Here is a 111727-nt window from a genome sequence, read left to right as displayed (position 1 = left end):
CGCAGGTTCAGGAACGCGAGAATTTTTTCACCCGCAAACAGGAAGATAAACATCACCAGCAGGGCGATGAGCAGCTCGCGGATCATGATCGCCCGGCGGCGCTTCGGCTCGGTGTGCTTCAGCACCGACATGAAGATCGGCAGGTTACCCAGTGGATCCATTATCAGAATCAATAAAACCGCTGCGGAAATGATTTCACTCATATAACTTATCCCTGAGGTTCTCTAAGGTTATTATGATAATTAGCTGTATTTCTGATTGCCGGGCAATCATCGATTAATTTCGCTTGCGACTTTGGCAGCATTTTGTAATGTGAAGCATATCCCAGTTCAATACTGGCTTGCACAATCAGCACACACCCTCAGCAGGAAAAAAATGCTATGAAAAACGTTGGTTTTATCGGCTGGCGCGGTATGGTCGGCTCTGTACTCATGCAACGCATGGTTGAAGAGCGCGATTTCGACGCTATCCGCCCGGTCTTCTTCTCCACTTCCCAGCTCGGCCAGGCTGCTCCGTCCTTTGGTGGTACCACAGGCACGTTGCAGGATGCTTACGATCTGGAAGCGCTGAAGGCACTCGACATTATTGTGACGTGCCAGGGCGGCGATTATACCAACGAAATCTATCCAAAGCTGCGTGAAAGCGGCTGGCAGGGCTACTGGATTGACGCGGCTTCTTCGCTGCGCATGAAAGACGATGCCATCATTATTCTTGACCCGGTGAACCAGGGCGTCATCACCGACGGCCTGAACAACGGCGTGAAAACCTTTGTTGGCGGTAACTGCACCGTCAGCCTGATGCTGATGTCCCTCGGCGGCCTGTTCGCGCAGGATCTGGTGGAGTGGGTCTCCGTGGCGACCTACCAGGCGGCGTCCGGCGGCGGCGCGCGTCATATGCGCGAGCTGCTGACCCAGATGGGCCAGCTGCACCACAGCGTTGCGACCGAGCTGGCAAACCCGGCGTCCGCTATTCTGGATATCGAGCGTAAAGTGACTCAGCTGACCCGCAGCGGCGAGCTGCCGGTGGACAACTTCGGCGTACCGCTGGCCGGTGGTCTGATCCCGTGGATCGACAAACAGCTGGATAACGGCCAGACCCGCGAAGAGTGGAAGGGCCAGGCCGAGACCAACAAAATCCTCAATACCGCGAACACCATTCCGGTTGACGGTCTGTGCGTGCGTATCGGCGCGCTGCGCTGCCACAGCCAGGCCTTCACCATCAAACTGAAAAAAGATGTGTCTATTCCGACCGTGGAAGAGCTGCTGGCCGCGCACAACCCGTGGGCGAAAGTGGTGCCAAACGATCGCGATATCACCATGCGCGAGCTGACCCCGGCTGCCGTTACCGGCACGCTGACCACGCCGGTTGGCCGTCTGCGCAAGCTGAACATGGGGCCGGAGTATCTCTCAGCGTTCACCGTCGGCGACCAGCTCCTGTGGGGCGCCGCCGAGCCGCTGCGCCGCATGCTGCGCCAGCTGGCGTAATAATTTGTTAACTACCGGGGGTGATTTTCACCCCCTTTTTTTGCGTACTACATGGAGTAACACGCGTATGTCTTATTTTTTATCAGGAGTCATCTAGAGCGTTGGCTATGCTTTAAGGAAGAGTCATTTCTTACCTGAGGTTCGAACGGAGCAGAATGGATGCACATTTTTGTGCTGTCCCGTTCAGGTCACATTAAAAGTCGTCCCGGAGCGCTTAAAAAGGACGACATAAAAAACAGGATGAATACCATGTCCGATCGTGTGGATAGAGACGTGATTAATGCGCTTATTGCGGGTCATTTTGCTGACCCCTTTTCTGTGCTTGGGATGCATCAAACTGAGGATGGCCTTGAAGTTAGGGCACTGTTACCGGATGCCACAGAAGTCTGGGTGATTGAACCCAAAACCGGCCGCAAGGTCGGTAATCTTGAATGCCTCGATTCCCGTGGCTTCTTCTCGGGCGTGATGCCCCGCCGTAAAAACCCTTTTCGCTATCAGCTCGCCGTTCTCTGGCACGGTCAGCAAAACCTGATTGACGATCCTTACAGCTTTGGCCCTCTGCTTAAAGAGATGGATGCCTGGCTGCTCTCCGAAGGAACGCATCTTCGCCCTTATGAAACCCTGGGTGCCCATGCCGATACCATGGACGGCATTACCGGCACGCGGTTCTCGGTGTGGGCGCCTAACGCCCAGCGCGTCTCCGTTGTCGGCCAGTTCAACTACTGGGACGGTCGCCGCCATCCGATGCGTCTGCGCCGGGAAAGCGGCATCTGGGAGCTGTTTATCCCCGGAGCGCACCCCGGGCAGCTTTATAAATTCGAGATGATCGACGCCAACGGCAAGCTGCGCATTAAAGCCGACCCGTATGCCTTCGAAGCGCAGATGCGCCCGGATACCGCGTCGCTGATTTGCGGCCTGCCGGAGAAGGTCGTCCAGACGGAGGAGCGTAAACAGGCCAACCGCTTTGATGCGCCCATCTCCGTCTATGAGGTACACCTTGGCTCCTGGCGTCGCCACACCGATAACAACTTCTGGCTGAGCTACCGTGAGCTTGCCGACCAGCTGGTGCCGTACGCCAAATGGATGGGCTTTACCCACCTTGAGCTGCTGCCGGTCAACGAGCACCCGTTCGACGGCAGCTGGGGCTATCAGCCTACCGGGCTGTATGCGCCAACGCGCCGCTTCGGCACGCGCGATGACTTCCGCTATTTCATTGATGCCGCGCACGCCGCCGGGCTGAACGTCATCCTCGACTGGGTGCCGGGCCATTTCCCGTCGGATGACTTTGCGCTGGCAGAGTTTGACGGCACGAAGCTGTACGAGCACAGCGACCCGCGCGAAGGCTATCACCAGGACTGGAATACGCTGATCTACAACTACGGTCGCCGTGAGGTCGCAAACTATCTGGTCGGGAATGCCCTGTACTGGATCGAGCGGTTTGGCATTGACGCCCTGCGCGTCGATGCGGTGGCGTCGATGATCTACCGCGACTACAGCCGCAAAGAGGGCGAGTGGATCCCGAACGAGTTTGGCGGCCGTGAAAACCTGGAAGCGATTGAATTCCTGCGCAATACCAACCGCATTATCGGCGAACAGGTGGACGGTGCCGTGACCATGGCGGAAGAGTCGACCGACTTTGCAGGCGTCTCCCGTCCGCCGTCATCAGGCGGCCTGGGGTTCTGGTATAAGTGGAACCTGGGCTGGATGCACGACACGCTCGACTACATGAAGCTGGATCCGGTTCACCGCAAGTATCATCACGATAAGCTGACGTTCGGGATGCTCTACAACTACACCGAAAACTTCATGCTGCCGCTGTCGCACGATGAAGTGGTGCACGGCAAAAAATCGATTCTTGACCGCATGCCGGGCGACGCGTGGCAGAAATTTGCCAACCTGCGCGCCTACTACGGCTGGATGTTTGCCTTCCCGGGCAAAAAACTGCTGTTTATGGGCAATGAGTTCGCCCAGGGCCGCGAGTGGAACCACGACGCCAGCCTCGACTGGCACCTGCTGGAAGGCGGCGACAACTGGCACCACGGGGTGCAGCGTCTGGTGCGCGACCTGAACCTGACCTACCGCCACCACAAAGCGCTGCACGAGCTCGACTTCGATCCGTACGGCTTTGAGTGGCTGGTTGTGGACGACCACGAGCGCTCGGTGTTTGTCTTTGTGCGTCGTGACAAGGCGGGTAACGAAATCATCGTCGCCAGCAACTTCACGCCGGTGCCGCGCGAACACTACCGCTTCGGCATTAACCAGCCGGGCAAATGGCGCGAGATCCTGAATACCGACTCCATGCACTACCACGGCAGCAACGCCGGTAACGGCGGGCTGGTACAGAGCGACGCCATCGAAAGCCACGGGCGACCCAATTCCCTGAGCCTGACGCTGCCGCCGCTTGGCACCATCTGGCTGATGCGGGAGGGCGAATGACGCAGCTTACGGCAGGTAAACCCGAACCGCTCGGCGCGCGTTTTGACGGAAAGGGTGTCAATTTCACCCTCTTTTCCGCTCACGCTGAGCGGGTAGAACTGTGCGTGTTTGATGGGGAAGGTAACGAGCACCGTTACGATTTACCCGCGCGCACGGGGGATACCTGGCACGGCTACCTGGCCGGGGGACGGCCAGGCATGCACTACGGCTTTCGCGTTCACGGCCCGTGGGAGCCAGCGCAGGGGCACTGGTTTAACCCGGCGAAGCTGTTAATTGACCCGTGCGCGCACCGCGTGGACGGCGAATTTATAGACGACCCGCTGTTCCACGTGGGCTACGGCGAGCCCGACCACCGCGACAGCGCGCCCGTCGCGCCAAAAAGCGTGGTGGTAAACGATCTTTATGACTGGGAAGACGATGCCCCGCCGCAGACGCCGTGGGGCAATACCGTCATTTATGAAGCCCACGTCAAAGGGCTGACGTACCTGCACCCGTCGATCCCCAAAGAGATGCGCGGCACCTATAAGGCGCTCGGGCATCCCACCATGATCGCCTACCTGAAACACCTCGGCATCACCGCTCTGGAACTGCTTCCCGTTGCGCATTTTGCCAGCGAGCCGCGTCTGCAGCGGCTGGGGCTCAGCAACTACTGGGGCTACAACCCGCTGGCGATGTTCGCGCTCGAACCGCGCTATGCCGTCCATCCGGAAAAGGCGCGGGACGAGTTCCGCGATGCGGTGAAGGCGCTCCACGCGGCGGGGATCGAGGTCATTCTGGACGTGGTGCTGAACCACAGCACCGAAAGCGATCTCGACGGTCCGACGCTCTCCATGCGCGGAATTGATAACCGTAGCTATTATTGGATCAGGCAGGATGGCGATTATGAGAACTGGACCGGCTGCGGTAACACGCTCAACCTCAGCCATCCGGCGGTCACGCATTTTGCGTATGAATGCCTGAAATACTGGGTGGAGACGTTCCACGTCGACGGTTTTCGTTTCGACCTGGCGCCCGTGATGGGGCGTACGCCAGCGTTCAGCCAGCAGGCTCCGCTGTTTGAGGCGATAAAAAATTGTCCGGTGCTCTCGCAGGTGAAGCTCATTGCCGAGCCGTGGGACATCGGCGAAGGCGGTTATCAGGTCGGGAATTTCCCGCCGCTGTTTGCCGAGTGGAACGATCACTACCGCGACGCCGTACGACGCTTCTGGCTGGAACGCAATCTGTCGCTGGGGGAATTTGCCGGACGCTTTGCCGCGTCGAGCGATCTCTTTAAGCGCGACGGCAAACGCCCGTCGGCCACCGTCAATCTGTTGACGGCGCACGACGGTTTTACGCTCAGGGACTGCGTTTGTTTCAATCAGAAACACAATGAGGCAAACGGCGAAGAGAATCGCGATGGTACTAACAATAACCATAGCTTTAATCATGGTATAGAAGGGTTAGGCGGAAGCCTGGACGTCATCGAGCGGCGACGCGCCAGCGTTCACGCGCTGCTGACAACGCTTTTATTGTCGCAGGGCACGCCGATGCTGCTGGCAGGCGATGAACACGGCCATAGCCAGCACGGTAACAACAATGCGTATTGCCAGGACAACACCTTAACCTGGCTCGACTGGGGTGAAGCCAACAGCGGGCTGATTCATTTTACCGCTGCGCTGATCCATCTTCGCCAGCAGATCCCCGCGCTGACCGCTGACCGCTGGTGGGAAGAGGGTGACGGCAACGTTCGCTGGTTGAATAAAGACGCGCAACCGTTAAGCGCGCAAGAGTGGCAACACGGCGTACCACGCCTGCAAATCCTGCTCTCGGATAAGTGGCTGGTCACGCTGAACGCGACGAATGACGTCGCAGAGATTGTTTTACCTGAAGGGGAATGGCGAGCTGTTCCCCCCTTTGCCGGAGCGGATAATCCGGTAGTAATGGCTGTCTGGCACGGGCCTGCGCACGGAGTGTGCGTATTCCAAAGATGATAAAAAAGGAGTTAGTCATGGTTAGATTAGAGAAGAACGATCCCTTAATGTTGGCACGCCAGCTACCATTAAAAACGGTTGCCCTGATTCTTGCGGGTGGGCGTGGTACACGTCTGAAAGATTTGACCATCAAGCGCGCCAAACCGGCTGTTCACTTTGGTGGTAAGTTCCGCATCATCGACTTTGCGCTCTCCAACTGCCTGAACTCGGGCATTCGCCGTATTGGCGTCATCACGCAGTATCAGTCGCACACGCTGGTTCAGCATATCCAGCGCGGCTGGTCATTCTTCAGCGAAGAGATGAACGAGTTTGTCGATCTCCTTCCTGCTCAGCAGCGCGTCCACGGCGAGAACTGGTACCGCGGCACGGCGGATGCGGTGACGCAGAACCTCGACATCATTCGTCGCTACAGCGCGGAATACATCGTGATCCTCGCCGGGGACCACATCTACAAGCAAGATTACTCCCACATGCTCATCGACCACGTCGAAAAAGGGGCGCGCTGCACCGTGGCGTGTCTGCCTGTGCCCGTTGCTGAAGCGACGGCGTTTGGCGTGATGCACGTGGACGCCGACGACAAAATTATCGACTTTGTTGAAAAGCCAGCGAACCCGCCAACTATGCCCGGCGATGACACCAAATCGCTCGCCAGCATGGGGATTTATGTCTTTGATGCAGATTATCTTTATGAGCTGCTGGAAGAAGACGACAAAGACGAAAACTCCAGCCACGACTTCGGTAAAGACATCATTCCGAAAATCACGAAAGCTGGCATGGCGTATGCACATCCTTTCCCGCTGTCCTGCGTGCAGTCCGACCCGAATGCGGAACCCTACTGGCGCGATGTGGGAACCCTGGAAGCGTACTGGAAAGCGAACCTCGACCTGGCATCGGTCACGCCTGAGCTGGATATGTACGACCAGAACTGGCCGATTCGTACCCATATGGAATCGCTGCCGCCGGCCAAATTTGTTCAGGACCGCTCCGGCAGCCACGGCATGACGCTGAACTCGCTGGTGTCCGGCGGGTGCATTATTTCAGGCTCGGTGGTGGTGCAGTCTGTGCTGTTCCCCCGCGTGCGGATAAATTCATTCTGTAATATCGATTCGGCAGTCTTGTTGCCGGATGTCTGGGTAGGGCGCTCGTGCCGTCTGCGCCGCTGCGTTATCGATCGTGCCTGCGTCATTCCAGAAGGGATGGTGATTGGTGAAAACGCGGAAGAAGACGCGCGTCGTTTCTATCGTTCGGAAGAGGGGATCGTGTTAGTCACACGGGAAATGTTGCGGAAGCTGCAGATCAAACAGGAGCGATGATGCAGGTTTTACATGTATGTTCTGAGATGTTCCCGTTGTTAAAAACGGGCGGTCTGGCAGATGTTCTGGGTGCATTACCGGCAGCGCAAATCGCCGGAGGCGTGGATACCCGAGTCCTGCTGCCCGCCTTTCCGGATATCCGGCGCGGTATACCTGATGCAAAAGTGGTGACCCGCCGTGAAACGTTTGCCGGACGCATTACCCTGCTGTTTGGACATTACAATGGCGTAGGGATTTACCTGATCGACGCGCCGCACTTATACGATCGACCGGGCAGCCCGTATCACGATACGAACCTGTTCGCCTATACCGACAACGTGCTGCGCTTTGCGCTCCTCGGCTGGGTTGGAGCAGAAATGGCGACGGGGTTGGATCCGTTCTGGCGTCCGGATGTGGTGCACGCGCACGACTGGCACGCCGGGCTTGCCCCGGCGTATCTCGCCGCGCGCGGCCACCCGGCGAAATCGGTCTTTACCGTGCACAACCTGGCGTATCAGGGGATGTACTATGCCCATCACATGAGTGAAATCGATCTGCCATTATCGTTCTATAACATGCACGGGCTGGAATTTAACGGGCAGATCTCGTTCCTGAAAGCCGGGCTCTATTACGCCGATCATATTACCGCCGTGAGCCCAACCTACGCGCGTGAGATCACCCAGCCGGAGTTTGGCTACGGCATGGAAGGGTTGCTGCAACAGCGCCACCGCGAAGGCCGCCTGTCGGGCATTCTGAACGGCGTGGATGAACAGATCTGGAGCCCGGAAACCGATCTCCTGCTGGCGGCGCGCTACGGCCGTGATTCCGTGGAAGATAAAGCGGAAAACAAACGCCAGCTGCAGATTGCGATGGGCCTGAAGGTTAACGACAAAGTGCCGCTCTTCGCGGTGGTCAGCCGCCTGACCAGCCAGAAAGGGCTGGATCTGGTGCTGGAGGCGCTGCCCGGTTTACTGGAGCAGGGCGGACAGCTGGCGCTGCTCGGCGCGGGCGACCCGGTGCTGCAGGAAGGTTTCCTTGCCGCCGCCGCGGAACACCCGGGACAGGTGGGCGTGCAGATTGGCTACCACGAAGCGTTCTCGCACCGCATCATGGGCGGCGCGGACGTCATCCTGGTGCCGAGCCGTTTCGAACCCTGCGGCCTGACGCAGCTTTACGGCCTGAAATACGGCACGCTGCCGCTGGTGCGCCGCACGGGCGGACTGGCGGATACCGTATCCGATAGCTCTCTGGAAAACCTGGCGGACGGTATCGCCAGCGGGTTTGTCTTTGAGGACAGTAATGCCTGGTCGCTGCTTCGGGCGATTCGGCGTGCTTTCGTCTTGTGGTCCCGTCCATCGCTCTGGCGTTACGTTCAGCGTCAGGCGATGTCCATGGACTTTAGCTGGCACGTCGCGGCGCAGTCATACCGCGATCTCTATCAACGCTTGATGTAACGAGGCGAAGTTACTGATATGAACGCTCCATTTAGCTACTCTTCACCCACGCTCAGCGTTGAGGCGTTAAAGCACTCCATCGCCTACAAGCTGATGTTCACCATCGGGAAAGATCCGGTTATCGCCAACAAGCACGAGTGGCTGAACGCCACCCTGTTTGCGGTGCGTGACCGTTTAGTGGAACGCTGGCTGCGCTCAAACCGCGCCCAGCTCTCGCAGGAAACGCGTCAGGTTTACTACCTGTCGATGGAATTTTTGATTGGCCGCACGCTGTCCAACGCGCTGTTGTCGCTCGGTATTTATGACGACGTCAAAACCGCCCTGGAAGAGATGGGGTTAGATTTAGAAGAGCTGATAGACGAAGAGAACGACCCGGGCCTCGGCAACGGCGGTCTGGGGCGTCTCGCCGCCTGCTTCCTCGACTCGCTGGCGACGCTGGCGCTGCCGGGCCGCGGCTACGGTATTCGCTACGACTACGGCATGTTCAAGCAGAACATCGTCGACGGGCGTCAGAAAGAGTCCCCGGACTACTGGCTGGAGTACGGCAACCCGTGGGAGTTTAAGCGCCACAATACGCGCTACAAGGTGCGATTTGGCGGACGTATCCAGCAGGAAGGGAAAAAATCCCGCTGGGTAGAAACGGAAGAGATCCTGGCCGTGGCCTACGACCAGATTATCCCCGGCTATGACACCGATGCCACCAACACGCTGCGCCTGTGGAGCGCCCAGGCCAGTAGCGAAATTAACCTCGGTAAATTTAACCAGGGTGACTACTTTGCGGCGGTGGAAGACAAAAACCACTCCGAGAACGTGTCCCGCGTGCTGTACCCGGATGACTCGACCTACTCCGGCCGCGAGCTGCGCCTGCGCCAGGAGTATTTCCTCGTCTCCTCGACGATTCAGGATATCCTCAGCCGCCATCATCAGCTGCACAAAACCTACGCCAACCTGGCGGAGAAAACCGCGATCCACCTTAACGACACCCACCCGGTGCTCTCTATTCCGGAGCTGATGCGCCTGCTGATCGACGAGCATAAGTTCAGCTGGGATGACGCGTTTGAAGTGACCTGTCAGGTGTTCTCCTACACCAACCACACGCTGATGAGCGAAGCGCTGGAAACGTGGCCGGTGGACATGCTCGGCAAAATTCTGCCGCGCCATCTACAGATTATCTTTGAGATTAACGACTACTTCCTTAAGACCCTGCAGGAGCAGTACCCGAACGATACCGGGCTGCTGAGCCGCGCTTCCATCATTGATGAGTCGAACGGGCGCCGCGTGCGTATGGCCTGGCTGGCGGTCGTCATCAGCCACAAGGTCAACGGCGTGTCCGAGCTCCACTCGAACCTGATGGTGCAGTCGCTTTTTGCGGACTTCGCGAAAATCTTCCCGACGCGGTTCTGCAACGTGACCAACGGCGTCACGCCGCGCCGCTGGCTGGCGCTGGCCAACCAGCCGCTCTCTGAGGTGCTGGACGAGAATATCGGCCGTACCTGGCGTACCGACTTGAGCCAGCTGAGCGAGCTGGAACAGCATATTGATTTCCCGACGGTGAACAAAGCCGTGCGTGAAGCCAAGCTGCTAAACAAAAAGCGTCTGGCGGTCTGGCTGGCGATGCACCTCAACGTGGTGGCAAACCCGAAAGCGCTGTTCGACGTTCAGATCAAACGCATCCACGAATACAAGCGTCAGCTGATGAACGTGCTGCACGTGATCACCCATTACAACCGCATTAAGGCCGATCCAACGGCCGAATGGGTGCCGCGCGTGAAGATCTTCGCCGGTAAGGCGGCTTCTGCCTACTACATGGCGAAGCACATCATTCATCTCATCAACGACGTGGCGAAGGTAGTCAACCAGGATCCGGACATTGGCGACAAGCTGAAGGTGGTGTTCATTCCGAACTACAGCGTGAGCCTGGCGCAGATGATCATCCCGGCGGCGGATCTCTCTGAGCAGATTTCCACGGCGGGTACGGAAGCCTCCGGCACCAGTAACATGAAGTTTGCCCTTAACGGCGCGCTGACCATCGGCACGCTGGACGGGGCGAACGTCGAGATGCTGGAGCACGTGGGCGAAGAGAATATCTTCATCTTCGGTAACACGACGGAAGAAGTGGAGGCGCTGCGCAGGAAAGGCTACTCGCCGCGTCAATATTACGAAGAGGATGAAGAGTTACGTCAGGTGTTGACGCAGATCGCGACCGGCGTGTTTAGCCCGGATGAACCGAGCCGCTATCGCGATCTGGTGGATTCGCTGATTAACTTTGGCGATCACTACCAGGTGCTGGCGGATTATCGCAGCTACGTGGACTGTCAGGACAGGGTGGACGAACTGTATCGTCAGCAGGAGAAGTGGACCAGTGTCGCGATGCATAACATCGCCAATATGGGGTATTTCTCGTCTGACAGGACCATCAAGGAGTATGCCGAGACGATCTGGCATATTGATCCGGTGAGGTTGTAAAAGCAAAACGGCAACCCCGGTTGCCGTTTTTAGCGTTTGTTCCCTCTCCCTGTGGGAGAGGGTGAGGGCATCAGCCCGCACCGCTCGTATTACGACGCCAGCGACAGCTCACGCTTCCCCGCATTTTGCAGTAACCACTGCGCCACGCGAGACTGTTGCTCGGCGTTGAGCCACATCCCTTCTTTGGTACGACGCCAGATAGCATCATCCAGACGACGAACCCACTCGTGCTCAACCAGGTAGCGCAGCTCGGCTTCGTACAGCTCGTGGCCGAAATGCTCGCCCAGATCCGCAATGTCCTTCGCGTCGGCCAGGAACAGTTCGGTATTGCTGCCGTAGATGCGGGCATAGTGGCGCGCCATCCCTTCGGTGATGAACGGGAAGCGACGGCGCAGCTTCGCGGCGTAATCATCGCGGTTATCGCCGATATCACCGCCGGGCAGTACCGCGCCTTTGGTCCATGCCGGGCCAATTCCTTTATAGTACGGCGCCAGTTTTTCCAGCGCGTGCTCGGCCAGCTTGCGGTAGGTGGTCAGCTTGCCGCCAAACACGGAAAGCAGCGGCGCCTGGCCGTCAACGTCGTGAATATCGAGCGTATAGTCGCGGGTGATGGCCTGCGGTGAGTCAGATTCGTCATCGCACAGCGGACGCACGCCGGAGTAGGTCCAGACAACGTCGTCGCGCGACAGCTGTTTCTTAAAGTGCGCGTTATACACGTTGAGCAGGTAGCTCACTTCGCTCTCGTCAATCTCGACGTTCTTCGGATCGCCTTTGTACTCCACGTCGGTGGTGCCGATGATCGAGAATTCGTCCATCCACGGGATCACAAACACGATGCGCTTGTCTTCGTTCTGCAGAATGTAGGCCTGCTTCTGGGTATGCACGCGCGGCACCACAATGTGGCTGCCCTTGATCAGGCGAATGCCGTACGGTGAAGGCAGATGCATGCCGTCGTCGAAGAACTGCTTCACCCACGGACCGGTGGCGTTCACCAGTCCGCGCGCTTTCCAGCTGAATTTCTCGCCGGTATCGATGTCTTCCGCTTCCACAATCCACAGGCCGTTTTCACGACGGGCAGAGGTCGCGCGGGTGCGGGTTTTCACCTCGCCGCCTTTCTTCTCAACCATCTGGGCATTCGCCAGCACCAGACGCGCATCGTCCACCCAGCAGTCGGAATATTCGAAACCGCGCACGATTTCAGGCTTAAGGACCGATTCTGAGCCAAAACGCAAACCTTTCGAACCCGGGAGGCTGGTGCGTTTACCCAGATGATCGTACATAAACAGACCGATTCGAATCATCCACGCCGGACGCAGATGCGGGCGATGGGGCAGGCGGAAGCGCATCGGAATCGCCAGATGTGGTGCCATTTTCAGCAGCACTTCACGTTCGGCCAGCGCTTCACTGACCAGGCGGAATTCGTAGTGTTCCAGGTAGCGCAGGCCACCGTGAATCAGTTTGGAGCTGGCGGACGATGTCGCGCAGGCGAGATCGTTAGCTTCCAGCATCAGTACGGATAAACCGCGTCCTGCGGCGTCGACCGCAATACCGGCACCGTTGATGCCACCGCCTATCACAATCAGATCTTTGGTTTCCATAACACCCTCATGCACTTTCGTTAAAGCTCAGAAATGTTCGATATCGCTCATAATAGCAAAGGAACGCGCTTTTGGTAACATCAAAAAAACAATTTAGAGTGATATGGATAACATAATGGCGTTTACCCGCCGCCAGGACGTACACTACGGGGTAAAATCTTGTCGTTGACCACTGTAAAGAGAACACCATGGATCAGTTTGAATGTATTAACGTAGAAGAAGCCCATCAGAAGATGCACCAGGGAAAAGCGGTGCTGGTGGACATCCGCGATCCGCAGAGTTTTGCGATGGGCCACACGCCGGGCGCGTTCCATCTCACCAACGACACGCTGGGCGCGTTTATGCGCGATAACGACTTCGAGACGCCGGTGATGGTCATGTGCTACCACGGCAACAGCAGCAAAGGCGCGGCGCAGTATCTGCTTCAGCAGGGCTACGACGCGGTGTACAGCGTCGACGGCGGCTTCGATGCCTGGCATCGTCACTTCCCGGCAGAAGTGGAATACGCTTTTGAGCGCTGATCCCGCTATACTGTCCCCTTTTGTGTGGAAATAAGCGACCGCTGCCCATGTTGATGATCACCTCTTTTACCAACCCGCGCGTCGCCCAGGCGTTTGTCGACTATATGGCGACGCAGGGCGTTATTCTGACCATTCAGCAACATAACCAGACCGACGTCTGGCTGGCCGATGAGAGCCAGGCCGCGCGCGTAAATGAAGAGCTGGCGCGTTTTCTTGAGAACCCTGGCGACCCGCGCTATCTGGCTGCAAGCTGGCAGTCCGGGCAGACCGACAGCGGATTGCACTACAGCCGTTTTCCCTTCCTCGCCACCATCCGCGAACGCGCCGGCCCGTTTACGCTGCTGCTGATGGCGGCCTGCATTATCGTCTTCATTATTATGAACGTGGTGGGCGACCAGAGCGTGATGATTGCCCTGGCCTGGCCCTATGACCCGTCTCTTGAGTTTGACGTCTGGCGCTACTTTAGCCACGCGCTGATGCACTTCTCGGTGATGCATATTCTCTTTAACCTGCTCTGGTGGTGGTATCTCGGCGGTGCCGTTGAAAAGCGCCTGGGCAGCGGCAAGCTGATCGTTATCACTCTTATCAGCGCCCTGCTGAGCGGCTATGTGCAGCACAAGTTTAGCGGGCCGTGGTTCGGCGGGCTGTCGGGCGTCGTGTATGCCCTGATGGGCTACGTCTGGCTTCGCGGGGAGCGCGATCCGGAAAGCGGCATCTATCTGCAGCGCGGATTAATAACCTTTGCGTTAATATGGCTAATTGCCGGATGGTTTGATCTGTTTGGTATGTCTATCGCCAACGGTGCGCACGTCGCCGGGCTGGCCGTGGGGCTGGCAATGGCCTTTGCCGACACGCTCCATGCGCGAAAACGAACATAATTCTCAGGGATAATTGATGAAACAAACACAACGTCATGACGCTATTATCGAACTGGTAAAAAAACAGGGATACGTCAGCACCGAAGAGCTGGTGGAGCAGTTTGCCGTCAGCCCACAGACCATCCGTCGTGACCTGAACGATCTGGCCGATCAGAACCGTATTCTTCGCCACCACGGCGGGGCGGCGCTGCCGTCCAGTTCGGTCAATACCTCCTGGCATGACCGTAAGGCGACGCAGACGGCAGAGAAAGAGCGCATTGCCCGCAAGGTCGCCAGCCAGATCCCGAACGGGGCGACGCTGTTTATTGATATCGGCACCACGCCGGAAGCGGTCGCTCATGCGCTGCTGGATCACGAGAACCTGCGCGTGGTCACCAACAACCTGAACGTGGCCAATACCCTGATGCAGAAAGATGACTTCCGCATCATCCTCGCGGGCGGCGAACTGCGCAGCCGCGACGGCGGGATTATCGGCGAAGCGACCCTCGATTTTATCTCTCAGTTCCGCCTCGACTTTGGCATTCTGGGGATCAGCGGCATCGACAGCGACGGCTCGCTGCTGGAGTTTGATTATCACGAGGTGCGCACCAAGCGCGCGATTATTGAAAACTCACGTCACGTGATGCTGGTGGTAGACCATTCGAAGTTTGGTCGTAACGCGATGGTGAACATGGGCAGCATCAGCATGGTGGACGCGGTCTACACCGACGTGATGCCGCCGGCGGGCGTGATGCAGGTGATTAAAGATAATAATTTGCAGTTAGAGCTGTGCTAAGAAGCCTTTCTCCCTCTCCCTGTGGGAGAGGGCATCAGGCCTCATAAAACCTAAACCCCGTACCCCATCATCTTCAACAGCTGCTGCGCATGCTGCACCGCATCCTGACGATGCGCCACGCCCAGCTTCTGATACAGGTTGCGGATATGCGTTTTGATGGTGGTCGCCGCCACCGCCAGCTCGCCGGCAATCTGCTCGTTGCTGTAGCCTGAATAAATCAGCCCCAGAACCTGCCACTCGCGCTGAGTGAGCGGGCTGGTGCGGATAAGCTCCGGCACTTCAGGGTGGTTCAGCAGACGCTCAACGAAGTTCTCATCAAAATGCGCGAACTTGTGCCGATGATGCTGGTTTATCTCGCGCAGAATGCGCTGGGCGCGATGCTGGTCCAGCTCCGGCAGCGTGTTGAGCTGAATAAGCTGGCGCAGCTGCTGCGCCATCACTTCACCTTCAATCACAAAGTGGCTGATAAACCCGGTGCGGTTAGCCAGCTGCAGCGCTTCCAGCAGCACGCGCTGGGCATCGTTTTTACGACCCGCCTGCCAGTAGAGCTGGTTTTGCAGCAGCAGGTTGCGGTTCAGGTCGCTCATCAGACGCAGGCTGCGCGCGTTCTCGTTCAGCTCTTCCAGCACAATCTCTGCGGGCTCTACTTCACCGAGCAGGATCTGCGCGCGGGCAATGTTGCGCCACTGGCTCTGCAGGAAGTGGTTGTTAGCAAATTCCGGTTTTGGCGTCTGACGCAGCCAGTTGGCGGCGGATTTTTTATCGCCGGTCATCTGCCAGTAAATCACCCGGACCTTATCGGCGTTTGAAACCCAGTCGCTGTGATACTGACCGTTGCCGAGCAGGTTCTCCAGGCGGTTCAGATGGTTGCGGGCGTTATCGAGATCGCCGCGCGCCAGCGAGCACTGCACCAGCAGCGCCAGGCACTGCAGCTGCTGCTGAGGCTGGAAGCTGGAAAGGACATCCACACCCTGGCGGGCGCAGCTTTCTGCTTCATCCAGACGCGACCATGCCCACAGCAGCTGAGCGCGAATACGCAGCAGGAACTCGTGCATCGGCAGCTGTTCCAGGTGCTGTTCACGAATCAGCTGGAACGCTTTTTCCTGGTTCTCCCAGGCGGCCTGCAGGAACCCCTGTGCGAATAAAATCTCGCTCTGTTGGATAAGGCTCCACAGCGCGTAATGCCAGACATCATGACGACGCGCCATCTGTTCGGTTTGCTGCATCAGTGAGAGCGAACGCGTGAGGTCGCCTTTGCAGTGCAGCACTTCGCCGTGCACCGAGGTCGCAACGATGCGGCTGTAGAAATTAGCCAGCGGCAGTTCATCCAGCGCGACCATCGCCAGACGTTCGGCTTCCTCCGGGTCACCGTCGTTAATCGCCACCTGAGCGCGCAGCGCGTTAAATTCGCCGTGCAGGGTGGTATCCATCTCGCTTTCCATCTCCTGCTCGGCGCGCGCCAGCAGGGTGTTCACTTCGCTGTAGCGGTGCTGGCTCTGCATCAGCCAGGCCTGCAGCAGCACCAGACGCGGGTTCTCCAGCAGGCTTTCCCACGGCAGGGCTTTGAGAGACTCTTCCAGCAGCGTCAGTTCGCTGTGGTTAAACAGGCCCCACGCATGGTTGAGGAGGATATCGCGCAGCATGCTGGCATCGCCGGCGGCCAGCGCGTGGTGAATGGCCTCGCTCGGGAAGCCTTGTGCCATCCAGCTTTCGGCAGCGGCGCGGTGGATTTCCGGCAGTTCAACCGCCAGCTCCCACTGACAGCGCTGGCGCAGGAAGCTGCCAAACAGCGGGTGATAGCTAAACCACTCGCCGGGATCGTCCATGCGCGTCAGGAAAAGGCCCTGACGTTCAATCTCTTCGAGCTGCAGCTGACCGTTTTCACAGCCCGTTACGCGCACGATGAGCGCATCGTTCATGGAACGCAGCAGAGAGCTTTTCAGCAGGAAATTTCGGGTTGAGGGATCGACGCTGTCCAGCACCTCATCCACCAGATAGTCAGAAAGGTGACTGGCGTTGATGCCCGCCAGACGCCGGGCAGACTGATGCGCCGGACTGTTGTTTTGTCGGGCAGAGAGCGCGATAAGCTGCAGCGCCGTGGCCCAGCCCGCGACGTCGTCGCACAGACGGCTGCTCTCGGCGGCCTCAATTGGTGAGTTCAGGCGGCAGTCAAAGAACTGTTTCGCTTCCTGGTGGGTAAAGGCCAGCTGCTGGCTGCCCACTTCCAGGAGCTGATCGCGCACGCGCAGGTTGGCGATACCCAGCTGCGGCAGGTTGCGTGACAGCACCACTAAAGTCAGGTTTTCCGGCTGATGGCGCAGGAAGAAACGCATCGATTCATGAATCACCGGGTTAGTGATGAGATGGTAATCATCAATCACCACGTAAAGCGGGCGATGCCATTCGGCCAGTTCGATAAACAGCTGAGAGAAAAGGGAGGACAGGCTGGCGTACTGGCGCTTTTGCACCATCACCTCACTGGCGACGCAGTGTCCATGGGTGGCTTGCTGTATGGCGGCAATCAGATAGCTGGCAAAACGCTCTTGCTGGTTATCGCCCTCGTCGAGGGAGTACCAGCCAAGATCGCTCTTACCTGCGGCCCATTGCGAAATGAGCGTTGTCTTTCCATAACCTGCAGGGCTCGTAACCAGCGCCAGTCGGAAATTATGCGCGCCGGAAAGTTTAGCCAACAGACGCTCGCGGACCACTGTATGGTCAAGACGAACCGGGCGACTTAATTTAGACGGAATCAACATAGGTTTCACTTCACTGTGGGGAACGAGAGATTTTATTTTTTTTGGGCTTCGTAATTAATACGATATAAGGTCGAACAGAAAGAGAACTATTGCAAGTTATGTCTGGGTTTTGTGGTTCTGAATTTGCACTCTGTCACAAAACATTCAGGCAAATGTTGGAACTTTCTCGAAAGGGCCGTAACGCCGCGTCACTGCTGGCTTGTCTGTATACATTGCCGCTGCGCTGAAACTGGTTTCATAAAGGTATAGTGACGTCAAATTTAATAAAGTGCGGGTAAAGTTGAGTGAGAGTAATAGTCTCCTGAGAGGTAACCCGATGGCTAAATTATTATTCTACGTAAGTAATCATTTCAGAACGGATCAATTTCACCCGAAACTGCATTTCATTTCTTTGACATTCTCCCCGGTTAGTTTTTTATCTTCCGGGCACACTCGAACTATGCTCTGAGAGTGGCCTTGATCACACTTTTCTGCTCATCCCCGCTACTCCTCCCTGTCTAATCCCCCACGGGAGGAGGAAGAGGTGAAATGAGCCAGGCACACTAGCGCCAACTTGTGTTTTCTTTCTAAAGGATGCCGATCCCCTATGTCACAGCCTACCTTCAACAAAGCTCAATTCCAGGCTGCCCTGACGCGTCAGTGGCAGCGTTTTGGCCTTCATGCTGCAAACGAAATGACGCCTCACCAGTGGTGGCAGGCCGTGAGCGGTGCGCTCGCAGAGCAGCTGGATGCTCAACCGGTGGCAAAGCCTGTTAATGGCCAGCGTCACGTGAACTATATCTCGATGGAATTCCTGATTGGCCGCCTGACGGGCAACAACCTGTTGAACCTCGGCTGGTATCAGGACGTTCGTGACGTCCTTAAAGAACACGACATTAACCTGACCGACCTGCTGGAAGAAGAGATTGACCCGGCGCTGGGCAACGGCGGCCTGGGACGTCTGGCGGCCTGTTTCCTCGACTCCATGGCGACTGTCGGCCAGTCGGCGATCGGCTACGGTCTGAACTATCAGTACGGCCTGTTCCGTCAGTCGTTTGCCGATGGCCATCAGATGGAAGCGCCGGACGACTGGCATCGCAATACCTATCCGTGGTTCCGCCACAACGCGCAGCTGGATGTCCAGGTTGGCATTGGCGGAAAAGTGACGAAACAAGGTCTCTGGGAACCGGCGTTCACCATTACCGGTGAAGCCTGGGATCTGCCGGTGCTCGGCTACCGTAACGGCGTGGCGCAGCCGCTGCGTCTGTGGCAGGCGAAGCACGCCCATCCGTTTAACCTGACCAAATTCAACGACGGCGATTTCCTGCGCGCCGAGCAGCAGGGCATCGACGCCGAGAAGCTAACCAAAGTCCTCTACCCGAACGACAACCACCTGGCCGGTAAAAAGCTGCGCCTGATGCAGCAGTACTTCCAGTGCGCCTGCTCCGTGGCGGACATTCTGCGTCGCCATCACCTGGCGGGCCGCAAGCTGGCGCAGCTGCCGGACTTCGAAGTGATTCAGCTCAACGACACGCACCCGACGATTGCGATCCCGGAACTGCTGCGCGTGCTGATCGACGTGCATCAGCTGAGCTGGGATGACGCCTGGGCCATCACCAGCCGTACCTTCGCCTACACCAACCACACCCTGATGCCAGAGGCGCTCGAGTGCTGGGATGAGAAGCTGGTGAAAACGCTGCTGCCGCGCCACATGCAGATCATCAATAAGATTAACGACCAGTTTAAAACCCTGGTGGATAAAACCTGGCCGGGCAACAAAGCGGTCTGGGCGAAGCTGGCGGTGGTTCACGATAAGCAGGTGCGCATGGCGAACATGTGCGTGGTCAGCGGCTTTGCGGTGAACGGCGTGGCGGCGCTGCACTCGGATCTGGTGGTGAAAGATCTGTTCCCGGAATACCACCAGCTGTGGCCGACCAAATTCCACAACGTGACCAACGGCATCACGCCGCGTCGCTGGATCAAGCAGTGCAACCCGCTGCTGGCCGGTCTGCTTGACAAGACCCTGAAGAAAGAGTGGGCCAACGATCTGGACCAGCTCATCAACCTGGAAAAACAGGCTGACGACGCGAAATTCCGCGAGCAGTACCGCGCGATCAAGCTGGAGAACAAGGTTCGTCTGGCGGAGTTCGTGAAAGTGCGTACCGGGATTGAGATCAACCCGAATGCCATTTTCGATATCCAGATCAAACGCCTGCACGAGTACAAACGTCAGCACCTGAACCTGCTGCACATTCTGGCGCTGTACAAAGAGATCCGCGAGAACCCGCAGGCCGACCGCGTGCCGCGCGTGTTCCTGTTCGGTGCGAAAGCGGCTCCGGGCTACTACCTGGCGAAAAACATTATCCTCGCCATCAATAAAGTGGCGGCGGCGATCAACAGCGATCCGAAAGTGGGCGACAAGCTGAAGGTGGTGTTCCTGCCGGATTACTGCGTCTCGGCGGCCGAAATGCTGATCCCGGCGGCGGATATCTCCGAGCAGATCTCGACTGCAGGTAAAGAAGCGTCCGGTACCGGCAACATGAAGCTGGCGCTGAACGGCGCGCTGACCGTCGGTACGCTCGACGGGGCCAACGTCGAAATCGCAGAGAAGGTGGGCGAAGAGAACATCTTTATCTTCGGCCACACCGTGGAAGAGGTGAAAGCCATCAAGGCTAAAGGCTATGACCCGGTGAAATGGCGTAAGAAAGACAAGGTGCTCGACGCGGTGCTGAAGGAGCTGGAAAGCGGTAAATACAGCGACGGTGACAAGCACGCGTTTGACCAGATGCTGCACAGCATGGACAAACACGGCGGTGACCCGTATCTGGTGATGGCGGACTTCACGGCCTACGTTGAAGCGCAAAAGCAGGTTGACGTGCTGTATCGCGACCAGGAAGCGTGGACCCGCGCGTGCATTCTGAATACCGCCCGCTGCGGTATGTTCAGCTCTGACCGTTCAATCCGTGATTATCAGGCCCGTATCTGGCAGGCAAAACGCTAAGGAAGCGCGATGGAGAGTAAACGTCTGGACAGCGCCGCGCAGGCGGCGGGGATCAGCCTCAGTTACATTAATGCTCACGGCAAACCGCAGTCTATTGGCGCCGACACCAAAAGACGTTTGCTGGATGCCATGCACAAAACCGACGCGAAAGCGTCGGTTGCGCCGGTGCCTAACGTAAAGGTATTCACCGCAGGCAAAAAGATGCCGCTGGCGGTGGAGGGGCGCGGCGAGTTTAGCTGGCTGCTTACCACCGAAGAGGGGCATCAGCACAAAGGCCACGCCACCGGCGGCAAAACGTTAAACCTTCCGGCGAAGCTGCCGGAGGGGTATCACACCCTAACGCTCACCCAGGACGATCGGCGTTTCCACTGTCGGGTGATCGTCGCGCCAAAACGCTGCTACGAGCCGCAGGCGTTGCTCGAAGGCAAAAAGCTGTGGGGCGCCTGCGTGCAGCTCTACACGCTGCGTTCCGACAGCAACTGGGGCATCGGTGATTTTGGCGATCTGAAAAAGATGCTGGTGGATGTGGGCGAGCGCGGCGGCGCGTTTATCGGGCTCAACCCGATCCACGCGCTCTATCCGGCCAACCCGGAGAGCGCCAGCCCGTACAGTCCGTCGTCCCGTCGCTGGCTGAACGTGATTTATATCGACGTTAACGCGTTAGATGATTTCAAAAACAGCAAAGAGGCGCAGACGTGGTGGAAACTCAGCACCACGCAGCAGGCCCTGAAGCAGGCGCGCGACGCGGATTGGGTGGATTATTCCACCGTCACGGCGCTGAAAATGGCCGCGCTGCGCCTGGCGTGGAAAGACTTTTCGCTGCGTGACGACGAGCAGATGGCCGCCTTCCGCCAGTTTGTGACGCAGGAGGGCGAGAGCCTTTACTGGCAGGCGGCGTTTGATGCACTGCACGCGTATCAGGTGAAAGAGGACGAAATGCGCTGGGGCTGGCCGGTCTGGCCGGAAGCGTATCAGTCCGTCGACACGCCTGAAGTAAAAGCGTTCTGTAAAAAATATGCCGATGAAGTGGACTTCTACCTGTGGCTGCAGTGGCTGGCGTACAGCCAGTTTGCCGCCTGCTGGCAGGTGAGCCAGGGCTATAAGATGCCGATCGGCCTGTATCGCGATCTGGCCGTCGGCGTGGCGGAAGGCGGCGCGGAAACCTGGTGCGACCGCGAGCTTTACTGCCTGAAGGCCTCCGTGGGTGCGCCGCCGGATATTCTTGGGCCGCTCGGTCAGAACTGGGGACTGCCGCCGATGGATCCGCACGTCATGGCGGCGCGCGCGTACGAGCCGTTTATCGACCTGCTGCGCGCTAACATGCAGAACTGCGGTGCGCTGCGTATCGACCACGTGATGTCCGTGCTGCGTCTGTGGTGGATCCCGTACGGTGAAACGGCCGATCGCGGGGCGTACGTGCAGTACCCGGTTGACGATCTGCTGTCGATCCTGGCCCTGGAAAGCAAGCGTCATCAGTGCATGGTGATCGGTGAAGATCTCGGTACCGTGCCGGTGGAAATTGTCAGCAAGCTCCGCGACAGCGGCGTCTACTCCTACAAAGTGCTCTATTTTGAAAACGACCATGAGAAAACCTTCCGCGCGCCGAAAGCGTACCCTGAACAGTCAATGGCAGTCGCGACGACGCATGACCTTCCTACGCTTCGTGGCTATTGGGAAAGCGGCGATCTGACGCTCGGCAAAACGCTGGGTCTGTATCCTGATGAAGAGGTGTTACGCGGCCTGTATCAGGATCGCGAGCTCTCCAAACAGGGGCTGCTGGATGCGCTGCACAAGCAGGGCTGTCTGCCGAAACGTGCCGGACATAAGGCGTCATTGATGTCGATGACCGCGACCCTCAATCGTGGTTTGCAGCGCTATATTGCCGACAGCAACAGCGCTCTGCTGGGCCTGCAGCCGGAAGACTGGATTGATATGGCGGAGCCGGTGAACATCCCGGGCACCAGCTATCAGTACAAGAACTGGCGTCGCAAGCTATCCACATCGCTTGAGAAGATGTTTGCCGATGATGGGGTGAACAAGCTGATTAAGGATCTGGACAAGCGGCGAAAAGCTGCCGGGAAGTAGTAATAAAAAAACCCGCCAGGAGGCGGGTTTTTTATTGCCTTGTGGCGTCAAACCACCATATTCAACAGCAGCACCCCGACCAGACCACACACCGAAATAATAGTTTCCAGCGCGGACCAGGACTTGATGGTTTCACCGATAGTCAGGTTGAAGTACTCCTTGAACAGCCAGAAGCCAGGGTCGTTAACGTGAGAGAAGATCACGCTACCGGAACCGACGGCGATAACCATCAGTTCAGGGCTTACGCCCGTGGTCGCAATCAGCGGGGCAACGATACCGCCCGCGGTGATCGCCGCAACGGTCGCAGAACCCAGCGCAATACGCAGAACCGCGGCAATAGACCAGGCCATCAGGAGCGGCGATACGTTGGTTTCATGCATCATGGCAGCGATGTATTTGTCCACGCCGCTGTCGACCAGAACCTGCTTGAATGCACCGCCACCGCCGATGATCAGGAGCATCATGGCAATGATTTTGATGGAAGAGGTCAGCGTGTCGTTGATCTGATCCATGGAGCGGCCACGGTTCAAACCGAAGGTGAACATCGCGATCAGCACGGCAATCAGCGTTGCCATCACCGGGTCACCCAGGAATTCCGCCACGGACAGGAACGCATGACCTTTCGGCAGGATCATCTCCGCCACGGCGCGCATCGCCATCAGGATCACCGGTACCAGAGAGGTCCAGACGCTGACGCCAAAGCCCGGCATCTCTTCTTCGGTGAAGGTTTTGGCGCTGTACAGACCTTCCGGAATCGGCTTATCAATGCCTTTCAGGAAGCGGGCATAAACCGGGCCGGCCAGAATCACCGTCGGGATCGCCAGAATCGTACCGAACAGCAGAGTTTTACCCATATCCGCGTGGAAGATGGTCGCGATAGCGGTTGGACCCGGGTGTGGCGGCAGGAAGCCGTGAGTCACGGACAGCGCCGCAGCCATCGGCACACCGACATACAGCAGCGGGATGCTTGCCGCAGCTGCGATGGTGAACACCAGCGGCAGCATCAGCACGAAGCCCACTTCATAGAACAGCGCGAAGCCGACGGTAAAGCCGGTTAACACCACCGCCCACTGGATGTTCTTCTTACCGAATTTGTCGATAAGCGTGGTGGCAATACGCTGGGCGCCACCGCAGTCCGCCAGCATTTTGCCGAGCATGGCGCCGAAGCCCATGATCAATGCCAGGCTGCCGAGCGTGCCGCCGACGCCGGCTTTGATGGAACTGATAACTTTAACCAGCGGCATACCCTGCATCAGACCGACTGCAAGTGCCACCAGAACCAGAGCGATAAATCCGTTCATTTTGAAACGGATCATCAAGAGCAGTAATAACACAACACCGATAGCAACGATGACTAATGGCATGATTGACCTGGCCTTTGAATTGTTATGGGTAACGTCATTGTTTCAACGACAAATTCCGATTGTCCCAACTGGGAACAGAGACGTAACGGCACTCATACTGATGCCTGCGAAACCATTAAGTTTAGTCGGCTGTTATAAGGGTGCTGAGTGCCCACGAGAATGATACGGGTAACATGGCGCGATTGAGAATCACCCTGGGAGGGTAAATTTGAATTATGAGACGCAGGTCAACATATGGCAGGTAAACGCAAAACGGTAACCATGAGGTTACCGTTTTTGATGTTTTCACCCTCTCCCGTGGGAGAGGGCATAGCGACGGATGCTGAATTAGTAGTAAGAATGCTCGCCGCGCTGGTGCTCGGTCAGGTCACGCACGCCTTTCAGTTCCGGGAATTCGTTCAGCAACTGCTTCTCGATCCCTTCTTTCAGCGTCACATCGACCATTGAACAGCCGTTACAGCCGCCGCCAAACTGGAGAATGGCAAAACCTTCGTCGGTGATTTCCATCAGGGAAACACGACCGCCGTGGCCCGCCAGCTGTGGGTTGATCTGGGATTGCAGCAGATACTCAACGCGCTCCATCAGCGGGGCATCGTCAGACACTTTACGCATTTTCGCGTTCGGCGCTTTCAGGGTCAGCTGAGAACCCAGCTGGTCGGTGACGAAGTCGATCTCCGCATCTTCAAGATACGGTGCGCTCAGCTCATCAACGTAGGCAGTGAGCTGTTCAAATTTAAGGGCAGTGTCAGTTGCTTCCACAGCGTCCGGAGGACAATAAGAAACACCACATTCTGCATTCGGAGTGCCTGGATTAATCACAAACACGCGGATCTGCGTCCCTTCTTCCTGATTTGCCAGCAGTTTGGCAAAGTGCGCTTGTGCAGAATCGGAAATACGGATCATAGCTTTGGCCTAATAGTTGACTAAATTACCTGGGTATAATCATACGCCCATTGAAGAAGGGCTACAAGGTACGGCACAGACACCATACCTGAACCGACGCGGCGCCGCTTCGCAAAAGCAGTCGGGAAAGTTCAGCAACGGTACTGCCCGTGGTGACGACATCATCCACAATCGCGATATGGAGACCGTCGACCGGCAATTCAAGGCGAAAGGCGTTTTTGAGGTTTCTTTTGCGAAGCCGGGCGCTGAGCTGATGCTGGATGGCGGTGGCATGAACACGTGTAAGCGCGCCGGCCTCATACCGGCAGCCGAGCCACCGCGCGAGGGGGCGGCAGATCAGGTCACTCTGGTTATAGCCGCGCCGCCAGTGACGACGTCGGTATAGGGGGACACTCACCACCATGTCAATTCTCGGCAGTGCCCGCTGACGTCGCGCCTGCAAAACCGCCAGCAACAGCAGGCGGGCAAGGGGCTGTGCCAGCGAACTCTGCCCGGAAAACTTCAGCGCGTGAATCAGCCTGCTCAGCGGGGGGACATAATCATCCACCGCCACCAGCGCGCTCCACGGCGGGGATTTTTTCAGGCAGCGGCCACAGGGCAGCGAGGGGTTTGTGGCCGGTAAACCACATTGTGGACAGATCCCGATATGCCATTGCAGCGCTCGCGTACAGACGGAGCAGACGCCCCACCCGCTGAGCGCCAGCGGCATTTGGCATAGCCAGCACAAGCCGGGTACTGTTAGCATGTGCAACCTCCATGTGAAAAAAGAGAACAGTAACTGATGAAGACGCTGTGGTGGCAGACCGTAGGGACAGGAAATTGCCATCTTGTGCTGCTGCACGGATGGGGCCTGAATGCGGAGATATGGCATTGCATACGTGAGGAACTTGCCTCGCATTTCACCCTGCATCTGGTGGATTTACCCGGCTTTGGCCGCAGCCGCGGGTATGGCGCGTTGTCGCTTGATGAGATGGCGCAGCAGGTTCTGGACGCTGCGCCGCAAAACGCGGTCTGGCTGGGCTGGAGCCTGGGCGGGCTGGTGGCGAGCCAGATTGCGCTGTCGCAGCCTGACCGCGTAAAAGCGCTGGTGACGGTGGCGTCGTCGCCCTGTTTTAGCGCGCAGGAAGAGTGGCCGGGGATCAAGCCTGACGTGCTGGCGGGCTTCCAGCAGCAGCTGAGCGAAGATTTCCAGCGGACCGTAGAGCGTTTCCTGGCATTGCAGACAATGGGTACTGACACCGCGCGTAAGGATGCCCGAACGCTGAAGCAGACCGTGCTTTCTCTGCCGATGCCGGAGGTTGAGGTGCTAAACGGCGGACTGGAACTCCTGAAAACGGTTGACCTGCGCGAGCCGCTGGCCGCCCTGACGATGCCGCACCTGCGTATCTATGGCTACCTCGACGGGATTGTGCCGCGCAAAGTGGTTCCGCTGCTGGATTCACTCTGGCCGGAGAGTGAATCGCAGATCATTGCCAAAGCCGCACATGCCCCGTTTATCTCTCATCCGACGGAATTTTGTTCAGCGCTGATTGCGTTAAGTCAACGTTTCGACTGATTATTTTCTATCCTGCCTGGAAAAAATAACACACCGCAACCATACTCCTGATGTCGTTGCGGTTGTTCTGCCTACGATAATCAAAACAACAATCCTATGGAGAGTCAGGCTATGAAACTTGTTACAGGTATTGTCACTTCTCTGGTTATTGGGTCACTTTCATTTGGCGTCTTTGCGGCAAAAGAGCTGGAAAAAGATAAAGTTGCCGGCATGAATCTGACGAAAATTGGTGAGATTTCTACGTCTGACACCACCGCGCCGATGGACGCTCGCAAAGAGCTGTCGAAGAAAGCGGATGAGCTGGGCGGAACGTACTACGTCGTCACCAGTGCAGAAAAACAGACCAAAAACGTACGCGCTACGGCGGACGTCTACAAGTAATACGATAAAGCCGGGCAGCGATGCCCGGCTTTGTTAACGCAGCGCCCACCACTCCCTGAGGCAGGCCTTTCCTTCCGGACAGCTTTTACAACTGCCGGAGAGACAACCCTCCGCTTCTTCCTGAATTCGCACGGCTTTCCCCATGGCTTCCAGTCTTTCCAGCATGGCATCGATCATCGGCTGCGGCGTATGCAGGCTGAGGCTCAGCTGTTTCGCCTCCATTCGCCCTTGCAGTGCCAGCAGGTCACGAACCTGAATCAACGATGCCATGGTTTGCTCCTTAGTGACAGTCGCCCGCCGGGCTGTTGCAGCAGGTCGCGGCGGTTTTACGGTTTGCCAGCAGGTCGATGTCGACGCGGCTGCGCGCACGCCGCAGCAGACCGAGCACGATCGCGTTAAACAGCACAACCGCGAGAATACAGACCAGGCTGTAGCGCGGGTGCTGGCTGAAATTGACGGTTTGATAAAACAGCGTCGCCAGCGAGTAAGCGATATTCAGCCCCCACAGGACAGAGAAGCCCATCCAGCCGCGGCTGGACTCGCGGGCAATCGCCCCCATCACGGAGATGCACGGAATGTAGAGCAGAACAAAGATGAGGTAGCTGTAGGCCGCGGACGCGCTGCCAAATTTCTCGCCCATCACGCCCATGGCACCCGTTGCCATTTCGCCGTCGCCTTTGCTCGCTTCAATCGGGTTCGCCAGCACGCTCAGGCTGAAGGTATCTTTCAGGCTCTGCCAGGTCTCCTCTACGGCACCCAGCAGCTCATGGCCGAGATGAAACGCTGCCGGATTAAATTCCTGCTCCTGAATGTTCTCGGCGGTGTAAAGCGTGTTCAGGGTGCCGACAACCACCTCTTTCGCCATCGCTCCGGTGAACAGCCCGACGGTCGCCTGCCAGTTATCCTCATGCACGCCAATCGGCTTGAAGACCGGCGTGATGATGCGGCTGACGGAAGCGAGGGCAGAGTCGTTAATGTTATCTGCCGCCTGTCCGCTGAGGGTGAAGCTGTTCAGCGCGCTCAGGAAAATGCTGACGATGACAATCACCTTACCGGCGCGCAGCACAAAGCCCTTCAGGCGCTGCCAGGTCTGGATTGCCAGGCTTTTCAGATGCGGCACGTGATACACCGGCAGCTCCATCACAAACGGCGACGCTTCACCGCGCATGATGGTGTGCTTCAGCATCAAACCGGTAAGAATAGCCATCACGATGCCCAGCACATACAGCGAAAAGACCGCCAGCGCGCCCTGCTGACCAAAGAAGGCTGCGGCAAAGACCGCAAAGATGGCCAGACGGGCACCGCAGGACATAAACGGCGCCATCATGATGGTCATCAGACGTTCACGCGGCGCATCCAGGGTGCGTGCGCCCATTACCGACGGTACGTTACAGCCGAAGCCGACAATCAGCGGGACGAAGGATTTACCCGGCAGACCCAGCGCCTGCATCAGACGATCCATCACGAACGCCGCGCGCGCCATGTAGCCGGAATCTTCCAGGAACGAGAGGAACAGGTACATCATACCGATCTGCGGCACCAGAGGCAGAACGGTGTTGATACCGCCGCCGATCCCCTGTGCGAGGAAGATGGTTAACCATTCCGGGAAGTGCAGGGTGTAACCCACCCACTGAATCCCGTGGACGAAGACCGCGACGGAACCGGCGTCGAAAATGGGCTGGAGTGCGCCGCCGATGTTAATGGCGAGCAGGAACATCACGTACATGACCAGCAGGAAGATGGGCAAACCGAGGAAGCGGTTAAGCACAACTTTATCCACCGCCGCCGTAAAGCGGCTGGGTTCCGCCGTGAGGGCGTTGCTGACAACGTCGCAAATCGAGGCGATGGCCTGGTAACGCGCATCGGCAATGTGCAGCGCCGGGTCGTCCAGCTCGTCGCTAAGGCGGGCCACCGTCGCGTCCAGCTTATCAGCCGCATGCCCTGCGTAAGCGCGGCTGTAGATATCCCCTTCCAGCATCTGCAGGCCGAGCCACAGGCGCTGTTTCGCTGGCATGCTGTTGTCCATCTCCTGCGCCAGCACGTTGGCTTCGCGCAGGAGAGGCTGTGCGTAATGCACCAGCTCAATGTCATGATTTCCCTGGTGACGGTCAATGGCCAGCTTCAGCGCATCAATACCGCGAGCGCGCGTCGAAACCAGCGGAACGACCGGGCAACCCAGGCGCGCGGAGAGGGCATCGACGTCGATGCGCAGCTTTTGTTTCTCCGCAATGTCGAGCATGTTGAGCGCCACGATGCAGGGGATCCCCAGCTCCAGCAGCTGCAGCGTCAGATAAAGATTACGCTCGAGGTTTGAGGCATCAACAACGTTGATCAGCAGGTCCGCGTCGCCGCCGAGAATATAGTGACAGGCAATCTGCTCATCGAGCGAGGTTTGCGACGAAATGGTGGTTAAGGAGTAGGTACCGGGAAGGTCAACCAGCGCCACCTGGTTGTCCGTTGTGGTGAACTGACCCTCTTTACGCTCAACCGTCACGCCCGCCCAGTTGCCCACGCGCTGGCGTGCTCCGGTGAGCTGGTTAAAAAGCGTAGTCTTGCCGGAATTAGGATTGCCAATTAAGCCAATAGTTAACTTTTTCATTTTTTTAGACTCACTGAAACCGCTGGCTTGTTATCGGGATAAGGCTTCGACTTCTATTAACGCGAGGTCTTTCTTACGCAGGACCAGATTCACGCGGCGGGTTTCAATATGAACCGGATCGCCCAGCGGCGCCACGCGCACGACCTGAAATGACGAGCCGGGCAGCATGCCCAGCGACAGCAGCTTTTGCCGATAGGCTGGGCTAATTTCGCGGGTAAAACCGGTAATTTTCCATGCACTGTCTGGAGTGAATTGCATAACGCCTGATTCCACGAAAGGTTAAATTATCTACTATGGGATGATAATGAGAATAGTTTTTATCAGCAATATTAAAACTGTGACGGAATGTTGTTTGCGGTATTAATTTACGGCCTGTTTGACCTGGCTCAATATTTGCTGAATGGCCTGGAAACGAAAAGAAGAGTATTTGTTAACGGGGTGATAATTCGTGGTTTAAATATGGATGTGCAATCGGTTTCATATATTACGGCACGATATTATTCCCTCTCCCCTGTGGGGAGAGGGTTAGGGTGAGGGTTTAGCGTTTTTTACCCATCGCGGCCGCCAGCGCATCCATCATCGCGCTGTTGCCAGCAGGCTGAGCATCACGTCCGCGCGGCTTCGCGGCTTTCGCGGCCGGACGCTGCTGTTCGCGGCCTCCGCCATTGCCGCCACGGCGCGCGTTGGTGTCGCCCGGCTGCTCGTCCAGACGCATGGTCAGCGCGATACGCTTGCGCTGCAGATCCACTTCCAGCACTTTGACCTTCACGATGTCACCCGCTTTAACCACGGTGTGCGGGTCTTCAACGAACTTGTCGGCGAGGGATGAGATATGCACCAGACCGTCCTGATGCACGCCGATATCGACAAACGCACCGAAGTTGGTGACGTTGGTCACCGCGCCTTCCAGCACCATGCCGGGCAGCAGGTCGTTCATGGTTTCCACGCCGTCAGCAAAGGTCGCCGTTTTGAACTCAGGACGCGGATCGCGGCCCGGCTTTTCCAGCTCTTTGATAATGTCGGTGACGGTTGGCACACCAAATTTGTCGTCGGTGAAATCAACGGCTTTCAGGTTGCGCAGGGCGCTGCTGTCACCCATCAGGTCTTTCAGCGCCTGCTGGGTGGCAGCCAGAATACGCTCGACAACCGGGTACGCTTCCGGGTGAACGGTGGAGGCATCCAGCGGGTTATCGCCGTGGTTGATGCGCAGGAAGCCCGCACACTGCTCAAAGGCTTTTGGCCCCAGGCGGCTCACCTTCAGCAGCTGCTGACGGTTCTGGAACTGGCCGTTCTCATCACGCCAGGCGACGATGTTCTGCGCCATCATGCGGGTTAAGCCCGCCACGCGGGTCAGCAGGGGAACGGAGGCGGTGTTCAGGTCAACGCCGACGGCGTTTACGCAGTCTTCCACCACCGCATCCAGCTTGCGCGCCAGCTGCGTCTGACTCACGTCGTGCTGATACTGGCCCACGCCGATGGATTTCGGGTCGATCTTCACCAGCTCCGCCAGCGGATCCTGCAGGCGGCGCGCGATAGAGACCGCGCCGCGCAGGGAAACGTCCAGGTCCGGGAACTCCTGGGCCGCCAGCTCGGAAGCGGAATAGACGGATGCCCCCGCTTCGCTGACGATCACTTTCTGCGCCGTTACTTTCGGGAACTGCTTCTGCACGTCGAGATAGAAACGCTCGGTTTCACGGGACGCCGTACCGTTGCCGATGGCAACCAGCTCCACGTTGTATTTTTCGCACAGCGCCGCCACCACGATGGCCGCTTTCGCTGCCTGGCCGGTGTGCGGATAGATAGTGTCGGTGGCCACCAGCTTGCCGGTGCCGTCAACCACAGCGACCTTCACGCCGGTACGCAGACCCGGATCGAGACCCATAGTCGCGCGCAGGCCGGCAGGGGCGGCCATCAGCAGGTCGTGCAGGTTACGGGCGAAGACGTTAATCGCTTCATCTTCGGCGCGCTCGCGCACGGTGCCCATCAGCTCGGTTTCGAGGTGCATCAGCACCTTGATGCGCCAGGTCCAGCTCACCACGCCTTTGCGCCAGCTGTCCGCCGGGGCGTTGTTCAGGCGCAGGCCGAGATGGTCGATGATGATCTGCTCGCAGTGACTCTCTTTCGGCGGCTCGTCGAACTGCGGGTCGGCGTTCAGGGAGAGCTGGAGCACGCCTTCGTTGCGGCCGCGGAACATTGCCAGCGCGCGGTGAGACGGCGCGGTAGAGATCGGTTCGTGGTGATCGAAGTAGTCACGGAATTTCGCGCCTTCTTCCTCTTTACCCGCGACGACGGTAGAGACGATGTGGGCATTCTTCCACAGGTAATCGCGCACTTTAGCCAGCAGGGCGGCGTCTTCGGCGAAGCGCTCCATCAGAATGTAGCGTGCGCCGTCGAGGGCGGCCTTGGTGTCCGCCACGCCTTTGTCAGCGTCGATAAATTTCGCCGCTTCGGTTTCCGGATCGTGGGACGGTTCGTTCCACAGCAGGTCGGCAAGCGGCTCAAGACCCGCTTCAATCGCAATCTGCCCGCGCGTGCGGCGCTTCGGCTTGTACGGCAGATAGAGATCTTCGAGTTCGGTTTTGCTCAGGGTGCCGTTGATGGCGCTTTCAAGCTCGCTGGTCAGCTTGCCCTGTTCGCCGATGGATTTGAGGATCGCCTGACGACGTTCTTCCAGCTCGCGCAGATAGCCCAGACGGGTCTCCAGGTTACGCAGCTGCGTGTCATCCAGACCGCCGGTGACTTCCTTACGATAGCGTGCAATAAACGGCACGGTGTTCCCTTCATCAAGCAGGCGAACGGCAGCTTCTACCTGTTCGGCTCTGGCCTGAATATCACCCGCAATAATGCGGCAGAGCGAATCTTTCATCATGGCTTTATCATCTGTTGAGTCGAAAAAATCAGGGGATAGTTATACGGGCTGACACGGCAAAATGCCAGCCGGGGAGGGCGCTCTCGGACTATTTTACGTAGACGATCTCATTGACGTACCAGCTGGCTTCACCGGCTGGAGTCTGAACGACGGCCAGATCGCCCACTTCCTTTTTCAGCAGCGCGCGGGCCATCGGAGAGTCGATGGAGATGTAATCCTTACGACCAAAAATTTCATCGTAGCCGACAATGCGAAAGCGCAGGGTGTCGCCATCATCGTTTTCAATCTCCACCCACGCGCCGAAGAACACTTTGCCTTCCTGCTGCGGGGAGTAATCGACAATTTTGAGATTCTCAAGGCACTTCGTCAGATAGCGAACCCGGCGGTCAATTTCGCGCAGCCGCTTTTTGTTGTACTGGTAGTCAGCGTTTTCGCTGCGATCGCCCAGGCTTGCCGCCCAGGTTACCTTTTTGGTGACTTCAGGACGCTCTTCGCGCCAGAGGTAATCCATCTCTTTTTTGAGCTTTTCGTACCCTTCGCGGGTGATCAGGGGCGTTTTCATGGTAAAGCCTTTGCTGCCTGCCGGTTAACTGTCTTGCGCACAATACGTACTGCACAGTGTAACAGACAGGATTAATAATGATTTATGTGATGAAATGAGCAGATAAGCTGCTGTTAAATATGCTTTGTAACAATTTCGACTAGAATTTATACCAGAATTAACTGGTCGAATACGTGCACTTTTTTAGAATACGCTGTTACAAAGACTATCCGAACCTTTGGGAGTACACACAATGCAAGAGAACTACAAAATTCTGGTCGTGGATGACGACATGCGCCTGCGCGCGCTGCTGGAACGTTATCTGACCGAGCAGGGCTTCCAGGTTCGTAGCGTCGCGAACGCTGAGCAGATGGACCGTCTGCTGACCCGTGAATCTTTCCACCTTATGGTTCTCGACCTGATGCTGCCTGGCGAAGACGGGCTTTCTATTTGCCGCCGTCTGCGCAGCCAGAGCAACCCGATGCCGATCATCATGGTGACGGCGAAGGGTGAGGAAGTTGACCGTATCGTGGGTCTCGAAATCGGCGCGGACGACTACATTCCAAAACCGTTTAACCCGCGTGAACTGCTGGCGCGTATTCGCGCTGTGCTGCGCCGTCAGGCGAACGAACTGCCCGGCGCACCGTCTCAGGAAGAAGCGGTCATCGCCTTCGGCAAGTTCAAGCTGAACCTCGGCACGCGCGAGATGTTCCGTGAAGACGAGCCAATGCCGCTCACCAGCGGCGAGTTTGCGGTCCTGAAAGCGCTGGTCAGCCACCCGCGTGAACCGCTTTCCCGTGACAAGCTGATGAACCTGGCGCGCGGTCGCGAATACTCCGCAATGGAACGCTCTATTGACGTACAGATCTCCCGCCTGCGCCGCATGGTGGAAGAAGATCCTGCGCATCCTCGTTATATTCAGACCGTATGGGGTCTGGGCTACGTATTCGTCCCGGACGGCTCTAAAGCATGAGGCGAATGCGCTTCTCGCCGCGTAGCTCGTTTGCCCGCACCCTGTTACTGATCGTCACCCTGCTGTTCGTCAGCCTGGTGACGACCTATCTGGTGGTGCTGAACTTTGCGATCCTGCCGAGCCTCCAGCNTTGACGTACAGATCTCCCGCCTGCGCCGCATGGTGGAAGAAGATCCTGCGCATCCTCGTTATATTCAGACCGTATGGGGTCTGGGCTACGTATTCGTCCCGGACGGCTCTAAAGCATGAGGCGAATGCGCTTCTCGCCGCGTAGCTCGTTTGCCCGCACCCTGTTACTGATCGTCACCCTGCTGTTCGTCAGCCTGGTGACGACCTATCTGGTGGTGCTGAACTTTGCGATCCTGCCGAGCCTCCAGCAGTTTAATAAGGTCCTGGCCTACGAAGTCCGTATGCTGATGACCGATAAACTGCAGCTGGAGGACGGCACGCAGCTCGTCGTTCCCCCGGCATTTCGCCGTGAAATCTACCGTGAACTGGGCATTTCGCTCTACTCCAACGAGGCGGCGGAAGACGCTGGCCTGCGCTGGGCGCAGCACTACGAATTCCTCAGCCAGCAGATGGCGCAGCAGCTGGGCGGCCCAACGGAAGTGCGCGTTGAGGTCAACAAAAGCTCGCCCGTCGTCTGGCTGAAAACCTGGCTTTCACCCAACATCTGGGTGCNGCTGGAGGACGGCACGCAGCTCGTCGTTCCCCCGGCATTTCGCCGTGAAATCTACCGTGAACTGGGCATTTCGCTCTACTCCAACGAGGCGGCGGAAGACGCTGGCCTGCGCTGGGCGCAGCACTACGAATTCCTCAGCCAGCAGATGGCGCAGCAGCTGGGCGGCCCAACGGAAGTGCGCGTTGAGGTCAACAAAAGCTCGCCCGTCGTCTGGCTGAAAACCTGGCTTTCACCCAACATCTGGGTGCGCGTTCCGCTGACCGAAATCCATCAGGGCGACTTCTCGCCGCTGTTCCGCTACACCCTGGCGATTATGCTGCTGGCGATAGGTGGCGCGTGGCTGTTTATCCGTATACAGAACCGACCGCTGGTCGACCTGGAGCACGCTGCGCTGCAGGTCGGTAAAGGGATTATTCCTCCTCCGCTACGTGAGTATGGCGCCTCGGAAGTCCGTTCGGTGACGCGCGCGTTTAACCATATGGCGGCTGGCGTGAAGCAGCTGGCGGATGACCGTACGCTGCTGATGGCGGGCGTCAGCCATGACCTGCGCACGCCGCTAACGCGTATTCGCCTGGCGACGGAGATGATGGGGGAAGAGGACGGTTACCTTGCCGAGTCCATCAATAAGGACATCGAAGAGTGTAACGCCATCATCGAGCAGTTTATTGACTACCTGCGCACCGGGCAGGAAATGCCAATGGAGATGGCGGATCTGAACGCGGTCCTGGGCGAGGTGGTGGCGGCGGAAAGCGGCTACGAGCGTGAAATTGATACCGACCTTCAGGCCGGTGAAATTCAGGTTCGTATGCACCCGCTCTCCATCAAACGTGCAGTGGCGAACATGGTGGTCAACGCGGCGCGTTACGGAAACGGCTGGATTAAAGTCAGCAGCGGGTCTGAACTCAACCGCGCCTGGTTCCAGGTGGAAGACGACGGTCCGGGCATCAAGCCCGAGCAGCGTAAGCATCTGTTCCAGCCGTTTGTGCGCGGCGACAGCGCGCGCAGCACCAGCGGCACAGGCTTAGGCCTGGCGATTGTTCAGCGTATTATCGATAACCACAACGGACTGCTGGAGATTGGCACCAGCGAGCGGGGTGGGCTGAGCATTCGCGCCTGGCTGCCGGTACCGGTGACGCGAGGGCAGGTGAAAGAGGGATAGTGCGGTCTGATGCCCTCACCCCGACCCTCTCCCACGGGGAGAGGGAGAAAACATTAAAAAAGGCAACTTTCGTTGCCTTTTTGTTTTTACCTACAGCTTCGGTCCCGCGCTCACCAGCGCAGCACCCGCCGGGGTATCGGTATACTTCTCGAAGTTCTCAATAAACAGCTTCGCCAGCGATTCCGCCTTCTCGCGCCACTGCTCCGGAGAACCGTACGTGTTGCGCGGGTCGAGGATATGCGTATCCACACCCGGCAGCGACGTTGGGATCGCCAGGTCAAACATCGGCAGCGTGAAGGTTTCGGCGTCGTCCAGAGAACCATCCAGAATGGCGTCGATAATGGCACGGGTATCTTTGATGGAGATACGTTTGCCGGTACCGTTCCAGCCGGTGTTCACCAGGTAGGCCTGCGCGCCGGATGCCTGCATGCGTTTCACCAGCACTTCAGCGTACTGCGTCGGGTGCAGCGACAGGAAAGCCGCGCCGAAGCAGGCGGAGAAGGTTGGGGTTGGCTCCGTCACGCCGCGCTCGGTACCCGCCAGCTTGGCGGTGAAGCCGGAGAGGAAGTGGTACTGCGTCTGGCTGGCCGTCAGGCGAGACACCGGAGGCAGCACGCCGAACGCATCCGCCGTCAGGAAAATGACCTTCGTGGCATGACCCGCTTTTGACACCGGCTTCACGATATTGTCGATGTGGTAGATCGGGTAAGAGACGCGGGTGTTTTCCGTTTTCGACGCATCGTCGAAGTCGATGGAGCCGTCGGCACGCACGGTGACGTTTTCCAGCAGCGCATCGCGACGGATCGCGTGGAAGATATCCGGCTCGGCCTCTTCAGACAGGCGAATGGTCTTCGCGTAGCAGCCGCCTTCAAAGTTGAATACGCCGTCGTCATCCCAGCCGTGTTCGTCATCACCAATCAGGCGACGTTTTGGATCGGTGGACAGGGTGGTTTTCCCGGTGCCGGACAGGCCGAAGAATACCGCCACGTCGCCTTTTTCACCGACGTTAGCCGAGCAGTGCATGGAGGCGATGCCCCGCAGCGGCAGCAGGTAGTTCATGACCGAGAACATCCCTTTCTTCATTTCGCCGCCGTACCAGGTACCGCCGATCAGCTGGATACGCTCGGTCAGGTTGAAGGCCACAAAGTTTTCGGAGTTCAGACCCTGCTCTTTCCACTGTGGGTTGGTGCATTTCGCACCGTTCATCACGATGAAATCAGGGGTGAAGTCCTGCAGCTCTTCGTCGGTTGGACGAATAAACATGTTTTTCACGAAGTGCGCCTGCCAGGCCACTTCTGTGATAAAACGTACGGAGAGACGGGTGTCGGCGTTTGCGCCGCAGAAAGCGTCGACAATGAACAGACGCTTGCCGGAAAGTTGTTGGGTGACGAGCCCTTTCAGGTGCTGCCAGGTTTCCGGAGAGAGCGGTTTGTTGTCGTTCTTCCCTTTGCCCTTGTCAGCCCACCACAGCGTATCGCGGGTGGTTTCGTCTCGGACGATATACTTATCTTTCGGCGAACGACCGGTAAAGATACCGGTATCGACGGCGATAGCACCAAGATTCGTCAACACACCACGCTCGTATCCTTCCAGTGCTGGATTGAGCTCTTCCTGATACAGCGTATCGTAGTCGGGGTTGTAGACGATTTCCTGGACGTCGTGAATACCATAAGCCTTGAGATCTTGCGGGGTTAAACCAGTAACACGCATATCACTGCTCCTTAGCCAATATGTACTGCCTGAAATTGTAGGGTTTTTCTGAGGTTGTTAACCGCGACGGGGCTCATAGATTTACGCATCTGGACAAAACCCTTACTAACGGAAAACGCTGCGACTCCAGTCACAGCGCAGGCGGATTATCGCAGGAATCGCTTTTTGGTTGGGGAAAATGTTCCGAAAAGGTTAAGGGCTGGTGATTTTATCGGAAAGAATGTGAATGTAATCGCATACACGTAAGAAAATTACGTAAGAGTTACATTGGGAAAACGATTCAGCTTAAGCGGGGTTTTTTGTTCCTCACCCCAGCCTCTCCCAAAGGGGAGAGGGTTAGGGTGAGGGAAAGAAGTTTAGTGAACCTGCGGATCCGCCGGGGAGGCGTTGTTGCGGATCTCAGCGATATCCATCGAATTGAACACGTAGTGCGTACCGCAGTAGTCACAGTGCATATCAATTTCGCCGTCTTCCGCCATGATGCTGTCGATCTCTTCGTCCGGCAGGGTTTTCAGCGCGCCAGCACAGCGCTCGCGTGAGCAGGTGCACTTAAATTCCACGGACTGCGGGTCGTAAACCGTCACTTCTTCTTCGTGGTACAGACGCCACAGCACGTCGGTCGCCGACAGGTTGAACAGCTCTTCCGCTTTAATGGTTTCGGTCAGCGTCGCCAGGTGCTCAAAGTCATTGGTCTGTGCGTCCTGCGCAGGCAGAACCTGCAGCAGCATACCGCCCGCAGCAGGCTGACCGTCCACTTCACCAGTGCGGATGAAAAGGCGCGTCGGCAGCTGTTCAGAACGCATGAAGTAATCTTCCAGGCAGGCTGCAAGGGTATCGCCTTCCAGACCCACCACGCCCTGATAGCGCTCACCTTCCTCAGGGGAGATGGTGATCACCAGGTAGCCATTACCCACCAGCGTTTTGAGGTCCGCATTTTCAGGCACGTCGCCCTGAACGCGCGCCACGCCGCGCATCTGCTGCTGGTTATTGCCGTTGATCACCGCCAGCGTCATCGGGCCGTCACCCTGCAGCTGCACGGTGATATCACCGGCAAACTTCAGCGTCGCCGTCAGCAGGCTGGTGGCAACCAGCAGTTCGCCCAACAGGGTCTTCACCGGCAGCGGGTAATTGTGGTTTTCCAGAATCTGTTTCCAGGTTTCGGATACGGTGACCAGCTCGCCGCGCACGGCGAATTGTTCAAACAGATAGCGGTGTAATTGGTCGTGTTGGGCCATTTTCATCTCTCGTGCGGGTGAGGTTAATCAGTCTCACCGTGTTTAAATTTCATCAGATCGCGGCGCTCTTTTTTATCCGGTCGCCGGTCCGGGTGGGGCATCGTCAGCGCGTTCATTTTGCGCGCCAGCGCGGTCTTCTCGCGCTTTTCAATGCTCTCCGCTGTCTCTTCATAAAGCAGTACGGCTTCCGCTGCGGGTCGACGCTGTTCGGTAATGGCTTTGATCACTACCGTACGTTCATCGTTGCCCTGACGCAGCGTTAAGGTGGCATTAAGCTCAACCAGCTTGCTCGGTTTGCTGCGCTGGCCGTTGTAATGCACTTTTCCGCCGTCAACCATCTCGCGGGCAAGGGCACGTGTTTTATAAAAACGCGCTGCCCACAGCCATTTATCCAGTCTTACCCCGTCAGAGGGTTTTTCTTTCATGGCGTCTCCTTCACGGTCAGTGAGGGGATCATCTGGCGGTAGTCGTTCAGTCCCGGGTGGCGCGGATAGCTTTTTTCAGCCAGACCAGAGTCAGGGTTGGTCACCCCCAGACAGTAGCGAATGCCAAACCTTGCGGCAGAATCCAGAATGGGCTCGCTGTCATCTATGAACAGCGTACGTTCTGGCTGTAAACCCGTCTCTTTCTTCACCGCATGCCACAACCGCTGATCCTCTTTCGGATAACCAAATGTGTGGGTGGAAAGTAATAAATCAAGGTGCGACGCCAGACCGGTATGCTCCAGCTTCACCGCCAGATTATGTGGATGCGCGTTGGTCAGCAAAATACGGCGCTTGCCGCTGGCTTTCAGCGCATCCAGAAAGGGCACGGTATCCTCGCGCAGAACGGCGCGCGGGCCCTGGGCGGTGGTCATGGCACAAATATCCAAACCGAGGCGCTCGCTCCAGTAGTCAAGACAGTACCAGTTTAGCGTATGTTGCACCGCGCTATATTGCGAACGAATGAATGCCTGCGCTTCTGCCGGGGAGATCCCCTGCTGCTCGCCATAGGTTTCAGGAACCAGCGTTTGCCAGAAATAGTTATCAAAGGCGAGATCGAGCAGCGTGCCGTCCATATCCAGCAGAACGGTATCTACCTCCTGCCAGGCGATATCAAGATGCATAAGGGGGAACTCCAGCCAGAAGAAACGTGCGCGACAGGGTAGCACATCTTGCCGCGCAACGACGTTATCAGATCAGGCTCTCAGACGAGGGGATCAGCTTTGGATTAAGGCAGTTTTCATAATACTGCTGAATGTCGGCAAGCCGGGTGCGCGAGCGCTGGTAGCGGCGCAGGGCCATAAAGCCGTTCCAGAAAATGGCGGCAAGCATCGCGGTCATCAGCAGAGAGGTGCCAATGTAACGCCACAAGCCTGCGCTATCCGGCATCCGGTGCAGGCCGATATGTCGAGTGCCGTTGGCGTCGGTATAAATACTCGTGACAATCCCTTCGGCGCTGAACGGCGTTTGCATCAGCATCTGTGCCAGGCGCTGGAACTGGCTCCACTGTTCCTGCGCCGGGTAATCATAAAGCGCGACCTGCGGGTAGGGCTGATCGACCAGGTCGCTGCCTTCATCGCTTGCTATCACAAAGCCGCCCGGAGCCGGGCTGTTCAGCGCCTGAGCCGCACGGGTAGTCTCGCGCATCATGAACGGCGACGTCGAGGTGGCGACCAGGTTATCCAGAGATTCAGCGCTCACCGGACGCAGCAGCACGTTAACGCCGTCCAGTCGTCCCGCTTCGGCGCGTTTCACCAGCGAGTCCCAGTCTTTACTGTTCCCCAGGTTTACCAGGGCGTTTTTAAGGCGTATGCACTCATCCTGAGAGGAGCATAAATCCTGCGTTTTCAGGACGATGTCACCAAAATCATCCAGCAGAACCATGCCTGATTTCTGAATGGCCGAGCGCAGCGCGGGGCTGACGCGCGAATCATCATCCGGTTTCGGGTGCAGCTGGCGGTTAACCGTCTGGGTGAGAGCTGTGGCTTTGTTCACCACTTCGGATTCCGGCAGCGGCAGCGGCGGCGCGTCGTTCCAGATAATTTGCGAACAATCGAACGGCATGAACGGCGAGCTCTGACGCGTGTTCCACGCCCCCGCGGTGTGAATATTACACATACCGGTCCCCTTCAGGCGCAGCGTGTCCCCCACGCGTACACCGGCTTCATCCAGTTTGTTGACGCTGGTCGCTTCAATGGTTTGCGCCCCTTTGATCCACGACAGGGTGAATTTAATGGGCATATCCAGCGGCACGAAAAGCAGCAGCATGACTAAGACCAGCGCGGCGCCGCCGGCAATGACCGTACTGCGCAGCCAGTGCTGAAGCGGAAAATTTTTCACTTCATCATGCAGAGACAGGAAGCGTCCCTGACGCACAACGTGGCGGTCAAGGTAGATATCAATGTCGGTTTTCTGCCCTAGGTCCTGTGCGATCCACGGCTGCCAGTGGCGCGGGTAGATCAGGTCGATAATACCGAGCGAAATATTGTTGAGATGTTCCTGATCGTTTTCACCGAACAGACCCCAGCGCTTTGGCGTCCCGCGCAGGCAGTGGATCTCGCGTAACGAGGTTTTAGCCGGTGGAGCAAAGAGACCCCAAAGCCCACCGGCCAGCAGCAGCACCGCGCCGCCAGCCAGCCAGGGGACAAACACATCCGGCGTGAGCAGGCAGATAAAAAAGAGCAGGAAGGCAGCAACGATCAGAATGGCTTCACGAATGCCGTCCGGGCGGCTCAGGGCATACTCTTCATGCGTTTCCTGGCGAATGTTCAGCAGTTCGATCTGCTCTGTCTCTTCGCCACGAATGGACGCCTGCGTTGAACTTGCGCGTTCCAGCGCAAAACGCGGGGCTTCCTGAAGGTATTCATTTAGCGTATGGCCGTTAAGCGAGATAACCAGGGGCAACGAATCGGTGTGAATCAGCTCAACGCTGTTTTCGTCATTAATATATTGCTCCCAGGACGGGGGCAGATGCACTTCGACGGAATCAAGGTAATAGCGCCATTTGTTGGGGTCATCAGTCGTGATGCCGTAGCGCGTGATGGAGCGCGTCACGCAGAGCACGGTATCACTTTGCGCATTAAGCTTGAGCGCGACGGGCGCAGCGGTGGCTCCCGTTGGCCCAGGCGTTAACTGAGTACGGTTCAGGATTTCGAGATAGTTTTCAACCGCATCGCGCTCGTCCTGCGTGAGTTTACGCGTGCTCGCACCCGCAAATGCATTTAAAAAAGGCAGACGATAACGGCGCTGTACGCGGCGCCTGTACAACCACCCTGCAACAAACGCGCCGGCCAGCATAGCAGCGAGAACAATCAAAATGGTGCTCATGCTTTCCCCATCTTACTTATCTTCTTACAGGTGTATACCCGTCATACTTCGAGTTGTCTGTGCGTTGGCTTTCCTCGCTCACCTCAGTCACGTACTAATGTACGCTCCTGAGGATTCGCTGCGTCGCCGCCTTCATACAACTCGATTTATTTAGGGTAAAGTCAGTAGCACCTTTACATTGAATGAGAGTCTGTGGCTGGCTATCGGCAAGTATGGAGTCGAACTTGAGCATTCTGAAGCGCATCCCAGTGACCGGTGATGATAGCAAAGCCTGTTATGGCGCGATATCAGCAAATTCCTGGAAACATTTCAACCTCTTGACATTTGTTTTGAATTGAGGATTGATCCCAAATACGTTGCATAAATGTAAATAAAGAACAATTGACATTGCCGAAACCGTGCAGCGTATCGCACAATAACGCCAGTTCTCACTGCTAAGACCCATCAAGATGAGCAAACCACTACAAAAACCCACTATTCTGAATGTTGAAACTGTCGCCAAATCGCGCCTGTTTAATGTCGAAAGTGTGGACCTGGAGTTCAGCAACGGTGTGCGTCGCGTTTATGAACGTATGCGCCCCTCTTCGCGCGAAGCGGTGATGATTGTTCCCATTGTCGACGATCATCTGATTTTGATCCGCGAATACGCTGTGGGAACGGAATCTTACGAGCTTGGGTTCTCGAAAGGACTTATCGATCCGGGTGAAACCGTCTTTGAAGCGGCAAACCGCGAGCTAAAAGAAGAGGTGGGCTTTGGTGCGAATGAGCTTTCATTCCTGAAAAAGCTGAGCATGGCGCCGTCCTATTTTTCCAGCAAAATGAATATCGTGGTGGCTGAAGACCTCTATCCTGAATCGCTGGAAGGGGATGAGCCGGAGCCGTTGCCGCAGGTTCGCTGGCCGCTAGCGCACCTGATGGATCTGCTGGAAGACCCTGACTTTAATGAGGCCCGCAACGTGAGCGCGCTGTTCCTGGTACGGGAATGGCTGAAGGGGCAGGGGCGGCTGTAGTGGCCTGATGCCCTCACCCCAACCCTCTCCCACGGGAAGAGGGAGCAAACACAAAAACGGCAACCAGAGGTTGCCGTTTTGCTTTGTTGTCAGAACAGCTCGTGCGTCTCGCCGTTATCAATAATCTCTGTCCCCACCTCGTGCACCGCCTGCGTGGTTGGCTGCGTGCCCTCGATGAAATACTCTTCGCGGCTATTACCGCCGTTGGCGAGCTGACCGGTGCTGCGGTCGATATTAACCGTCACCACGCCCGGCGGTGGCGTTAACGGCTGCTCCGGCACGCCTTCAAGAACGGACTTCATGTAGGCGTCCCAGGCCGGCTGCGCGCTCTTCGCACCGCCTTCGTAGCCGGAAATCTGATCCTTAATCGCGCCGGAGGCCGTTGTACGACCTAAGTCACGGCGGTGATCGTCGAAACCGATCCAGACCGACGTTACCACGCCAGGACCGTAGCCGGAGAACCACGCATCTTTCGAGCTGTTGGTTGTCCCCGTTTTACCGCCGATATCATGGCGCTGCAAATCACGCCCTGCGCGCCAGCCTGTGCCCTGCCAGCCCGGTTCACCGAAGATATTGGTGTTCAGCGCGCTTTTGATCAGGAACGACAGCGGCGTGTTGATCACGTGCGGGGCATACTCCGGTGCACCGGTCTGTGCCACCAGCGACTGGTTAGCCTGCTCAAGCTGCGGCTGCGGCACGACGCCGTTCTGCTGCTCCTGAGACACGGCAGGGTCTTCCATGTCCTTATTCTCAAGCACCTCGGATTTTGGCGTATTGCCATAAATGACCGGAATATCGCAGTCAGGACAGGCAATCTTCGGCTTCGCTTCGAACAGCACGCCGCCCTGATCGTTTTCAATCTTGCTGATGAAGTACGGGTCAATCAGGAAGCCGCCGTTGGCCATCACCGAGTACCCGCGTGCGACCTGAAGCGGCGTAAACGAGGCGGAGCCTAACGCCAGCGACTCGGTGCGAACGATGTTCTGCGCCGGGAAACCGAAGCGCTGCAGATACTCTGCGGCATAGTCGACGCCCATCGCGCGCATGGCGCGCACCATTACCACGTTTTTCGACTGTCCCAGACCCTGACGGAGACGAATAGGGCCGGCATACTCCGCAGGGGAGTTCTTCGGCTGCCAGTCGGAACCGGCACCGGCATCCCAGCGGGAGATTGGCACGTCGTTAAGGATGCTGGCGAGGGTCAAGCCTTTATCCATCGCTGCGGTGTAGAGGAACGGTTTGATATTGGAACCGACCTGACGCAGCGCCTGGGTGGCGCGGTTAAATTTGCTCTGGTTGAAATCAAACCCGCCGACCAGGGCCAGGATGGCACCGTTCTGTGGGTTAATAGAGACCAGGGCCGAGTTGACGTCTGGCACCTGTGCCAGCCACCAGGCTTCGCCTACCTTGCGCACCCAAATTTGCTGCCCGGTCTGGACGGCATCGGTCACTTTACGCGGCGTTGCGCCCTGCAGCGTATCCGAGCGGTAAGGACGCGCCCAGCGGATACCGTCCATACGCAGCGAGACGGAAGTACCGTCCGCGAGTGTCGCAACGGCTTCCTGAGGATCGGCCTGCGTGACCACGGCAGGAAGGAGCGGACCATAGGTTGGCAGCGCCTTCAGCGTACTGGTGATTTTTTTGCTGTCCCACGCGCTTTCGCCCACTTTCCAGAGCACGTTTGACGGGCCGCGATAGCCGTGACGCATATCGTAGTCCATCACGTTGTTCCGCACCGCTTCCTGAGCCGCCTGCTGGACTTTACGGGTGACGGTGGTGTACACGCGGTAGCCATCTTCATAGGCCTTGTCACCATAGCGATTCACCATCTCCTGACGAACCATTTCGGTCAGGTAAGGGGACGCGAAGGCGATTTCAGGGGCGTGGTAGTTAGCGTCAATAACATCGTTACGCGCCTGGTCGTACTCGCTCTGGCTGATGTAGCCTTCGCTCAGCATACGTGACAGGACGACGTTACGGCGCGCGGTGGCGCGATCAAGCGAGTAGAGCGGGTTAAACGTGGACGGCGCTTTCGGCAGACCGGCGATGGTTGCCATTTCGCTTAAGGTGAGCTGCTCAACAGGCTTACCGAAATACACCTGTGCGGCAGCCCCCACGCCATAGGCGCGGTAGCCCAGGTAAATTTTGTTGAGGTACAGCTCAAGGATCTCGTCTTTGCTCAGCAGCTGCTCAATACGGATCGCAAGGAATACCTCTTTGATCTTACGCGTCAGCGTCTTTTCAGGGCTGAGGAAGAAGTTACGCGCCAGCTGCTGCGTAATGGTACTCGCCCCCTGAGAGGCGTGACCAGAGAACAACGCAATGCTCGCGGCACGGAAAATCCCCACCGGATCGACACCGTGGTGCTCGTAAAAACGGCTGTCCTCCGTGGCGATAAAGGCTTTCACCATCACGGGGGGGATTTGGTTTAAGGTCAGCGGAATACGACGCTTCTCGCCATACTGCGCCATCAGCTCGCCATCGGCGCTATAAACTTGCATCGGGATCTGGAGGCGCACATCGCGAAGCGTGGCGACATCAGGTAGCTGTGGCTCAATATATTTGTATAAACCGTAAATCGAGCCTGCTCCCAGCAGAATGCAACAGACTGCAAGGATGAATAAATACTTTACGAACTTCACCGGAGATTTCCCATTTGGTTTCACTTGGGCAGTTTCTAAACAATCGCGCGGTAGTATAAAGGCAAGCCTGATTCATTGATATAGCCGTCAAGGCGACGGGCGATAAGGAGATCGTGAAGCATGGCTTTCAAAAGATGGCAAACGGGCGTTCATATTCAACAGGATAGGGTGCTGATCGTCGCCCTGGCCCGGGGGAAGTCGGGCTGGTGCTTGCGCCGCTGGTGGGCGATTCCTCTGGACGAGGGCATCATTCGTGACGGCAAAATTTGTCAGCCAGAACAGCTGGTTGATGCGTTACGCGACTGGCGCAAAACGCTGCCGCACTACCATCGGGTGTTCCTCTCTTTCCCGGCAGCACGCACTCTGCAACGGTCGCTCCCCCGTCCGACCGTTGCGCTGCGCGACAGCGAGCAGCTCTCATGGCTTGGCGCGGCGCTCGCGCGCGAACTGGAGATGTCTGCCGATACGCTCTGTTTCGATTACGCGCAGGATACCTTCAGCAATACCTTGCAGGTGACCGCCGCGCAAAACAACGAGGTTGATACCCTACTGGCGCTGGCGAAAACGCTGCGTTTGCGGCTGGTGGCCATTACGCCGGATGCCAGCGCGCTGGCGAATCTTCTTCCCGCGGTGGCGCCAGCGACGTGCGTCGCCTGGCGCGACGATCGGCAGTGGCTGTGGGCGATGCGTCACCAGTGGGGACGCCGCTTTACCACAGAAGCCGAAAGCGTGGCCGAGCTGGCGGCGCTGCTGGCGCTTGGTCCGGATGACATCGCGCTGTTTGATAGCCGACGTGACCCGTGGGAAATCCTGGAACGCTGCCATGCCCCGTTACCGGACTGCGGCGCTGATTATACCGTTGCGCTGGCGTTGGCCATGAGCGAGGTGCCCGGATGAGCATCATGAACTTTCTGCCCTGGCGACAGCAGCGGCGCGCGCGATGCCTGCGCTTCTGGGGCGCAATGTGTGTCGGCACCGTGCTGTTGATGTTCGCGGTCATTTTCTGCCTGCGGATAAACCCTGTTATGAGGCTGCACGCGCTGCAAACGGAGCTGACGGGAATGCAGACCGTGCAGCACGCGCTTGCCTCCCGGCAGACGCTCACCTCACAAGCGCAGAGGCCAGCGCAGACACGTCAACGACGCGCATGGCAACCGGTGCTGGAATCCCTTTCCCGCGCCACACCTTCACAGGTCTGGCTGACAGAGCTTCGCTATCAGCCTCCTGCTCTGATGTTGACCGGGTATGCCCTAACCCTGCCGGCCCTGTCTGCTCTGCGCGATGCGCTGGGCCAAATAGCGGGTTTTACGCCCGGAACGGCGGGTGAGCTTCGCCAGGATAGCCAGGGGCGCTGGATGTTCACCCTCCATCTTAAAAGCGAGGGGTAACGCATGGATACCCTGTTAGAACGCTGGTGCGAGAGCCGTCCCTGGTATCGGGTGCTTTTCTGGTGTCTGGGGAGTCTGCTGGCAGGACTGGCCGCGTGGGGCACCTTGCTCAGACCGCTGGACAGGCAGTGTGCTGAACGACAGCGCCAGCTGATTCAGGACGCGAGGACGAACGCGGCGTTATGGCCTGCCGTCAGAAAGGTGCCGTTTCTTACGGAAACAGCGGAAGCACGGGCGCTGACGCCGTTTTCCCCGCTCGATTTTCAGGGCGATAACGCGACGCTGGTTCACTGGAAGCCGCTGCAGAACGGAGGGGAACTGATGCTGGAGGTGGAGTGGCAGGCGCTTCCGGCGCTTTTTTCCCGGCTGGCGCAGCGGGATGTGCAGATCGCCGCTTTCGCGATTGCACCACAGGGTACAGCGTTGCGCCTGCGGCTGGAGCTGGAACATGCGAAATAGCGCGCGATATTTGCTGGTTTGCTCAGCGCTGCTATTGACCGGCATGCGCGATCCGTTTCGCCCGTCGGTCGATCCCTGCGCCATTGGCGAGCTGGCGCAGTGGCGCTATCGCGGCATGGTGGGAGGACAGCAGGCTATCGGCATTTTACAGGATGGGCAAAAGCGCTGGTACCGGCTGAAAACGCATGAGCGCTTCCCGGCAGGCTGGACGGTAACAGCCATCAATGAAACGGAACTGGTTGTTGATGTGGGTGACACATGTGAACCAAGAACATGGACGTGGCAACGAGAAGGAACGAATAAGAATGAATTTACGGATAATGCTGTGGCTGCTGGCGTTCAGCCATCCGCTGTGGGCCGCCGCGCCAAAACCGGTCACGCTGGTGGTGGATGACGTGCCTGTAGTCCAGGTGCTGCAGAGCCTGGCCGCACAGGAGAATCGTAATCTGGTGATATCGCCTGATGTCGGCGGCTCGCTTTCGCTCAACCTGACGCGCGTCCCCTGGCGGCAGGCGCTACAGACGGTTGTCACCAGTGCTGGCCTCGTTTTGCGAGAGGAGGGCGGCATTTTTTATGTGCACACCGCGGCCTGGCAGCGTGAACAGCAGGAGCGCTCAGAACAGGAGCGGACGCGCCGACAGCTTGATGCGCCGCTGGTGTCTCACAGCATCGCTTTTTCCTATGCCGATGCCGGTGAGCTGCTAAAAGACGCGGAAAAGCTCCTGAGCCCCAAGGGAAGTTTGTCTCTCGACAAACGCACCAACCGGCTGCTGATTCGGGATAACCAGACGGTGGTGGAGACGCTGCAGCGCTGGGCCGCTCAGATGGATATTCCCGTCGAACAGGTCGAGCTGGCGGCACATATTGTGACCATTAATGAAAAAAGCCTGCGTGAGCTGGGGGTGAAGTGGAGTCTCGCCGACGCCGCCGACCCGGGAAAGGTTGGCCAGCTCACCACGCTGGGCAGCGATCTTTCCGTCGCCAGCGCCACCAGCCACGTGGGTTTTAACATCGGACGGATCGATGGTCGGCTGCTGGATCTGGAACTTTCTGCGCTGGAGCAAAAACAGCAGGTCGATATCATCGCCAGCCCGCGGCTGCTGGCCTCGCATATGCAACCGGCCAGCATCAAGCAGGGGAGTGAAATACCGTATCAGGTCTCAAGCGGTGAAAGCGGCGCAACCTCCGTTGAGTTTAAGGAGGCGGTATTAGGAATGGAGGTCACGCCGGTGGTCTTACCGGGAGGGCGCGTGCGCCTGAAATTGCACATCAGCGAAAATATGCCGGGACAGGTTCTGCAGCAGGCTGACGGCGAAACGCTGGCGATCGACAAACAGGAGATAGAAACCCAGGTGGAGGTAAAAAGTGAAGGAGTACCGATTTGAGTTGGACTTACGTCTTATTACCTTATGCGCCCGACGCGGTGATTTAATCAGTTGCCAAACAAGCCGGAGTATTGAGATAATTTTTAGTCTGACTCTCGCTCTATTGCATATGAGGTTTCAGTTCATGTCCTGCTACGCCGGGTGTCTGCGAAGCGGGGATTACCATTAACGAATAGTCTTAGTAGTACCGATAAAATGGCAGAGAAACGCAATATCTTTCTGGTTGGGCCTATGGGTGCCGGCAAAAGCACTATTGGGCGTCAGTTAGCTCAACAACTCAATATGGAATTTTACGATTCTGATCAAGAGATTGAGAAACGAACCGGAGCTGATGTGGGCTGGGTTTTCGATGTAGAAGGCGAAGAAGGTTTCCGTGACCGAGAAGAAAAAGTGATCAACGAACTCACGGAAAAACAGGGCATCGTCCTGGCAACAGGCGGCGGTTCTGTGAAATCTCGCGAAACCCGTAACCGTCTCTCCGCCCGTGGCGTAGTGGTCTATCTTGAGACGACCATTGAGAAACAGCTCGCACGTACGCAGCGCGATAAAAAGCGACCGCTGCTGCAGGTTGAAACGCCACCACGCGAAGTTCTGGAAGCGTTGGCCGATGAACGCAATCCGCTGTATGAAGAGATTGCCGACGTGACCATTCGTACTGACGACCAGAGCGCTAAAGTGGTTGCAAACCAGATTATTCATATGCTGGAAAGCAACTGATTCTGGCTTTATATACACTCGCCTGCGGGTAAAAGCATTAAAGGTGGATGTCGCGTCATGGAGAGGATTACAGTTACTCTCGGGGAACGTAGTTACCCTATCACCATCGCGGCTGGTTTGTTTAACGACCCAGCTTCCTTTTTACCACTGAAAGCGGGTGATCAGGCGATGCTGGTCACCAATGAGACGCTGGCTCCGCTTTATCTCGACCGCGTACGCCACCTGCTTGAGCAGGCGGGCGTAAAAGTCGACAGTGTGATTCTCCCCGATGGCGAGCAGTATAAAAGCCTGACGGTACTGGATACCGTCTTTACCGCATTGCTGCAAAAACCGCATGGTCGCGATACAACACTGCTTGCCCTGGGCGGCGGTGTTGTGGGCGATCTGACCGGCTTTGCGGCCGCAAGCTATCAGCGTGGCGTGCGTTTTATTCAAATCCCAACCACGCTGCTGTCCCAGGTCGACTCCTCTGTGGGTGGCAAAACGGCAGTCAACCATCCGCTCGGCAAAAACATGATTGGCGCGTTCTACCAGCCCGCATCGGTGGTGGTGGATCTCGACTGTCTGAAAACGCTGCCGAAGCGCGAACTGGCTTCGGGTCTGGCGGAAGTGATCAAATACGGCATTATTCTTGATGGCGAGTTCTTTAGCTGGCTTGAAGAGAATATGGATGCGCTGCTGTGCCTGGATGAGGCTACACTGGCATACTGCATTCGTCGTTGCTGTGAGCTGAAAGCAGAAGTTGTCGCAGCAGACGAGCGTGAAACGGGCTTACGTGCTTTACTGAATCTTGGGCATACGTTTGGCCACGCCATTGAAGCCGAGATGGGTTACGGCAACTGGCTGCACGGTGAAGCCGTCGCGGCCGGTATGGTCATGGCAGCCCGCACCTCTGAACGTCTGGGGCAGTTTAAACCTGAAGAGACGGCGCGCATCATTGCGCTGCTTGAACGTGCAGATTTGCCGGTAACCGGGCCGCAGGAGATGTCGGCGCAAGCGTATTTACCCCACATGATGCGCGATAAAAAAGTATTGGCAGGTGAGATGCGTCTTGTACTCCCGCTTGCAATAGGGAAGAGTGAAGTGCGCGGCGGAGTGCCGCACGATGTCGTTCTTGGCGCTATCGCTGATTGTCAGCAGGCGTAACAACTAGAAAGGTCAGGCCACTGTAGCCGGTGGTCGTTTAGCTTCAGGTGAAATGCAAAGTCGTTGGCATAAGCCTTTGAGTGGGGTGTTAAATGGATGAATTCAAACCAGAAGACGAGCTGAAACCCGATCCCAGCGATCGTCGTACTGGTCGTTCTCGTCAATCTTCAGAACGTGATAACGAGCCGCAGATCAACTTTGACGATGTTGATCTGGATGCAGACGATCGTCGCCCTTCGCGCAGCCGCAACGCGCACGAAGAGCGAGCAGAAGAGGATTATGAGTCCGAAGAAGATTCAATGGACGAACAGCCTGTAGAGCGTCGCCCGCGTAAACGTAAAAAAGCCGCTGCACCGAAACCGGCTTCCCGCCAGTACATCATGATGGGTCTGGGCGTTCTGGTACTTGTGCTGCTGATTGTCGGCATTGGCTCCGCGCTCAAAGCACCGTCAACGAACTCAACCGAGCAAACAGCTTCCGCTGAGAAGAGCATCAACCTGTCCGGTAACGATGCGACCAATCAGGCCAATGGCGCACAGCCTGCACCGGGTGCGACTTCCGCAGAGCAGACCGCAGGTAACACCACAGCGCCGCAGGATGTTTCTCTGCCGCCCGTTTCTTCAACCCCTGCTCAGGGTCAGGCACCTACTACGCCTGAAGGCCAGCAGCGCGTAGAAGTTCAGGGAGATCTGAACAATGCGCTGACGCAGCCGCAGAACCAGCAGCAGGTTGATAACGTCGTGGTTAACTCCACGCTGCCAACTGAGCCGGCAACCGTTGCCCCGATTCGCGGTGGTAACAACGCTCAGCCACAAACGGCTGCGACAGAAACAAAACCGCGCCAGACGCAAACTGCGACGCGTCCTGAACGTAAGCAGGCGGTGATTGAGCCTAAGCGTGAAACCAAACCTCAGGCAGTCGTAAAAGCGCCTGAAGTGAAAGCGGTACCGGCACAGCCGAAACGCACCGAAACGGCAGCCGTGAGCGAGCCTGCTAAAGCGCCAGTCACGCAGACTGCGCCGAAAGCAACGGCGACCACTGCGGCACCTGCAGCAACGGCTCCAGCAGCCACGGCAACAGCCTCCAGCGGCGCCGCAGGTAAAACTGCAGGTAACGTTGGCTCGATGAAGTCTGCGCCATCCAGCAACTACACGCTGCAGCTGAGCAGTTCGTCTAACTATGACAACCTCAACAGCTGGGCGAAGAAATCAAATCTGAAAGACTATGTTGTTTATCAGACGACCCGTAATGGTCAACCGTGGTATGTGCTGGTCAGCGGCGTTTATTCGTCCAAAGATGAAGCGAAACGTGCCGTAGCGGCACTGCCAGCGGATGTTCAGGCAAAAAATCCCTGGGCGAAGCCGATTCATCAGGTTCAGGCCGATCTGAAGTAATGTTTAAAGCGCAGGATGCTGTCGGAGCTTTCTCCACAGCCGGAGAAGGTGTAATCAGTTAGTCAGCATGAAAAAAAATCGCGCTTTTCTGAAATGGGCAGGGGGGAAATACCCCCTGCTCGATGATATTAAAAAGCACCTGCCAAAAGGCGAGTGTCTAATCGAGCCTTTCGTGGGCGCAGGATCGGTGTTCCTGAACACCGATTTTTCTCGTTATATCCTGGCGGATATCAACAACGACCTTATCAGCCTCTATAACATCGTTAAGCTGCGTACCGAAGAGTATGTTGCAGAGGCGCGCAAACTGTTTACGCCGGAGAATAATCAGCCGGACGTTTACTACCAGTTTCGCACTGAGTTTAATCAGAGTCAGGATCCGTTCCGTCGGGCGCTGCTGTTCCTCTATCTCAACCGACATGGTTACAACGGCCTGTGCCGCTATAATCTGCGCGGGGAATTTAACGTACCGTTTGGTCGCTATAAGCGTCCGTATTTCCCGCAGGACGAGCTGTATCACTTTGCCGAAAAAGCGCAGAACGCAGAGTTTCATTGCCTCTCCTATGAAGAGTGTATGGAGCTGGCAGGCGTAAACTCGGTGGTTTACTGTGACCCGCCTTACGCCCCACTGTCTGCAACGGCGAATTTCACCGCTTATCACACCAACAGCTTCAGCCCGGCCGAACAGGCCCGTCTGGCGGAGATGGCGGAAAAGCTGGTCAGCAAAAGAATTCCGGTGTTAATTTCGAATCACGACACGCCTGATACGCGCGAATGGTACAAAGCCGCGAAGCATTTTCAGGTCAAAGTGCGGCGTAGCATTAGCAGCAACGGCGGCACACGTAAAAAGGTGGACGAACTTCTGGCTCTTTATCGCCCCTGAGCCGTTTTGCCCGCCGGTAAACACATTTCAAGGAGAAGCGGATGAAACAGTTTTTGATTGCTCCCTCAATTCTGTCGGCCGATTTTGCCCGCCTGGGTGAAGACACCGCCAAAGCTCTCGCGGCTGGCGCAGATGTCGTCCATTTCGACGTTATGGACAACCACTACGTCCCTAACCTGACCATTGGCCCAATGGTGCTCAAGGCATTACGTAACTATGGCATTACCGCGCCTATCGACGTTCACCTGATGGTGAAGCCTGTTGATCGCATCGTGCCTGACTTCGCCGCAGCGGGTGCCAGCATCATCACTTTCCATCCGGAAGCTTCTGAGCACGTGGACCGCACGCTGCAGCTGATCAAAGAGAACGGCTGTAAGGCGGGTCTGGTGTTTAACCCGGCCACGCCGCTGAGCTATCTCGATTACGTAATGGACAAGCTGGACGTGATTCTGCTGATGTCCGTTAACCCGGGCTTTGGCGGTCAGTCGTTCATTCCCCACACGCTGGATAAGCTGCGTGAAGTGCGCCGTCGCATTGATGAGTCAGGTTACGATATTCGCCTGGAAGTGGACGGCGGTGTGAAAGTGAATAACATTGGTGAAATTGCGGCAGCCGGCGCGGATATGTTCGTTGCAGGTTCGGCAATTTTCGACCAACCGGATTACAAAAAAGTCATTGATGAAATGCGCCGTGAGCTGGCGAAGGTAAGTCATGGATAAATTGCAGGTAATTCGGGGTGTGGCATTCGACCTCGACGGTACGCTGGTTGACAGCGCGCCGGGCTTAACGAGCGCTGTAGACCAGGCGCTGTATGCACTTGAACTCCCCGTTGCGGGGGAAGAGCGCGTGGTAACGTGGATTGGCAACGGCGCCGATGTTCTGATGGAGCGCGCGTTGACGTGGGCGCGTCAGGAGCGCGCGTCGCAGCGTTCCGCGCAGGGTAAACCGAGCGTTGACCACGCTGACATCCCTAAGGATGAGCAGCTGCGGATTCTGCGCAAACTGTTCGATCGTTTCTATGAAGAGACCGTCGAGGAGGGCAGTTTCCTGTTCCCGGACGTTCAGGAAACGCTGAGCGCGCTGCACGCGAAGGGCATCCCGCTGGGGCTGGTGACCAACAAACCCACGCCGTTCGTTGCACCGCTGCTTGAAGCGCTTGATATCGCGAAGTATTTCTCCGTGATTGTGGGCGGCGACGATGTGCAGAACAAAAAACCGCATCCGGAACCGCTGTTGCTGGTGGCAGGAAAATTATCCTTAACGCCTGCAGAGCTGCTCTTTGTCGGGGATTCACGCAATGATATTCTGGCTGCCCGAGCGGCTGGGTGTCCTTCCGTCGGATTAACCTATGGCTACAACTACGGTGAAGCCATCACGCTAAGTGAGCCGGATGTGGTCTTCGACCACTTCAAAGATTTGTTGCCCGCACTCGGGCTTTCGCACAGTGAACATCAGGAATTGAATAATGACTAAGCCCATCGTTTTTAGTGGCGCACAGCCTTCAGGTGAATTGACCATTGGTAACTACATGGGTGCGTTACGTCAGTGGGTCAGTATGCAGGATGAGTACCATTGCATTTACTGCATCGTCGATCTCCATGCGATTACCGCGCGTCAGGATCCTGAGAAGCTGCGTAAAGCCACCCTGGACACCCTGGCGCTGTACCTGGCCTGCGGCATCGATCCTGAGAAGAGCACCATTTTCGTTCAGTCTCACGTGCCGGAGCACGCGCAGCTGGGCTGGGCGCTGAACTGCTACACCTATTTCGGCGAGCTGAGCCGCATGACCCAGTTCAAGGATAAATCCGCGCGCTACTCTGAAAACATCAACGCCGGCCTGTTCGACTATCCGGTGCTGATGGCTGCAGACATCCTGCTGTATCAAACCAACCAGGTGCCGGTAGGTGAAGACCAGAAGCAGCATCTGGAGTTGAGCCGCGATATCGCCCAGCGCTTTAACGCGATTTACGGCGATGTGTTCAAAGTGCCGGAGCCGTTCATTCCGAAGTCCGGCGCGCGCGTGATGTCGCTGCTGGAGCCGACCAAGAAGATGTCCAAGTCTGACGATAACCGCAACAACGTTATCGGCCTGCTGGAAGATCCGAAATCCGTCGTCAAAAAGCTCAAGCGCGCGGTCACCGACTCCGACGAGCCGCCTGTGGTGCGCTATGACGTGCAGAACAAAGCGGGCGTCTCCAACCTGCTGGATATCCTCTCCGGCGTGACCGGCCAGAGCATCCCTGAGCTGGAAAAACACTTCGAAGGCAAGATGTACGGCCACCTGAAAGGTGAAGTGGCAGATGCCGTTTCCGGCATGCTGACCGAGCTGCAGGAGCGTTATCACCGCTACCGTAACGACGAAGCTTTCCTGCAGAAGGTGATGAAAGACGGCGCGGAAAAAGCCAGCGCGCGCGCGTCCGAAACCCTGAAAGCGGTGTACGAAGCGATTGGGTTTGTTGCGAAGCCTTGAGTCTGCTTGCCGGGTAAGCGTTAGCGCCACCCGACTAAAAACCACACTCTCCAAATTAAAAAACCGGGATATCCCGGTTTTTTTACGCCTGAAAAACGCTTACTGCTCCGCCGCCGGGCCGCAGCCACCGATGATCTTCGAAATGGAGATCGCCGGGTGCAGCAGGTAATCGTAGCTGCAGTTATTTTTGGTGTTCTGTACATGACCGGTACAGGCAGTCAGAGTCGATAACAGGCCAACCAGAACGGCGGCTTTTGCCAGTTTGAACATACGCATTCCTTGTCTTAAAAACGAAAGTTGGATGTAACTCAAGGGAATAAAGGGAGAAATTCCACTTCGGGGCGGTATGTTATCGACAGCGGTAAGAGGGGAGTAGTCCGCATAAGGACTACTCCGCAAAGGAAGAATATGCGTTAGTGATTCGAGAACCAGTTCAGCTTATCGCGCAGCTCAACCACGCGACCTACCACAATCAGCGCCGGGCTTTCGACCTGCTGCGCCAGCTCGCCGAGCTGCGTCAGTACACCATTCACCACGCGTTGCTTGATGGACGTACCGTTTTCCACCAGCGCAACCGGCATATCAGCCTCCATGCCGTGCTCCAGCAGCTTCGCCTGAATCGTCGCGGCCTGGTTCAGCCCCATGTAGAAGACCAGCGTCTGCTTTTCCGCGGCCAGGTTATGCCAGTCCAGCTCGCAGCCGGTTTTCAGATGGCCCGTCACCAGACGCACGCTTTGGGCATAGTCGCGGTGGGTCAGCGGAATGCCAGAGTAAGCCGAGCAGCCGGATGCCGCCGTAATGCCCGGCACCACGGAGAACGGGATCCCCGCGTCACACAGGGTTTCCAGCTCCTCGCCGCCGCGACCAAAGATAAACGGATCGCCACCCTTAAGGCGCACCACGCGCTTACCTTTCTGCGCCTCGCGCAGCAGGATCTGGTTAATCTCCTCCTGCGGCACGCAGTGGTAGCCCGCCCGTTTTCCCACGAAGACGCGGTCGGCATCGCGGCGTACCAGGTTCATGATGTCATCGGAGACCAGGCGATCGTAAACCACGGTATCGGCCTGCTGGATCTGCTGTAGCCCTTTCAGCGTCAGCAAGCCCGCATCGCCGGGGCCTGCGCCCACCAGCACCACTTCGCCGCGATGGTCCAGCGGCTCGCTCAGCAGCTGTTCGGTCGTCTCTTCAACGGCCTTGGTGTCCTGATTCGCCAGCGACTGCGCCAGCCTGTCGTTCACAAAGAATTTTTCCCAGAAGCGACGGCGCTCGCCAACGGTCGAGAAGGTTTGCTTCACGCGGGAGCGGAGCTGCCCGGCGTAATGCGCAATCTGACCAAGGTGCTGCGGCAGCACGGCCTCCAGTTTTTCCCGCAGCAGGCGTGCGAGAACCGGCGAGCGTCCGCCGGACGATACCGCGATAATCAGCGGCGAGCGGTCGATAATCGACGGCATGATAAAGCTGGCCTCTTTCGGCGCATCGACCACGTTGCAAAAGATACGGCGCGCTTCGCAGGCATCGCTCACGCGCTGGTTCACTTCATCGTCATCCGTCGCGGCAATGGTCAGCCAGCAGGTATCCAGCAGGGACTCATCAAATTCTCCCTGTTCCAGCGTGAGCATCCCTTCCTGAGCCCAGACCTCAAACTGTGGGGCGAAGGCAATGGCGTTAACGGTCAGTCGGGCGCCAGCCTCTAACAGCAGGCGCGCTTTGCGTTCAGCCACATCGCCGCCGCCCACGAGCAGGCAGTCGCGGTTGCGTAATTGACAAAAAATCGGCAGGTGATCCACGACGTTACCTCGCAGCATTCATGGAGGGGGTAAGAATTGACGTCAGGATAACAGCAGGAATCGTACAAAACATACGGTTTTTCCTGCCGTTACCCATAAGGGGTCATAAGCTTTTCGTATTGAAAAGGCGGGGGATTAGCCTTTCAGCTGCACCTTGCCGTCCTTCACGCGAACGTCATAGTGCTTCACTGAATGACTCTCATCTTCCATGCAGTAGCCGTCGCTTAAGCGGAAACGCTGTTTTTTCAGCGGGCTGGCGACCCACAGTTCGCCCTGGTGCTCGGCAATCAGTCCGCGGGAGAGCACGCTGGCCTCGAAGAACGGGTCGATATTGCTGATGGCAAAGACCTCTTCATCGTGGCGAGGGCGGAAAATCGCAACCTGCTCGCTGCCCAGCAGCGCGCATACGCCGGCGGCCGGGATGATGTCGTTAATATCGCAAATGTTTATCCACTGGCTCATGCGTTTTCCTCCACCAGCGTGACCGGAATACGTTCATACGGTGTCGCCGGACGATGCTGTTCACGCTCCGGCACAACCTGTACGTTCGGGTCGCGCTGGGTGCTGTTGATAAAGTGTTTGAAGCGCGTCTGCGCCGCCGGGGTGTTGACGGTTTCCGTCCATTCGCAGATCACCGCCTCGCGCAGGCGCGCCATCTCCGCTTCCAGGTGCTCGTTCAGGCCCAGCTTGTCGTCGATGATCACCGATTTCAGGTAGTCGATGCCGCCTTCCAGGTTATCGAGCCAGGAGGCGGTACGGGTCAGCTTATCGGCGGTGCGGATGTAGAACATCATGAAGCGGTCGAGATACTGAATCAGCGTGTCGCGATCGAGATCCGCCGCCAGCAGGTCCGCGTGGCGTGGCTTCATCCCGCCGTTGCCGCAGACGTACAGGTTCCAGCCTTTCTCGGTGGCGATAATACCCACGTCTTTACCCTGCGCTTCCGCACATTCGCGGGTACAGCCGGAGACGCCAAACTTCATTTTGTGCGGGGTGCGGATGCCTTTGTAGCGGTTTTCCAGCTCCACGCCGAAGCCCACGCTGTCGCCGACGCCGTAACGGCACCAGGTGCTGCCCACGCAGGTTTTCGCCATACGCAGCGCTTTGGCGTATGCGTGGCCGGTTTCGAAGCCGGCTTCAATCAGCTGACGCCAGATTTCCGGCAGGTCATCCTTTTGCGCGCCGAACAGGCCGATACGCTGGGAGCCGGTGATTTTGGTGTACAGGTTAAATTCACGCGCAATACGACCCACGGCGACCAGCCCTTCCGGCGTGATTTCGCCCCCGGCGGAACGTGGAATAACGGAGTAGGTACCGTCTTTCTGGATGTTGGCCAGGAAGTTGTCGTTGGTGTCCTGCAGCGGCGTATGCTCGGGCTTGAGCACGTACTCGTTCCAGCAGGAGGCCAGCAGGGAGCCGACGGTCGGTTTACACACTTCGCAGCCGTAGCCCCGGCCGTGCTTCGCCAGCAGCTCGTCAAAGGACTTAATGCCCTCCACGCGGATCAGGTGATACAGCTCCTGGCGAGAATACGCGAAGTGCTCGCACAGGTTGTTGTTCACTTCGATGCCCTGTTTCGCCAGTTCGGCGTTCAGCACCTGAGTGACCAGCGGAATACAGCCGCCGCAGCCGGTACCGGCTTTGGTTTCGGCTTTCAGGGCTGTAACTGTGTGGCAGCCTTTGTTGATGGCGGAGATCAGCATGCCTTTGGTGACGTCGAAGCAGGAGCAAATCTGCGCGCTGTCCGGCAGTTTATCCACGCCGATAGAGGGCTTGCCGCTGGAGGCATGAGCCGGGAGGATCAGCGCGTCCGGGTTTTCCGGCAGTTCGATGGCGTTCAGCACCAGCTGGAGCAGGTTGCCGAAATCGCTGGTATCGCCCACCAGCACCGCGCCGAGCAGGGTTTTGTTATCCTGGCTGACGATAAGACGTTTGTAGACTTCTTTGCTTTCGTCGAGATAGACATAGCTGCGGGAATTCGGGGTGCGGCCATGCGCATCGCCAATACCGCCCACGTCCACGCCCAGCAGCTTCAGCTTGGCGCTCATGTCTGCACCGGTAAACGCGTTTTCGCTGCCGAGGATATGGTCCACGGCGACCTGCGCCATTTTGTAGCCCGGTGCCACCAGGCCGTATACGCGGTTGTTCCAGCTGGCGCATTCGCCAATCGCGTAGATATCCGGATCGGAGGTCTGGCATGTGTCGTTGATCATGATCCCGCCGCGCTGCGCCACGGCCAGACCGCACTGGGTCGCCAGCTTGTCGCGCGGGCGAATACCGGTTGAGAAGACGATGAAGTCCACTTCCAGCTCGCTGCCGTCGGCAAAGCGCATGGTTTTGCGCGCTTCAGTACCTTCCTGAACGATCTCTTTGGTGTTTTTGCTGGTGTGAACCTTCACGCCCATACTTTCGATTTTACGGCGCAGCTGGTCACCGCCCATGTGGTCCAGCTGTTCGGCCATCAGCATCGGGGCAAATTCGATGACGTGGGTTTCAACGCCGAGGTTTTTCAGCGCGCCTGCCGCTTCCAGACCCAGCAGACCGCCGCCGACAACCGCACCGCGTTTGCTTCTGCGTGCGCAGGACTCAATGGCGTTGAGGTCTTCAATGGTACGGTAGACGAAGCAATCCTGAGTTTCCGAGCCTTTGATCGGCGGGATCCACGGATAGGAGCCCGTCGCCATGATCAGCTTGTCGTAAAAAACCGTACGCCCGGCGCTGGAGTGGATCACTTTTTCCTGACGGTTGATGGTGATAGCGCGTTCGCCCACCAGCACTTTTACGCCATGCTTCTCGTAGAAACCTTCGCGCACCAGAGAGAGCTCTTCGGCGGTATGATGGGAGAAGTAGGAAGACAGGTGCACACGGTCGTACGCCTTGCGGGGTTCTTCACAGAACACGGTAATATCGAACTGCTCAGCATCGGCCTTATCGAGAAGATCCTCGATAAAGCGGTGGCCGACCATGCCGTTACCGATGATAGCGAGTCTGACTTTGCTCATTATTGCCTCGATTTCTTTTCTATTATTGCCTACCTTAACGATTCAGCAGGGGCGCTTATTGATGCAAATCAAATACGTCTTCGCCTACTCCTTAGGTGGTATGCGACTGATTTGTCAGGATTTTTATAAGTGGCGGAAATCGCAGGCTTTTCGCGCTCGTTGAATTTGTGTACAAATCAGGGGCGGTTTTGCCAAAATCGATACGCCTGAATATCAGCGGCGTTTTTTAGGGGAAGGGTATGTCTACGACACCGTTATGGCTTGTTCAGAATGTTCGTTTACCGGGTCAGGAAGGGCTGTGGCAGCTCGCCATTGAGAACGGGCGATTTGGTGACATCACCCCGATGGACGACACCCACGCCGAAAGTTATGAAGTATTGAACGCGCGCGGCGGGCTGGCTATCCCGCCGTTCATTGAGCCGCATATCCATCTTGATACGACCCAGACCGCGGGTGAGCCGAACTGGAACCAATCCGGCACGCTGTTTGAGGGCATTGAGCGCTGGGCGGAGCGCAAGGCGTTGCTCAGCCATGAGGATGTCAAAGCGCGCGCCTGGAAAACGCTGAAGTGGCAAATTGCCAACGGCATCCAGTTTGTCCGCACCCATGTGGATGTCTCCGACCCGACGCTTACCGCCCTGAAGGCGATGCTGGAGGTGAAGCAGGAGGTTGCCCCGTGGGTGACGCTGCAAATCGTCGCGTTCCCGCAGGAAGGTATTCTCTCTTACCCGAACGGCGCGGCGCTGCTGGAAGAGGCGTTAAGGCTGGGGGCCGACGTGGTGGGGGCGATCCCACACTTCGAGTTCACCCGCGAGTATGGCGTGCAGTCGCTGCATATCGCTTTTGAACTGGCGAAGAAGTATGACCGTCCGCTGGATATCCACTGCGATGAAATCGACGACGAACAGTCGCGGTTTGTCGAGACGGTGGCAGCGCTGGCGTATGAGGCCGGCATCGGCCCGCGCGTGACGGCCAGCCACACCACCGCCATGCACTCCTACAACGGCGCTTACACCTCGCGGCTCTTCCGCCTGTTGAAGATGTCGGGGATTAACTTCGTCGCTAACCCGCTGGTCAATATTCATCTGCAGGGACGCTTTGATGACTATCCGAAGCGCCGCGGCATCACCCGGGTGAAAGAGCTCCAGGAAGCGGGCATTAACGTCTGCTTCGGCCATGACGACGTCTTCGACCCGTGGTACCCGCTCGGCACCGGCAACATGCTGCAGGTGCTGCATATGGGTCTGCACGTCTGCCAGATGATGGGCTATCCGCAAATCGACAGCGGCCTGAATCTCATCACCCATAACAGCGCCCGGACCTTCGGCCTGAGCGATTACGGTATTGCCACGGGGAACCCGGCGAACCTGATTATTCTGCCTGCCGAGAGCGGGTTTGAAGCGGTGCGCTGTCAGGTGCCGGTGCGCTGGTCGATTCGTCAGGGGCGGATTATCGCCACCACGCAGCTGGCGCAGACCTGGATCCAGATGGATATCGGAGGAGAAGAGGTAAGTTTTGCCAGAAACAGCCCCTCTGCCGAGCGCAAAGGGGCGTAGGGGTTAGTGAGACGCTGCTGCCGCGTTGTGCTGGCGGTGGCGGGTCACGAAGCCCAGAACGAAGCACATGATGAATACCACGGCATACAGACCGTTCGCGGTGTGCAGCGCCGCCAGCGGACCGCTGTGGGCGACGATCGGGCCGGTGACCACGAAGGTCAGCATGGTGCCGATGGTGCCGCAGGTCAGGACGAAGTTAACCAGCTTCGGCGAAGCCACTTTGGTCTGCAGAGAGCCCAGGGTGATGATCGAGGTATAAATGGCGCTGGAGAAGAAGCCCAGGGTCAGAATGAACCACGGCATATGCTCCGGCGAACCGTTGATGAACAGGTACATCAGCACGGTCGCCAGCCCCGCCAGCACGGTCAGAATGCGCTGCAGGTCGAAGAAGCGCAGGATGAAGCTAAACGCCCACATGCCGAACATGTAAGACATCCAGAAATCGCTCACCAGTTTACCCGCGTCGTTCAGGCTCATGCCCAGACCTTTGGCGTACTCCGGTACCCAGGAGATAAAGCCCAGCTGGCCCAGGATGTAGCACAGCGCGGCGATGGAGAGGAACAGCACGCCGATGCCCCACTTTTCTTTCGCAACGGGCTCTGCGGTGGTTTGCGCTTTCTTGCCCAGCACCGGGAACTCGCAGCCGAAGGTCAGAATAAAGATCGCCACGTAGACCAGGCCGATGCAGGCATAGACCCAGTACCACTCGATGCTGCGCGCCAGCAGAACCGCCGCGACCATCGGGAAAATCATTCCGGCCATGCTGAAGAAGGAGTCGGTAAACAGCAGACGCGCGCCGCGCTGGCGGCCTTCATACATATGGGTAATCAGGAACGTACCGATCGACATGGTGATCCCGCTGACCAGACCGAGCACGAACATGGCTGCGGAGAACAGGGCGATGCTGTGGCTCAGCATCAGTCCCGCCACGGCGGCAACCATCAGCACAAAGCCAAAGCGCAGCTGGGTTTTCAGTGGGACGATTTCCATCAGCCAGGCGTTCAGGAAGATAGAGATCAGGATCCCCGCGTTGAGGAAGGTGAAGGTGTTACTCATGCTGGAAACGGGCAGCTGGAAGTAGTCTGCGATATTTCCCATCACCATCCCGGTGACGATCACCAACGCACCGGTCAGGGCGTAGGAGAAGAAGCTGATCCATGTGAGCTTGATGCGATTGCTGTTAGTCATGTCTGGCCTGTTCAGAAAAAGAAAAGCGCCCAGGGGGCGCTGAGAGCGGGCAGATTTTAGTCGGTAAAGTGATCTATTCCTATCTTTTAAGGGCAATGATTGTGTCATTGCAGTTTTTAGTGTGATCTAAATCACATTAATTGGCGGCATAACCAATCGTTTGCGTAGTAATAATTGTTTCAACTTCGTAAAATTAGGTAAAAGGCTGGTCTCCGTTCATACTGCTCTTTAGAATCAAGCCATTCGCTTTTTATACTGCGCTTTGTTAAGGAATTCTCATGCTCAAATCAACACTGGCGGCTGTCGCAGCTGTGTTTGCTCTTTCTGCCGTTTCCCCTGCTGCGCTGGCAGCCAAAGGGGACCCTCACGTACTGCTGACCACCTCTGCCGGGAATATTGAGCTGGAACTGAATAGCCAGAAAGCCCCTGTTTCCGTGAAAAACTTCCTCGACTACGTGAACAGTGGTTTCTATAACAACACCACTTTCCACCGCGTGATCCCAGGCTTCATGATTCAGGGTGGTGGCTTCAACGAGCAGATGCAGCAGAAACAGCCGAACCCGCCTATTAAAAACGAAGCGGACAACGGCCTGCTGAACAAGCGCGGCACCATCTCCATGGCGCGTACCGCGGACAAAGACAGTGCGACCAGCCAGTTCTTCCTGAACGTGGCGGATAACGCCTTCCTCGACCACGGCCAGCGTGACTTTGGCTATGCGGTTTTCGGTAAAATCGTGAAAGGCATGGACGTGGCCGACAAGATTTCTCAGGTGCCTACTCACGACGTCGGTCCGTATCAGAATGTGCCGTCAAAACCTGTCGTGATCCTCTCCGCAAAAGTTCTGCCGTAATTCTTCTCAACGCGGGCTTCTCCTGCCCGCGTCATATGACCCTCCCTGCGAAAGCGCGTTTTGCTGCTTATACTTGTGGCAAACGGACTATTCAGGGAGGCGTTAAGTGAAAAAACTCACCGACAAGCAAAAATCCCGTCTCTGGGAGCAGCAGCGTAACGTCAATTTACAGGCCAGTTGTCTCCTTGAAAAAGGTAATGGTCCCTCAGAGCCCCATATTGAGACGCTGGAGCTTGGGCCTTCCGCGCCTGGGTTGCCCCATCTGTGCCTTATTCATCGCCATTTGTACCGCAGCGAGATGAAGCGGGCAGGCGAGTTACGTACCGACGATATTTTTAAGGGCGACATTCCTTTCTGTCATTTCGAATACATCGAGAAGATGGGTAACGAGCTGATGGCGGCGCTGGAAAGCGAAAAGTATCTCGTGGGCCTTGAGAAAGCGGCGTTTGTTGACCGGGTTAGCCACTATTACTGCGAAATCAACATGCTTCATCCGTTTATGCGCGGCAACGGTATTGCCCAACGCGTTTTCTTCGAGCAGCTGGCGCTCCACGCGGGCTACTCGCTGGACTGGCGCGATATCGATCCCGACCAGTGGGTGGCGGCTAACCGAAGCGGCGCAACGGGAGATTTAACCGCGCTAAACGCTATCTTTGCCAAAGTAGTGAGCGAAGCGCGGGAATCTGAGTAGAATAGGGCGGCATTTTTTTCGGGAGCCGCCATGATTCTGCTGATTGATAACTACGATTCCTTCACCTGGAACCTTTACCAGTATTTTTGTGAACTGGGTGCAGAGGTGGTTGTCCGCCGTAACGACGAGATCGGACTGGACGATATCGGGACGCTGGCTCCGCAGAAAATCGTGATTTCTCCGGGGCCGTGTACGCCGTCGGAATCGGGTATTTCTCTGGATGTTATCCAGCACTATGCCGGCAAGCTGCCAATCCTCGGCGTCTGTCTGGGCCATCAGGCGATTGCCCAGGCGTTTGGTGCCACCATCGTGCGCGCCGCGAAAGTGATGCACGGTAAAACTTCTCTGGTAACACACACCAGTACCGGGGTATTTACGGGGCTCAATAATCCGTTAACCGTGACGCGATACCATTCCCTGGTGATTGACCCGTCTACGCTGCCCGACTGCTTTGAGGTGACCGCCTGGAGCGATACGCAGGAGATCATGGGGATTCGCCATCGCGAATGGGATCTCGAAGGCGTGCAGTTCCACCCGGAAAGCATCCTCAGCGAGCAGGGGCACGCGCTGCTGGCAAATTTTCTCAATCGCTGAATATCTGTTGCCTTGTTGTGATTTTTTATGCATATTTTGTGATTATATTTTCACAATCACTGTGACATAAAAATGGATGGTCATGACATGGCAACTGAACAACCAGCAATTACCCGCGCGACATTTGATGAAGTGATCCTGCCGATTTATGCACCGGCTGAGTTTATCCCGGTGAAGGGGAAAGGCAGCCGCGTCTGGGATCAGCAGGGTAAAGAGTATGTGGATTTCGCGGGCGGTATTGCGGTCACGGCGCTGGGTCATTGCCATCCCGCGCTGGTTGAGGCGCTGAAAACCCAGGGCGAAACCCTGTGGCATACCAGCAACGTGTTCACCAACGAACCGGCGCTGCGCCTGGGCCGCAAGATCATTGATGCGACCTTTGCCGAGCGCGTGCTGTTTATGAACTCCGGCACCGAAGCCAACGAAACCGCCTTTAAGCTGGCGCGCTACTACGCCACAACGCGCCACAGCCCGTACAAGACCAAAATTATCGCCTTCCACAATGCCTTCCACGGACGCTCCTTCTTTACCGTCTCCGTTGGCGGCCAGCCGAAGTATTCCGACGGGTTTGGCCCGAAACCGGCCGACATCGTCCACGTGCCGTTTAACGATCTGCACGCGGTGAAAGCGGTCATGGACGATCACACCTGCGCCGTTGTTGTGGAGCCGATTCAGGGGGAAGGCGGCGTGACCGCGGCAACCCCGGAATTCCTGAAAGGGCTGCGCGCGCTGTGCGACGAACATCAGGCGCTGCTGGTCTTTGATGAAGTGCAGTGCGGGATGGGGCGTACCGGCGATCTGTTCGCGTATATGCACTACGGCGTAACGCCGGATATTCTGACCAGCGCCAAAGCGCTTGGCGGTGGTTTCCCGGTGAGCGCGGTCCTGACGACGCAGGAGATCGCCTCCGCGTTCCACGTCGGTTCTCACGGCTCAACCTACGGCGGTAACCCGCTGGCGAGCGCCGTGGCGGGTGCCGCATTCGACATCATCAACACGCCAGAGGTGTTGAACAGCGTTAGCGCGAAGCGCGAGCTGTTCGTAAAACACCTGCAGAAGATTGATGAGCAGTACGACGTGTTCAGCGAGATCCGTGGGATGGGGCTGCTGATTGGCGCCGAGCTGAAGCCGCAGTACAAAGGCCGCGCGCGTGATTTCCTGCACGCCGCCGCGCACGAAGGTGTGATGGTGCTCAACGCCGGACCGGACGTGATGCGCTTTGCGCCGTCGCTGGTGGTAGAAGACAAAGACATCGAAGACGGGTTAACCCGCTTTGCCGCCGCGGTCGCGAAGATCGTTAAAGGCTAATACTCGGTTCGCTTTAACCTGCGGGTTAGCCAAATCCCGTGATGCGGACGCTGACGCCATGCCACCGACGAAATGGTGTGCATGGTGTTCAGATGCCCCAGAATGCGCTGCAAATGCTGCTCCAGGGTGCTCATTGGCCCGTGGGTCAACGTCTCCGGCGCTTCCAGAATGTTTGAGTCACCCGACTCGCCCGGCGCGTCATACTCCAGACGCTGCTGACACCTCTGCAACGCAATTTCACACGACTGCAAATAGCGCTGCGCCAGATCCGGCGTCAGCATCGTGTGCTCGCGCGCCAGCGTGGTCATGGCGTTAATATGCTCGACGATAAACTGGCTGTGCGTCACCCAGAGCTTCATGTCTGCCAGATAGTGCGAGTTAAAGCCTGGCTCCTGCATCGCCTGGTTGAGCGAGTTAAACAGGGCGTTGTGCGCCTGGTTGACCTTCATCCGCTGATAGGCCAGCGGGGAGGGCTGCGGGTCGTCGCTCAGGATCAGGCGAATAGCCTGCTGGTCGGCTTCCAGCGCGTCGTGGGCGTTTTGCCTCAGCAGCCCGCTCTGCCACTGCGGCCACAGCCAGACCATTCCGCCAAAGGCAATCAGGCACCCGATCAGGGTATCAATCAGCCTGGCGACAATAAACTGTTCGCCGTTCAGCGTAAGCAACTGCAGGGTGTATACCGCCGTCACCGTAAAGCCCACCATCGCCCAGCCGTAGTTTTTGCGGATAATCAGGTAGCTCACCAGCGTAATCGCCAGCATCCCTGCAAGGGTATAGCCTTCCGGCACGTGGAAGTGTAGCGTCACGCCCGCGATGATCAGCCCGGCCATCGTTCCGCCGGCCCGATGCAGAATACGCACCCGCGTGGCGCCGTAGCCGTTCTGGGTGACAAACAGCACGGTCATTAAGATCCAGTACGGTTTCGGCAGGTGCAGCGCCATGCCCATCAGGCTGGCGGTACTGAGCATCACGCTGATCCTTGCGGCGTTGCGCAGGGCGGACGATTTAAGAGAAAGATAGCTTTTGAGCGCGGGCAATAGAGGAAGCCGTTTCTGCTTATCCGCCATCAGGTCGCGGGAATAAAGCGGGCGCTGCGTGCGCAACACGCGGGCGATGCGGCTGAAGTGCCAGGCGGCAAACTGGCCGACCGGGTTATCGGGATGCTGGCGGGCGATTTTCTCCAGCGCGCCCAGCTGCTTGTCCATGTTAAAGCGCGTCGGGTAGCGGTGGTAGAGAATATCGTCGGCCAGCACGCGCAGACGTGCGGACACAGTTTGTGCGTTCCAGCGGATCACCGCTTCGGCGTGGCTGCGCTCGACCAGCTTTTGCACCTCCTGCGGGTGGTGAAGGCTTACGGAGATGTGCTCCTGTAGATCCAGCCCGACCTGGAAGGTGCGCAGCAGCCGTTTGTACTCGTGGTTCTTGTTGGCGGCGAGCATATGCAGCTGCTGATAGCACTGGCTTATGAGATCCACTACCTTCTGCTGGCGCGTCAGCAGCGGCGGTAAGGATTTTTCCGGATCGGTATGCTGGGTGAGCAGGGTGTATTTGGCTTCGCAGTAATCCGCAAGCTGCACATAGAGCAGGCTCAGGGATTCACGCAGCGGCTGCTCCCGCCACAGCCAGAACCAAAACCAGTTAAACAGCCCGTACCATAATGTCCCCAGGGCGTAGATCAGCAGCGGCTCCCACACCGGCATGTTCCCGGCGAGGCTCAGCGTGAAAATGGCCGCAATCAGCGAAGCGGGAAGCAGGCGGGCATGCAGCGAACTGATTTCCGCCGTGACGCCAAGGGTCATCGCCAGCACGGTCAGGATCAGCGGCAGCGGGATATCCCGGGCAAGCAGAAGCTGCACGGCGAGGCTACACCCGGCAAACAGGCAGCCGCCGATAATCAGGCGTTTGAAAAAGCGCTTATGCGGCGTGTCAAGACCGGCAATATTGCAGCAGGCGGGCACGAGGGAGAACAGCAGACCTTGCTGAAGATGTCCGAGGATCAGGCCTATGGCCACAGGAAGACACAACACCAGCGTTTGTCGCAGTGCGTAGTTAACTTCCGGGTGATAGATCAGCCTGCGCCACATGGGGAGTAGAGACAAAAACGGCGTGACACCTTGCGATGGCACGCCGTTTAAGCGGAATTAACGCGTTCCGTAGACCACGATGGTTTTACCGTGGGCGGAGATCAGGTTTTGATCTTCCAGCATTTTCAGGATACGGCCCACTGTTTCACGGGAGCAACCGACGATCTGACCAATTTCCTGACGGGTAATTTTTATTTGCATGCCGTCCGGGTGGGTCATGGCGTCTGGCTGTTTCGCCAGGTTCAGCAGGGTTTGCGCGATACGGCCGGTAACGTCCAGGAAGGCGAGGTTACCCACTTTCTCTGACGTCACCTGCAGACGGCGCGCCATCTGGGAAGAAAGACGCATCAGGATGTCAGGGTTAACCTGAATCAGCTGACGGAACTTCTTGTAAGAAATTTCAGCCACTTCACATGCTGTCTTTGCACGAACCCAGGCGCTACGTTCCTGGCCCTCTTCAAACAGGCCCAGTTCACCGATGAAATCGCCCTGGTTCAGATAAGAAAGGATCATCTCTTTCCCTTCTTCATCTTTGATCAGCACTGCCACCGAGCCTTTAACGATGTAATACAACGTTTCCGCTTTTTCACCCTGGTGAATCAGCGTGCTCTTCGATGGGTACTTATGAATGTGGCAATGAGACAAGAACCATTCGAGAGTCGGGTCTGTTTGCGGTTTGCCAAGCACCATGCGCTGTTATCCTCTGTTATAAGCTGTCACCAGAGTCATCAGATGCATCCGGACTCTGGGGTTGCAATCGAATTCTTACCCATACCCTGGGAAGTCGGCTACCGTAACGTTTCGCAGCCAGTAAAGTTTGATGTCCTCTGCATACATGTGTAACGTCAATGTATTACTGTAGCATCCTGAGTGTTTTAGCATAGCTTTCGCCGCGTGTCTCCTGGTGTCTCGCTTCAGCATGATGCAGGTCGCCTTCCATTGCGAGAAATGTAACGCACGCGTAATCTGTCACCAAAAATGCAACGTTGGAGTTAATGAATATGCAAGCGCGCGTGAAATGGGTTGAAGGTTTAACGTTCCTGGGCGAGTCCGCGTCAGGACACCAGATTTTGATGGACGGTAACTCCGGCGATAAAGCGCCAAGCCCAATGGAAATGGTGCTGATGGCGGCAGGCGGATGCAGCGCGATTGACGTAGTGTCGATTCTGCAGAAAGGTCGTCATGACGTGACGGATTGTGAGGTTAAACTCACGTCAGAACGTCGTGAAGAGGCGCCACGCCTGTTCACCCATATTAACCTGCACTTTGTGGTCACCGGTAAAGAGCTGAAAGACGCGGCGGTCTCGCGTGCGGTGGACCTGTCTGCGGAGAAGTACTGTTCTGTGGCGTTGATGCTGGAGAAAGCGGTAAAAATCACGCACTCGTATGAAGTGATCGAGGCGTGATTGATGGGGCATCGTGCGTGTTGATGCCCTCACCCTAACCCTCTCCCACAGGGAGAGGGAACATGCTCACGCGATCTGTTTCCCTTCCATCAGTCGCTCCACCAGCGGCGTCATGATGAGCTCCATCGCCAGCCCCATTTTTCCGCCCGGCACGACTAACGTATTCATGTGCGAAATAAACGAGCCCTGCAGCATTGCCAGCAGCCACGGGTAATCAATGCCTTCGAGATTGCGGAAATGGATCACCACAAAGCTTTCATCCAGCGACGGGATGCTTTTAGCGGCAAACGGGTTTGAGGTGTCCACCGTCGGCACGCGCTGGAAGTTGATATGGGTGCGGGAAAACTGCGGCGTCAGGAAGTTAATGTAATCCTCCATGGAGCGCACCACCGAGTCCATCACCGCCTCTCGCGAATGGCCGCGCTCGCTCATGTCGCGCGTCAGCTTCTGGATCCACTCCAGGTTAACGATAGGGACCACGCCGACCAGCAGATCCACATGGCGCGCCACGTCGTGTTGAGGGGTGACCACGCCACCGTGCAATCCCTCGTAAAACAGGACGTCGGTGGGTTCCGGCAGCGGCTGCCACGGGGTAAAGGTTCCCGGCACCTGATTCCAGGGGACGGCTTCATCATAGGTGTGCAGATACTTGCGGGACTGCCCTTTGCCGCTCTTACCGTACTCTATAAAGGTTTGTTCCAGCAGGCCGAAGTCATTGGCTTCCGGGCCGAAGTAGCTGATGTGTTTACCCGAATCGCGCGCCTTACGAATGGCCATGTCCATCTCCGGACGCGTGTAGCGGTGAAAGCTGTCGCCTTCGACCTCTGCCGCACGGAGATTCAGCTGGGCGAAAATCTTGCGAAATGCGAGGCTGGTGGTGGTGGTTCCCGCACCACTCGACCCCGTAACGGCAATAACCGGATGTCTGGCAGACATAGCAACTCCCTGACTGAAAAGGGTGGAAGATCAGCCGTGAAACGCGTTGCGGGGCATGATATTGACCGTCTCATGCAGTTCTGACCACACCAGCACCACGTCGCCGCTTTTCAGCTGGCGCTTAACATCGTTGACCTTTTGCTCAAGCGAGCGTTCCTGTTCACCATAATCGGTGCCTTCGCGTAATACAAAGCTTTCAATCAGATTATCGAGCGTAATGGGCGCCAGATCCTGCCAGGGAATAATCATTTTGCACCGTCCATATAAGGGGTTAGCCAGTCAGGAATACGCGCCTCAAGCCACATTTTCGGGCGGCGCAGCGTGCCGCCGATAAACCCGACGTGGCCGCCATGCTCGGTCAACTGATAGTGAACGTTGTCGGGCAGGAATTCCTGAGCGGGGATCGAATGATGATCCATAAACGGGTCATCTTTGGCATGAATAATCAGCGTTGGCTGCGTGATCTTGCTGAGCAGCGGCATGGCGCTGCACTGACGATAATAGTCAATCGCATCGGTGAAGCCGTGGATTTTCGCGGTGATCAGGTCGTCGAACTCGCGGATACGGCGCACCTTTTTCAGCTGGCGCAGGCTTACCGGCAGGGTATCCGGGTAGGCCTTCAGCTTACGCGCCGCGTTGGCCTTCAGAAGGTTGAGCAGGTAGCGCTGATAGACGCGGGAAAAGCCTTTATCCATGTGGTAGCTGCACTGCTCCAGCATAAACGGGGCGGAGACAATGACGGCGGCATCCAGCGGGACGCTTTCACCCTCTTTGGCCAGCAGACAGGCCAGCATGTTGCCGCCCAGCGAGTAGCCCACGGCGGCCGTTGGCACGGTGCCATAATTTTCCCGCAGCCAGTGTAAAAACCACGTCCCGTCTTCGGTTTCACCCGAGTGATAAATGCGTTTCTGGCGATTCGGTTCACCGCTGCAGCCGCGAAAATGCATCACCACGCCGAGCCAGCCGCGCGCTTTTGCCGCCTCAATTAGCCCATGTGCATACGGGCTGTTAAGGCTGCCTTCCAGACCGTGGAAAACCACCAGACGCGGCTTATGACGAGCCTGTTCCGGCGCTTCGCTCCAGGCGAGATCCAGAAAATCACCGTCTGGCAGGTCAAGCCGTTGCCAGTGCGGGGTGAACTGAACCTTGCGGCGGATCAGTCGCGGCAGCATGGTCTGCAAATGGGGATTGGCCACGCCGCGCATAGGCACGAACTCAGTGCTGTCTTCGGCCACAATGTCGAAGTCTGATGGAATGATTTGGGTCATAAGCGCGATGCTGATTCTTGTCGGAAATTTACGATACTTTCCGAATTGTACCCCGTTTAAGCTGGATTTCCGAACCCGGTACGGATTCTGTTCTTCAAACGGGGTAAACAGGTCAGTCAGCCTGCAGCATCGCTTCCAGCTGTTCCTGCGCGTCCAGCCACGCCATCTCGCACTCTTCGAGGCTGGATTTGGTCTTCGCCTGGGTTTGCAGGCAGTCCGTCAGCTCAGCCTTGCGGCTCTGGTCATACAGGCCGCTGTCGCCGAGCTTCTCTTCAACGATAGCCAGCGTGGCGTTGAGTTTTTCCATCTCTTTTTCGAGACGGGTAATCTCTTTACGCAGCGGCTGCGTCTGGGTGCGCAGCTCCGCTTCACGGCGCTTCTGGTCTTTACGCGCCTGCGCGCTGTTGGCGTTATCTTTCGCGGACTCTTCCGGCTGGTTTTCCTGCTTCTGCACGTCCGTCAGCCACTGCTGGTAGTCCTCCAGATCGCCGTCGAACGGTTCGACTTTGCCGCCGTGCACTAAATAGAGATCGTCCGTGGTGGAGCGGATCAGGTGACGATCGTGCGAAACCACAACCAGCGCACCTTCGAACTCGATCAGCGCTTCAGTCAGTGCCTGACGCATGTCGAGATCCAGGTGGTTGGTCGGTTCATCGAGCAGCAGCAGGTTCGGGCGCTGCCAGACGATCAGCGCCAGCACCAGACGGGCCTTTTCGCCGCCGGAGAAGCGCTCGGTGTTTTCCGTCACCTTATCGCCCTGGAAGCCGAAGCCGCCGAGATAGTCGCGCAGCTTCTGCTCCATCTCCTGCGGCGCAAGACGCGCGAGGTGTTGAATCGGCGATTCATCCGCGCGTAAAAATTCCAGCTGATGCTGGGCGAAGTAGCCCAGCTTGATGCCCTTCGCCAGGCCGATTTCGCCGCTGACCGGGTTAAGCTCGCCCGCCAGCAGTTTGATCAGCGTCGATTTACCGGCGCCGTTACGCCCCAGCAGGCCAATGCGCGAACCCGGCACCAGGTTGAGCTTGATGGAGTCGAGAATAATGCGGTCGGCATAGCCCGCGCTGACCTTCTCCATCTTCAGCAGCGGGTTCGGCAGGCTTTCCGGCTCGCGGAAGCTGAAGTGGAACGGGTTATCCACGTGCGCCGGGGCAATCATCTCCATGCGTTCCAGCATCTTGATGCGGCTCTGGGCCTGCTTGGCTTTTGAGGCTTTGGCCTTAAAGCGATCCACAAAGCTCTGCAGGTGCGCCACGCGCTGCTGCTGGCTTTCGTACATGGACTGCTGCTGGGCGAGCCGCGTCGCGCGCTGGCGCTCGAAGGAGCTGTAGTTGCCGGTGTACTCGAACATCGTTTGCTGTTCGATATGGATAATTTTATCCACCACAGGATCAAGGAAGTCGCGGTCGTGGGAGATCAGAATCAGAGTGCCCTGATAGCTCTTGAGCCACTTCTCCAGCCAAATAACCGCATCGAGATCGAGGTGGTTGGTCGGTTCGTCGAGCAACAGCAGGTCAGAGCGGCAGATCAGCGCCTGCGCCAGGTTAAGACGCATACGCCAGCCGCCGGAGAAGTCGCTGACCGGGCGTTCCAGCTGCTCGTTGCTGAAGCCCAGGCCGTGCAGCAGGCTGGAGGCGCGGGAGCGAATGGTCCAGGCGTCGATGGCGTCCAGCTTGCCGTGAACGGTGGCGATGGCGTGACCGTCGTTGCGCTCGTTAGCAGAATGAAGTTCCGCTTCCAGCTTGCGGTATTCACGGTCGCCGTCGATAACATAGTCGAGTGCCGGTTCGCTCAGCGCAGGCGTCTCCTGGTTTACCCAGGCGAGTTGCCAGTTTCCCGGGAAGGTAAAGTTACCGCCATCCGCGCTAATCTCGTTTTTCAGCAGGGCCAGCAGGGTGGATTTACCGCAGCCGTTTTTGCCGACCAGACCCACTTTTTGGCCTGGGTTGATGGTAGCAGTGGCGTTATCCAGCAGGACGCGCACGCCGCGACGAATTTGTAACGAGGAGAAAACAATCATAGAAGCGCCGTATGTTCCGACTATGTTAATTTGTCATTATGATAATGTAAGGTGTGGGCCATTTTCCGCACCGGGCCGCCATGGTAGCCCAAAACAACGACGATACACAAAAACAGAAACAAGACCGGGAGGGGAATGATGTCTCAGACAGCAAAAGTGCTGCTGCTGTATGCCCATCCGGAATCTCAGGACTCGGTGGCAAACCGGGTACTGCTTAAGCCGGCCACACAGCTCAGTAACGTGACGGTGCACGATCTCTACGCGCACTATCCTGATTTCTTTATTGATATCCCTTACGAGCAGGAGCTGCTGCGTCAGCATGACGTGATTGTGTTCCAGCATCCGCTTTATACCTATAGCTGTCCGGCGCTGCTGAAAGAGTGGCTGGACCGCGTGCTGAGCCGGGGCTTTTCCAGCGGGGTGGGGGGCAACCAGCTGGCGGGAAAGTACTGGCGTAGCGTCATCACGACCGGTGAGCCAGAAAGCGCTTACCGTCACGACGGGCTGAACCGTTATCCGATGAGCGATATCCTCAGGCCATTCGAACTGACGGCGGCCATGTGCCGTATGCACTGGATGAGCCCGATTATTGTCTACTGGGCGCGGCGTCAGGATCCGAAAGAACTGGCAAGCCACGCCAGAGCCTACGGTGAATGGCTCGCGTCACCGATTCCGGCAGGAGGTCGTTAATGGAAGGATCGAATTTGCTCCTCGCCGGGGTGCTGTTTTTATTTGCGGCCGTCGTCGCGGTACCGCTTGCTGCACGCATTGGTATCGGTGCGGTATTGGGTTATCTGCTGGCGGGGATCGCGATTGGTCCCTGGGGGCTGGGATTCATCAGCGATGTGGATGAGATTCTCCATTTCTCCGAGCTGGGCGTGGTGTTCCTGATGTTCATCATCGGCCTTGAGCTGAATCCTTCGAAATTATGGCAGCTTAGACGCTCTATCTTTGGCGTGGGCGCCGCGCAGGTGTTGTTCAGCGCCGCGATTCTGGGTGGCCTGTTAATGCTGACGAATTTCTCCTGGCAAGCGGCGGTGATAGGCGGAATCGGCCTTGCAATGTCGTCGACGGCAATGGCGCTGCAGCTGATGCGCGATAAAGGGATGAACCGTAACGAAGCCGGTCAGCTGGGTTTCTCGGTGCTGCTGTTCCAGGATTTGGCGGTGATCCCGGCGCTGGCGCTGGTGCCGCTGCTGGCGGGCTCCGGGGACGATCACTTCGACTGGGCGAAAATTGCCATGAAGGTGCTGGCCTTCGCGGGCATGCTGATCGGCGGTCGTTTCCTGCTGCGTCCCGTGTTCCGCTTTATAGCCGCGTCGGGCGTTCGCGAGGTGTTTACCGCCGCGACGCTGCTGCTGGTGCTGGGATCGGCGTTGTTTATGGACGCGCTGGGGCTGTCGATGGCGCTCGGGACCTTTATCGCCGGGGTGCTGCTGGCGGAGAGCGAGTATCGGCACGAGCTGGAAATTGCCATCGATCCCTTCAAAGGGCTGCTGTTAGGCCTGTTCTTTATTTCGGTGGGGATGGCGCTTAACCTAGGTGTGCTCTATACCCATCTGCTATGGGTAGTAGTGAGCGTCGCCATCCTGGTGGCGGTGAAGATGCTGGTGCTGTACGTCATGGCGCGTATCTACGGGCTGCGCAGTTCGGAACGCATGCAGTTTGCCAGCGTGTTAAGTCAGGGGGGCGAGTTCGCGTTTGTGCTGTTCTCTACCGCCTCCTCTCAGAAGCTGTTTAAAGACGATCAGATGGCGCTTTTGCTGGTGACGGTCACGCTGTCTATGATGACCACGCCGCTGCTGATGAAGCTGGTGGATAAACTGCTGTCGCGCCGCCTGAACCCGGCAGACGATGAAGACGAAGCGCCGTGGGTGGAAGACGACAAGCCGCAGGTGATTGTGGTGGGCTTTGGCCGCTTCGGACAGGTTATCGGGCGTTTGCTGATGGCGAACAAAATGCGCATTACGGTACTGGAGCGTGATATCAGCGCGGTCAACCTGATGCGCAAATATGGCTATAAGGTTTACTACGGCGATGCGACCCAGCTCGAGCTGCTGCGCTCGGCGGGGGCCGAAGCGGCAGAGTCCATTGTGATTACCTGTAACGATCCGGAAGACACGATGAAGCTGGTGGATCTGTGCCAGCAGCATTTCCCGCATCTGCATATTCTGGCGCGTGCGCGGGGACGTGTTGAAGCTCACGAATTGTTGCAGGCGGGTGTGAAACACTTCTCCCGTGAGACGTTCTCCAGTGCGCTGGAGCTGGGCCGTAAGGCGCTGATCTCGCTCGGCATGCATCCGCATCAGGCGCAGCGCGCCCAGATGCACTTCCGCCGGCTGGATATGCGGATGTTGCGCGAGCTGATGCCGGTACATACCGATACGGCGCAGATCTCCCGCGTGCGGGAAGCGCGTCGCGAGCTGGAGGAGATCTTCCAGCGAGAGATGCAGCAGGAACGGCGCCAGCTTGATGGCTGGGATGAATTTGAATAAAGGGTAAAGAAAGATGGCTGTACGTAAACGCTTTATCGCGGGTGCAAAATGCCCGACCTGCCAGGCGCAAGATACCCTGGCGATGTGGCGGGAAAATAATGTTGATGTTGTTGAGTGTGTTAAGTGCGGTCACCAGATGCGTGAGGCCGATAAAGAGGCCCGCGATCACGTTCGCAAAGAAGAGCAAGTTATCGGGATTTTTCATCCGGACTAGCGATATGCCCTGAGTTTTTTTAAGCTAAAGGGTACACGGGTGCAGATTTCCGCTACAATCTGCGCCAGCAATTTTCCCACGCTCAGGAGATATCATGAAAGTAGCAAAAGACCTGGTGGTCAGCCTGGCCTATCAGGTACGTACAGAAGACGGTGTGTTGGTTGATGAGTCTCCGGTGAGTGCGCCGCTTGACTACCTGCATGGTCACGGTTCCCTGATTTCCGGCCTGGAAAACGCGCTGGAAGGTCATGAAGTTGGCGACAAATTTGACGTTGCTGTAGGCGCGAACGACGCTTACGGTCAGTATGACGACAACCTGGTTCAGCGCGTTCCTAAAGACGTGTTCATGGGCGTTGACGAACTGCAGGTTGGCATGCGCTTCCTGGCTGAAACTGACCAGGGCCCGGTACCTGTTGAAATCACCGAAGTGGAAGATGACCACGTCGTGGTTGACGGTAACCACATGCTGGCTGGCCAGAACCTGAAGTTCAACGTAGAAGTCGTTGCGATCCGTGAAGCAACCGAAGAAGAGCTGGCTCATGGCCACGTTCACGGTGCGCACGGTCACGACCATGACCACGATCACGGCCACGACGGCTGCTGCGGTGGTCACGGCCACGATCACGACCATGGTCACGACCACGGTAAAGGTGGTTGCGGTAACGGCGGCTGCGGTTGCCACTAATTCCGTCATGCGGAAAATAAAAAAGCGGGATAATAATCCCGCTTTTTTTACGCCTCAATAATGAGGAGGTGGCGTCTCTTCTGACTGAGAGGCAATGTTTGACGGCTGCGTGGCCTTCAGCTTTTCCGTCAGCAGGCGCATATGATCCCGTAGCTTTGCCATTTCGAGCTCATGTGCGGTCACGGTCTGGTTTAGCTCTTCGATGGTGATGTCCTGAAAAGCCAGGCGGCTTTCCAGCTCAGCCATTCTCGCTTCTATTGCTGTATCCTTCATCATTCACCTCGTTTATTTCAGATTCGCCATAATGGCCCTGCGGCGGCGCAGTTTAACTGAGTTTATCCTTAAGTACAGTCTGCATCCCTTTGGCAGGAAACTTATTTAAACAAAAATAGTCTGAAAAGTGGCGAGAATTGGAAGTGTCTGTCTGTAGATTTCTTCCGCAACGTTTTATAGTACGTAACTCATTTACGTTTAACGCTGGGGTGAGAGTCCCCAGGCCCTGGAGATATGGATGAAATCACTGTTTAAAGTAACGCTGCTGGCGACGACGATGGCTGTTGCGCTGAACGCGCCGCTGTCATTCGCTGCTGATACTGCTGCGAAGCCTGCTGCCACTGCAGACAGCAAAGCGGCGTTCAAAAATGACGACCAGAAATCCGCCTATGCACTGGGCGCATCTCTGGGCCGTTACATGGAAAACTCTCTGAAAGAACAAGAGAAACTGGGCATCAAACTGGATAAAGCTCAGCTGATAGCGGGCGTTCAGGACGCATTTGCAGATAAGAGCAAGCTGTCTGACCAGGAAATTGAACAGACTCTGCAGGCGTTCGAAGCGCGCGTGAAGGGTGCCGCGCAGACCAAGATGGACGCGGACGCTAAAGACAACGAAGCGAAAGGCAAAGCCTACCGCGATACGTTTGCTAAAGAGAAGGGTGTGAAAACCTCTTCTACTGGCCTGGTGTACAAAGTTGAGAAAGAAGGCACCGGCGATGCGCCTAAAGACAGCGATACCGTTGTTGTGAACTACAAAGGTACGCTGATCGACGGTAAAGAGTTCGATAACTCTTACACCCGCGGTGAGCCGCTCTCTTTCCGTCTGGATGGTGTGATCCCTGGCTGGACTGAAGGCCTGAAAAACATCAAGAAAGGCGGCAAGATCAAGATGGTTATCCCACCGGATCTGGCCTATGGCAAAACCGGCGTTCCGGGTATCCCTGCTAACTCTACGCTGGTCTTTGACGTAGAGCTGCTGGATATCAAACCGGCACCGAAAGCGGATGCGAAAGCAGACGCACCGGCTGACGATAAAGCCGCTGCTGCTAAGAAGTAATGTTGAAAAAAAAACCGCCGCCTTTCAGGCGGCGGTTTTTTTATTGTGGGGCAGATATAATTAACACTGGAAAGCGCTACGCACGCTGTATTAATTTAGTTGTCCGTGTAGATAATGAGCCTGCCCTGAAAACCTAACGACAGGCTCCTGAAAAGGAGTGTTTTTTTCATGTCCAGGTCGCTTTTAACCAACGAAACCAGTGAACTTGATTTGCTGGATCAACGTCCTTTCGATCAGACCGACTTCGATATTCTGAAATCCTACGAAGCGGTAGTGGACGGGTTAGCGATGCTCATTGGCTCCCACTGCGAAATCGTATTGCACTCCCTGCAAGATCTGAAGTGTTCCGCCATCCGCATTGCGAATGGTGAGCATACTGGCCGTAAAATTGGTTCGCCAATTACCGACCTTGCATTGCGTATGCTGCATGACATGACCGGCGCGGACAGCAGCGTCTCAAAATGCTATTTCACCCGCGCCAAAAGCGGCGTGCTGATGAAATCAGAAACCATCGCGATTCGAAACCGCGAACATCGTGTTATTGGGCTGCTGTGCATCAACATGAACCTTGATGTGCCATTCTCGCAAATCATGAGCACCTTTATTCCGCCAGAAACGCCGGACGTTGGCTCTTCTGTTAACTTTGCCTCCTCCGTTGAAGATCTGGTGACCCAGACGCTTGAGTTTACGATTGAAGAGGTGAATGCCGATCGCAACGTCTCAAACAACGCCAAGAATCGTCAGATCGTGCTCAATCTTTATGAAAAAGGGATTTTTGATATTAAAGACGCCATCAACCAGGTGGCCGATCGTCTGAACATCTCCAAGCACACGGTCTACCTCTATATTCGCCAGTTCAAAAGCGGCGATTTCCTGGGACAAGACAAGTAATGCGTTTTGCTTTAATGGTGACAGGCCCGGCGTACGGCACTCAGCAGGCCAGCAGCGCGCTGCAGTTTGCGCATGCGCTACTGACGGCCGGACATGAGCTGGCGAGCGTCTTCTTCTATCGGGAAGGGGTGTATAACGCGAATCAGTTTACGTCACCGGCGAGCGACGAGTTCGATCTGGTGCGCGCCTGGCAGGCATTAAACGAAAAGCAGGGCGTAGAACTGCACATCTGCGTGGCGGCGGCACTGCGCCGCGGCGTGACCGATGCAACCGAAGCCGCGCGTCTTGGTTTATCGGGTTCTAACCTGCAGCCCGGCTTTTCGTTGAGTGGCCTGGGCGCGCTGGCACAGGCGGCGTTAACCTGCGACAGAGTGGTGCAATTCTAATGAAGCGTGTCGCGTTTGTTTTTTCCTCCGCACCGCACGGCAATGCGTCCGGCAGAGAAGGGCTGGATGCGCTGCTCGCGACCTCAGCATTGACCGAAGATATCGGTGTCTTCTTTTTGAGCGACGGCGTATTCCAGCTTCTGGCGGGGCAACAGCCTCAGGCCATTCTGGCGCGTGATTACATCGCGACGTTCAAAGTATTACCGCTTTACGATATCGAAACCTTCTATGTCTGTGCTGACTCCCTTGCCGCGCGCGGTTTAAACGAGGCAACGCCTTTCGTGCTGGATGTGACAGTCCTGTCTTCTGCTGCATTGCGCGAGCACCTTTCCCACTACGACACCGTTCTGACTTTCTGAGGCTGACATGCTCCATACTCTGAGCCATTCACCGTGGCAATGTGATATCGACGCGTTACTGAGTATGCTGCGCGAAGGTGATGACCTGCTGCTGATTCAGGATGGCGTGCTTGCCGCACTGGACGGCAGTCGTTTCGTTGAAATTCTCACGAATGCCCCCATAACAGTCTCTGCGCTGAAGGACGATCTGGATGCGCGGGGTCTTTCTGGTCAAATTTCAGCCAAAATTGACGTGGTTGGCTATACTGATTTCGTCAATCTTACTGTGACGCACGCCAGTCAAATGAACTGGTGATTTGAGATCGCTGTATATTTCTTGACACCTTTTCGACGTAGCCCTAAAATTTCGCGTCCTCATATTGTATGAGGTCGTTTTATTACGTGTTTACGAAGCAAAAGCTAAAACCAGGAGCTATTTAATGGCAACAGTTAACCAGCTGGTACGCAAACCACGTGCACGCAAAGTTGCGAAAAGCAACGTGCCTGCGCTGGAAGCCTGCCCGCAGAAACGTGGCGTATGTACTCGTGTATATACCACCACTCCTAAAAAACCAAACTCCGCACTGCGTAAAGTATGCCGTGTGCGTTTGACTAACGGTTTCGAAGTGACTTCCTACATCGGTGGTGAAGGTCACAACCTGCAGGAGCACTCCGTGATCCTGATCCGTGGCGGTCGTGTTAAAGACCTTCCGGGTGTTCGTTACCACACCGTTCGTGGTGCGCTGGACTGCTCAGGTGTTAAAGACCGTAAGCAGGCTCGCTCCAAGTACGGCGTGAAGCGTCCTAAGGCTTAATGGTTCTCCGTTAAGTAAGGCCAAACTGATTTATCTTAATGTCACACTAAACTCTTTGAGTTTTGGACAATCCTGAATTAACAACGGAGTATTCCCATGCCACGTCGTCGCGTCATTGGTCAGCGTAAAATTCTTCCAGATCCGAAATTCGGATCAGAACTGCTGGCAAAATTTGTAAATATCCTGATGGTAGATGGTAAAAAATCTACTGCAGAAGCAATCGTATACAGCGCGCTTGAGACCCTGGCTCAGCGTTCTGGTAAAAATGAACTGGAAGCTTTCGAAGTCGCTCTCGACAACGTTCGCCCAACCGTAGAAGTTAAGTCCCGCCGTGTTGGTGGTTCTACTTATCAGGTTCCAGTTGAAGTTCGTCCGGTTCGTCGTAATGCTCTGGCAATGCGTTGGATCGTTGAAGCTGCTCGTAAACGCGGTGATAAATCCATGGCTCTGCGTCTGGCGAACGAACTTTCTGATGCTGCAGACAACAAAGGTACTGCAGTTAAGAAACGTGAAGACGTTCACCGTATGGCAGAAGCCAACAAGGCGTTCGCACACTACCGTTGGTAATCCCTTCGGAGTCTTAGTCACCAGGCGGGCGCTTCAGAGAAGCCGCCCGCTCTGGGTAACTTAACTGAACGCCTAAAGATATAAACGAGGAATCAAATGGCTCGTACAACACCCATCGCACGCTACCGTAACATCGGTATCAGTGCGCACATCGACGCCGGTAAAACCACTACTACCGAACGTATTCTGTTCTACACCGGTGTAAACCATAAAATCGGTGAAGTTCATGACGGCGCAGCCACCATGGACTGGATGGAACAGGAGCAGGAGCGTGGTATCACTATCACCTCCGCAGCGACTACTGCATTCTGGTCAGGTATGGCTAAGCAGTACGAACCGCATCGCGTAAACATCATCGACACCCCAGGGCACGTTGACTTCACCATCGAAGTAGAACGTTCCATGCGTGTTCTTGACGGCGCGGTAATGGTTTATTGCGCAGTTGGTGGTGTTCAGCCACAGTCTGAAACCGTATGGCGTCAGGCGAACAAATATAAAGTTCCACGCATCGCGTTCGTTAACAAAATGGACCGTATGGGTGCTAACTTCCTGAAAGTTGTTGGCCAGATCAAAACCCGTCTGGGCGCGAACCCTGTTCCGCTGCAGCTGGCAATTGGTGCAGAAGAAGGCTTCACCGGCGTTATCGACCTGGTGAAAATGAAAGCCATCAACTGGAACGATGCAGACCAGGGCGTTACCTTCGAATACGAAGATATCCCAGCTGCAATGCAGGACCTGGCTGACGAATGGCACCAGAACCTGATCGAATCCGCTGCTGAAGCTTCTGAAGAGCTGATGGAGAAATACCTGGGTGGTGAAGAACTGACTGAAGAAGAGATCAAAAAAGCTCTGCGTCAGCGCGTTCTGAACAACGAAATCATCCTGGTAACCTGTGGTTCTGCGTTCAAGAACAAAGGTGTTCAGGCGATGCTGGATGCGGTAGTTGACTACCTGCCATCCCCGGTTGACGTTCCTGCGATCAACGGCATCCTGGACGACGGTAAAGATACTCCGGCTGAGCGTCACGCAAGCGACGAAGAGCCATTCTCTGCACTGGCGTTCAAAATTGCTACCGACCCATTCGTGGGTAACCTGACCTTCTTCCGCGTTTACTCTGGTGTGGTTAACTCCGGTGACACCATCCTGAACTCCGTGAAAGCGGCGCGTGAACGTTTTGGCCGTATCGTACAGATGCACGCTAACAAACGTGAAGAGATCAAAGAAGTTCGTGCGGGCGACATCGCTGCAGCTATCGGTCTGAAAGACGTGACCACTGGTGACACCCTGTGTGACCCGGATCACCCGATCATTCTGGAGCGTATGGAATTCCCTGAGCCGGTAATCTCCATCGCAGTTGAACCAAAAACCAAAGCTGACCAGGAAAAAATGGGTCTGGCTCTGGGCCGTCTGGCGAAAGAAGACCCATCATTCCGCGTATGGACTGATGAAGAATCTAACCAGACCATCATCGCTGGTATGGGTGAACTGCACCTGGACATCATCGTTGACCGTATGAAGCGTGAATTCAACGTTGAAGCGAACGTGGGTAAACCTCAGGTTGCTTACCGCGAAGCGATTCGTGCGAAAGTTACCGATGTTGAAGGTAAACACGCTAAGCAGTCTGGTGGTCGCGGTCAGTACGGTCACGTTGTGATCGACATGTACCCACTGGAGCCGGGCTCTAACCCGAAAGGTTACGAGTTCATCAACGACATCAAAGGTGGTGTAATTCCTGGCGAATACATCCCAGCCGTTGATAAAGGCATCCAGGAACAGCTGAAAGCGGGCCCTCTGGCTGGCTATCCGGTTGTTGACATGGGTGTTCGTCTGCACTTCGGTTCTTACCACGACGTTGACTCCTCTGAACTGGCGTTTAAACTGGCTGCGTCTATTGCCTTTAAAGAAGGCTTTAAGAAAGCAAAACCAGTTCTGCTTGAGCCAATCATGAAGGTTGAAGTAGAAACTCCTGAAGAGAACACCGGTGACGTTATCGGTGACTTGAGCCGTCGTCGCGGTATGCTGCGTGGTCAGGAATCCGAAGTAACTGGCGTTAAGATCCACGCTGAAGTTCCGCTGTCTGAAATGTTCGGATATGCAACTCAGCTGCGTTCTCTGACCAAAGGTCGTGCATCATACACCATGGAATTCCTGAAGTATGATGATGCGCCTAACAACGTTGCTCAGGCCGTTATTGAAGCCCGTGGTAAGTAATCCACAGGATTAAAACCTAAGTCCCGTGCTCTCTCCACAGGGGAGAGCACTATAGTAAGGAATATAGCCGTGTCTAAAGAAAAATTTGAACGTACAAAACCGCACGTCAACGTTGGTACTATCGGCCACGTTGACCATGGTAAAACTACCCTGACTGCTGCAATCACTACCGTTCTGGCTAAAACCTACGGTGGTTCTGCTCGTGCATTCGACCAGATCGATAACGCACCAGAAGAAAAAGCTCGTGGTATCACCATCAACACTTCCCACGTTGAATATGACACCCCGACTCGCCACTACGCACACGTAGACTGCCCAGGCCACGCCGACTATGTTAAAAACATGATCACCGGTGCTGCGCAGATGGACGGCGCGATCCTGGTTGTTGCTGCGACTGACGGCCCAATGCCTCAGACTCGTGAGCACATCCTGCTGGGTCGTCAGGTAGGCGTTCCTTTCATCATCGTGTTCCTGAACAAATGCGACATGGTTGATGACGAAGAGCTGCTGGAACTGGTAGAGATGGAAGTTCGTGAACTGCTGTCTCAGTACGATTTCCCGGGCGACGATACCCCAATCGTTCGTGGTTCTGCTCTGAAAGCGCTGGAAGGCGAAGCTGAGTGGGAAGCGAAAATCATCGAACTGGCTGGCTTCCTGGATTCTTACATCCCAGAACCAGAGCGTGCGATTGACAAGCCATTCCTGCTGCCAATCGAAGACGTATTCTCCATCTCCGGTCGTGGTACCGTTGTTACCGGTCGTGTAGAGCGCGGTATCATCAAAGTTGGCGAAGAAGTTGAAATCGTTGGTATCAAAGAGACTGCGAAGTCTACCTGTACTGGCGTTGAAATGTTCCGCAAACTGCTCGAACGTGGTCAGGTTCTGGCGAAGCCAGGCTCAATCAAGCCACACACCAAGTTCGAATCTGAAGTGTACATCCTGTCCAAAGACGAAGGCGGCCGTCATACTCCGTTCTTCAAAGGCTACCGTCCACAGTTCTACTTCCGTACAACTGACGTGACCGGTACCATCGAACTGCCAGAAGGCGTTGAGATGGTAATGCCAGGCGACAACATCAAGATGGTTGTGACTCTGATCCACCCAATCGCGATGGATGACGGTCTGCGTTTCGCAATCCGTGAAGGCGGCCGTACCGTTGGCGCGGGCGTTGTTGCTAAAGTTCTGGGCTAATTAATTATCCCCGAATAAAAAAAGGACGCTTCGGCGTCCTTTTTTGTTTTCTGCCGCTCAGGCACTGTCACAAAATTACGCATTTTTTGCCTGCTCCCGCCCCGTATTGTGGCGTTTGTGCTATTGTAATCATAACCATTCTCACTTACACTTTGCGCATAATTTGAACGGGAGTCTCTATGTACGTTTGTTTATGTAATGGTGTAAGCGACAAGAAAATACGTCAGGCCGTTCGTCAGTTTCAGCCTCAGTCATTTCAGCAGCTACGCAAATTTGTTCCAGTGGGAAATCAATGCGGTAAATGTGTACGTGCTGCGCGAGAGATCATGCAGGACGAATTGATGCAGATCCCGGAATACAAAGAGATCGCGTAAGCGCCCATCTTTTTTTTGACATCCCTGTAGCCCGATCTACGCTTCAATGAGTGGAAGCGGAGGGACTACATAATGAAAGGTGATGTTAAAATCATAAGTTATCTCAATAAATTATTGGGAAATGAGCTTGTCGCAATTAACCAGTACTTTCTTCACGCGAGAATGTTCAAAAACTGGGGGCTTAAACGTCTGAACGACGTTGAGTACCATGAATCGATCGATGAAATGAAGCACGCTGATAAATATATCGAGCGTATTTTATTCCTTGAAGGCATTCCAAACCTGCAGGATCTTGGAAAGCTGGGCATCGGAGAAGATGTCGAAGAGATGCTGCGTTCCGACCTCAGGCTGGAACTTGAAGGTGCCAAAGATCTCCGTGAAGCCATTGCCTATGCCGACAGCGTACATGACTACGTCAGTCGCGATATGATGATCCAGATCCTGGCCGATGAAGAAGGCCATATTGACTGGCTGGAAACGGAGCTGGATCTGATTGCTAAAATCGGTCTGCAGAACTACCTTCAGTCGCAGATTAAAGTGGAAGAGTAACCACCGTCTTCCAGCCTACGCATAAACCCGCTGCTGCCAGAAATGGCCCAAAAGGCAGTGGGTTTTTTAATGCTCCCTTATCGCCGGGGAGTAACGAAAACACAAGAATGCAAAGTAGCGCCATAAGCGCAGCGAGTAACGCCAGCGCAGGCAACATGCACCAGCCATGCCAGGCACCAAGCGCCGCCAGGTATTTTACATCACCATATCCCATCCCTTCACGCCGGCAGATAAACCGATATCCCCAGTAAATAACGGCAAAGCTGATATATCCAGCCATCGCACCTACCACGGCACTCGGCAGAAAATCAGGTTGGACGCAGAGCTGAAAGAGCAGGCCCGCCCATAGCAGCGGGCAAAGAAATTTATCAGGAAGCAGTCCGTAGCGAATATCTGCACGGACCAGAAAGGCAGTCAGCGAAAAATAGACCAGCAAAAAGGGGAGGATGGTTAACATGGAAAAGGCCTCAAAAGGGTTTGAGCGCATCCTCGCTATGATCGGCCTGGTCGGCAATCTACAAAAACGACAATTGCGTAGGGGCTCGAGACAAAGTATTGAGAAGGGATACATTGCGTAAAAAGTTGCGCGCCCTTACGCATACTGCGCCTCTAGCGCTTAATTTCTAAACGGCACTTGCGTCTTGTCCAGATTTACGTATAATGCGCGGGCTTGTCGTAATTGACGGCGGGTTCAATCAGAACCAGAGTAGCTCATTTTGTTACTCAACAATGCTCCCAATTGGGGAGCTACGTAAGAACGGTTACACTCTCCCATCAATCGTAATGGGTTTGAGGAGTAATCATTTTCGTTTATAAAATAATTGGAGCTCTGGTCTCATGCAGAACCAAAGAATCCGTATCCGCCTTAAAGCGTTTGATCATCGTCTGATCGATCAATCAACCGCGGAAATCGTCGAGACTGCTAAGCGCACTGGTGCGCAAGTCCGTGGTCCGATCCCGCTGCCGACCCGCAAAGAGCGCTTCACCGTTCTGATCTCTCCGCACGTCAACAAAGACGCGCGTGATCAGTACGAAATCCGCACTCACAAGCGTCTGGTTGACATCGTTGAGCCAACTGAGAAAACCGTTGATGCTCTGATGCGTCTGGATCTGGCTGCCGGTGTAGACGTGCAGATCAGCCTGGGTTAATCAGGTCATCGAGCGATTGAGAGGTTGATACAATGATTGGTTTAGTCGGTAAAAAAGTGGGCATGACCCGCATCTTCACTGAAGATGGCGTTTCAATCCCAGTAACCGTAATCGAAGTTGAAGCAAACCGCGTTACCCAGGTTAAAGATCTGGCTAACGATGGCTACCGCGCTGTTCAGGTGACCACTGGTGCTAAAAAAGCTAACCGTGTAACCAAACCAGAAGCGGGTCACTTCGCTAAAGCTGGCGTAGAAGCTGGCCGTGGTCTGTGGGAATTCCGTCTTGCTGAAGGCGAAGAGTTCACCGTAGGTCAGGACATTAGCGTTGAGCTGTTTGCTGACGTTAAAAAAGTTGACGTAACCGGTACCTCTAAAGGTAAAGGTTTTGCTGGTACCGTTAAGCGCTGGAACTTCCGTACCCAGGACGCTACCCACGGTAACTCCTTGTCTCACCGCGTTCCGGGTTCTATCGGTCAGAACCAGACTCCGGGCAAAGTGTTCAAAGGCAAGAAAATGGCAGGTCAGCTGGGTAACGAACGTGTGACCGTTCAGAGCCTGGACGTAGTACGTGTTGACGCTGAGCGCAACCTGCTGCTGGTTAAAGGTGCAGTTCCGGGTGCAACCGGTAGCGACCTGATCGTTAAACCAGCTGTGAAGGCGTAAGGGGATAGCAATGGAATTAGTATTGAAAGACGCGCAGAGCGCGCTGACTGTTTCCGAAACTACCTTCGGTCGTGATTTCAACGAAGCGCTGGTTCACCAGGTTGTTGTTGCTTATGCAGCTGGTGCTCGTCAGGGTACTCGTGCTCAGAAGACTCGTGCTGAAGTAACTGGTTCTGGCAAAAAGCCATGGCGCCAGAAAGGTACCGGCCGTGCGCGTTCAGGTTCTATCAAGAGCCCGATCTGGCGTTCAGGTGGCGTGACCTTCGCTGCGCGTCCACAGGACCACAGTCAAAAAGTTAACAAAAAGATGTACCGCGGCGCGCTGAAAAGCATCCTGTCCGAACTGGTACGTCAGGATCGTCTGATCGTTGTCGAGAAGTTCTCTGTTGAAGCGCCTAAAACTAAGCTGCTGGCACAGAAACTGAAAGACATGGCTCTGGAAGATGTGCTGATCATCACCGGTGAGCTGGACGAGAACCTGTTCCTGGCCGCACGTAACCTGCACAAGGTTGACGTACGCGATGCGACTGGTATCGACCCGGTTAGCCTGATCGCCTTCGACAAAGTCGTAATGACTGCTGATGCTGTTAAGCAAGTTGAGGAGATGCTGGCATGATTCGTGAAGAACGTCTGCTGAAGGTGCTTCGCGCACCGCACGTTTCTGAAAAAGCGTCTACTGCGATGGAAAAAACAAACACCATCGTTCTCAAAGTTGCTAAAGACGCGACCAAAGCAGAGATCAAAGCTGCTGTGCAGAAACTGTTTGAAGTCGAAGTCGAAGTCGTTAACACCCTGGTAGTTAAAGGGAAAGTTAAACGTCACGGACAGCGTATCGGTCGTCGTAGCGACTGGAAAAAAGCTTACGTCACCCTGAAAGAAGGCCAGAATCTGGACTTCGTTGGCGGCGCTGAGTAAGTCGGAGGAGTAATACAATGGCAGTTGTTAAATGTAAACCGACATCTCCGGGTCGTCGCCACGTAGTTAAAGTGGTTAACCCTGAGCTGCACAAGGGCAAACCTTTTGCTCCGTTGCTGGAAAAAAACAGCAAATCCGGTGGTCGTAACAACAATGGCCGTATCACCACTCGTCACATCGGTGGTGGCCACAAGCAGGCTTATCGTATTGTTGACTTCAAACGCAACAAAGACGGTATCCCAGCAGTTGTTGAACGTCTTGAGTACGATCCGAACCGTTCCGCGAACATCGCGCTGGTTCTGTACAAAGACGGCGAACGCCGTTACATCCTGGCCCCTAAAGGCCTGAAAGCTGGCGACCAGATTCAGTCTGGCGTTGATGCTGCAATCAAAGCAGGCAACACCCTGCCGATGCGCAATATCCCGGTTGGTTCTACCGTTCATAACGTAGAAATGAAACCAGGTAAAGGCGGTCAGCTGGCACGTTCCGCTGGTACTTACGTTCAGATCGTTGCTCGTGATGGTGCTTATGTCACCCTGCGTCTGCGTTCTGGTGAAATGCGTAAAGTCGAAGCAGACTGCCGCGCTACTCTGGGCGAAGTTGGCAATGCTGAGCATATGCTGCGCGTTCTGGGTAAAGCAGGTGCTGCACGCTGGCGTGGTGTTCGTCCTACCGTTCGCGGTACTGCGATGAACCCAGTCGACCACCCACATGGTGGTGGTGAAGGTCGTAACTTTGGTAAGCACCCGGTAACTCCGTGGGGCGTTCAGACCAAAGGTAAGAAGACCCGCAGCAACAAGCGTACTGATAAATTTATCGTACGTCGCCGTAGCAAATAATTTTAGAGGATAAGCCATGCCACGTTCTCTCAAGAAAGGTCCTTTTATTGACCTGCACTTGCTGAAGAAGGTAGAGAAAGCGGTGGAAAGCGGAGACAAGAAGCCCCTGCGCACTTGGTCCCGTCGTTCAACGATCTTTCCTAACATGATCGGTTTGACCATCGCTGTCCATAATGGTCGTCAGCACGTTCCAGTCTTTGTTACCGACGAAATGGTTGGTCACAAACTGGGTGAATTCGCACCGACTCGTACTTATCGCGGCCACGCTGCTGATAAAAAAGCGAAGAAGAAATAAGGTAGGAGGAAGAGATGGAAACTTTAGCTCAACATCGCCATGCTCGTTCTTCTGCTCAGAAGGTTCGCCTTGTTGCTGACCTGATTCGCGGTAAGAAAGTGTCGCAGGCCCTGGACATCCTGACCTATACCAACAAGAAAGCTGCGGTATTGGTCAAGAAAGTACTGGAATCTGCCATTGCTAACGCTGAACACAACGATGGCGCTGACATCGACGATCTGAAAGTCGCGAAAATTTTCGTAGATGAAGGCCCAAGCATGAAGCGCATTATGCCGCGTGCGAAAGGTCGTGCAGATCGCATCCTGAAGCGCACCAGCCACATTACTGTGGTTGTGTCCGATCGCTGAGACTCTGGAGACTAGCAATGGGTCAGAAAGTACATCCTAATGGTATTCGCCTGGGTATTGTAAAACCATGGAACTCTACCTGGTTTGCGAACACCAAAGAATTCGCTGACAACCTGGACAGCGATTTTAAAGTACGTCAGTACCTGACTAAGGAACTGGCTAAAGCGTCTGTATCTCGTATCGTTATCGAGCGTCCAGCGAAGAGCATCCGTGTGACTATTCACACTGCTCGTCCTGGCATCGTTATCGGTAAGAAAGGCGAAGACGTAGAAAAACTGCGCAAGGTCGTGGCGGATATCGCTGGCGTTCCTGCACAGATCAATATCGCTGAAGTTCGTAAGCCTGAACTGGACGCTAAATTGGTTGCTGACAGCATCACTTCACAGCTGGAACGTCGTGTTATGTTCCGTCGTGCTATGAAGCGTGCTGTACAGAACGCAATGCGTCTGGGCGCTAAAGGTATCAAAGTTGAAGTTAGCGGCCGTCTGGGCGGCGCGGAAATCGCACGTACCGAATGGTACCGCGAAGGTCGCGTACCGCTGCACACTCTGCGTGCTGACATCGACTACAACACCTCTGAAGCGCACACCACTTACGGTGTAATCGGCGTTAAGGTATGGATCTTCAAAGGTGAGATCCTGGGTGGTATGGCTGCTGTTGAACAACCGGAAAAACCGGCTGCTCAACCTAAAAAGCAGCAGCGTAAAGGCCGTAAATAAGGAGCGTCGCTGATGTTACAACCAAAGCGTACAAAATTCCGTAAAGTGCACAAAGGCCGCAACCGTGGTCTGGCGCAGGGTACGGATGTTAGCTTCGGCACTTTCGGTCTGAAAGCTGTTGGCCGTGGTCGTCTGACTGCACGTCAGATCGAAGCAGCACGTCGTGCAATGACCCGTGCAGTTAAGCGTCAAGGTAAGATCTGGATCCGTGTATTCCCGGACAAACCGATCACCGAGAAGCCACTGGAAGTTCGTATGGGTAAAGGTAAAGGTAACGTGGAGTACTGGGTTGCCTTGATCCAACCGGGCAAAGTCCTTTATGAAATGGACGGTGTTCCGGAAGAGCTGGCCCGTGAAGCCTTCGGCCTGGCAGCAGCGAAACTGCCTATCAAAACCACCTTTGTAACTAAGACGGTGATGTAATGAAAGCAAAAGAGCTGCGTGAAAAAAGCGTTGAAGAGCTGAACGCTGAGCTGCTGAACCTGCTGCGTGAGCAGTTCAACCTGCGTATGCAGGCTGCAAGTGGCCAGCTGCAACAGACTCACCTGCTGAAGCAAGTGCGTCGCAATGTTGCACGCGTTAAGACTTTACTGACTCAGAAGGCGGGTGCGTAATGACCGATAAAATCCGTACTCTGCAAGGTCGTGTTGTTAGCGACAAAATGGAGAAATCCATTGTTGTAGCTATCGAACGTATTGTGAAACACCCGATCTACGGTAAATTCATCAAGCGTACGACCAAACTGCACGTACATGACGAGAACAACGAATGTGGTATCGGCGACAAGGTTGAAATCCGTGAATGCCGTCCACTGTCCAAGACTAAGTCCTGGACGCTGGTTCGCGTTGTAGAGAAAGCGGTTCTGTAATACAGTACGCCTTCTCAATACGAATAAACGGCTCAGCGATGAGCCGTTTATTTTTTCTACCCATATTGCAGAAGCGGTGTTATAATGCCGCGCCCTCGATATGGGGCTTTTTAACGGCTCTGATTTTAGAGTCTCAGGTAGTAGTTGACATTAGCGGAGCACTAAAATGATCCAAGAACAGACTATGCTGAACGTCGCCGACAACTCCGGTGCACGTCGCGTAATGTGTATCAAGGTTCTGGGTGGCTCGCACCGTCGCTACGCAGGCGTAGGCGACATCATCAAGATCACCATCAAGGAAGCAATTCCACGTGGTAAGGTCAAAAAAGGTGATGTGCTGAAGGCGGTAGTGGTGCGCACCAAGAAGGGTGTTCGTCGCCCTGACGGTTCTGTCATTCGCTTCGATGGTAATGCATGCGTTATTTTAAACAATAACAGCGAGCAGCCTATCGGCACGCGTATCTTTGGGCCGGTAACTCGTGAACTTCGTACTGAGAAGTTCATGAAAATTATCTCTCTGGCACCAGAAGTACTCTAAGGAGCGAATCATGGCAGCGAAAATCCGTCGTGATGACGAAGTTATCGTGTTAACCGGTAAAGATAAAGGTAAACGCGGTAAAGTAAAAAATGTTCTGTCTTCCGGCAAACTTGTCGTTGAAGGTATCAACCTGGTTAAGAAACATCAGAAGCCGGTTCCGGCCCTGAACCAACCAGGTGGCATCGTTGAAAAAGAAGCTGCTATTCAGGTTTCTAACGTTGCAATCTTCAATGCGGCTACCGGCAAGGCTGACCGTGTAGGCTTTAGATTCGAAGACGGCAAAAAAGTCCGTTTCTTCAAGTCTAACAGCGAAACTATCAAGTAATTTGGAGTAGTACGATGGCGAAACTGCATGATTACTACAAAGACGAAGTAGTTAACAAACTCATGACTGAGTTTAACTACAATTCTGTCATGCAAGTCCCTCGGGTCGAGAAGATCACCCTGAACATGGGTGTTGGTGAAGCGATCGCTGACAAGAAACTGCTGGATAACGCAGCAGCTGACCTGACAGCAATCTCCGGTCAAAAACCGCTGATCACCAAAGCACGCAAATCTGTTGCAGGCTTCAAAATCCGTCAGGGCTATCCGATCGGCTGTAAAGTAACTCTGCGTGGCGAACGCATGTGGGAGTTCTTTGAGCGCCTGATCACTATTGCTGTTCCACGTATCCGTGACTTCCGTGGCTTGTCCGCTAAGTCTTTCGACGGTCGTGGTAACTACAGCATGGGTGTCCGTGAGCAGATCATCTTCCCAGAAATCGACTACGATAAAGTCGACCGCGTGCGTGGTTTGGATATTACCATTACCACTACTGCGAAATCTGACGAAGAAGGCCGTGCTCTGCTGGCTGCCTTTGACTTCCCGTTCCGCAAGTAAGGTAGGGTTACTGAATGGCTAAGCAATCAATGAAAGCACGCGAAGTAAAGCGCGTAGCTTTAGCTGATAAATTCTTCGCTAAACGCGCTGAACTGAAAGCGATCATTTCTGATGTGAACGCTTCCGACGAAGATCGTTGGAATGCGGTTCTCAAGCTGCAGTCTCTGCCGCGTGATTCCAGCCCGTCTCGTCAGCGTAACCGCTGTCGTCAAACAGGTCGTCCACATGGTTATGTGGGCAAGTTTGGGTTGAGCCGTATCAAACTGCGTGAAGCCGCCATGCGCGGTGAAGTGCCAGGCTTGAAAAAGGCTAGCTGGTAATTACCAATTGAATCACGGGAGTAAAGACAGATGAGCATGCAAGATCCGATCGCGGATATGCTGACCCGTATCCGTAACGGTCAGGCCGCGAACAAAGTTGCGGTCACCATGCCTTCCGCCAAGCTGAAAGTGGCAATTGCCAACGTGCTGAAGGAAGAAGGTTTTATCGAAGATTTTAAAGTTGAAGGCGACACCAAGCCGGAACTGGAACTTACTCTTAAGTATTTCCAGGGTAAAGCTGTTGTAGAAAGCATTCAGCGTGTCAGCCGCCCAGGCCTGCGCATCTATAAGAAAAAAGATGAGCTGCCAAAAGTTATGGCTGGTCTTGGTATCGCAGTTGTTTCTACCTCTAAAGGTGTTATGACTGATCGTGCAGCGCGCCAGGCTGGTCTTGGTGGCGAAATTATCTGCTACGTAGCCTAATCGGAGGAAAGAATGTCTCGTGTTGCTAAAGCACCGGTCGTTATTCCTGCCGGCGTTGATGTAAAAATCGACGGTCAGGTTATTACGATCAAAGGTAAAAACGGCGAGCTGACTCGTACCCTCAACAAAGCTGTTGAAGTTAAACATGCAGATAACGCTCTGACCTTCGGTCCACGTGATGGTTTCGTGGATGGATGGGCTCAGGCTGGTACCGCGCGTGCCCTGCTGAACTCAATGGTTGTTGGTGTTACCGAAGGCTTCACTAAAAAGCTTCAGCTGGTTGGTGTAGGTTATCGTGCAGCTATCAAAGGGAATGCAGTAGGCCTGTCTCTGGGCTTCTCACACCCTGTTGAGCATCCGCTGCCGGCCGGTATCACTGCAGAATGTCCGACTCAAACTGAAATCGTGCTGAAAGGCGCTGATAAACAGCTGATCGGTCAGGTTGCAGCAGATCTGCGCGCCTACCGTCGTCCTGAGCCTTACAAAGGCAAGGGTGTTCGTTACGCCGACGAAGTCGTGCGTACCAAAGAGGCTAAGAAGAAGTAAGGTAACACTATGGATAAGAAATCTGCTCGTATCCGTCGTGCGACCCGCGCACGCCGCAAGCTCAAAGAGCTGGGTGCAACTCGCCTGGTGGTACATCGTACCCCGCGTCATATTTACGCACAGGTAATTGCACCGAACGGTTCTGAAGTTCTGGTAGCTGCTTCTACTGTAGAAAAAGCTATCTCAGAACAATTGAAGTACACCGGTAACAAAGACGCCGCTGCAGCTGTAGGTAAAGCTGTTGCTGAACGCGCTCTGGAAAAAGGCATCAGCAATGTTTCCTTTGACCGTTCCGGGTTCCAATATCATGGTCGTGTCCAGGCACTGGCAGATGCTGCCCGTGAAGCTGGCCTTCAGTTCTAAGGTAGAGGTGTAAGATGGCTCACATCGAAAAACAGGCTGGCGAACTGCAGGAAAAGCTGATCGCGGTAAACCGCGTATCTAAAACCGTTAAAGGTGGTCGTATTTTCTCCTTCACAGCTCTGACTGTAGTAGGCGATGGTAACGGTCGCGTTGGTTTTGGTTACGGTAAAGCGCGTGAAGTTCCAGCAGCGATCCAGAAAGCGATGGAAAAAGCCCGTCGCAATATGATTAACGTCGCGCTGAACAACGGTACCCTGCAACACCCAGTTAAAGGTGTTCACACGGGTTCTCGTGTATTCATGCAGCCAGCTTCAGAAGGTACCGGTATCATCGCCGGTGGTGCAATGCGCGCCGTTCTGGAAGTTGCTGGGGTTCATAACGTTCTGGCCAAAGCATATGGTTCCACCAACCCGATCAACGTGGTTCGTGCAACTATTGATGGCCTGGAAAATATGAATTCTCCAGAAATGGTCGCTGCCAAGCGTGGTAAATCCGTTGAAGAAATTCTGGGGTAATTGACCATGGCAAAGACTATTAAAATCACTCAAACCCGCAGTGCAATCGGTCGTCTGCCGAAACACAAGGCAACGCTGCTTGGCCTGGGTCTGCGTCGTATTGGTCATACCGTTGAGCGCGAGGATACTCCTGCTGTTCGTGGTATGGTCAACGCGGTTTACTTCATGGTTAAAGTTGAGGAGTAAGAGATGCGTTTAAATACTCTGTCTCCGGCCGAAGGCTCTAAAAAGGCGGGTAAACGCCTGGGTCGTGGTATCGGTTCTGGCCTCGGCAAAACCGGTGGTCGTGGTCACAAAGGTCAGAACTCTCGTTCTGGCGGTGGCGTACGTCGCGGTTTCGAGGGTGGCCAGATGCCACTGTACCGTCGTCTGCCGAAGTTCGGCTTCACCTCTCGCAAAGCAGCGATCACAGCGGAAATCCGTCTGTCTGACCTGGCGAAAGTTGAAGGCGGCGTTGTAGACCTGAACACGCTGAAAGCAGCAAACATTATCGGTATCCAGATCGAGTTCGCGAAAGTGATCCTGGCTGGTGAAGTTTCTACTCCGGTAACTGTTCGTGGCCTGCGTGTTACTAAAGGTGCTCGTGCTGCTATCGAAGCTGCTGGCGGTAAAATTGAGGAATAAGTAGCAGATGGCTAAGCAACCGGGATTAGATTTTCAAAGTGCCAAAGGTGGATTTGGCGAGCTGAAACGCAGACTGCTGTTTGTTATCGGCGCGCTGATTGTGTTCCGTATTGGCTCTTTTATTCCGATCCCTGGTATCGATGCCGCTGTACTTGCCAAACTGCTTGAGCAACAGCGAGGCACCATCATTGAAATGTTCAACATGTTCTCTGGTGGTGCTCTCAGCCGTGCTTCTATCTTTGCATTGGGTATTATGCCGTACATTTCGGCATCTATTATTATCCAGCTGCTGACGGTCGTTCATCCGGCCCTGGCAGAGTTGAAGAAAGAAGGGGAGTCTGGACGTCGTAAGATTAGTCAGTACACCCGTTACGGTACTCTGGTGCTGGCAATATTCCAGTCGATCGGTATTGCTACCGGTCTGCCGAATATGCCTGGTATGCAGGGCCTGGTGTTAAACCCGGGCTTTGCATTCTACTTCACCGCTGTTGTAAGTCTGGTCACAGGGACGATGTTCCTGATGTGGCTCGGCGAACAGATTACTGAGCGAGGTATCGGTAACGGTATCTCAATCATTATCTTCGCTGGTATTGTTGCGGGCCTCCCGCCAGCCATCGCCCATACTATCGAGCAAGCGCGTCAAGGCGACCTGCACTTCCTCCTGTTGCTGTTGGTTGCAGTATTAGTATTTGCAGTGACGTTCTTTGTTGTCTTCGTTGAACGTGGTCAACGCCGCATTGTGGTGAACTACGCTAAACGTCAGCAGGGTCGTCGTGTCTATGCTGCACAGAGCACACATTTACCGCTGAAAGTGAACATGGCGGGGGTTATCCCGGCTATCTTCGCTTCCAGTATTATTCTGTTCCCGGCGACCATCGCGTCATGGTTCGGGGGCGGTACTGGTTGGAACTGGCTGACAACAATTTCGCTGTATTTGCAGCCTGGGCAACCACTTTATGTGTTACTCTATGCGTCTGCGATCATCTTCTTCTGTTTCTTCTACACGGCGTTGGTCTTTAACCCGCGTGAAACAGCAGATAACCTGAAGAAGTCCGGTGCATTTGTACCAGGAATTCGTCCGGGAGAGCAAACGGCGAAGTATATCGATAAAGTAATGACTCGCCTGACTTTGGTCGGTGCGCTTTATATTACTTTTATCTGCCTGATCCCGGAGTTCATGCGTGATGCAATGAAAGTACCGTTCTACTTCGGTGGGACCTCACTGCTTATCGTTGTTGTCGTGATTATGGACTTTATGGCTCAAGTGCAAACTCTGATGATGTCCAGTCAGTACGAGTCTGCATTGAAGAAGGCGAACCTGAAAGGCTACGGCCGCTAAATGGTCGCCTGAGAAGTTACGGAGAGTAAAAATGAAAGTTCGTGCTTCCGTCAAGAAATTATGCCGTAACTGCAAAATCGTTAAGCGTGATGGTGTCATCCGTGTGATTTGCAGTGCCGAGCCGAAGCATAAACAGCGCCAAGGCTGATTATTTCGCATATTTTTCTTGCAAAGTTGGGTTGAGCTGGCTAGATTAGCCAGCCAATCTTTTGTATGTCTGTACGTTTCCATTTGAGTATCCTGAAAACGGGCTTTTCAGCATGGTGCGTACATATTAAATAGTAGGAGTGCATAGTGGCCCGTATAGCAGGCATTAACATTCCTGATCAGAAACATGCTGTGATCGCATTAACTTCGATCTACGGCGTCGGCAAGACCCGTTCTAAAGCCATTCTGGCTGCAGCGGGTATCGCTGAAGATGTTAAGATCAGTGAGCTGTCTGAAGAACAAATCGACACGCTGCGTGACGAAGTTGCCAAATTTGTCGTTGAAGGTGATCTGCGCCGTGAAATCAGCATGAGCATCAAGCGCCTGATGGATCTTGGTTGCTATCGCGGTTTGCGTCATCGTCGTGGTCTGCCAGTGCGCGGTCAGCGTACTAAGACCAACGCACGTACCCGTAAGGGTCCGCGCAAACCGATCAAGAAATAATCGGGGTGATTGAATAATGGCAAAGGCACCAGTTCGTGCACGTAAACGTGTAAGAAAACAAGTCTCTGACGGCGTGGCTCATATCCATGCTTCTTTCAACAACACCATCGTTACTATTACTGATCGTCAGGGTAACGCATTGGGTTGGGCAACAGCCGGTGGTTCCGGTTTCCGTGGTTCTCGCAAATCCACTCCGTTCGCAGCTCAGGTTGCAGCAGAGCGTTGCGCAGAAGCCGTAAAAGAATACGGCATCAAGAATCTGGAAGTTATGGTTAAAGGTCCGGGTCCGGGTCGTGAATCTACTGTTCGCGCTCTGAACGCCGCTGGTTTCCGCATCACGAATATTACTGATGTGACTCCGATCCCTCATAACGGTTGTCGTCCGCCGAAAAAACGTCGCGTATAACGCTCCGTTTTTTAGGTTAGTTGGAGATAGAAAATGGCAAGATATTTGGGTCCTAAGCTCAAGCTGAGCCGTCGTGAGGGCACCGACTTATTCCTTAAGTCTGGCGTTCGCGCGATCGATACCAAGTGTAAAATTGAACAAGCTCCTGGCCAGCACGGTGCGCGTAAACCGCGTCTGTCTGACTATGGTGTGCAGTTGCGTGAAAAGCAAAAAGTTCGCCGTATGTACGGTGTGCTGGAGCGTCAGTTCCGTAACTACTATAAAGAAGCAGCACGTCTGAAAGGCAACACAGGTGAAAACCTGCTGGCTCTGCTGGAAGGTCGTCTGGACAACGTTGTATACCGTATGGGCTTCGGCGCTACTCGTGCTGAATCACGTCAGCTGGTTAGCCACAAAGCAATCATGGTAAACGGTCGTGTTGTTAACATCGCTTCTTATCAGGTTAAAGCGAATGACGTTGTTAGCATTCGTGAGAAAGCGAAAAAGCAATCTCGCGTGAAGGCCGCTCTGGAGCTGGCTGAGCAGCGTGAAAAGCCAACCTGGCTGGAAGTTGATGCTGGCAAGATGGAAGGTACGTTCAAGCGTCAGCCAGAACGTTCTGATCTGTCTGCGGACATTAACGAACACCTGATCGTCGAGCTTTACTCCAAGTAAAGCTTAGTACCAAAGAGAGGACACAATGCAGGGTTCTGTGACAGAGTTTCTAAAACCGCGCCTGGTAGATATCGAGCAAGTGAGTTCGACGCACGCCAAGGTGACCCTTGAGCCTTTAGAGCGTGGCTTTGGCCATACTCTGGGTAACGCACTGCGCCGTATTCTGCTCTCATCGATGCCGGGTTGCGCGGTGACCGAGGTTGAGATTGATGGTGTACTTCATGAGTACAGCACCAAAGAAGGCGTTCAGGAAGATATCCTTGAAATCCTGCTCAACCTGAAAGGGCTGGCGGTGAGAGTTCAGGGTAAAGATGAAGTTATTCTTACTCTGAATAAATCTGGCATTGGCCCTGTGACTGCAGCCGACATCACCCACGACGGTGATGTTGAAATCGTCAAGCCGCAGCACGTGATCTGCCACCTGACCGATGAGAACGCAGCTATTAGTATGCGTATCAAAGTTCAGCGCGGTCGTGGTTATGTGCCGGCTTCTGCCCGAATTCATTCGGAAGAAGATGAGCGCCCAATCGGCCGTCTGCTGGTCGACGCATGCTACAGCCCTGTAGAGCGTATTGCCTACAATGTTGAAGCAGCGCGTGTAGAACAGCGTACCGACCTGGACAAGCTGGTCATCGAAATGGAAACCAACGGCACAATCGATCCTGAAGAGGCGATTCGTCGTGCGGCGACCATCCTGGCAGAACAACTGGAAGCTTTCGTTGACTTACGTGATGTACGTCAGCCGGAAGTGAAAGAAGAGAAACCAGAATTCGATCCGATCCTGCTGCGCCCTGTTGACGATCTCGAATTGACTGTCCGCTCTGCTAACTGCCTCAAGGCAGAAGCTATCCACTATATCGGTGATCTGGTACAGCGTACCGAGGTTGAGTTGCTGAAAACGCCGAACCTGGGTAAAAAATCTCTTACTGAGATTAAAGACGTGCTGGCTTCACGTGGTCTGTCTCTGGGCATGCGCTTGGAAAACTGGCCACCGGCAAGCATTGCTGACGAGTAACCGGATCACAGGTTAAGGTTTTACTGAGAAGGATAAGGTCATGCGCCATCGTAAGAGTGGTCGTCAACTGAACCGCAACAGCAGCCATCGCCAGGCTATGTTCCGCAACATGGCAGGTTCACTGGTTCGTCATGAGATCATCAAGACGACCCTGCCTAAAGCGAAAGAGCTGCGTCGCGTAGTTGAGCCGCTGATTACTCTTGCCAAGACTGACAGCGTTGCTAATCGTCGTCTGGCATTCGCCCGTACTCGTGATAACGAGATCGTGGCAAAACTGTTTAACGAACTGGGCCCGCGTTTCGCGAGCCGTGCCGGTGGTTACACTCGCATTCTGAAGTGTGGTTTCCGTGCAGGCGACAACGCGCCGATGGCTTACATCGAGCTTGTTGATCGTTCAGAGAAAGCAGAAGCTGCTGCAGAGTAATCTGCAGTAACGTAAAAAAACCCGCTCCGGCGGGTTTTTTTATATCCGCGATACCCACGCTTCTCTACAATGTCTGTATTAATTCTGTTCATCCCCTGGAGCTGATAATGTGGTTGCTCGATCAGTGGGCAGAACGCCATATCCGTGATGCTCAAAATAAAGGTGAATTCGACGATCTCCCGGGGAGCGGCGAACCCCTTGTGCTTGACGATGATTCGCACATTGCGCCTGAATTACGGGCCGGATACCGTTTACTTAAAAATGCGGGCTGTCTCCCCCCGGAGCTCGAACAGCGCAGAGAGGCCGTTGAACTGGCCGATCTTCTCAGTGGGATCCGCCATGACGATCCACGACTTTCTGAACTTAGCCGCCATCTCGCCCTGCTTGAACTCAAGCTACGCCAGGCTGGGATGAACACTGATTTTCTGCACGGTGAATACGGTGATAGGTTGATGCAGAAAATGAACGAGGAGTAGTTATGTACCGTATCGGTGAACTTGCGAAGCTTGCGAACGTTACGCCGGATACTATCCGATATTACGAAAAGCAGCAGATGATCGATCATGAAGTTCGTACTGAAGGTGGCTTTCGACTTTATACCGATAACGATCTGCAGCGCCTGCGGTTTATTCGTTATGCGCGTCAGCTCGGCTTCACGCTGGATTCGATCCGCGAGTTATTATCGATCCGCATCGATCCGTCACATCACACCTGCCAGGAATCTAAAAGCATTGTGCAGGCCCGGCTGGATGAAGTTGAAGCGCGCATACAGGAGCTGCAAACCATGCAGCGCTCCCTACAAAGGCTGAATGACGCCTGCTGTGGCACGGCCCACAGCAGTATTTACTGTTCAATTCTCGAAGCCCTGGAACAGGGAGCGAGTGGAGAAACTCAGGGCTGTTGATTTTTAGTTCAACCGGGTCTAGACTCCCGTCGTCATAAACCCTGCTCTGGAGACATTATGAGCCGCTATCAGCACACGAAAGGACAAATTAAAGACAATGCCTTTGAGGCGTTACTTCACGACCCGTTATTCAGGCAGCGCGTTGAGAAGAATAAAAAAGGGAAAGGAAGTTATCTGCGTAAAGACAAACATGAAAAACGGGGTAACTGGGAGGCCAGTGGCAAGCAAGCGAATCGCTTATTTGCCACTGGCCTTCCTGCTTTTATCTATTGATTAGACGCGGTTATTCTGCTCTTTTAACAGATCGCGGATCTCACTTAACAGCACTTCTTCTTTCGTTGGCGCAGGTGCTGCAGCCGGCTCTTCTTTTTTACGGTTGAGCCTGTTGATCAGCTTGATGGCCATAAATATGGCAAATGCGACAATCACAAAATCAAATACGTTCTGAATAAATACGCCGTAGTGCATCACGACTGCCGGGATATCACCCTGCGCTTCACGCAGCGTGAAAGCGAACTGTTTGAAATCAATGCCGCCGATTAACAACCCTAAGGGTGGCATGATAATGTCGGCCACTAATGATGAAACAATTTTGCCGAATGCCGCACCAATAATGACACCCACTGCCAAATCCACCACGTTCCCGCGCATCGCAAATTCGCGAAATTCTTTAATAAAACTCATTGTTCTCTCCTTGTGCCAGCTGACGAGTTTAAGTTTAACAAATCATTAGCCAATTGCCATTCGGGATAATTAAACATTATGAAAAATAAAAGGCACAGAAATGAAAAGGATAAAGTAAGGGTGCTCTTTCTCGAGCACCCAATTCTTTAAAGGAAGAATGGACTTGGCTGGAATAAACGTTCGACGTCGGTAATAAACTTTTTATCGGTTAGGAACATAATAACGTGATCGCCTTGCTCAATCCGTAAATTATCATTGGCAATCATGACATCATTCCCGCGCACAACGGCGCCGATAATCGTGCCTGGTGGCAGTTTAATTTCGTCGATCGAGCGGCCGACGACTCGTGACGTCGTTTCATCTCCATGAGCCACGGCTTCAATGGCTTCCGCTACGCCACGGCGGAGCGATGACACTCCGACAATATCCGCTTTACGAACATGGCTTAGAAGCGCGGAAATTGTCGCCTGCTGAGGGGAAATGGCAATATCAATAACGCTGCCCTGAACCAGATCGACATACGCCTTGCGCTGAATAAGCACCATGACTTTTTTAGCCCCCATGCGCTTCGCGAGCATGGCGGACATTATATTCGCCTCGTCGTCGTTTGTGACGGCAATAAAGAGATCAACCTGATCGATATGCTCTTCAGCCAGCAACTCCTGATCCGACGCATCACCATAAAATACGATCGTATTTTGCAGTTTTTCCGCCAGTTCAGCAGCACGCTGTTGATCGCGCTCGATCAACTTAACGCTGTAATCTTTTTCCAGCCGATGTGCCAGACCGGCACCGATATTGCCGCCGCCGACCAGCATAATGCGTTTATAGGGTTTTTCGAGACGCTGAAGTTCACTCATCACCGCACGAATATGCTGTGAGGCCGCAATAAAGAAGACCTCATCACCGGCTTCGACAATCGTGGAACCTTGCGGGCGAATTGGCCTGTCGTGACGGAAAATGGCTGCGACGCGCGTATCAATATGCGGCATGTGCTCGCGCATGGTGGAAAGCGCATTGCCGATCAATGGTCCACCATAATAGGCCTTAACCACTGCCAGGCTCACTTTACCCTCGGCAAAGTTCACCACCTGCAGGGCGCCCGGATATTCGATCAGACGATAGATATTGTCGATAACCAGTTGTTCTGGCGCGATGAGGTGGTCAATGGGGACTGCTTCGGAATTAAACAGTTTTTCAGCATCACGAACATAGTCCGGAGAGCGAATACGCGCAATTCGGTTTGGCGTGTTGAAAAGCGAGTAGGCCACCTGACAGGCCACCATATTAGTTTCGTCAGAACTGGTTACCGCAACCAGCATGTCGGCATCGTCAGCGCCCGCCTCACGAAGGACGCGCGGGTGCGAACCATGGCCCTGCACAACGCGCAGATCAAATTTGTCCTGCAAAACTCGCAGGCGATCGCCGTTGGTATCCACGATGGTGATGTCGTTGTTTTCGCCAACCAGGTTTTCCGCCAGCGTTCCGCCAACCTGTCCTGCGCCCAGAATGATAATCTTCATATCTCGTGACCTGTTCTTAACATCACTCTTTGATTAGCTTAGCGTAAAAGAAGCCATCACCCTCTTCTGTACCCGGCAGATTCTGCTGACCCGGGAGTTCAGGCGTTCCCGTATCGCGCAGCGCCGCGTCCGGGGTACGTTTAAGGAAGGCCGCGATTTGCTGGCTGTTTTCTTCCGGCAGTACGGAGCAGGTTGCATACACCAGCGTGCCGCCGGGCTTGAGATGCGGCCAAATGGCGTCGAGAATGTCGGATTGCAGTTGAGCAAGTTCCTTAATATCACGATCGCGGCGTAGCCACTTGATGTCCGGATGACGACGAATAACGCCGGTTGCAGAGCAGGGGGCATCCAGCAAAATGCGATCGAACTGGGTTTCACCACACCATTCTGCGGGTTTGCGTCCATCGCCTTGCTTAACCTGTGCCTTCATGCCCAGGCGCTTGAGGTTGTCATAGACGCGTGAAAGACGCTGCTCATCAACGTCCACCGCCATCACGCTGGCTTGCGGAGCCACTTCAAGAATATGCGTCGTTTTGCCCCCTGGCGCGGCGCAGAGATCGAGGATCTGCTCACCGTTTTGGGGTTCAAGCCAGGACATGCAACCCTGAGCCGAGGCATCCTGTACCGTTACCCAACCGTCTTCAAAGCCGGGCAATGCATGTACCGGTGCAGGCGATGCTAAGCGCACGGCATCAGGGTATGCGTCATGGGTGAAGCCGCTCATTCCAGCTTCTTCGAGTAATGCCAGCCATGCGTCACGGGTGTGGTGATTACGATTCACGCGTAACCACATTGGCGGACGCTGGTTGTTGGCATCGGCAATGTCCTGCCACTGCTGCGGATAAGCTTTTTTCAGGCGCTTCAACAGCCAGTCCGGATGCAGGAAGCGCGCTTCGTTTTGGGCAAATTCAGCCAGAAGCTCATCCTGCTGTCGCTGGAACTGACGCAGTACGCCGTTGATCAGCCCTTTCAGCTGAGGGCGTTTAATCGCAACGGCACCTTCCACCGTCTCTGCCAGCGCGGCGTGAGGTGGGATGCGGGTATGAAGAAGCTGATAAAAACCCACCATAATCAAATAATGTACGGTGCGCTGCTTGCCCGTCATTGGGCGTGACATCAGCTTATTAATCAGCCACTCCAGCTGAGAGAGTGTGCGCAGGACGCCAAAGCAGAGCTCCTGAAGCAGGGCTTTATCTTTATCAGAAACTTTTTGCTGCAGGGGAGGCAGGACGTTACTCAATGACTGGCCCTGCTCGATAACCTGCTCGACGGCCTGGGCCGCCAAACTGCGTAGATTTTGTTTTTTCATAACCGTAAAAATAAAAATGCCCGGAAACACCGGGCCTTAAGAATAAATTTGCTCAGGCAAGGCGATTGCCCGGGATAAACCATTCACGACGGGAATTTAACAGATCCTGAGCGCTCATGGCCTTCTTGCCGGCCGGTTGTAGCGATTCAAGATTCAAAATCCCTTGCGCAGTCGCCACCTGGATCCCGTTCTTGCTGGCGTCAACAATCGTGCCGGGTTCAGCCGTGGTAGTACCGCTAGTGACGGAGGCTTTCCAGACTTTCACCGGCTGCTCATCAATCTCCATCCAGCTCATTGGCCACGGATTAAAAGCGCGAATGCAGCGTTCAAGCTGAGCGGCTGAAAGGGACCAGTCGATACGCGCTTCTTCTTTGCTCAGCTTTTCGGCGTAGGTTACCAGCGCGTCATCCTGAACTTCCGGTTTTGCCGTATTGTCAGCAAGCTGCTGAAGCGTCTCGATAAGGCCTTGTGGGCCAAGGTCTGCCAGTTTGTCATACAGCGTGGCGCTGGTATCGTCTTGTGTAATGGGGCAGGCCAGTTTATACAGCATATCGCCGGTGTCTAAACCTACGTCCATCTTCATGATGGTAACGCCCGTTTCGGCATCACCTGCCCACAGCGAGCGCTGGATTGGTGCAGCACCACGCCAGCGCGGAAGCAGAGACCCATGCACGTTGATGCAACCCAGGCGTGGCATATCAAGCACAGCTTTTGGCAGAATTAAACCGTAAGCCACCACCACCATTACGTCGGCATTCAGGTCAGCAACCAGTTGCTGATTTTCCTGCGGACGCAGCGATGCGGGCTGGAAAACGGGTAGCCCATGCTCTTCTGCCAGCACCTTGACCGGGCTCGGCATCAGTTTTTTGCCGCGACCTGCCGGGCGGTCCGGCTGGGTAAAGACGCCAACAACCTGATGACCAGACGATAACAGCGCGTCAAGATGACGCGCTGCAAAATCAGGGGTTCCCGCGAAGATAATACGTAGTGTTTTAGACACGATGATCCTTGTATCCGGGGGGACGTTATGCGCGAGAACGCAAACGATCCAGTTTTTCTACTTTCTGTCGAATACGCTGCTGTTTCAGCGGCGAGAGATAATCGATAAACAGTTTACCGACCAGGTGATCCATCTCATGCTGAATACAAATTGCCAGCAGGTCGTCTGCTTCCAGTTCGAACGGATTACCGTCACGATCCAGGGCGCGAATTTTCACCTTTTCAGCTCGCGGCACTAACGCACGCTGTTCAGGAATAGACAGACAGCCTTCCTCAATACCGGTTTCGCCACTCTTTTCGAGCAGCTCAGGGTTGATCAGCACCAGGCGGCCATCGCGATTTTCAGAAACATCAATCACGATTATACGCTTGTGAATGTCCACCTGCGTCGCCGCAAGGCCAATGCCTTCTTCGGCGTACATGGTATCGAACATATCATCAACGATACGCTGGATTTCTGCATTCACTTCTTTGACCGGTTCAGCGACGATGCGAAGGCGCTCGTCCGGAATATGTAACACTTGCAAAACTGCCATAAATTTCCAGAGTCGTGTTCAGGAGTTGATAAGAATACTACCTCTATTCTAGACAAATCCCCCATCGATTGACAGCATCAGTGACCAATCGCAATGATTGCGGAGGCCGCTTATGGCAGGGGAAAGGATGACGTCTAACGAGATATGGCTACGGCTAATACACACTGGGTCGCTGTGTGGTGATGTAATGCTGGACGCGGCTGAGCGACTGCAGAAGCAGGAACACCTCAACGTGCTCGTGGCCAGAAACGCCGGGCTGACAGCGAAGCAGACTGAACGGTTCCTTGCACTCGATGAGAGTGAGCTGGAACGTAGCCTGATGTGGCTTGAGCAGCCGGGACATCATTTATTAACGGCCAACCATCCCCTTTATCCCCCATTGCTTCGCACGATCCCTGATTATCCCGGGGCGTTATTCATAAAAGGTAACCCTGAGGCGCTTAATACGGTTCAATTGGCAGTGGTCGGCAGTCGTGCGCCATCATGGTACGGCGAGCGATGGGGGAAAATCCTGTGCGAACAACTCTCACAAAGCGGTTTCACGATCACCAGCGGCTTGGCCTGCGGTATTGACGGCGTTGCCCACGGTGCGGCGCTGTCAGCTAAAGGACGAAGTGTAGCGGTGCTGGGGAACGGTCTTTTTAGCATTTATCCACGCCGACATCAGGCGTTGGCGATGCGGCTTATTGAATCTGACGGCGCGATAGTTTCTGAGTTTCCGCTCTCCGCGCAGCCCAGGCCGGCAAACTTTCCGCGTCGTAATCGAATCATCAGCGGGCTTAGCAAAGGCGTGCTGGTCGTTGAAGCGGCGCGCCGAAGCGGTTCGCTGGTCACGGCGCGATGCGCGCTCGAACAGGGGAGAGAAGTCTTCGCCTTGCCTGGTCCGATAGGTAATCCAGGATGCGAGGGGCCCCACTGGCTGATTAAGCAAGGGGCAACGCCGGTAACGGAAGTAGGAGATATTCTTGAAAATTTGCAGTATGGGTTGCAATGGCTGCAGGAAGATCCCGAAAAGCGACAATATTCATCAGATCAGGGAAAGGTGGCATTGCCATTTCCCAAGCTCCTGGCTAACGTAGGAGATGAGGTAACACCTGTTGACGTTGTCGCTGAACGTGCCGGCCAACCTGTGCCAGTAACGGTAGCACAGCTACTCGCACTGGAGTTAGCAGGGTGGATCGCAGCTGTACCCGGCGGCTATGTCCGATTAAGGAGGGCATGCCATGTTCGACGTACTGATGTATTTGTTTGAGACTTACATCCATAACGAAGCAGAAATGCGAGTGGATCAGGACAAATTGACACAGGATCTTACCGATGCGGGGTTTGAGCGGGAAGATATCTATAATGCGTTGATGTGGCTGGAAAAACTGGCTGATTATCAGGAAGGCCTCGCCGAACCGATGCAGCTGGCTTCTGACCCATTGTCAGTACGCATTTATACAGCAGAAGAGTGTGAAAGGCTGGACGCCAGCTGCCGGGGGTTCATCTTATTCCTTGAGCAGATTCAGGTGCTGAACCTCGAAACGAGAGAAATGGTGATAGAGCGCGTCATGGCGCTGGATACAGCAGAATTTGAACTGGAAGATCTTAAGTGGGTGATCCTGATGGTTCTGTTTAATATCCCGGGCTGTGAAAACGCCTATCAGCAAATGGAAGAATTACTCTTTGAAGTGAATGAAGGTATGCTGCACTAATTCAATGTGCAGCACCAAGAGTTGTTATGGCCAAATCAGCACTATTCACGGTGCATAAAAATGAGCCCTGCCCGCAGTGCGGGGCTGAACTTGTTATTCGGTCCGGGAAACACGGCCCGTTTCTCGGTTGTTCACACTATCCGGAATGTGATTATGTTCGTCCCCTGAAAAGCCAGGCGGACGGACATATCGTTAAAATTCTGGAGGGGCAGTATTGTCCAGTCTGCGGAGGTGAATTAGCCCTGCGGCAGGGGCGATTCGGCATGTTTATTGGATGTAGCCGCTACCCGGAATGTGAGCATACGGAACAAATTGATAAGCCTGATGAAACGGCAATTGCGTGCCCTCAGTGTCAGCGCGGTCAGTTGGTACAGCGCCGCTCCCGGTATGGTAAGACTTTCCATTCGTGCGATCGATACCCTGAATGCCAGTTCGTTATCAATTTTAAACCGGTAGCGGGAACCTGCCCTCATTGCAATTATCCGCTACTCATAGAGAAGAAAACCGCGCAAGGCATGAAACGCTTCTGCGCCAGTAAACAATGTGGAAAGCCGGTTACGGCGGATCAAAATAGTGAATAATAACCTGCCATCAGGCTCCATTGCGCATGCCGTGGACGTACTGAAAAAAGAAGAAGTCATCGCCTATCCAACTGAAGCTGTTTTTGGAGTCGGTTGCGATCCTGACAGCGAGACGGCCGTGAGCCGACTGCTTGCCTTAAAACAAAGACCTGTCGAGAAAGGGCTGATTTTGATCGCTGCGAATTATGAGCAGCTTAAACCCTATATCGATGATTCCATGCTGACGCCGGCGCAGCGCGAGACTATCTTCTCAGCGTGGCCTGGCCCGGTGACCTTCGTTTTCCCGGCGCAGCCGACTACGCCTCGCTGGTTAACCGGACGTTTTGATTCCCTCGCCGTTCGCGTAACTGACCATTCGCTGGTGGTTGAGCTGTGTCTGGCATTTGGTAAACCGCTGGTCTCAACCAGCGCCAACCTGACCGGATTGCCACCTTGCCGGACAACCGAAGAAGTACTGGCGCAGTTCGGGACCGACTTCCCTGTCGCTGTCGGTGAAACGGGAGGGCGCCTGAACCCGTCTGAAATTCGCGACGCTTTGACCGGCGAACGTTTTCGCCAGGGGTAATCTCATGGAAACCTATGCTGTTTTTGGTAATCCGATTGCACACAGCAAGTCACCGTTGATTCATCAGCAATTTGCGAAGCAGCTGCAGATAAATCATCCCTATGGTCGCGTACTGGCACCGGTGGATGCATTTATTCCAACGCTAGAGGCTTTTTTCGCCGCGGGCGGTAAAGGCGCGAATGTGACGGTTCCTTTTAAAGAGGAAGCCTTCGAACGTGCGGATGAGCTGACCGAGCGTGCTTCACTGGCTGGTGCAGTCAATACCCTTAAACGGCTTGAGGATGGACGCCTTTTGGGTGACAACACCGACGGGATTGGTTTACTTAGCGATCTGGAACGACTTTCGTTTATTAAGCCCGGATTCCGGGTCCTACTGATTGGTGCGGGTGGCGCATCGCGGGGAGTACTGTTGCCTCTGCTTTCACTGGATTGTTCGGTGACCATTACCAACAGAACCTTTTCCCGTGCGGAAGCGCTGGCGGCGTTGTTTGCGCATACCGGCAGCGTGAGCGCGGCAGCGCTTGACGATCTCTCCGATCGTGAGTTCGATCTTGTCATCAATGCCACGTCCAGCGGCATCAATGGCGAGATCCCGGCAATTCCTGCTTCTCTGGTCAGCGCGCATATTTACTTCTATGACATGTTTTATAAGAAAGGGAAGACGCCTTTCCTTGACTGGTGTGAACAACACGGCGCAAAGCAGTTAGCCGATGGACTGGGAATGCTGGTGGGTCAGGCTGCGCATGCGGTGCTGCTCTGGCATGGCGTGTTGCCTGCGGTCGAACCTGTCATTGAAAAGTTAAAGCAGGAGCTTTCGGCGTGAATCAGGCTATTCATTTTCCGGACAGAGAGAGCTGGGATGAGAGTAAGCAAGCGGTCTGTTTCCCGGTTCTGGTGCAGGGCATGCAACTGACCTGTGCCATTCATGGGGAAACGCTGTTGCGTCGTTTTGGTGGTTCAGATCCGATTGAGGTATTTTGCGAAAATCGCTGGGATCTGGAAGAGGAAGCCAGCGATTTAATCTGCGAACAGCAGGAAGACGATCAGGGCTGGGTTTGGTTGTCCTGATCCAAATAGTCATTCTTCCATTTAACGTAGTTGCTCGCCGAGTATTTTAACCCTTCGATCTCTGCCTCCTTCAGGGGGCGGATCTGTTTTACCGGGCTTCCCAGGTAGAGATAGCCACTCTCCAGTCGTTTGTTCTGCGGGACCAGGCTACCGGCACCAATCATTACGTCATCTTCTACTATGACGCCATCCAGCAAAATTGACCCCATGCCAACAAGTACGCGATTCCCGATAGTACAGCCGTGAAGCATCACCTTATGGCCGACGGTAACCTCTTCTCCAATAATGAGGGGATTACCCTCCGGGTTATAGGAGGATTTGTGCGTGACATGTAGAACGCTGCCATCCTGAATATTGGTACGGGCGCCAATCTCCACATAGTTAACATCTCCCCTGATGGCGACGAGCGGCCAGATGCTGACGTCATCGGCCATTCTGACATCGCCAATCACCACGCTGCTGGCATCGATCATCACGCGATCGCCTTTTTGGGGGAACAGATCTTTATAAGGACGTAATACTGCGGGCATATCTACCTCTAACAATGAGCGCTATACAGAAGACTTTGATCATATTAATGGATCGCGGCAAGGCAAAATACGTCAATATTTAAGCAGATCGGGCGGGATTTCAGCGAAAAGCGCGGAAAATCAGCAGTCGGAAAAAAAGATCTAAAAAATACTTGTGCTAAAAAATGGGATCCCTATAATGCGCCTCCATCGACACGGCGGATGTGAATCACTTCACACAACAGCCGGTTCGGTTGAAGAGAAAAAAACCTGAAATAACGGGTTGACTCTGAAAGAGGAAAGCGTAATATACGCCACCTCGCAACGGTGAGCGAAAGCCGCGTTGCACTGCTCTTTAACAATTTATCAGACAATCTGTGTGGGCACTCAAAGTGACATGGATTCTTAACGTCCTCGGACAATAAATGAATACCAAGTCTCTGAGTGAACATACGTAATTCATTACGAAGTTTAATTCACGAGCATCAAACTTAAATTGAAGAGTTTGATCATGGCTCAGATTGAACGCTGGCGGCAGGCCTAACACATGCAAGTCGAGCGGTAGCACAGGAGAGCTTGCTCTCCGGGTGACGAGCGGCGGACGGGTGAGTAATGTCTGGGAAACTGCCTGATGGAGGGGGATAACTACTGGAAACGGTAGC

120 protein-coding genes, 1 rRNA gene and 5 pseudogenes (1 of these 126 cut by a window edge) are annotated in these 111727 nt (G+C 55.4%); 90 read left to right on the top strand and 36 right to left on the bottom strand.

The features are described from left to right. Positions 1–203: the start of an NAAT family transporter YhgN gene (gene yhgN, locus LA04_RS20250; RefSeq protein WP_003861574.1), read on the bottom strand. 391 nt of this gene lie to the left of the window's left edge; the window shows 203 of its 594 coding nt (coding positions 1–203); the start codon lies at positions 201–203; the stop codon falls past the left edge of the window. Between the two features lie 177 nt (positions 204–380). On the opposite strand from yhgN, the gene asd reads away from it, so the two are divergent. From asd to glgP, 6 genes are all read left to right on the top strand, one after another. Then, the gene (asd, locus tag LA04_RS20240) at positions 381–1484 is read left to right on the top strand and encodes an aspartate-semialdehyde dehydrogenase (protein WP_023333727.1); all 1104 of its coding nucleotides are present in this window, start codon (positions 381–383) and stop codon (positions 1482–1484) included. Between the two features lie 249 nt (positions 1485–1733). Then, positions 1734–3920: a 1,4-alpha-glucan branching enzyme gene (gene glgB / locus LA04_RS20235; protein WP_045403403.1), complete on the top strand. Its 2187-nt coding sequence runs from the start codon at positions 1734–1736 to the stop codon at positions 3918–3920. Then, the gene (gene glgX, locus LA04_RS20230; protein WP_047652898.1) at positions 3917–5890 is read left to right on the top strand and encodes a glycogen debranching protein GlgX; all 1974 of its coding nucleotides are present in this window, start codon (positions 3917–3919) and stop codon (positions 5888–5890) included. Before glgB ends, glgX begins: the two co-directional genes overlap by 4 nt. Before the next feature lie 17 nt (positions 5891–5907). Next, entirely contained in the window at positions 5908–7203 is a 1296-nt protein-coding gene (gene glgC, locus LA04_RS20225) for a glucose-1-phosphate adenylyltransferase (protein WP_023333724.1), read from the top strand. After that, positions 7203–8636, top strand: coding sequence for a glycogen synthase GlgA (gene glgA / locus LA04_RS20220; protein ID WP_023309509.1), 1434 nt, complete (start codon positions 7203–7205; stop codon positions 8634–8636). The genes glgC and glgA overlap by 1 nt, the downstream gene beginning before the upstream one ends. Positions 8637–8654: 18 nt before the next feature. Next, a complete protein-coding gene (gene glgP, locus LA04_RS20215; RefSeq protein ID WP_047652897.1) occupies positions 8655–11102 on the top strand; it encodes a glycogen phosphorylase in 2448 nt (815 codons plus the stop codon). Positions 11103–11191: 89 nt separating this feature from the next. Here glgP and glpD read toward each other — a convergent pair whose 3' ends face one another. Then, entirely contained in the window at positions 11192–12700 is a 1509-nt protein-coding gene (glpD, locus tag LA04_RS20210) for a glycerol-3-phosphate dehydrogenase (RefSeq protein WP_047652896.1), read from the bottom strand. A gap of 188 nt (positions 12701–12888) precedes the next feature. Between glpD and glpE the strand changes: the two genes are divergently transcribed. Genes glpE through LA04_RS20190 form a run of 3 tightly spaced genes read left to right on the top strand, consistent with a single transcriptional unit; the run spans position 12889 to position 14874 of the window. Further along, positions 12889–13221, top strand: a complete 333-nt coding sequence (gene glpE, locus LA04_RS20200; RefSeq protein ID WP_006177908.1) for a thiosulfate sulfurtransferase GlpE — start codon at positions 12889–12891, stop codon at positions 13219–13221. A 47-nt stretch (positions 13222–13268) separates the two neighbouring features. Then, complete coding sequence (gene glpG, locus LA04_RS20195; protein WP_023309506.1) at positions 13269–14099, top strand: rhomboid family intramembrane serine protease GlpG; 831 nt, start codon at positions 13269–13271, stop codon at positions 14097–14099. 16 nt (positions 14100–14115) lie between these two features. After that, a complete protein-coding gene (locus tag LA04_RS20190; protein ID WP_008503060.1) occupies positions 14116–14874 on the top strand; it encodes a DeoR/GlpR family transcriptional regulator in 759 nt (252 codons plus the stop codon). A 50-nt stretch (positions 14875–14924) separates the two neighbouring features. Here LA04_RS20190 and malT read toward each other — a convergent pair whose 3' ends face one another. Next, positions 14925–17630, bottom strand: coding sequence for an HTH-type transcriptional regulator MalT (malT, locus tag LA04_RS20185; protein WP_047652895.1), 2706 nt, complete (start codon positions 17628–17630; stop codon positions 14925–14927). Positions 17631–18216: 586 nt separating this feature from the next. On the opposite strand from malT, the gene malP reads away from it, so the two are divergent. Further along, positions 18217–20610: a maltodextrin phosphorylase gene (malP, locus tag LA04_RS20180; RefSeq protein WP_047652894.1), complete on the top strand. Its 2394-nt coding sequence runs from the start codon at positions 18217–18219 to the stop codon at positions 20608–20610. 9 nt (positions 20611–20619) lie between these two features. Beyond that, positions 20620–22695 (top strand): 4-alpha-glucanotransferase, encoded by a 2076-nt coding sequence (gene malQ / locus LA04_RS20175; protein ID WP_047652893.1) that lies wholly within the window; start codon positions 20620–20622, stop codon positions 22693–22695. A gap of 47 nt (positions 22696–22742) precedes the next feature. On the opposite strand, the gene gntT is transcribed toward malQ, so the two are convergent. The 3 genes from gntT to gntX all read right to left on the bottom strand — a co-directional run bounded on the left by gntT (position 22743) and on the right by gntX (position 25707). Further along, on the bottom strand, positions 22743–24059 hold the full coding sequence (gntT, locus tag LA04_RS20170) for a gluconate transporter (RefSeq protein WP_024907902.1): 1317 nt from the start codon (positions 24057–24059) through the stop codon (positions 22743–22745). 327 nt (positions 24060–24386) lie between these two features. Beyond that, positions 24387–24962: a Fe-S biogenesis protein NfuA gene (gene nfuA, locus LA04_RS20165; RefSeq protein ID WP_008503055.1), complete on the bottom strand. Its 576-nt coding sequence runs from the start codon at positions 24960–24962 to the stop codon at positions 24387–24389. 61 nt (positions 24963–25023) lie between these two features. Next, positions 25024–25707 carry a DNA utilization protein GntX gene (gntX, locus tag LA04_RS20160; RefSeq protein ID WP_047652892.1) on the bottom strand — a complete coding sequence of 228 codons (684 nt, stop codon included), beginning with the start codon at positions 25705–25707 and terminating at the stop codon, positions 25024–25026. Between the two features lie 36 nt (positions 25708–25743). On the opposite strand from gntX, the gene bioH reads away from it, so the two are divergent. Beyond that, the gene (gene bioH, locus LA04_RS20155) at positions 25744–26517 is read left to right on the top strand and encodes a pimeloyl-ACP methyl ester esterase BioH (protein ID WP_047652891.1); all 774 of its coding nucleotides are present in this window, start codon (positions 25744–25746) and stop codon (positions 26515–26517) included. Between the two features lie 111 nt (positions 26518–26628). Then, the gene (locus tag LA04_RS20150; RefSeq protein ID WP_023309499.1) at positions 26629–26898 is read left to right on the top strand and encodes a YdgH/BhsA/McbA-like domain containing protein; all 270 of its coding nucleotides are present in this window, start codon (positions 26629–26631) and stop codon (positions 26896–26898) included. A 33-nt stretch (positions 26899–26931) separates the two neighbouring features. On the opposite strand, the gene feoC is transcribed toward LA04_RS20150, so the two are convergent. From feoC to greB, 5 genes are all read right to left on the bottom strand, one after another. After that, on the bottom strand, positions 26932–27168 hold the full coding sequence (gene feoC, locus LA04_RS20145) for a [Fe-S]-dependent transcriptional repressor FeoC (RefSeq protein WP_041911908.1): 237 nt from the start codon (positions 27166–27168) through the stop codon (positions 26932–26934). A 10-nt stretch (positions 27169–27178) separates the two neighbouring features. Beyond that, positions 27179–29497, bottom strand: a complete 2319-nt coding sequence (gene feoB / locus LA04_RS20140; protein ID WP_047652890.1) for a Fe(2+) transporter permease subunit FeoB — start codon at positions 29495–29497, stop codon at positions 27179–27181. A 30-nt stretch (positions 29498–29527) separates the two neighbouring features. After that, on the bottom strand, positions 29528–29755 hold the full coding sequence (feoA, locus tag LA04_RS20135) for a ferrous iron transporter A (RefSeq protein WP_008503050.1): 228 nt from the start codon (positions 29753–29755) through the stop codon (positions 29528–29530). Between the two features lie 280 nt (positions 29756–30035). Continuing rightward, a complete protein-coding gene (locus LA04_RS20130; RefSeq protein WP_047652889.1) occupies positions 30036–32366 on the bottom strand; it encodes a Tex family protein in 2331 nt (776 codons plus the stop codon). Between the two features lie 88 nt (positions 32367–32454). After that, positions 32455–32928 carry a transcription elongation factor GreB gene (gene greB / locus LA04_RS20125; protein ID WP_014885539.1) on the bottom strand — a complete coding sequence of 158 codons (474 nt, stop codon included), beginning with the start codon at positions 32926–32928 and terminating at the stop codon, positions 32455–32457. A gap of 232 nt (positions 32929–33160) precedes the next feature. Here greB and ompR point away from each other — a divergent pair, with 232 nt between their 5' ends. From ompR to envZ (LA04_RS20115), 4 genes and pseudogenes are all read left to right on the top strand, one after another. Continuing rightward, complete coding sequence (gene ompR, locus LA04_RS20120) at positions 33161–33880, top strand: osmolarity response regulator transcription factor OmpR (protein ID WP_001157751.1); 720 nt, start codon at positions 33161–33163, stop codon at positions 33878–33880. Positions 33881–34039: 159 nt separating this feature from the next. Beyond that, complete coding sequence (locus LA04_RS25355) at positions 34040–34129, top strand: hypothetical protein (RefSeq protein WP_262197270.1); 90 nt, start codon at positions 34040–34042, stop codon at positions 34127–34129. Then, positions 34126–34560: pseudogene (envZ, locus tag LA04_RS25350) on the top strand (two-component system sensor histidine kinase EnvZ); the annotation flags it as partial. The gene LA04_RS25355 and the pseudogene envZ (LA04_RS25350), both read left to right, overlap by 4 nt. A gap of 3 nt (positions 34561–34563) precedes the next feature. Continuing rightward, positions 34564–35721, top strand: a pseudogene (gene envZ, locus LA04_RS20115) (two-component system sensor histidine kinase EnvZ); the annotation flags it as partial. Positions 35722–35811: 90 nt separating this feature from the next. Here the strand turns inward: envZ (LA04_RS20115) and pckA are convergent. From pckA to LA04_RS20090, 5 genes are all read right to left on the bottom strand, one after another. Further along, positions 35812–37431, bottom strand: coding sequence for a phosphoenolpyruvate carboxykinase (ATP) (gene pckA / locus LA04_RS20110; protein ID WP_047652888.1), 1620 nt, complete (start codon positions 37429–37431; stop codon positions 35812–35814). Between the two features lie 356 nt (positions 37432–37787). Then, entirely contained in the window at positions 37788–38672 is an 885-nt protein-coding gene (gene hslO, locus LA04_RS20105; protein ID WP_161495995.1) for an Hsp33 family molecular chaperone HslO, read from the bottom strand. Positions 38673–38689: 17 nt separating this feature from the next. Beyond that, complete coding sequence (hslR, locus tag LA04_RS20100) at positions 38690–39091, bottom strand: ribosome-associated heat shock protein Hsp15 (RefSeq protein WP_029740483.1); 402 nt, start codon at positions 39089–39091, stop codon at positions 38690–38692. Beyond that, on the bottom strand, positions 39088–39771 hold the full coding sequence (gene yrfG / locus LA04_RS20095; protein ID WP_047652887.1) for a GMP/IMP nucleotidase: 684 nt from the start codon (positions 39769–39771) through the stop codon (positions 39088–39090). The genes hslR and yrfG overlap by 4 nt, the downstream gene beginning before the upstream one ends. A 67-nt stretch (positions 39772–39838) precedes the next feature. Continuing rightward, positions 39839–41974, bottom strand: a complete 2136-nt coding sequence (locus LA04_RS20090) for an intracellular growth attenuator family protein (RefSeq protein WP_047652886.1) — start codon at positions 41972–41974, stop codon at positions 39839–39841. A gap of 449 nt (positions 41975–42423) precedes the next feature. Here LA04_RS20090 and nudE point away from each other — a divergent pair, with 449 nt between their 5' ends. Continuing rightward, positions 42424–42984, top strand: a complete 561-nt coding sequence (nudE, locus tag LA04_RS20085; protein ID WP_008503041.1) for an ADP compounds hydrolase NudE — start codon at positions 42424–42426, stop codon at positions 42982–42984. 89 nt (positions 42985–43073) lie between these two features. Here the strand turns inward: nudE and mrcA are convergent, their stop codons facing one another. Continuing rightward, complete coding sequence (gene mrcA / locus LA04_RS20080) at positions 43074–45626, bottom strand: peptidoglycan glycosyltransferase/peptidoglycan DD-transpeptidase MrcA (protein ID WP_047652885.1); 2553 nt, start codon at positions 45624–45626, stop codon at positions 43074–43076. 120 nt (positions 45627–45746) lie between these two features. Here mrcA and pilM point away from each other — a divergent pair, with 120 nt between their 5' ends. From pilM to trpS, 12 genes and pseudogenes are all read left to right on the top strand, one after another. Next, on the top strand, positions 45747–46523 hold the full coding sequence (gene pilM / locus LA04_RS20075; RefSeq protein ID WP_047652884.1) for a pilus assembly protein PilM: 777 nt from the start codon (positions 45747–45749) through the stop codon (positions 46521–46523). Continuing rightward, complete coding sequence (locus LA04_RS20070) at positions 46520–47014, top strand: PilN domain-containing protein (protein ID WP_047652883.1); 495 nt, start codon at positions 46520–46522, stop codon at positions 47012–47014. Before pilM ends, LA04_RS20070 begins: the two co-directional genes overlap by 4 nt. Before the next feature lie 3 nt (positions 47015–47017). Next, on the top strand, positions 47018–47473 hold the full coding sequence (locus LA04_RS20065; RefSeq protein ID WP_047652882.1) for a HofO family protein: 456 nt from the start codon (positions 47018–47020) through the stop codon (positions 47471–47473). Next, complete coding sequence (locus LA04_RS20060) at positions 47463–47867, top strand: HofP DNA utilization family protein (protein WP_047652880.1); 405 nt, start codon at positions 47463–47465, stop codon at positions 47865–47867. Before LA04_RS20065 ends, LA04_RS20060 begins: the two co-directional genes overlap by 11 nt. Then, positions 47779–48840: pseudogene (gene hofQ, locus LA04_RS20055) on the top strand (DNA uptake porin HofQ); the annotation flags it as partial. The gene LA04_RS20060 and the pseudogene hofQ, both read left to right, overlap by 89 nt. Before the next feature lie 213 nt (positions 48841–49053). Next, positions 49054–49575, top strand: coding sequence for a shikimate kinase AroK (aroK, locus tag LA04_RS20050; RefSeq protein ID WP_003861630.1), 522 nt, complete (start codon positions 49054–49056; stop codon positions 49573–49575). Between the two features lie 57 nt (positions 49576–49632). Continuing rightward, positions 49633–50721 (top strand): 3-dehydroquinate synthase, encoded by a 1089-nt coding sequence (gene aroB, locus LA04_RS20045; protein ID WP_047652879.1) that lies wholly within the window; start codon positions 49633–49635, stop codon positions 50719–50721. Between the two features lie 92 nt (positions 50722–50813). After that, the gene (gene damX / locus LA04_RS20040; protein ID WP_047652878.1) at positions 50814–52115 is read left to right on the top strand and encodes a cell division protein DamX; all 1302 of its coding nucleotides are present in this window, start codon (positions 50814–50816) and stop codon (positions 52113–52115) included. A 67-nt stretch (positions 52116–52182) separates the two neighbouring features. Next, entirely contained in the window at positions 52183–52995 is an 813-nt protein-coding gene (dam, locus tag LA04_RS20035) for an adenine-specific DNA-methyltransferase (protein ID WP_033146808.1), read from the top strand. Between the two features lie 41 nt (positions 52996–53036). Next, positions 53037–53714 (top strand): ribulose-phosphate 3-epimerase, encoded by a 678-nt coding sequence (gene rpe, locus LA04_RS20030; protein WP_024907923.1) that lies wholly within the window; start codon positions 53037–53039, stop codon positions 53712–53714. Continuing rightward, entirely contained in the window at positions 53707–54468 is a 762-nt protein-coding gene (gph, locus tag LA04_RS20025; protein ID WP_047652877.1) for a phosphoglycolate phosphatase, read from the top strand. Before rpe ends, gph begins: the two co-directional genes overlap by 8 nt. Continuing rightward, positions 54461–55465, top strand: coding sequence for a tryptophan--tRNA ligase (gene trpS, locus LA04_RS20020; RefSeq protein WP_032662284.1), 1005 nt, complete (start codon positions 54461–54463; stop codon positions 55463–55465). Before gph ends, trpS begins: the two co-directional genes overlap by 8 nt. A 99-nt stretch (positions 55466–55564) precedes the next feature. Here trpS and LA04_RS20015 read toward each other — a convergent pair whose 3' ends face one another. The 4 genes from LA04_RS20015 to nirB form a co-directional block, all read right to left on the bottom strand. Further along, positions 55565–55735, bottom strand: a complete 171-nt coding sequence (locus LA04_RS20015) for a YhfL family protein (protein WP_047646835.1) — start codon at positions 55733–55735, stop codon at positions 55565–55567. Between the two features lie 143 nt (positions 55736–55878). Continuing rightward, complete coding sequence (gene cysG / locus LA04_RS20010) at positions 55879–57252, bottom strand: siroheme synthase CysG (RefSeq protein WP_047652875.1); 1374 nt, start codon at positions 57250–57252, stop codon at positions 55879–55881. Between the two features lie 135 nt (positions 57253–57387). Further along, positions 57388–57714 carry a nitrite reductase small subunit NirD gene (gene nirD, locus LA04_RS20005; protein ID WP_047652874.1) on the bottom strand — a complete coding sequence of 109 codons (327 nt, stop codon included), beginning with the start codon at positions 57712–57714 and terminating at the stop codon, positions 57388–57390. Further along, positions 57711–60254 carry a nitrite reductase large subunit NirB gene (nirB, locus tag LA04_RS20000; protein ID WP_047652873.1) on the bottom strand — a complete coding sequence of 848 codons (2544 nt, stop codon included), beginning with the start codon at positions 60252–60254 and terminating at the stop codon, positions 57711–57713. Before nirB ends, nirD begins: the two co-directional genes overlap by 4 nt. Before the next feature lie 239 nt (positions 60255–60493). Here nirB and LA04_RS19995 point away from each other — a divergent pair, with 239 nt between their 5' ends. Then, complete coding sequence (locus LA04_RS19995; protein WP_047652872.1) at positions 60494–61810, top strand: cytosine deaminase; 1317 nt, start codon at positions 60494–60496, stop codon at positions 61808–61810. Positions 61811–61813: 3 nt separating this feature from the next. Here LA04_RS19995 and tsgA read toward each other — a convergent pair whose 3' ends face one another. Beyond that, positions 61814–62998 carry an MFS transporter TsgA gene (tsgA, locus tag LA04_RS19990; RefSeq protein ID WP_039263090.1) on the bottom strand — a complete coding sequence of 395 codons (1185 nt, stop codon included), beginning with the start codon at positions 62996–62998 and terminating at the stop codon, positions 61814–61816. A 278-nt stretch (positions 62999–63276) separates the two neighbouring features. Here tsgA and ppiA point away from each other — a divergent pair, with 278 nt between their 5' ends. The 5 genes and pseudogenes from ppiA to argD all read left to right on the top strand — a co-directional run bounded on the left by ppiA (position 63277) and on the right by argD (position 66442). Next, entirely contained in the window at positions 63277–63849 is a 573-nt protein-coding gene (gene ppiA / locus LA04_RS19985) for a peptidylprolyl isomerase A (protein ID WP_014885514.1), read from the top strand. 106 nt (positions 63850–63955) lie between these two features. After that, positions 63956–64027: pseudogene (locus LA04_RS25160) on the top strand (YhfG family protein); the annotation flags it as partial. Positions 64028–64072: 45 nt separating this feature from the next. Then, positions 64073–64540, top strand: a pseudogene (locus LA04_RS19980) (putative adenosine monophosphate-protein transferase Fic); the annotation flags it as partial. 30 nt (positions 64541–64570) lie between these two features. After that, on the top strand, positions 64571–65134 hold the full coding sequence (pabA, locus tag LA04_RS19975) for an aminodeoxychorismate synthase component 2 (protein WP_047652869.1): 564 nt from the start codon (positions 64571–64573) through the stop codon (positions 65132–65134). 87 nt (positions 65135–65221) lie between these two features. After that, on the top strand, positions 65222–66442 hold the full coding sequence (argD, locus tag LA04_RS19970; protein WP_200882537.1) for a bifunctional acetylornithine/succinyldiaminopimelate transaminase: 1221 nt from the start codon (positions 65222–65224) through the stop codon (positions 66440–66442). Here argD and LA04_RS19965 read toward each other — a convergent pair. Both LA04_RS19965 and crp read right to left on the bottom strand, forming a co-directional pair. Continuing rightward, positions 66439–68526: a YccS/YhfK family putative transporter gene (locus tag LA04_RS19965; protein WP_047652867.1), complete on the bottom strand. Its 2088-nt coding sequence runs from the start codon at positions 68524–68526 to the stop codon at positions 66439–66441. The two genes, argD and LA04_RS19965, sit on opposite strands and share 4 nt — an antisense overlap. 57 nt (positions 68527–68583) lie before the next feature. Next, complete coding sequence (gene crp / locus LA04_RS19960) at positions 68584–69216, bottom strand: cAMP-activated global transcriptional regulator CRP (protein ID WP_000242758.1); 633 nt, start codon at positions 69214–69216, stop codon at positions 68584–68586. Positions 69217–69527: 311 nt separating this feature from the next. Between crp and LA04_RS19955 the strand changes: the two genes are divergently transcribed. Beyond that, complete coding sequence (locus tag LA04_RS19955; protein ID WP_008503018.1) at positions 69528–69932, top strand: OsmC family protein; 405 nt, start codon at positions 69528–69530, stop codon at positions 69930–69932. Between the two features lie 66 nt (positions 69933–69998). Here LA04_RS19955 and LA04_RS19950 read toward each other — a convergent pair whose 3' ends face one another. The 4 genes from LA04_RS19950 to LA04_RS19935 all read right to left on the bottom strand — a co-directional run bounded on the left by LA04_RS19950 (position 69999) and on the right by LA04_RS19935 (position 74153). Continuing rightward, on the bottom strand, positions 69999–70868 hold the full coding sequence (locus LA04_RS19950; RefSeq protein WP_023309465.1) for a phosphoribulokinase: 870 nt from the start codon (positions 70866–70868) through the stop codon (positions 69999–70001). 30 nt (positions 70869–70898) lie between these two features. Next, a complete protein-coding gene (locus LA04_RS19945; RefSeq protein WP_047652866.1) occupies positions 70899–71117 on the bottom strand; it encodes a YheU family protein in 219 nt (72 codons plus the stop codon). Further along, complete coding sequence (locus LA04_RS19940) at positions 71114–72136, bottom strand: hydrolase (RefSeq protein WP_047652865.1); 1023 nt, start codon at positions 72134–72136, stop codon at positions 71114–71116. The genes LA04_RS19945 and LA04_RS19940 overlap by 4 nt, the downstream gene beginning before the upstream one ends. A gap of 112 nt (positions 72137–72248) precedes the next feature. Beyond that, the gene (locus LA04_RS19935; protein ID WP_033146795.1) at positions 72249–74153 is read right to left on the bottom strand and encodes an ABC transporter ATP-binding protein; all 1905 of its coding nucleotides are present in this window, start codon (positions 74151–74153) and stop codon (positions 72249–72251) included. A gap of 138 nt (positions 74154–74291) precedes the next feature. On the opposite strand from LA04_RS19935, the gene kefG reads away from it, so the two are divergent. From kefG to slyD, 4 genes are all read left to right on the top strand, one after another. Then, complete coding sequence (gene kefG / locus LA04_RS19930; RefSeq protein WP_014885493.1) at positions 74292–74843, top strand: glutathione-regulated potassium-efflux system ancillary protein KefG; 552 nt, start codon at positions 74292–74294, stop codon at positions 74841–74843. Then, entirely contained in the window at positions 74843–76648 is a 1806-nt protein-coding gene (gene kefB / locus LA04_RS19925; protein ID WP_047652864.1) for a glutathione-regulated potassium-efflux system protein KefB, read from the top strand. The genes kefG and kefB overlap by 1 nt, the downstream gene beginning before the upstream one ends. 13 nt (positions 76649–76661) lie before the next feature. After that, the gene (locus tag LA04_RS19920) at positions 76662–76862 is read left to right on the top strand and encodes a YheV family putative zinc ribbon protein (RefSeq protein WP_033146793.1); all 201 of its coding nucleotides are present in this window, start codon (positions 76662–76664) and stop codon (positions 76860–76862) included. 94 nt (positions 76863–76956) lie between these two features. After that, positions 76957–77547, top strand: a complete 591-nt coding sequence (gene slyD / locus LA04_RS19915) for a peptidylprolyl isomerase (RefSeq protein ID WP_014833521.1) — start codon at positions 76957–76959, stop codon at positions 77545–77547. 54 nt (positions 77548–77601) lie between these two features. Here the strand turns inward: slyD and LA04_RS19910 are convergent, their stop codons facing one another. Beyond that, entirely contained in the window at positions 77602–77820 is a 219-nt protein-coding gene (locus tag LA04_RS19910) for a protein SlyX (RefSeq protein ID WP_023309461.1), read from the bottom strand. A gap of 238 nt (positions 77821–78058) precedes the next feature. Here LA04_RS19910 and fkpA point away from each other — a divergent pair, with 238 nt between their 5' ends. The 11 genes from fkpA to bfr all read left to right on the top strand — a co-directional run bounded on the left by fkpA (position 78059) and on the right by bfr (position 86199). Next, a complete protein-coding gene (gene fkpA / locus LA04_RS19905; RefSeq protein ID WP_023309460.1) occupies positions 78059–78877 on the top strand; it encodes an FKBP-type peptidyl-prolyl cis-trans isomerase in 819 nt (272 codons plus the stop codon). 168 nt (positions 78878–79045) lie between these two features. Continuing rightward, positions 79046–79768: a helix-turn-helix transcriptional regulator gene (locus tag LA04_RS19900; RefSeq protein ID WP_003861697.1), complete on the top strand. Its 723-nt coding sequence runs from the start codon at positions 79046–79048 to the stop codon at positions 79766–79768. Further along, a complete protein-coding gene (gene tusD / locus LA04_RS19895; RefSeq protein WP_047652863.1) occupies positions 79768–80154 on the top strand; it encodes a sulfurtransferase complex subunit TusD in 387 nt (128 codons plus the stop codon). The genes LA04_RS19900 and tusD overlap by 1 nt, the downstream gene beginning before the upstream one ends. Next, on the top strand, positions 80154–80513 hold the full coding sequence (gene tusC, locus LA04_RS19890; protein WP_047652862.1) for a sulfurtransferase complex subunit TusC: 360 nt from the start codon (positions 80154–80156) through the stop codon (positions 80511–80513). The genes tusD and tusC overlap by 1 nt, the downstream gene beginning before the upstream one ends. Positions 80514–80520: 7 nt before the next feature. Beyond that, positions 80521–80808, top strand: a complete 288-nt coding sequence (gene tusB / locus LA04_RS19885) for a sulfurtransferase complex subunit TusB (protein WP_033146790.1) — start codon at positions 80521–80523, stop codon at positions 80806–80808. 124 nt (positions 80809–80932) lie between these two features. Further along, positions 80933–81307, top strand: a complete 375-nt coding sequence (gene rpsL / locus LA04_RS19880) for a 30S ribosomal protein S12 (protein ID WP_000246815.1) — start codon at positions 80933–80935, stop codon at positions 81305–81307. 96 nt (positions 81308–81403) lie between these two features. Then, entirely contained in the window at positions 81404–81874 is a 471-nt protein-coding gene (gene rpsG / locus LA04_RS19875) for a 30S ribosomal protein S7 (RefSeq protein ID WP_004106370.1), read from the top strand. Between the two features lie 96 nt (positions 81875–81970). Further along, positions 81971–84085, top strand: a complete 2115-nt coding sequence (fusA, locus tag LA04_RS19870; RefSeq protein ID WP_033146789.1) for an elongation factor G — start codon at positions 81971–81973, stop codon at positions 84083–84085. Between the two features lie 69 nt (positions 84086–84154). After that, positions 84155–85276 carry an elongation factor Tu gene (gene tuf / locus LA04_RS19865; protein ID WP_047652861.1) on the top strand — a complete coding sequence of 374 codons (1122 nt, stop codon included), beginning with the start codon at positions 84155–84157 and terminating at the stop codon, positions 85274–85276. A 179-nt stretch (positions 85277–85455) separates the two neighbouring features. Beyond that, the gene (gene bfd, locus LA04_RS19860) at positions 85456–85650 is read left to right on the top strand and encodes a bacterioferritin-associated ferredoxin (RefSeq protein WP_008503493.1); all 195 of its coding nucleotides are present in this window, start codon (positions 85456–85458) and stop codon (positions 85648–85650) included. 72 nt (positions 85651–85722) lie between these two features. Further along, positions 85723–86199 (top strand): bacterioferritin, encoded by a 477-nt coding sequence (gene bfr, locus LA04_RS19855; RefSeq protein ID WP_008503492.1) that lies wholly within the window; start codon positions 85723–85725, stop codon positions 86197–86199. On the opposite strand, the gene LA04_RS19850 is transcribed toward bfr, so the two are convergent. After that, a complete protein-coding gene (locus LA04_RS19850) occupies positions 86183–86656 on the bottom strand; it encodes a prepilin peptidase (RefSeq protein ID WP_047652860.1) in 474 nt (157 codons plus the stop codon). The two genes, bfr and LA04_RS19850, sit on opposite strands and share 17 nt — an antisense overlap. Positions 86657–87036: 380 nt before the next feature. Between LA04_RS19850 and rpsJ the strand changes: the two genes are divergently transcribed. The 31 genes from rpsJ to LA04_RS19695 all read left to right on the top strand — a co-directional run bounded on the left by rpsJ (position 87037) and on the right by LA04_RS19695 (position 101867). Beyond that, positions 87037–87348 (top strand): 30S ribosomal protein S10, encoded by a 312-nt coding sequence (gene rpsJ / locus LA04_RS19845; protein ID WP_001181005.1) that lies wholly within the window; start codon positions 87037–87039, stop codon positions 87346–87348. A 32-nt stretch (positions 87349–87380) separates the two neighbouring features. Further along, positions 87381–88010 (top strand): 50S ribosomal protein L3, encoded by a 630-nt coding sequence (gene rplC, locus LA04_RS19840; RefSeq protein ID WP_006178923.1) that lies wholly within the window; start codon positions 87381–87383, stop codon positions 88008–88010. Positions 88011–88020: 10 nt separating this feature from the next. Further along, positions 88021–88626, top strand: a complete 606-nt coding sequence (gene rplD / locus LA04_RS19835; RefSeq protein ID WP_000424395.1) for a 50S ribosomal protein L4 — start codon at positions 88021–88023, stop codon at positions 88624–88626. After that, positions 88623–88925, top strand: a complete 303-nt coding sequence (gene rplW / locus LA04_RS19830) for a 50S ribosomal protein L23 (RefSeq protein WP_000617546.1) — start codon at positions 88623–88625, stop codon at positions 88923–88925. Before rplD ends, rplW begins: the two co-directional genes overlap by 4 nt. A 17-nt stretch (positions 88926–88942) precedes the next feature. Next, the gene (rplB, locus tag LA04_RS19825) at positions 88943–89764 is read left to right on the top strand and encodes a 50S ribosomal protein L2 (protein WP_000301859.1); all 822 of its coding nucleotides are present in this window, start codon (positions 88943–88945) and stop codon (positions 89762–89764) included. Positions 89765–89780: 16 nt separating this feature from the next. Then, complete coding sequence (rpsS, locus tag LA04_RS19820) at positions 89781–90059, top strand: 30S ribosomal protein S19 (RefSeq protein WP_001138117.1); 279 nt, start codon at positions 89781–89783, stop codon at positions 90057–90059. 14 nt (positions 90060–90073) lie between these two features. Next, on the top strand, positions 90074–90406 hold the full coding sequence (gene rplV, locus LA04_RS19815) for a 50S ribosomal protein L22 (protein ID WP_002919773.1): 333 nt from the start codon (positions 90074–90076) through the stop codon (positions 90404–90406). Positions 90407–90423: 17 nt separating this feature from the next. Beyond that, a complete protein-coding gene (gene rpsC / locus LA04_RS19810) occupies positions 90424–91125 on the top strand; it encodes a 30S ribosomal protein S3 (RefSeq protein ID WP_000529945.1) in 702 nt (233 codons plus the stop codon). Positions 91126–91137: 12 nt separating this feature from the next. After that, on the top strand, positions 91138–91548 hold the full coding sequence (gene rplP, locus LA04_RS19805; protein WP_002919759.1) for a 50S ribosomal protein L16: 411 nt from the start codon (positions 91138–91140) through the stop codon (positions 91546–91548). Further along, entirely contained in the window at positions 91548–91739 is a 192-nt protein-coding gene (rpmC, locus tag LA04_RS19800) for a 50S ribosomal protein L29 (protein WP_003863282.1), read from the top strand. The genes rplP and rpmC overlap by 1 nt, the downstream gene beginning before the upstream one ends. After that, a complete protein-coding gene (gene rpsQ, locus LA04_RS19795; RefSeq protein WP_008503489.1) occupies positions 91739–91993 on the top strand; it encodes a 30S ribosomal protein S17 in 255 nt (84 codons plus the stop codon). The genes rpmC and rpsQ overlap by 1 nt, the downstream gene beginning before the upstream one ends. A 166-nt stretch (positions 91994–92159) precedes the next feature. Beyond that, on the top strand, positions 92160–92531 hold the full coding sequence (gene rplN / locus LA04_RS19790; protein ID WP_002919748.1) for a 50S ribosomal protein L14: 372 nt from the start codon (positions 92160–92162) through the stop codon (positions 92529–92531). 10 nt (positions 92532–92541) lie between these two features. After that, positions 92542–92856, top strand: a complete 315-nt coding sequence (rplX, locus tag LA04_RS19785; protein ID WP_003863287.1) for a 50S ribosomal protein L24 — start codon at positions 92542–92544, stop codon at positions 92854–92856. Between the two features lie 14 nt (positions 92857–92870). Further along, a complete protein-coding gene (rplE, locus tag LA04_RS19780; RefSeq protein WP_001096206.1) occupies positions 92871–93410 on the top strand; it encodes a 50S ribosomal protein L5 in 540 nt (179 codons plus the stop codon). A gap of 14 nt (positions 93411–93424) precedes the next feature. Then, positions 93425–93730, top strand: a complete 306-nt coding sequence (rpsN, locus tag LA04_RS19775) for a 30S ribosomal protein S14 (protein ID WP_003863291.1) — start codon at positions 93425–93427, stop codon at positions 93728–93730. A 30-nt stretch (positions 93731–93760) separates the two neighbouring features. After that, the gene (rpsH, locus tag LA04_RS19770) at positions 93761–94153 is read left to right on the top strand and encodes a 30S ribosomal protein S8 (protein WP_006178918.1); all 393 of its coding nucleotides are present in this window, start codon (positions 93761–93763) and stop codon (positions 94151–94153) included. Positions 94154–94165: 12 nt separating this feature from the next. Further along, positions 94166–94699 (top strand): 50S ribosomal protein L6, encoded by a 534-nt coding sequence (gene rplF / locus LA04_RS19765; RefSeq protein WP_003863296.1) that lies wholly within the window; start codon positions 94166–94168, stop codon positions 94697–94699. Positions 94700–94708: 9 nt separating this feature from the next. After that, on the top strand, positions 94709–95062 hold the full coding sequence (rplR, locus tag LA04_RS19760) for a 50S ribosomal protein L18 (protein ID WP_003863297.1): 354 nt from the start codon (positions 94709–94711) through the stop codon (positions 95060–95062). A gap of 14 nt (positions 95063–95076) precedes the next feature. Next, positions 95077–95577 carry a 30S ribosomal protein S5 gene (rpsE, locus tag LA04_RS19755; RefSeq protein ID WP_003863299.1) on the top strand — a complete coding sequence of 167 codons (501 nt, stop codon included), beginning with the start codon at positions 95077–95079 and terminating at the stop codon, positions 95575–95577. 6 nt (positions 95578–95583) lie between these two features. Beyond that, positions 95584–95763 carry a 50S ribosomal protein L30 gene (rpmD, locus tag LA04_RS19750; RefSeq protein ID WP_003863301.1) on the top strand — a complete coding sequence of 60 codons (180 nt, stop codon included), beginning with the start codon at positions 95584–95586 and terminating at the stop codon, positions 95761–95763. A gap of 3 nt (positions 95764–95766) precedes the next feature. After that, complete coding sequence (gene rplO, locus LA04_RS19745) at positions 95767–96201, top strand: 50S ribosomal protein L15 (RefSeq protein ID WP_003863304.1); 435 nt, start codon at positions 95767–95769, stop codon at positions 96199–96201. A gap of 7 nt (positions 96202–96208) precedes the next feature. Further along, positions 96209–97540 carry a preprotein translocase subunit SecY gene (gene secY / locus LA04_RS19740; protein ID WP_003863305.1) on the top strand — a complete coding sequence of 444 codons (1332 nt, stop codon included), beginning with the start codon at positions 96209–96211 and terminating at the stop codon, positions 97538–97540. A gap of 31 nt (positions 97541–97571) precedes the next feature. After that, positions 97572–97688 carry a 50S ribosomal protein L36 gene (gene rpmJ, locus LA04_RS19735; protein ID WP_000868187.1) on the top strand — a complete coding sequence of 39 codons (117 nt, stop codon included), beginning with the start codon at positions 97572–97574 and terminating at the stop codon, positions 97686–97688. Positions 97689–97834: 146 nt separating this feature from the next. Beyond that, positions 97835–98191 carry a 30S ribosomal protein S13 gene (gene rpsM / locus LA04_RS19730; protein ID WP_003863308.1) on the top strand — a complete coding sequence of 119 codons (357 nt, stop codon included), beginning with the start codon at positions 97835–97837 and terminating at the stop codon, positions 98189–98191. A 16-nt stretch (positions 98192–98207) separates the two neighbouring features. Further along, positions 98208–98597: a 30S ribosomal protein S11 gene (gene rpsK / locus LA04_RS19725; protein WP_003863312.1), complete on the top strand. Its 390-nt coding sequence runs from the start codon at positions 98208–98210 to the stop codon at positions 98595–98597. 33 nt (positions 98598–98630) lie between these two features. After that, positions 98631–99251 carry a 30S ribosomal protein S4 gene (gene rpsD, locus LA04_RS19720; protein ID WP_004868345.1) on the top strand — a complete coding sequence of 207 codons (621 nt, stop codon included), beginning with the start codon at positions 98631–98633 and terminating at the stop codon, positions 99249–99251. Between the two features lie 25 nt (positions 99252–99276). Next, positions 99277–100266, top strand: a complete 990-nt coding sequence (locus LA04_RS19715) for a DNA-directed RNA polymerase subunit alpha (RefSeq protein WP_002919219.1) — start codon at positions 99277–99279, stop codon at positions 100264–100266. A gap of 40 nt (positions 100267–100306) precedes the next feature. Beyond that, positions 100307–100690, top strand: coding sequence for a 50S ribosomal protein L17 (gene rplQ, locus LA04_RS19710; RefSeq protein ID WP_001216368.1), 384 nt, complete (start codon positions 100307–100309; stop codon positions 100688–100690). Between the two features lie 107 nt (positions 100691–100797). Then, on the top strand, positions 100798–101166 hold the full coding sequence (locus tag LA04_RS19705) for a DUF1992 domain-containing protein (RefSeq protein WP_047652859.1): 369 nt from the start codon (positions 100798–100800) through the stop codon (positions 101164–101166). A gap of 2 nt (positions 101167–101168) precedes the next feature. Continuing rightward, positions 101169–101594 (top strand): Zn(2+)-responsive transcriptional regulator, encoded by a 426-nt coding sequence (zntR, locus tag LA04_RS19700; RefSeq protein WP_047652858.1) that lies wholly within the window; start codon positions 101169–101171, stop codon positions 101592–101594. A 57-nt stretch (positions 101595–101651) separates the two neighbouring features. Further along, positions 101652–101867: an alternative ribosome-rescue factor A gene (locus LA04_RS19695; protein WP_047652857.1), complete on the top strand. Its 216-nt coding sequence runs from the start codon at positions 101652–101654 to the stop codon at positions 101865–101867. Here LA04_RS19695 and mscL read toward each other — a convergent pair whose 3' ends face one another. The 5 genes from mscL to def form a co-directional block, all read right to left on the bottom strand. Beyond that, positions 101868–102278 carry a large-conductance mechanosensitive channel protein MscL gene (mscL, locus tag LA04_RS19690; RefSeq protein ID WP_028014631.1) on the bottom strand — a complete coding sequence of 137 codons (411 nt, stop codon included), beginning with the start codon at positions 102276–102278 and terminating at the stop codon, positions 101868–101870. 146 nt (positions 102279–102424) lie between these two features. Then, entirely contained in the window at positions 102425–103801 is a 1377-nt protein-coding gene (trkA, locus tag LA04_RS19685; RefSeq protein WP_008503482.1) for a Trk system potassium transporter TrkA, read from the bottom strand. A gap of 22 nt (positions 103802–103823) precedes the next feature. After that, the gene (gene rsmB, locus LA04_RS19680; protein ID WP_047652964.1) at positions 103824–105110 is read right to left on the bottom strand and encodes a 16S rRNA (cytosine(967)-C(5))-methyltransferase RsmB; all 1287 of its coding nucleotides are present in this window, start codon (positions 105108–105110) and stop codon (positions 103824–103826) included. 52 nt (positions 105111–105162) lie between these two features. Then, entirely contained in the window at positions 105163–106110 is a 948-nt protein-coding gene (fmt, locus tag LA04_RS19675; protein ID WP_047652856.1) for a methionyl-tRNA formyltransferase, read from the bottom strand. 25 nt (positions 106111–106135) lie between these two features. Then, positions 106136–106645, bottom strand: coding sequence for a peptide deformylase (gene def / locus LA04_RS19670; RefSeq protein ID WP_008503479.1), 510 nt, complete (start codon positions 106643–106645; stop codon positions 106136–106138). Between the two features lie 127 nt (positions 106646–106772). Between def and dprA the strand changes: the two genes are divergently transcribed. From dprA to LA04_RS19640, 6 genes are read left to right on the top strand one after another with little or no spacing between them, the layout of a single operon-like run. Continuing rightward, complete coding sequence (gene dprA / locus LA04_RS19665) at positions 106773–107897, top strand: DNA-protecting protein DprA (protein WP_047652963.1); 1125 nt, start codon at positions 106773–106775, stop codon at positions 107895–107897. Continuing rightward, positions 107869–108342, top strand: a complete 474-nt coding sequence (gene smg, locus LA04_RS19660; protein WP_008503477.1) for a DUF494 family protein Smg — start codon at positions 107869–107871, stop codon at positions 108340–108342. The genes dprA and smg overlap by 29 nt, the downstream gene beginning before the upstream one ends. 26 nt (positions 108343–108368) lie before the next feature. Then, a complete protein-coding gene (locus LA04_RS19655; protein ID WP_047652855.1) occupies positions 108369–108923 on the top strand; it encodes a DNA topoisomerase family protein in 555 nt (184 codons plus the stop codon). Next, entirely contained in the window at positions 108916–109488 is a 573-nt protein-coding gene (gene tsaC / locus LA04_RS19650) for an L-threonylcarbamoyladenylate synthase type 1 TsaC (RefSeq protein ID WP_047652854.1), read from the top strand. The genes LA04_RS19655 and tsaC overlap by 8 nt, the downstream gene beginning before the upstream one ends. 4 nt (positions 109489–109492) lie before the next feature. Beyond that, positions 109493–110311 carry a shikimate dehydrogenase gene (gene aroE / locus LA04_RS19645; protein WP_047652853.1) on the top strand — a complete coding sequence of 273 codons (819 nt, stop codon included), beginning with the start codon at positions 109493–109495 and terminating at the stop codon, positions 110309–110311. Beyond that, positions 110308–110556: a DUF1488 domain-containing protein gene (locus LA04_RS19640; protein ID WP_047652851.1), complete on the top strand. Its 249-nt coding sequence runs from the start codon at positions 110308–110310 to the stop codon at positions 110554–110556. Before aroE ends, LA04_RS19640 begins: the two co-directional genes overlap by 4 nt. On the opposite strand, the gene LA04_RS19635 is transcribed toward LA04_RS19640, so the two are convergent. Next, complete coding sequence (locus LA04_RS19635) at positions 110532–111086, bottom strand: gamma carbonic anhydrase family protein (protein WP_047652850.1); 555 nt, start codon at positions 111084–111086, stop codon at positions 110532–110534. The genes LA04_RS19640 and LA04_RS19635 overlap by 25 nt on opposite strands. Positions 111087–111558: 472 nt before the next feature. On the opposite strand from LA04_RS19635, the gene LA04_RS19630 reads away from it, so the two are divergent. Then, positions 111559–111727: ribosomal RNA gene (locus tag LA04_RS19630) — 16S ribosomal RNA — on the top strand; the annotation flags it as partial.

Source organism: Enterobacter sp. UCD-UG_FMILLET (genome assembly GCF_000762975.1).
GTDB lineage: Bacteria > Pseudomonadota > Gammaproteobacteria > Enterobacterales > Enterobacteriaceae > Enterobacter > Enterobacter dykesii.
Note: the sequence above shows the minus strand (reverse complement) of the source record. Positions and strands in the feature narration are given on the sequence as shown.

Bases quoted from the DNA above. Each gene is read 5' to 3' on its own strand.
- asd (WP_023333727.1), top strand. From the start codon at position 381: ATGAAAAACGTTGGTTTTATCGGCTGGCGCGGTATGGTCGGCTCTGTA.
- glgB (WP_045403403.1), top strand. From the start codon at position 1,734: ATGTCCGATCGTGTGGATAGAGACGTGATTAATGCGCTTATTGCGGGT.
- glgX (WP_047652898.1), top strand. From the start codon at position 3,917: ATGACGCAGCTTACGGCAGGTAAACCCGAACCGCTCGGCGCGCGTTTT.
- glgC (WP_023333724.1), top strand. From the start codon at position 5,908: ATGGTTAGATTAGAGAAGAACGATCCCTTAATGTTGGCACGCCAGCTA.
- glgA (WP_023309509.1), top strand. From the start codon at position 7,203: ATGCAGGTTTTACATGTATGTTCTGAGATGTTCCCGTTGTTAAAAACG.
- glgP (WP_047652897.1), top strand. From the start codon at position 8,655: ATGAACGCTCCATTTAGCTACTCTTCACCCACGCTCAGCGTTGAGGCG.
- glpD (WP_047652896.1), bottom strand. From the start codon at position 12,700: ATGGAAACCAAAGATCTGATTGTGATAGGCGGTGGCATCAACGGTGCC.
- glpE (WP_006177908.1), top strand. From the start codon at position 12,889: ATGGATCAGTTTGAATGTATTAACGTAGAAGAAGCCCATCAGAAGATG.
- glpG (WP_023309506.1), top strand. From the start codon at position 13,269: ATGTTGATGATCACCTCTTTTACCAACCCGCGCGTCGCCCAGGCGTTT.
- LA04_RS20190 (WP_008503060.1), top strand. From the start codon at position 14,116: ATGAAACAAACACAACGTCATGACGCTATTATCGAACTGGTAAAAAAA.
- malT (WP_047652895.1), bottom strand. From the start codon at position 17,630: ATGTTGATTCCGTCTAAATTAAGTCGCCCGGTTCGTCTTGACCATACA.
- malP (WP_047652894.1), top strand. From the start codon at position 18,217: ATGTCACAGCCTACCTTCAACAAAGCTCAATTCCAGGCTGCCCTGACG.
- malQ (WP_047652893.1), top strand. From the start codon at position 20,620: ATGGAGAGTAAACGTCTGGACAGCGCCGCGCAGGCGGCGGGGATCAGC.
- gntT (WP_024907902.1), bottom strand. From the start codon at position 24,059: ATGCCATTAGTCATCGTTGCTATCGGTGTTGTGTTATTACTGCTCTTG.
- nfuA (WP_008503055.1), bottom strand. From the start codon at position 24,962: ATGATCCGTATTTCCGATTCTGCACAAGCGCACTTTGCCAAACTGCTG.
- gntX (WP_047652892.1), bottom strand. From the start codon at position 25,707: ATGCTAACAGTACCCGGCTTGTGCTGGCTATGCCAAATGCCGCTGGCG.
- bioH (WP_047652891.1), top strand. From the start codon at position 25,744: ATGAAGACGCTGTGGTGGCAGACCGTAGGGACAGGAAATTGCCATCTT.
- LA04_RS20150 (WP_023309499.1), top strand. From the start codon at position 26,629: ATGAAACTTGTTACAGGTATTGTCACTTCTCTGGTTATTGGGTCACTT.
- feoC (WP_041911908.1), bottom strand. From the start codon at position 27,168: ATGGCATCGTTGATTCAGGTTCGTGACCTGCTGGCACTGCAAGGGCGA.
- feoB (WP_047652890.1), bottom strand. From the start codon at position 29,497: ATGAAAAAGTTAACTATTGGCTTAATTGGCAATCCTAATTCCGGCAAG.
- feoA (WP_008503050.1), bottom strand. From the start codon at position 29,755: ATGCAATTCACTCCAGACAGTGCATGGAAAATTACCGGTTTTACCCGC.
- LA04_RS20130 (WP_047652889.1), bottom strand. From the start codon at position 32,366: ATGATGAAAGATTCGCTCTGCCGCATTATTGCGGGTGATATTCAGGCC.
- greB (WP_014885539.1), bottom strand. From the start codon at position 32,928: ATGAAAACGCCCCTGATCACCCGCGAAGGGTACGAAAAGCTCAAAAAA.
- ompR (WP_001157751.1), top strand. From the start codon at position 33,161: ATGCAAGAGAACTACAAAATTCTGGTCGTGGATGACGACATGCGCCTG.
- LA04_RS25355 (WP_262197270.1), top strand. From the start codon at position 34,040: ATGGTGGAAGAAGATCCTGCGCATCCTCGTTATATTCAGACCGTATGG.
- pckA (WP_047652888.1), bottom strand. From the start codon at position 37,431: ATGCGTGTTACTGGTTTAACCCCGCAAGATCTCAAGGCTTATGGTATT.
- hslO (WP_161495995.1), bottom strand. From the start codon at position 38,672: ATGAAAATGGCCCAACACGACCAATTACACCGCTATCTGTTTGAACAA.
- hslR (WP_029740483.1), bottom strand. From the start codon at position 39,091: ATGAAAGAAAAACCCTCTGACGGGGTAAGACTGGATAAATGGCTGTGG.
- yrfG (WP_047652887.1), bottom strand. From the start codon at position 39,771: ATGCATCTTGATATCGCCTGGCAGGAGGTAGATACCGTTCTGCTGGAT.
- LA04_RS20090 (WP_047652886.1), bottom strand. From the start codon at position 41,974: ATGAGCACCATTTTGATTGTTCTCGCTGCTATGCTGGCCGGCGCGTTT.
- nudE (WP_008503041.1), top strand. From the start codon at position 42,424: ATGAGCAAACCACTACAAAAACCCACTATTCTGAATGTTGAAACTGTC.
- pilM (WP_047652884.1), top strand. From the start codon at position 45,747: ATGGCTTTCAAAAGATGGCAAACGGGCGTTCATATTCAACAGGATAGG.
- LA04_RS20070 (WP_047652883.1), top strand. From the start codon at position 46,520: ATGAGCATCATGAACTTTCTGCCCTGGCGACAGCAGCGGCGCGCGCGA.
- LA04_RS20065 (WP_047652882.1), top strand. From the start codon at position 47,018: ATGGATACCCTGTTAGAACGCTGGTGCGAGAGCCGTCCCTGGTATCGG.
- LA04_RS20060 (WP_047652880.1), top strand. From the start codon at position 47,463: ATGCGAAATAGCGCGCGATATTTGCTGGTTTGCTCAGCGCTGCTATTG.
- aroK (WP_003861630.1), top strand. From the start codon at position 49,054: ATGGCAGAGAAACGCAATATCTTTCTGGTTGGGCCTATGGGTGCCGGC.
- aroB (WP_047652879.1), top strand. From the start codon at position 49,633: ATGGAGAGGATTACAGTTACTCTCGGGGAACGTAGTTACCCTATCACC.
- damX (WP_047652878.1), top strand. From the start codon at position 50,814: ATGGATGAATTCAAACCAGAAGACGAGCTGAAACCCGATCCCAGCGAT.
- dam (WP_033146808.1), top strand. From the start codon at position 52,183: ATGAAAAAAAATCGCGCTTTTCTGAAATGGGCAGGGGGGAAATACCCC.
- rpe (WP_024907923.1), top strand. From the start codon at position 53,037: ATGAAACAGTTTTTGATTGCTCCCTCAATTCTGTCGGCCGATTTTGCC.
- gph (WP_047652877.1), top strand. From the start codon at position 53,707: ATGGATAAATTGCAGGTAATTCGGGGTGTGGCATTCGACCTCGACGGT.
- trpS (WP_032662284.1), top strand. From the start codon at position 54,461: ATGACTAAGCCCATCGTTTTTAGTGGCGCACAGCCTTCAGGTGAATTG.
- LA04_RS20015 (WP_047646835.1), bottom strand. From the start codon at position 55,735: ATGTTCAAACTGGCAAAAGCCGCCGTTCTGGTTGGCCTGTTATCGACT.
- nirD (WP_047652874.1), bottom strand. From the start codon at position 57,714: ATGAGCCAGTGGATAAACATTTGCGATATTAACGACATCATCCCGGCC.
- nirB (WP_047652873.1), bottom strand. From the start codon at position 60,254: ATGAGCAAAGTCAGACTCGCTATCATCGGTAACGGCATGGTCGGCCAC.
- LA04_RS19995 (WP_047652872.1), top strand. From the start codon at position 60,494: ATGTCTACGACACCGTTATGGCTTGTTCAGAATGTTCGTTTACCGGGT.
- tsgA (WP_039263090.1), bottom strand. From the start codon at position 62,998: ATGACTAACAGCAATCGCATCAAGCTCACATGGATCAGCTTCTTCTCC.
- ppiA (WP_014885514.1), top strand. From the start codon at position 63,277: ATGCTCAAATCAACACTGGCGGCTGTCGCAGCTGTGTTTGCTCTTTCT.
- pabA (WP_047652869.1), top strand. From the start codon at position 64,571: ATGATTCTGCTGATTGATAACTACGATTCCTTCACCTGGAACCTTTAC.
- argD (WP_200882537.1), top strand. From the start codon at position 65,222: ATGGCAACTGAACAACCAGCAATTACCCGCGCGACATTTGATGAAGTG.
- LA04_RS19965 (WP_047652867.1), bottom strand. From the start codon at position 68,526: ATGTGGCGCAGGCTGATCTATCACCCGGAAGTTAACTACGCACTGCGA.
- crp (WP_000242758.1), bottom strand. From the start codon at position 69,216: ATGGTGCTTGGCAAACCGCAAACAGACCCGACTCTCGAATGGTTCTTG.
- LA04_RS19955 (WP_008503018.1), top strand. From the start codon at position 69,528: ATGCAAGCGCGCGTGAAATGGGTTGAAGGTTTAACGTTCCTGGGCGAG.
- LA04_RS19950 (WP_023309465.1), bottom strand. From the start codon at position 70,868: ATGTCTGCCAGACATCCGGTTATTGCCGTTACGGGGTCGAGTGGTGCG.
- LA04_RS19945 (WP_047652866.1), bottom strand. From the start codon at position 71,117: ATGATTATTCCCTGGCAGGATCTGGCGCCCATTACGCTCGATAATCTG.
- LA04_RS19940 (WP_047652865.1), bottom strand. From the start codon at position 72,136: ATGACCCAAATCATTCCATCAGACTTCGACATTGTGGCCGAAGACAGC.
- LA04_RS19935 (WP_033146795.1), bottom strand. From the start codon at position 74,153: ATGATTGTTTTCTCCTCGTTACAAATTCGTCGCGGCGTGCGCGTCCTG.
- kefG (WP_014885493.1), top strand. From the start codon at position 74,292: ATGTCTCAGACAGCAAAAGTGCTGCTGCTGTATGCCCATCCGGAATCT.
- kefB (WP_047652864.1), top strand. From the start codon at position 74,843: ATGGAAGGATCGAATTTGCTCCTCGCCGGGGTGCTGTTTTTATTTGCG.
- LA04_RS19920 (WP_033146793.1), top strand. From the start codon at position 76,662: ATGGCTGTACGTAAACGCTTTATCGCGGGTGCAAAATGCCCGACCTGC.
- slyD (WP_014833521.1), top strand. From the start codon at position 76,957: ATGAAAGTAGCAAAAGACCTGGTGGTCAGCCTGGCCTATCAGGTACGT.
- LA04_RS19910 (WP_023309461.1), bottom strand. From the start codon at position 77,820: ATGAAGGATACAGCAATAGAAGCGAGAATGGCTGAGCTGGAAAGCCGC.
- fkpA (WP_023309460.1), top strand. From the start codon at position 78,059: ATGAAATCACTGTTTAAAGTAACGCTGCTGGCGACGACGATGGCTGTT.
- LA04_RS19900 (WP_003861697.1), top strand. From the start codon at position 79,046: ATGTCCAGGTCGCTTTTAACCAACGAAACCAGTGAACTTGATTTGCTG.
- tusD (WP_047652863.1), top strand. From the start codon at position 79,768: ATGCGTTTTGCTTTAATGGTGACAGGCCCGGCGTACGGCACTCAGCAG.
- tusC (WP_047652862.1), top strand. From the start codon at position 80,154: ATGAAGCGTGTCGCGTTTGTTTTTTCCTCCGCACCGCACGGCAATGCG.
- tusB (WP_033146790.1), top strand. From the start codon at position 80,521: ATGCTCCATACTCTGAGCCATTCACCGTGGCAATGTGATATCGACGCG.
- rpsL (WP_000246815.1), top strand. From the start codon at position 80,933: ATGGCAACAGTTAACCAGCTGGTACGCAAACCACGTGCACGCAAAGTT.
- rpsG (WP_004106370.1), top strand. From the start codon at position 81,404: ATGCCACGTCGTCGCGTCATTGGTCAGCGTAAAATTCTTCCAGATCCG.
- fusA (WP_033146789.1), top strand. From the start codon at position 81,971: ATGGCTCGTACAACACCCATCGCACGCTACCGTAACATCGGTATCAGT.
- bfd (WP_008503493.1), top strand. From the start codon at position 85,456: ATGTACGTTTGTTTATGTAATGGTGTAAGCGACAAGAAAATACGTCAG.
- bfr (WP_008503492.1), top strand. From the start codon at position 85,723: ATGAAAGGTGATGTTAAAATCATAAGTTATCTCAATAAATTATTGGGA.
- LA04_RS19850 (WP_047652860.1), bottom strand. From the start codon at position 86,656: ATGTTAACCATCCTCCCCTTTTTGCTGGTCTATTTTTCGCTGACTGCC.
- rpsJ (WP_001181005.1), top strand. From the start codon at position 87,037: ATGCAGAACCAAAGAATCCGTATCCGCCTTAAAGCGTTTGATCATCGT.
- rplC (WP_006178923.1), top strand. From the start codon at position 87,381: ATGATTGGTTTAGTCGGTAAAAAAGTGGGCATGACCCGCATCTTCACT.
- rplD (WP_000424395.1), top strand. From the start codon at position 88,021: ATGGAATTAGTATTGAAAGACGCGCAGAGCGCGCTGACTGTTTCCGAA.
- rplW (WP_000617546.1), top strand. From the start codon at position 88,623: ATGATTCGTGAAGAACGTCTGCTGAAGGTGCTTCGCGCACCGCACGTT.
- rplB (WP_000301859.1), top strand. From the start codon at position 88,943: ATGGCAGTTGTTAAATGTAAACCGACATCTCCGGGTCGTCGCCACGTA.
- rpsS (WP_001138117.1), top strand. From the start codon at position 89,781: ATGCCACGTTCTCTCAAGAAAGGTCCTTTTATTGACCTGCACTTGCTG.
- rplV (WP_002919773.1), top strand. From the start codon at position 90,074: ATGGAAACTTTAGCTCAACATCGCCATGCTCGTTCTTCTGCTCAGAAG.
- rpsC (WP_000529945.1), top strand. From the start codon at position 90,424: ATGGGTCAGAAAGTACATCCTAATGGTATTCGCCTGGGTATTGTAAAA.
- rplP (WP_002919759.1), top strand. From the start codon at position 91,138: ATGTTACAACCAAAGCGTACAAAATTCCGTAAAGTGCACAAAGGCCGC.
- rpmC (WP_003863282.1), top strand. From the start codon at position 91,548: ATGAAAGCAAAAGAGCTGCGTGAAAAAAGCGTTGAAGAGCTGAACGCT.
- rpsQ (WP_008503489.1), top strand. From the start codon at position 91,739: ATGACCGATAAAATCCGTACTCTGCAAGGTCGTGTTGTTAGCGACAAA.
- rplN (WP_002919748.1), top strand. From the start codon at position 92,160: ATGATCCAAGAACAGACTATGCTGAACGTCGCCGACAACTCCGGTGCA.
- rplX (WP_003863287.1), top strand. From the start codon at position 92,542: ATGGCAGCGAAAATCCGTCGTGATGACGAAGTTATCGTGTTAACCGGT.
- rplE (WP_001096206.1), top strand. From the start codon at position 92,871: ATGGCGAAACTGCATGATTACTACAAAGACGAAGTAGTTAACAAACTC.
- rpsN (WP_003863291.1), top strand. From the start codon at position 93,425: ATGGCTAAGCAATCAATGAAAGCACGCGAAGTAAAGCGCGTAGCTTTA.
- rpsH (WP_006178918.1), top strand. From the start codon at position 93,761: ATGAGCATGCAAGATCCGATCGCGGATATGCTGACCCGTATCCGTAAC.
- rplF (WP_003863296.1), top strand. From the start codon at position 94,166: ATGTCTCGTGTTGCTAAAGCACCGGTCGTTATTCCTGCCGGCGTTGAT.
- rplR (WP_003863297.1), top strand. From the start codon at position 94,709: ATGGATAAGAAATCTGCTCGTATCCGTCGTGCGACCCGCGCACGCCGC.
- rpsE (WP_003863299.1), top strand. From the start codon at position 95,077: ATGGCTCACATCGAAAAACAGGCTGGCGAACTGCAGGAAAAGCTGATC.
- rpmD (WP_003863301.1), top strand. From the start codon at position 95,584: ATGGCAAAGACTATTAAAATCACTCAAACCCGCAGTGCAATCGGTCGT.
- rplO (WP_003863304.1), top strand. From the start codon at position 95,767: ATGCGTTTAAATACTCTGTCTCCGGCCGAAGGCTCTAAAAAGGCGGGT.
- secY (WP_003863305.1), top strand. From the start codon at position 96,209: ATGGCTAAGCAACCGGGATTAGATTTTCAAAGTGCCAAAGGTGGATTT.
- rpmJ (WP_000868187.1), top strand. From the start codon at position 97,572: ATGAAAGTTCGTGCTTCCGTCAAGAAATTATGCCGTAACTGCAAAATC.
- rpsK (WP_003863312.1), top strand. From the start codon at position 98,208: ATGGCAAAGGCACCAGTTCGTGCACGTAAACGTGTAAGAAAACAAGTC.
- rpsD (WP_004868345.1), top strand. From the start codon at position 98,631: ATGGCAAGATATTTGGGTCCTAAGCTCAAGCTGAGCCGTCGTGAGGGC.
- LA04_RS19715 (WP_002919219.1), top strand. From the start codon at position 99,277: ATGCAGGGTTCTGTGACAGAGTTTCTAAAACCGCGCCTGGTAGATATC.
- rplQ (WP_001216368.1), top strand. From the start codon at position 100,307: ATGCGCCATCGTAAGAGTGGTCGTCAACTGAACCGCAACAGCAGCCAT.
- LA04_RS19705 (WP_047652859.1), top strand. From the start codon at position 100,798: ATGTGGTTGCTCGATCAGTGGGCAGAACGCCATATCCGTGATGCTCAA.
- zntR (WP_047652858.1), top strand. From the start codon at position 101,169: ATGTACCGTATCGGTGAACTTGCGAAGCTTGCGAACGTTACGCCGGAT.
- LA04_RS19695 (WP_047652857.1), top strand. From the start codon at position 101,652: ATGAGCCGCTATCAGCACACGAAAGGACAAATTAAAGACAATGCCTTT.
- mscL (WP_028014631.1), bottom strand. From the start codon at position 102,278: ATGAGTTTTATTAAAGAATTTCGCGAATTTGCGATGCGCGGGAACGTG.
- trkA (WP_008503482.1), bottom strand. From the start codon at position 103,801: ATGAAGATTATCATTCTGGGCGCAGGACAGGTTGGCGGAACGCTGGCG.
- rsmB (WP_047652964.1), bottom strand. From the start codon at position 105,110: ATGAAAAAACAAAATCTACGCAGTTTGGCGGCCCAGGCCGTCGAGCAG.
- def (WP_008503479.1), bottom strand. From the start codon at position 106,645: ATGGCAGTTTTGCAAGTGTTACATATTCCGGACGAGCGCCTTCGCATC.
- dprA (WP_047652963.1), top strand. From the start codon at position 106,773: ATGACGTCTAACGAGATATGGCTACGGCTAATACACACTGGGTCGCTG.
- smg (WP_008503477.1), top strand. From the start codon at position 107,869: ATGTTCGACGTACTGATGTATTTGTTTGAGACTTACATCCATAACGAA.
- LA04_RS19655 (WP_047652855.1), top strand. From the start codon at position 108,369: ATGGCCAAATCAGCACTATTCACGGTGCATAAAAATGAGCCCTGCCCG.
- aroE (WP_047652853.1), top strand. From the start codon at position 109,493: ATGGAAACCTATGCTGTTTTTGGTAATCCGATTGCACACAGCAAGTCA.
- LA04_RS19635 (WP_047652850.1), bottom strand. From the start codon at position 111,086: ATGCCCGCAGTATTACGTCCTTATAAAGATCTGTTCCCCCAAAAAGGC.